General features: G+C 59.2%; 112 protein-coding genes (1 of these 112 cut by a window edge). 59 read left to right on the top strand and 53 right to left on the bottom strand.

Annotated features, from left to right (window positions below; genetic code table 11):
• A protein-coding gene (locus ACR0J2_RS16095) for an acyclic terpene utilization AtuA family protein (protein WP_480813202.1) crosses the window boundary here: on the bottom strand, positions 1–603 show its start. 1,179 nt of this gene lie to the left of the window's left edge; the window shows 603 of its 1,782 coding nt (coding positions 1–603); the start codon lies at positions 601–603; its stop codon lies off the left edge, out of view.
• Positions 604–744: 141 nt separating this feature from the next.
• Here ACR0J2_RS16095 and ACR0J2_RS16090 point away from each other — a divergent pair, with 141 nt between their 5' ends.
• The 4 genes from ACR0J2_RS16090 to ACR0J2_RS16075 all read left to right on the top strand — a co-directional run bounded on the left by ACR0J2_RS16090 (position 745) and on the right by ACR0J2_RS16075 (position 4,373).
• On the top strand, positions 745–1,377 hold the full coding sequence (locus ACR0J2_RS16090) for a TetR/AcrR family transcriptional regulator (protein ID WP_480813201.1): 633 nt from the start codon (positions 745–747) through the stop codon (positions 1,375–1,377).
• 285 nt (positions 1,378–1,662) lie between these two features.
• Complete coding sequence (locus tag ACR0J2_RS16085; RefSeq protein ID WP_480813200.1) at positions 1,663–2,817, top strand: acyl-CoA dehydrogenase family protein; 1,155 nt, start codon at positions 1,663–1,665, stop codon at positions 2,815–2,817.
• Positions 2,818–3,004: 187 nt separating this feature from the next.
• Positions 3,005–3,808 (top strand): SDR family NAD(P)-dependent oxidoreductase, encoded by an 804-nt coding sequence (locus ACR0J2_RS16080; protein ID WP_480813199.1) that lies wholly within the window; start codon positions 3,005–3,007, stop codon positions 3,806–3,808.
• Between the two features lie 178 nt (positions 3,809–3,986).
• A complete protein-coding gene (locus tag ACR0J2_RS16075) occupies positions 3,987–4,373 on the top strand; it encodes an acyl-CoA thioesterase (RefSeq protein ID WP_480813198.1) in 387 nt (128 codons plus the stop codon).
• Positions 4,374–4,670: 297 nt separating this feature from the next.
• Here the strand turns inward: ACR0J2_RS16075 and ACR0J2_RS16070 are convergent, their stop codons facing one another.
• Complete coding sequence (locus tag ACR0J2_RS16070) at positions 4,671–5,588, bottom strand: LysR family transcriptional regulator (protein ID WP_480813197.1); 918 nt, start codon at positions 5,586–5,588, stop codon at positions 4,671–4,673.
• 103 nt (positions 5,589–5,691) lie between these two features.
• Between ACR0J2_RS16070 and ACR0J2_RS16065 the strand changes: the two genes are divergently transcribed.
• From ACR0J2_RS16065 to ACR0J2_RS16010, 12 genes are all read left to right on the top strand, one after another.
• On the top strand, positions 5,692–6,651 hold the full coding sequence (locus tag ACR0J2_RS16065) for a tripartite tricarboxylate transporter substrate binding protein (RefSeq protein ID WP_480813196.1): 960 nt from the start codon (positions 5,692–5,694) through the stop codon (positions 6,649–6,651).
• A gap of 1 nt (position 6,652) precedes the next feature.
• A complete protein-coding gene (locus ACR0J2_RS16060) occupies positions 6,653–7,195 on the top strand; it encodes a tripartite tricarboxylate transporter TctB family protein (protein WP_480813195.1) in 543 nt (180 codons plus the stop codon).
• Between the two features lie 5 nt (positions 7,196–7,200).
• Positions 7,201–8,715 (top strand): tripartite tricarboxylate transporter permease, encoded by a 1,515-nt coding sequence (locus ACR0J2_RS16055; RefSeq protein ID WP_480813194.1) that lies wholly within the window; start codon positions 7,201–7,203, stop codon positions 8,713–8,715.
• A complete protein-coding gene (locus ACR0J2_RS16050) occupies positions 8,675–9,808 on the top strand; it encodes a lyase family protein (RefSeq protein ID WP_480813193.1) in 1,134 nt (377 codons plus the stop codon). Before ACR0J2_RS16055 ends, ACR0J2_RS16050 begins: the two co-directional genes overlap by 41 nt.
• A gap of 92 nt (positions 9,809–9,900) precedes the next feature.
• Positions 9,901–10,347 (top strand): DUF2141 domain-containing protein, encoded by a 447-nt coding sequence (locus tag ACR0J2_RS16045; protein WP_480813192.1) that lies wholly within the window; start codon positions 9,901–9,903, stop codon positions 10,345–10,347.
• 46 nt (positions 10,348–10,393) lie between these two features.
• Positions 10,394–10,942: a TetR/AcrR family transcriptional regulator gene (locus tag ACR0J2_RS16040; RefSeq protein ID WP_480813191.1), complete on the top strand. Its 549-nt coding sequence runs from the start codon at positions 10,394–10,396 to the stop codon at positions 10,940–10,942.
• Positions 10,939–11,184: a hypothetical protein gene (locus ACR0J2_RS16035; protein WP_480813190.1), complete on the top strand. Its 246-nt coding sequence runs from the start codon at positions 10,939–10,941 to the stop codon at positions 11,182–11,184. The genes ACR0J2_RS16040 and ACR0J2_RS16035 overlap by 4 nt, the downstream gene beginning before the upstream one ends.
• 28 nt (positions 11,185–11,212) lie before the next feature.
• The gene (locus tag ACR0J2_RS16030; RefSeq protein WP_480813189.1) at positions 11,213–12,367 is read left to right on the top strand and encodes an aromatic ring-hydroxylating oxygenase subunit alpha; all 1,155 of its coding nucleotides are present in this window, start codon (positions 11,213–11,215) and stop codon (positions 12,365–12,367) included.
• Positions 12,364–13,428 carry a 2Fe-2S iron-sulfur cluster-binding protein gene (locus ACR0J2_RS16025; protein ID WP_480813188.1) on the top strand — a complete coding sequence of 355 codons (1,065 nt, stop codon included), beginning with the start codon at positions 12,364–12,366 and terminating at the stop codon, positions 13,426–13,428. The genes ACR0J2_RS16030 and ACR0J2_RS16025 overlap by 4 nt, the downstream gene beginning before the upstream one ends.
• A gap of 381 nt (positions 13,429–13,809) precedes the next feature.
• Positions 13,810–14,223, top strand: a complete 414-nt coding sequence (locus ACR0J2_RS16020; RefSeq protein WP_480813187.1) for a RidA family protein — start codon at positions 13,810–13,812, stop codon at positions 14,221–14,223.
• Entirely contained in the window at positions 14,220–15,020 is an 801-nt protein-coding gene (locus ACR0J2_RS16015) for a class I SAM-dependent methyltransferase (RefSeq protein WP_480813186.1), read from the top strand. The genes ACR0J2_RS16020 and ACR0J2_RS16015 overlap by 4 nt, the downstream gene beginning before the upstream one ends.
• 21 nt (positions 15,021–15,041) lie before the next feature.
• Positions 15,042–15,854 carry a class I SAM-dependent methyltransferase gene (locus ACR0J2_RS16010; protein ID WP_480813185.1) on the top strand — a complete coding sequence of 271 codons (813 nt, stop codon included), beginning with the start codon at positions 15,042–15,044 and terminating at the stop codon, positions 15,852–15,854.
• A 50-nt stretch (positions 15,855–15,904) separates the two neighbouring features.
• On the opposite strand, the gene ACR0J2_RS16005 is transcribed toward ACR0J2_RS16010, so the two are convergent.
• Positions 15,905–16,093 (bottom strand): hypothetical protein, encoded by a 189-nt coding sequence (locus ACR0J2_RS16005; protein ID WP_170614043.1) that lies wholly within the window; start codon positions 16,091–16,093, stop codon positions 15,905–15,907.
• 254 nt (positions 16,094–16,347) lie between these two features.
• On the opposite strand from ACR0J2_RS16005, the gene ACR0J2_RS16000 reads away from it, so the two are divergent.
• From ACR0J2_RS16000 to ACR0J2_RS15950, 11 genes are all read left to right on the top strand, one after another.
• The gene (locus ACR0J2_RS16000; RefSeq protein WP_170678760.1) at positions 16,348–17,217 is read left to right on the top strand and encodes a LysR family transcriptional regulator; all 870 of its coding nucleotides are present in this window, start codon (positions 16,348–16,350) and stop codon (positions 17,215–17,217) included.
• Between the two features lie 247 nt (positions 17,218–17,464).
• The gene (locus ACR0J2_RS15995; RefSeq protein ID WP_480813184.1) at positions 17,465–18,601 is read left to right on the top strand and encodes a LacI family DNA-binding transcriptional regulator; all 1,137 of its coding nucleotides are present in this window, start codon (positions 17,465–17,467) and stop codon (positions 18,599–18,601) included.
• A gap of 16 nt (positions 18,602–18,617) precedes the next feature.
• Entirely contained in the window at positions 18,618–19,979 is a 1,362-nt protein-coding gene (locus ACR0J2_RS15990) for an extracellular solute-binding protein (protein ID WP_170808046.1), read from the top strand.
• A 68-nt stretch (positions 19,980–20,047) separates the two neighbouring features.
• Positions 20,048–21,283, top strand: coding sequence for a carbohydrate ABC transporter permease (locus ACR0J2_RS15985; RefSeq protein WP_480813183.1), 1,236 nt, complete (start codon positions 20,048–20,050; stop codon positions 21,281–21,283).
• Positions 21,283–22,491: a carbohydrate ABC transporter permease gene (locus ACR0J2_RS15980; protein ID WP_480813182.1), complete on the top strand. Its 1,209-nt coding sequence runs from the start codon at positions 21,283–21,285 to the stop codon at positions 22,489–22,491. Before ACR0J2_RS15985 ends, ACR0J2_RS15980 begins: the two co-directional genes overlap by 1 nt.
• 5 nt (positions 22,492–22,496) lie before the next feature.
• Positions 22,497–23,744: an MGH1-like glycoside hydrolase domain-containing protein gene (locus ACR0J2_RS15975; protein ID WP_480813181.1), complete on the top strand. Its 1,248-nt coding sequence runs from the start codon at positions 22,497–22,499 to the stop codon at positions 23,742–23,744.
• The gene (locus tag ACR0J2_RS15970) at positions 23,744–24,796 is read left to right on the top strand and encodes a sn-glycerol-3-phosphate ABC transporter ATP-binding protein UgpC (RefSeq protein ID WP_170679222.1); all 1,053 of its coding nucleotides are present in this window, start codon (positions 23,744–23,746) and stop codon (positions 24,794–24,796) included. Before ACR0J2_RS15975 ends, ACR0J2_RS15970 begins: the two co-directional genes overlap by 1 nt.
• Before the next feature lie 207 nt (positions 24,797–25,003).
• On the top strand, positions 25,004–26,644 hold the full coding sequence (locus tag ACR0J2_RS15965) for a thiamine pyrophosphate-dependent enzyme (RefSeq protein WP_480813180.1): 1,641 nt from the start codon (positions 25,004–25,006) through the stop codon (positions 26,642–26,644).
• Positions 26,641–27,834 (top strand): pyridoxal phosphate-dependent aminotransferase, encoded by a 1,194-nt coding sequence (locus ACR0J2_RS15960; RefSeq protein WP_480813179.1) that lies wholly within the window; start codon positions 26,641–26,643, stop codon positions 27,832–27,834. The genes ACR0J2_RS15965 and ACR0J2_RS15960 overlap by 4 nt, the downstream gene beginning before the upstream one ends.
• Positions 27,834–29,177, top strand: coding sequence for an MmgE/PrpD family protein (locus ACR0J2_RS15955; protein WP_480813178.1), 1,344 nt, complete (start codon positions 27,834–27,836; stop codon positions 29,175–29,177). The genes ACR0J2_RS15960 and ACR0J2_RS15955 overlap by 1 nt, the downstream gene beginning before the upstream one ends.
• Before the next feature lie 70 nt (positions 29,178–29,247).
• On the top strand, positions 29,248–30,153 hold the full coding sequence (locus ACR0J2_RS15950) for a LysR substrate-binding domain-containing protein (RefSeq protein ID WP_480813177.1): 906 nt from the start codon (positions 29,248–29,250) through the stop codon (positions 30,151–30,153).
• Between the two features lie 170 nt (positions 30,154–30,323).
• Here the strand turns inward: ACR0J2_RS15950 and ACR0J2_RS15945 are convergent, their stop codons facing one another.
• On the bottom strand, positions 30,324–31,025 hold the full coding sequence (locus tag ACR0J2_RS15945; protein ID WP_480813176.1) for a GntR family transcriptional regulator: 702 nt from the start codon (positions 31,023–31,025) through the stop codon (positions 30,324–30,326).
• A 77-nt stretch (positions 31,026–31,102) separates the two neighbouring features.
• Between ACR0J2_RS15945 and ACR0J2_RS15940 the strand changes: the two genes are divergently transcribed.
• Positions 31,103–31,642 carry a HutD/Ves family protein gene (locus tag ACR0J2_RS15940; RefSeq protein ID WP_480813175.1) on the top strand — a complete coding sequence of 180 codons (540 nt, stop codon included), beginning with the start codon at positions 31,103–31,105 and terminating at the stop codon, positions 31,640–31,642.
• Here the strand turns inward: ACR0J2_RS15940 and ACR0J2_RS15935 are convergent.
• Positions 31,639–33,003 carry a formimidoylglutamate deiminase gene (locus ACR0J2_RS15935; RefSeq protein ID WP_480813174.1) on the bottom strand — a complete coding sequence of 455 codons (1,365 nt, stop codon included), beginning with the start codon at positions 33,001–33,003 and terminating at the stop codon, positions 31,639–31,641. The two genes, ACR0J2_RS15940 and ACR0J2_RS15935, sit on opposite strands and share 4 nt — an antisense overlap.
• 81 nt (positions 33,004–33,084) lie before the next feature.
• Between ACR0J2_RS15935 and hutI the strand changes: the two genes are divergently transcribed.
• The 4 genes from hutI to hutU are packed head-to-tail and all read left to right on the top strand — an operon-like array spanning position 33,085 to position 38,301.
• A complete protein-coding gene (hutI, locus tag ACR0J2_RS15930) occupies positions 33,085–34,296 on the top strand; it encodes an imidazolonepropionase (protein ID WP_480813173.1) in 1,212 nt (403 codons plus the stop codon).
• Positions 34,293–35,831, top strand: coding sequence for a histidine ammonia-lyase (hutH, locus tag ACR0J2_RS15925; protein ID WP_480813172.1), 1,539 nt, complete (start codon positions 34,293–34,295; stop codon positions 35,829–35,831). The genes hutI and hutH overlap by 4 nt, the downstream gene beginning before the upstream one ends.
• Complete coding sequence (gene hutG, locus ACR0J2_RS15920; protein ID WP_480813171.1) at positions 35,828–36,622, top strand: N-formylglutamate deformylase; 795 nt, start codon at positions 35,828–35,830, stop codon at positions 36,620–36,622. The genes hutH and hutG overlap by 4 nt, the downstream gene beginning before the upstream one ends.
• Positions 36,619–38,301, top strand: coding sequence for a urocanate hydratase (hutU, locus tag ACR0J2_RS15915; protein WP_480813170.1), 1,683 nt, complete (start codon positions 36,619–36,621; stop codon positions 38,299–38,301). Before hutG ends, hutU begins: the two co-directional genes overlap by 4 nt.
• Positions 38,302–38,471: 170 nt before the next feature.
• Here hutU and ACR0J2_RS15910 read toward each other — a convergent pair whose 3' ends face one another.
• Both ACR0J2_RS15910 and ACR0J2_RS15905 read right to left on the bottom strand, forming a co-directional pair.
• Entirely contained in the window at positions 38,472–39,512 is a 1,041-nt protein-coding gene (locus tag ACR0J2_RS15910) for an aromatic ring-hydroxylating dioxygenase subunit alpha (RefSeq protein ID WP_480813169.1), read from the bottom strand.
• A 110-nt stretch (positions 39,513–39,622) separates the two neighbouring features.
• Positions 39,623–40,564 carry a LysR substrate-binding domain-containing protein gene (locus ACR0J2_RS15905; RefSeq protein WP_480813168.1) on the bottom strand — a complete coding sequence of 314 codons (942 nt, stop codon included), beginning with the start codon at positions 40,562–40,564 and terminating at the stop codon, positions 39,623–39,625.
• Between the two features lie 400 nt (positions 40,565–40,964).
• Between ACR0J2_RS15905 and ACR0J2_RS15900 the strand changes: the two genes are divergently transcribed.
• The 3 genes from ACR0J2_RS15900 (at position 40,965) to ACR0J2_RS15890 (ending at position 44,791) form a co-directional block, all read left to right on the top strand.
• The gene (locus ACR0J2_RS15900; RefSeq protein ID WP_480813167.1) at positions 40,965–41,981 is read left to right on the top strand and encodes a succinylglutamate desuccinylase/aspartoacylase family protein; all 1,017 of its coding nucleotides are present in this window, start codon (positions 40,965–40,967) and stop codon (positions 41,979–41,981) included.
• Between the two features lie 173 nt (positions 41,982–42,154).
• The gene (locus ACR0J2_RS15895; protein WP_480813166.1) at positions 42,155–43,465 is read left to right on the top strand and encodes a molybdopterin molybdotransferase MoeA; all 1,311 of its coding nucleotides are present in this window, start codon (positions 42,155–42,157) and stop codon (positions 43,463–43,465) included.
• A gap of 150 nt (positions 43,466–43,615) precedes the next feature.
• Complete coding sequence (locus ACR0J2_RS15890; protein ID WP_480813165.1) at positions 43,616–44,791, top strand: S41 family peptidase; 1,176 nt, start codon at positions 43,616–43,618, stop codon at positions 44,789–44,791.
• A gap of 142 nt (positions 44,792–44,933) precedes the next feature.
• On the opposite strand, the gene ACR0J2_RS15885 is transcribed toward ACR0J2_RS15890, so the two are convergent.
• From ACR0J2_RS15885 to ACR0J2_RS15750, 28 genes are all read right to left on the bottom strand, one after another.
• On the bottom strand, positions 44,934–45,191 hold the full coding sequence (locus tag ACR0J2_RS15885) for a hypothetical protein (protein ID WP_170614021.1): 258 nt from the start codon (positions 45,189–45,191) through the stop codon (positions 44,934–44,936).
• A gap of 14 nt (positions 45,192–45,205) precedes the next feature.
• The gene (locus ACR0J2_RS15880; protein ID WP_170808026.1) at positions 45,206–45,904 is read right to left on the bottom strand and encodes a NapC/NirT family cytochrome c; all 699 of its coding nucleotides are present in this window, start codon (positions 45,902–45,904) and stop codon (positions 45,206–45,208) included.
• Between the two features lie 29 nt (positions 45,905–45,933).
• Positions 45,934–46,371, bottom strand: coding sequence for a nitrate reductase cytochrome c-type subunit (locus ACR0J2_RS15875; RefSeq protein WP_170614019.1), 438 nt, complete (start codon positions 46,369–46,371; stop codon positions 45,934–45,936).
• Between the two features lie 12 nt (positions 46,372–46,383).
• Positions 46,384–47,301, bottom strand: a complete 918-nt coding sequence (gene napH, locus ACR0J2_RS15870) for a quinol dehydrogenase ferredoxin subunit NapH (RefSeq protein ID WP_480813164.1) — start codon at positions 47,299–47,301, stop codon at positions 46,384–46,386.
• Positions 47,298–48,116 (bottom strand): ferredoxin-type protein NapG, encoded by an 819-nt coding sequence (gene napG / locus ACR0J2_RS15865; RefSeq protein ID WP_480524501.1) that lies wholly within the window; start codon positions 48,114–48,116, stop codon positions 47,298–47,300. The genes napH and napG overlap by 4 nt, the downstream gene beginning before the upstream one ends.
• Before the next feature lie 27 nt (positions 48,117–48,143).
• Positions 48,144–50,636, bottom strand: coding sequence for a nitrate reductase catalytic subunit NapA (napA, locus tag ACR0J2_RS15860; RefSeq protein WP_170614016.1), 2,493 nt, complete (start codon positions 50,634–50,636; stop codon positions 48,144–48,146).
• Positions 50,633–50,926, bottom strand: coding sequence for a chaperone NapD (locus ACR0J2_RS15855; protein ID WP_170614015.1), 294 nt, complete (start codon positions 50,924–50,926; stop codon positions 50,633–50,635). Before ACR0J2_RS15855 ends, napA begins: the two co-directional genes overlap by 4 nt.
• On the bottom strand, positions 50,923–51,396 hold the full coding sequence (gene napF / locus ACR0J2_RS15850) for a ferredoxin-type protein NapF (RefSeq protein ID WP_480713645.1): 474 nt from the start codon (positions 51,394–51,396) through the stop codon (positions 50,923–50,925). Before napF ends, ACR0J2_RS15855 begins: the two co-directional genes overlap by 4 nt.
• 295 nt (positions 51,397–51,691) lie before the next feature.
• Positions 51,692–52,594 (bottom strand): FAD:protein FMN transferase, encoded by a 903-nt coding sequence (locus tag ACR0J2_RS15845; protein WP_480813163.1) that lies wholly within the window; start codon positions 52,592–52,594, stop codon positions 51,692–51,694.
• Complete coding sequence (locus ACR0J2_RS15840) at positions 52,591–53,106, bottom strand: nitrous oxide reductase accessory protein NosL (RefSeq protein ID WP_480813162.1); 516 nt, start codon at positions 53,104–53,106, stop codon at positions 52,591–52,593. The genes ACR0J2_RS15845 and ACR0J2_RS15840 overlap by 4 nt, the downstream gene beginning before the upstream one ends.
• On the bottom strand, positions 53,103–53,924 hold the full coding sequence (locus ACR0J2_RS15835) for an ABC transporter permease (protein ID WP_480813161.1): 822 nt from the start codon (positions 53,922–53,924) through the stop codon (positions 53,103–53,105). Before ACR0J2_RS15835 ends, ACR0J2_RS15840 begins: the two co-directional genes overlap by 4 nt.
• Positions 53,921–54,814, bottom strand: a complete 894-nt coding sequence (locus ACR0J2_RS15830) for an ABC transporter ATP-binding protein (protein WP_480813160.1) — start codon at positions 54,812–54,814, stop codon at positions 53,921–53,923. The genes ACR0J2_RS15835 and ACR0J2_RS15830 overlap by 4 nt, the downstream gene beginning before the upstream one ends.
• Positions 54,804–56,060 (bottom strand): nitrous oxide reductase family maturation protein NosD, encoded by a 1,257-nt coding sequence (locus ACR0J2_RS15825; protein ID WP_480813159.1) that lies wholly within the window; start codon positions 56,058–56,060, stop codon positions 54,804–54,806. Before ACR0J2_RS15825 ends, ACR0J2_RS15830 begins: the two co-directional genes overlap by 11 nt.
• A gap of 2 nt (positions 56,061–56,062) precedes the next feature.
• Positions 56,063–57,970 (bottom strand): TAT-dependent nitrous-oxide reductase, encoded by a 1,908-nt coding sequence (gene nosZ, locus ACR0J2_RS15820; protein WP_170614008.1) that lies wholly within the window; start codon positions 57,968–57,970, stop codon positions 56,063–56,065.
• A 16-nt stretch (positions 57,971–57,986) separates the two neighbouring features.
• A complete protein-coding gene (locus ACR0J2_RS15815) occupies positions 57,987–60,164 on the bottom strand; it encodes a 4Fe-4S binding protein (protein ID WP_480813158.1) in 2,178 nt (725 codons plus the stop codon).
• Positions 60,155–60,619, bottom strand: coding sequence for a DUF2946 family protein (locus tag ACR0J2_RS15810; RefSeq protein WP_480713644.1), 465 nt, complete (start codon positions 60,617–60,619; stop codon positions 60,155–60,157). Before ACR0J2_RS15810 ends, ACR0J2_RS15815 begins: the two co-directional genes overlap by 10 nt.
• An 89-nt stretch (positions 60,620–60,708) precedes the next feature.
• Entirely contained in the window at positions 60,709–60,972 is a 264-nt protein-coding gene (locus ACR0J2_RS15805; RefSeq protein ID WP_170678703.1) for a hypothetical protein, read from the bottom strand.
• Complete coding sequence (locus ACR0J2_RS15800; RefSeq protein ID WP_480813157.1) at positions 60,929–62,452, bottom strand: cytochrome D1 domain-containing protein; 1,524 nt, start codon at positions 62,450–62,452, stop codon at positions 60,929–60,931. The genes ACR0J2_RS15805 and ACR0J2_RS15800 overlap by 44 nt, the downstream gene beginning before the upstream one ends.
• 76 nt (positions 62,453–62,528) lie before the next feature.
• A complete protein-coding gene (nirJ, locus tag ACR0J2_RS15795; RefSeq protein ID WP_170614004.1) occupies positions 62,529–63,743 on the bottom strand; it encodes a heme d1 biosynthesis radical SAM protein NirJ in 1,215 nt (404 codons plus the stop codon).
• Positions 63,744–63,746: 3 nt separating this feature from the next.
• Positions 63,747–64,241 (bottom strand): siroheme decarboxylase subunit beta, encoded by a 495-nt coding sequence (gene ahbB, locus ACR0J2_RS15790; protein WP_170614003.1) that lies wholly within the window; start codon positions 64,239–64,241, stop codon positions 63,747–63,749.
• Complete coding sequence (locus tag ACR0J2_RS15785) at positions 64,238–64,687, bottom strand: Lrp/AsnC family transcriptional regulator (protein WP_170614002.1); 450 nt, start codon at positions 64,685–64,687, stop codon at positions 64,238–64,240. Before ACR0J2_RS15785 ends, ahbB (ACR0J2_RS15790) begins: the two co-directional genes overlap by 4 nt.
• Complete coding sequence (gene ahbB / locus ACR0J2_RS15780) at positions 64,684–65,673, bottom strand: siroheme decarboxylase subunit beta (protein ID WP_170614001.1); 990 nt, start codon at positions 65,671–65,673, stop codon at positions 64,684–64,686. Before ahbB (ACR0J2_RS15780) ends, ACR0J2_RS15785 begins: the two co-directional genes overlap by 4 nt.
• 3 nt (positions 65,674–65,676) lie before the next feature.
• The gene (locus ACR0J2_RS15775; protein ID WP_480813156.1) at positions 65,677–66,822 is read right to left on the bottom strand and encodes a cytochrome D1 domain-containing protein; all 1,146 of its coding nucleotides are present in this window, start codon (positions 66,820–66,822) and stop codon (positions 65,677–65,679) included.
• A complete protein-coding gene (locus tag ACR0J2_RS15770; protein WP_170825200.1) occupies positions 66,819–67,106 on the bottom strand; it encodes a c-type cytochrome in 288 nt (95 codons plus the stop codon). Before ACR0J2_RS15770 ends, ACR0J2_RS15775 begins: the two co-directional genes overlap by 4 nt.
• A gap of 73 nt (positions 67,107–67,179) precedes the next feature.
• The gene (cobA, locus tag ACR0J2_RS15765) at positions 67,180–67,941 is read right to left on the bottom strand and encodes a uroporphyrinogen-III C-methyltransferase (protein ID WP_480813155.1); all 762 of its coding nucleotides are present in this window, start codon (positions 67,939–67,941) and stop codon (positions 67,180–67,182) included.
• Between the two features lie 201 nt (positions 67,942–68,142).
• The gene (locus tag ACR0J2_RS15760) at positions 68,143–68,550 is read right to left on the bottom strand and encodes a cupredoxin domain-containing protein (RefSeq protein WP_480813154.1); all 408 of its coding nucleotides are present in this window, start codon (positions 68,548–68,550) and stop codon (positions 68,143–68,145) included.
• A gap of 53 nt (positions 68,551–68,603) precedes the next feature.
• On the bottom strand, positions 68,604–70,391 hold the full coding sequence (locus tag ACR0J2_RS15755; RefSeq protein ID WP_480813153.1) for a NapC/NirT family cytochrome c: 1,788 nt from the start codon (positions 70,389–70,391) through the stop codon (positions 68,604–68,606).
• 124 nt (positions 70,392–70,515) lie between these two features.
• Positions 70,516–72,192 carry a cytochrome D1 domain-containing protein gene (locus ACR0J2_RS15750; RefSeq protein ID WP_170613995.1) on the bottom strand — a complete coding sequence of 559 codons (1,677 nt, stop codon included), beginning with the start codon at positions 72,190–72,192 and terminating at the stop codon, positions 70,516–70,518.
• A gap of 235 nt (positions 72,193–72,427) precedes the next feature.
• On the opposite strand from ACR0J2_RS15750, the gene ACR0J2_RS15745 reads away from it, so the two are divergent.
• The 7 genes from ACR0J2_RS15745 to ACR0J2_RS15715 all read left to right on the top strand — a co-directional run bounded on the left by ACR0J2_RS15745 (position 72,428) and on the right by ACR0J2_RS15715 (position 79,127).
• The gene (locus ACR0J2_RS15745) at positions 72,428–73,609 is read left to right on the top strand and encodes an NnrS family protein (RefSeq protein WP_170678683.1); all 1,182 of its coding nucleotides are present in this window, start codon (positions 72,428–72,430) and stop codon (positions 73,607–73,609) included.
• Positions 73,610–73,708: 99 nt separating this feature from the next.
• Positions 73,709–74,158, top strand: coding sequence for a c-type cytochrome (locus ACR0J2_RS15740; RefSeq protein WP_170613993.1), 450 nt, complete (start codon positions 73,709–73,711; stop codon positions 74,156–74,158).
• A gap of 16 nt (positions 74,159–74,174) precedes the next feature.
• Positions 74,175–75,542, top strand: coding sequence for a cbb3-type cytochrome c oxidase subunit I (locus ACR0J2_RS15735; RefSeq protein WP_170678681.1), 1,368 nt, complete (start codon positions 74,175–74,177; stop codon positions 75,540–75,542).
• 5 nt (positions 75,543–75,547) lie between these two features.
• Positions 75,548–76,357 carry an AAA family ATPase gene (locus ACR0J2_RS15730; RefSeq protein WP_480813152.1) on the top strand — a complete coding sequence of 270 codons (810 nt, stop codon included), beginning with the start codon at positions 75,548–75,550 and terminating at the stop codon, positions 76,355–76,357.
• A gap of 9 nt (positions 76,358–76,366) precedes the next feature.
• Positions 76,367–78,289 (top strand): nitric oxide reductase activation protein NorD, encoded by a 1,923-nt coding sequence (locus ACR0J2_RS15725; RefSeq protein WP_480813151.1) that lies wholly within the window; start codon positions 76,367–76,369, stop codon positions 78,287–78,289.
• Positions 78,286–78,834 (top strand): cytochrome c oxidase subunit 3, encoded by a 549-nt coding sequence (locus tag ACR0J2_RS15720; RefSeq protein WP_170815878.1) that lies wholly within the window; start codon positions 78,286–78,288, stop codon positions 78,832–78,834. The genes ACR0J2_RS15725 and ACR0J2_RS15720 overlap by 4 nt, the downstream gene beginning before the upstream one ends.
• Positions 78,835–78,839: 5 nt before the next feature.
• Positions 78,840–79,127 carry a cytochrome C oxidase subunit IV family protein gene (locus ACR0J2_RS15715; protein WP_480813150.1) on the top strand — a complete coding sequence of 96 codons (288 nt, stop codon included), beginning with the start codon at positions 78,840–78,842 and terminating at the stop codon, positions 79,125–79,127.
• A gap of 52 nt (positions 79,128–79,179) precedes the next feature.
• Here the strand turns inward: ACR0J2_RS15715 and hemA are convergent, their stop codons facing one another.
• Positions 79,180–80,403, bottom strand: coding sequence for a 5-aminolevulinate synthase (hemA, locus tag ACR0J2_RS15710; RefSeq protein ID WP_170815880.1), 1,224 nt, complete (start codon positions 80,401–80,403; stop codon positions 79,180–79,182).
• Positions 80,404–80,582: 179 nt separating this feature from the next.
• Between hemA and ACR0J2_RS15705 the strand changes: the two genes are divergently transcribed.
• Positions 80,583–81,275 carry a Crp/Fnr family transcriptional regulator gene (locus ACR0J2_RS15705; RefSeq protein ID WP_480813149.1) on the top strand — a complete coding sequence of 231 codons (693 nt, stop codon included), beginning with the start codon at positions 80,583–80,585 and terminating at the stop codon, positions 81,273–81,275.
• Positions 81,276–81,428: 153 nt separating this feature from the next.
• On the opposite strand, the gene ACR0J2_RS15700 is transcribed toward ACR0J2_RS15705, so the two are convergent.
• From ACR0J2_RS15700 to ACR0J2_RS15665, 8 genes are all read right to left on the bottom strand, one after another.
• Positions 81,429–83,219 (bottom strand): aminopeptidase P family protein, encoded by a 1,791-nt coding sequence (locus ACR0J2_RS15700; protein WP_480813148.1) that lies wholly within the window; start codon positions 83,217–83,219, stop codon positions 81,429–81,431.
• Positions 83,212–84,207 (bottom strand): ABC transporter ATP-binding protein, encoded by a 996-nt coding sequence (locus tag ACR0J2_RS15695; RefSeq protein WP_480813147.1) that lies wholly within the window; start codon positions 84,205–84,207, stop codon positions 83,212–83,214. Before ACR0J2_RS15695 ends, ACR0J2_RS15700 begins: the two co-directional genes overlap by 8 nt.
• Entirely contained in the window at positions 84,204–85,196 is a 993-nt protein-coding gene (locus ACR0J2_RS15690) for an ABC transporter ATP-binding protein (RefSeq protein WP_480813146.1), read from the bottom strand. The genes ACR0J2_RS15695 and ACR0J2_RS15690 overlap by 4 nt, the downstream gene beginning before the upstream one ends.
• 3 nt (positions 85,197–85,199) lie before the next feature.
• Positions 85,200–86,051 carry an ABC transporter permease gene (locus tag ACR0J2_RS15685; protein ID WP_170807991.1) on the bottom strand — a complete coding sequence of 284 codons (852 nt, stop codon included), beginning with the start codon at positions 86,049–86,051 and terminating at the stop codon, positions 85,200–85,202.
• Positions 86,048–86,989, bottom strand: coding sequence for an ABC transporter permease (locus tag ACR0J2_RS15680; protein ID WP_170807990.1), 942 nt, complete (start codon positions 86,987–86,989; stop codon positions 86,048–86,050). The genes ACR0J2_RS15685 and ACR0J2_RS15680 overlap by 4 nt, the downstream gene beginning before the upstream one ends.
• A gap of 56 nt (positions 86,990–87,045) precedes the next feature.
• Positions 87,046–88,629, bottom strand: coding sequence for an ABC transporter substrate-binding protein (locus tag ACR0J2_RS15675; RefSeq protein ID WP_480713642.1), 1,584 nt, complete (start codon positions 88,627–88,629; stop codon positions 87,046–87,048).
• Between the two features lie 134 nt (positions 88,630–88,763).
• Positions 88,764–89,366, bottom strand: coding sequence for an XRE family transcriptional regulator (locus ACR0J2_RS15670; RefSeq protein WP_170613969.1), 603 nt, complete (start codon positions 89,364–89,366; stop codon positions 88,764–88,766).
• Between the two features lie 102 nt (positions 89,367–89,468).
• On the bottom strand, positions 89,469–90,218 hold the full coding sequence (locus ACR0J2_RS15665) for a creatininase family protein (RefSeq protein ID WP_480441047.1): 750 nt from the start codon (positions 90,216–90,218) through the stop codon (positions 89,469–89,471).
• A 57-nt stretch (positions 90,219–90,275) separates the two neighbouring features.
• On the opposite strand from ACR0J2_RS15665, the gene ACR0J2_RS15660 reads away from it, so the two are divergent.
• On the top strand, positions 90,276–90,878 hold the full coding sequence (locus ACR0J2_RS15660) for an XRE family transcriptional regulator (RefSeq protein ID WP_170807986.1): 603 nt from the start codon (positions 90,276–90,278) through the stop codon (positions 90,876–90,878).
• Between the two features lie 42 nt (positions 90,879–90,920).
• On the opposite strand, the gene ACR0J2_RS15655 is transcribed toward ACR0J2_RS15660, so the two are convergent.
• Entirely contained in the window at positions 90,921–91,691 is a 771-nt protein-coding gene (locus tag ACR0J2_RS15655; RefSeq protein ID WP_480813145.1) for a transporter substrate-binding domain-containing protein, read from the bottom strand.
• A gap of 138 nt (positions 91,692–91,829) precedes the next feature.
• Here ACR0J2_RS15655 and ACR0J2_RS15650 point away from each other — a divergent pair, with 138 nt between their 5' ends.
• The 3 genes from ACR0J2_RS15650 to ACR0J2_RS15640 are packed head-to-tail and all read left to right on the top strand — an operon-like array spanning position 91,830 to position 93,699.
• Positions 91,830–92,570: an amino acid ABC transporter ATP-binding protein gene (locus ACR0J2_RS15650; RefSeq protein ID WP_170613966.1), complete on the top strand. Its 741-nt coding sequence runs from the start codon at positions 91,830–91,832 to the stop codon at positions 92,568–92,570.
• Between the two features lie 14 nt (positions 92,571–92,584).
• Positions 92,585–93,346: an amino acid ABC transporter permease gene (locus ACR0J2_RS15645; protein ID WP_480524446.1), complete on the top strand. Its 762-nt coding sequence runs from the start codon at positions 92,585–92,587 to the stop codon at positions 93,344–93,346.
• An 11-nt stretch (positions 93,347–93,357) separates the two neighbouring features.
• On the top strand, positions 93,358–93,699 hold the full coding sequence (locus ACR0J2_RS15640) for a carboxymuconolactone decarboxylase family protein (RefSeq protein ID WP_170678646.1): 342 nt from the start codon (positions 93,358–93,360) through the stop codon (positions 93,697–93,699).
• Here ACR0J2_RS15640 and ACR0J2_RS15635 read toward each other — a convergent pair.
• From ACR0J2_RS15635 to ACR0J2_RS15620, 4 genes are all read right to left on the bottom strand, one after another.
• A complete protein-coding gene (locus ACR0J2_RS15635; RefSeq protein ID WP_480813144.1) occupies positions 93,696–94,313 on the bottom strand; it encodes an RES family NAD+ phosphorylase in 618 nt (205 codons plus the stop codon). The genes ACR0J2_RS15640 and ACR0J2_RS15635 overlap by 4 nt on opposite strands.
• 6 nt (positions 94,314–94,319) lie before the next feature.
• Positions 94,320–94,967, bottom strand: coding sequence for a hypothetical protein (locus ACR0J2_RS15630; protein ID WP_170613962.1), 648 nt, complete (start codon positions 94,965–94,967; stop codon positions 94,320–94,322).
• Positions 94,968–95,173: 206 nt separating this feature from the next.
• A complete protein-coding gene (locus tag ACR0J2_RS15625) occupies positions 95,174–96,211 on the bottom strand; it encodes a sterol desaturase family protein (protein WP_480813143.1) in 1,038 nt (345 codons plus the stop codon).
• 108 nt (positions 96,212–96,319) lie between these two features.
• Entirely contained in the window at positions 96,320–97,285 is a 966-nt protein-coding gene (locus ACR0J2_RS15620; protein ID WP_170613960.1) for an NAD(P)-dependent oxidoreductase, read from the bottom strand.
• A 125-nt stretch (positions 97,286–97,410) separates the two neighbouring features.
• Here ACR0J2_RS15620 and ACR0J2_RS15615 point away from each other — a divergent pair, with 125 nt between their 5' ends.
• The gene (locus ACR0J2_RS15615; protein ID WP_480813142.1) at positions 97,411–98,304 is read left to right on the top strand and encodes a LysR substrate-binding domain-containing protein; all 894 of its coding nucleotides are present in this window, start codon (positions 97,411–97,413) and stop codon (positions 98,302–98,304) included.
• 306 nt (positions 98,305–98,610) lie between these two features.
• On the opposite strand, the gene ACR0J2_RS15610 is transcribed toward ACR0J2_RS15615, so the two are convergent.
• From ACR0J2_RS15610 to ACR0J2_RS15600, 3 genes are all read right to left on the bottom strand, one after another.
• Positions 98,611–100,047, bottom strand: coding sequence for an NAD-dependent succinate-semialdehyde dehydrogenase (locus tag ACR0J2_RS15610; protein WP_480813141.1), 1,437 nt, complete (start codon positions 100,045–100,047; stop codon positions 98,611–98,613).
• A 110-nt stretch (positions 100,048–100,157) separates the two neighbouring features.
• Complete coding sequence (locus ACR0J2_RS15605; RefSeq protein ID WP_480813140.1) at positions 100,158–101,102, bottom strand: LysR substrate-binding domain-containing protein; 945 nt, start codon at positions 101,100–101,102, stop codon at positions 100,158–100,160.
• Positions 101,103–101,111: 9 nt separating this feature from the next.
• On the bottom strand, positions 101,112–101,894 hold the full coding sequence (locus ACR0J2_RS15600; protein ID WP_480813139.1) for an aspartate dehydrogenase: 783 nt from the start codon (positions 101,892–101,894) through the stop codon (positions 101,112–101,114).
• A gap of 162 nt (positions 101,895–102,056) precedes the next feature.
• Here ACR0J2_RS15600 and ACR0J2_RS15595 point away from each other — a divergent pair, with 162 nt between their 5' ends.
• The 5 genes from ACR0J2_RS15595 to ACR0J2_RS15575 all read left to right on the top strand — a co-directional run bounded on the left by ACR0J2_RS15595 (position 102,057) and on the right by ACR0J2_RS15575 (position 106,584).
• The gene (locus ACR0J2_RS15595; protein WP_480813138.1) at positions 102,057–103,010 is read left to right on the top strand and encodes a dihydrodipicolinate synthase family protein; all 954 of its coding nucleotides are present in this window, start codon (positions 102,057–102,059) and stop codon (positions 103,008–103,010) included.
• 135 nt (positions 103,011–103,145) lie between these two features.
• Positions 103,146–103,709, top strand: a complete 564-nt coding sequence (locus ACR0J2_RS15590; RefSeq protein ID WP_480813137.1) for a 3-hydroxyanthranilate 3,4-dioxygenase — start codon at positions 103,146–103,148, stop codon at positions 103,707–103,709.
• A 30-nt stretch (positions 103,710–103,739) separates the two neighbouring features.
• Positions 103,740–104,726 (top strand): TRAP transporter substrate-binding protein, encoded by a 987-nt coding sequence (locus ACR0J2_RS15585; RefSeq protein ID WP_170613953.1) that lies wholly within the window; start codon positions 103,740–103,742, stop codon positions 104,724–104,726.
• Between the two features lie 62 nt (positions 104,727–104,788).
• The gene (locus tag ACR0J2_RS15580) at positions 104,789–105,328 is read left to right on the top strand and encodes a TRAP transporter small permease (protein WP_480813136.1); all 540 of its coding nucleotides are present in this window, start codon (positions 104,789–104,791) and stop codon (positions 105,326–105,328) included.
• Entirely contained in the window at positions 105,325–106,584 is a 1,260-nt protein-coding gene (locus ACR0J2_RS15575; RefSeq protein ID WP_480813135.1) for a TRAP transporter large permease, read from the top strand. Before ACR0J2_RS15580 ends, ACR0J2_RS15575 begins: the two co-directional genes overlap by 4 nt.
• A gap of 7 nt (positions 106,585–106,591) precedes the next feature.
• Here the strand turns inward: ACR0J2_RS15575 and ACR0J2_RS15570 are convergent, their stop codons facing one another.
• The gene (locus tag ACR0J2_RS15570) at positions 106,592–107,194 is read right to left on the bottom strand and encodes an XRE family transcriptional regulator (RefSeq protein ID WP_170807972.1); all 603 of its coding nucleotides are present in this window, start codon (positions 107,192–107,194) and stop codon (positions 106,592–106,594) included.
• A gap of 149 nt (positions 107,195–107,343) precedes the next feature.
• Between ACR0J2_RS15570 and glyA the strand changes: the two genes are divergently transcribed.
• The 6 genes from glyA (at position 107,344) to gcvT (ending at position 113,958) form a co-directional block, all read left to right on the top strand.
• Positions 107,344–108,597, top strand: coding sequence for a serine hydroxymethyltransferase (gene glyA / locus ACR0J2_RS15565; RefSeq protein ID WP_480813134.1), 1,254 nt, complete (start codon positions 107,344–107,346; stop codon positions 108,595–108,597).
• A gap of 10 nt (positions 108,598–108,607) precedes the next feature.
• Positions 108,608–109,990 (top strand): dihydrolipoyl dehydrogenase, encoded by a 1,383-nt coding sequence (gene lpdA, locus ACR0J2_RS15560; RefSeq protein WP_480813133.1) that lies wholly within the window; start codon positions 108,608–108,610, stop codon positions 109,988–109,990.
• A 14-nt stretch (positions 109,991–110,004) separates the two neighbouring features.
• Positions 110,005–110,949 (top strand): lipoyl synthase, encoded by a 945-nt coding sequence (gene lipA / locus ACR0J2_RS15555; protein ID WP_480813132.1) that lies wholly within the window; start codon positions 110,005–110,007, stop codon positions 110,947–110,949.
• 25 nt (positions 110,950–110,974) lie between these two features.
• The gene (locus tag ACR0J2_RS15550; RefSeq protein WP_480813131.1) at positions 110,975–112,348 is read left to right on the top strand and encodes an alanine/glycine:cation symporter family protein; all 1,374 of its coding nucleotides are present in this window, start codon (positions 110,975–110,977) and stop codon (positions 112,346–112,348) included.
• 76 nt (positions 112,349–112,424) lie between these two features.
• Positions 112,425–112,847 carry a universal stress protein gene (locus tag ACR0J2_RS15545; protein ID WP_170613945.1) on the top strand — a complete coding sequence of 141 codons (423 nt, stop codon included), beginning with the start codon at positions 112,425–112,427 and terminating at the stop codon, positions 112,845–112,847.
• A gap of 16 nt (positions 112,848–112,863) precedes the next feature.
• Positions 112,864–113,958 carry a glycine cleavage system aminomethyltransferase GcvT gene (gene gcvT, locus ACR0J2_RS15540; RefSeq protein ID WP_480813130.1) on the top strand — a complete coding sequence of 365 codons (1,095 nt, stop codon included), beginning with the start codon at positions 112,864–112,866 and terminating at the stop codon, positions 113,956–113,958.
• The last annotated feature ends 73 nt before the right edge of the window (positions 113,959–114,031 follow it).

Genomic DNA, 114,031 nt, shown 5'->3' with positions numbered 1-114,031 from the left:
GCTGCCACCCGCGAGTTGGTCCAGATCATCCGCTCCCCAGCCGAATTCATGGATACAGGCCCCCAGCGTGACGGCACTATCCACACAGCGACCAGTTACAACTATCTCTGCACCACTCGCCAGCGCCTGCGCGATGGGGAAGGCGCCCAGATAGGCGTTCGCGCTTTGCAGAGTTTCTGGTTTCGGCAGCGGAGTGTTCACAAACATCTCGCGCGCGTCAGCGAATTCCCCGGCCTTGAAGCGAGGTAGAATATCGTCCCCCAAAACCACGGCGACCTTCAGATCCAACCTCAGATCGGCAATGAGTGACCGTACGGCTTCGCCGCAGGCTTCGGGGTTCACGCCACCCGCATTTGCAATGACCTTGATCTTCTGCCGCGCGATCTCGGGCAGGTTCTGACGCAGGACCGAATTCACGAAGTCCACCGCGTATCCCTTGTCTGCATCCACTGCGCGCGCGCGCGCCAGAACGGACATCGTGATTTCAGCCAGATAGTCGAACACCATATAGTCCAGCCGCCCGCTTTCCAGAAACTGCGGCACGGCCATATCGGATTCACCCCAAAATCCGCTGGCACCGCCTATTCGGATTTGTCTCTGCATGAACTCCCCTTTGAATCCACTGGACCTGCGTCAGTTTTGATGTCATCAAACAAACAGAACGTTCTGTTTGTCAACTGCTTCGTGTCGCATAAAACCCTTTGAAATCGCAAAGGGGCAGACCGAAGCCGAAGAAGGTAGAATATGGCCAGCAGCAAACCGACCAAGCGCGAGACCAAGGCGCTACAGTCACGGCAGACGATCCTTGAGGCGACGATGCGGTGTCTCGTGAAATACGGCTACTCCGAAACCAGCACGTCGCGTGTTTGCGAAGAGGCGGGGCTTTCGCGCGGGGCTTTGACCCATCACTTTACCTCGAAGACAGCGTTGATGGTGGCCACCAGCGACTGGATCATGCAGGCCTCGATCCGCTGGCTGGCTGGCCGCGAAAACCGACCTGAGCAGACGATCGAAAGGCATCTGGAACGGCTTTGGCGGCAGGTCATGAACACCGACGCGATGCGCGCCCTGCACGAGATTCTGGTGGCGATCCGCACGGATAAAGAGCTTGCGGACCAGATCCACGACTCGCTGCTGGACTGGAACGACACCATCAATGAAAACGCATTGCTTCATCTCAAGACGACGGATGGCGACAATGCGAAATTTATTCGCCTGTGGACCATCGCCCGAATTTTCTATCGCGGTTTGCTGACACATGACTCATTTGTCCGGAGCGAAGCTGAGACCGCGGAAATCGTGCAGGAGTTCATTTACCTGCTGACCCCGCATCTGCAACGGCGAAGCGAGGTGCGGCTGGTGAGTTCCGAGGGCTAGGCAGTCATGCCCCAGATCGGGCACTGTAGCCATTTTGAGGGGATTTCGATGATGTTTACGCAAAGACACGAAGAATCCCGACGTACTTGCGAACCTTGAGCAGAGACCGAGATGAACCTTTGTAATGGCATTCCCCGCCCATGAGATTTTCAAATCACCGGACACCCGGGAGATCAAATGGGTCAAAAAGATCGGTATGAATGGCTCGGCACGATCAAACTGGGCGCGACCAGTGCATTATCCGAACAGCCGGTTGAGAAAGTACTGAATGGCTAGGAGGCCGAGATGGCGCTGATTTCACCCTTTATGACACCCGAGCGCGAACACTTCCGGGACAATTTCCAGCGCTTTGTCGAAAGCGAGATTCGCCCCAACATCGAAAAGTGGGAGGCCGACAAAGCCGTTCCCGCCGAACTGGATGAAAAAGTGGCCGAGTTCGGTGTGTTCGGCTTTGGGGTGCCCGAAGAATACGGTGGGATGAGAATTGACGATGCCTTTCTGCGTGCCGACTTCAACGAATTGATCTTTGGCTGCGGGGCGTCGGGCGTGGCGGCAGCCGTGGGCGGACGCGCGATTTCAATTGCGCCGATGGCACGGTTCGCATCAGATGACTTCCGCACCACCGTTCTGCCCGAAATCATAGCGGGGCGGATGTCGTCGTCGCTGGCAATCACTGAGCCCAGTGGCGGATCAGATGTGGCCAACATGCGCACAACCGCCACGCGATCAGATAACGGGTGGGTTTTGAATGGTGAAAAGTGCTTTATCACCGGCGGCCTGGCCTCGAAGTGGTTTGTCGTCGGCGCACGGACGGGCGATGCGGGTCTGGGCGGTATCTCTCTGTTTCTGATCGCAGCCGACACACCAGGCTTTACCCGCACTAGAGGCGAAGAAAAGATGGGTTGGCATTGTTCCGAACAGGCCTCTTTGTTCTTCAAGGATTGCCACGTTCCCGCCGACGCGCTGATCGGTCCTGAAAACCGGGGCTTCCTTGCGATCATGGAAAACTTCAATCATGAACGGCTTGCTTTGATCGCCGGTTCGCTGGGCATGATGAAGCTGTGTTTCAACGCCTCCCTGGACTGGGCGCGCGAACGAAGGACCTTTGGCAAACGCCTGATCGATCATCAGGTCATCGCCCATAAGTTTGCCGAGATCTCGGCCCGGATCGACATGAATCAGGCCTATCTGGATCAGATTTGCTACACCATCAACGCGGGCCAAATGCCTGCCGCCGAAATCGCAAAGGCGAAGGTACAGGCGACGAAATCGCTGGAATTTGTGGCGTCTGAATCGATGCAGATCTTTGGTGGCGCAGGTTACATGCTCGGCAATCCGGTCGAGCGCGTTTATCGCGAAGTCAAGATCATGGCTATCGGCGGCGGTTCGGAAGAGATCATGCGCGATCTGGCTGTACGCCAAATGGGCCTGGCCACATAACCATCAGCCGGCACGAAGGCGTTTTGCAAAGGCAGGATACGGTTGCGCGCGACCGGGCGGGTCGACCGCTACGGCGCTAACCGCCGCGATAAACTGCCCGCGACCACATCGACAAAAGAAGTGCCGACCCTCAGGATACACGCGATGGTTTTTGCGACGAAGCGAAGCAAGGGAGAGGCGGGGTAGCATGGGCAGGACGTATCAGGAGAGGTATGGCAATTGGGCGATGGTCACAGGTGCCAGTTCCGGAATTGGCGCCGAATTTGCGAACCAGCTTGCGGTTGCCGGGATGAACCTCGTCCTCGTGGCGCGCCGCGCCGATGTGCTGGACGCTATGGCCAGCGATCTCAGCGCTCGCCACGGGGTGGAAGTACGCTATGTCGCCGCTGATCTCGGAACGGAGGCCGGCATCGACGCGGTGTGTACCATCCCCGAAGAAATCGGTCTGTTGGTTCATTCTGCCGGTGTCGAGGTGAACGGCGCGTTTAAAACGACCGATGCGGATCAGGGAATGGCATTGCTGAGGCTGAATGTTCTGTCGACCTTTCGCCTGACCCACCACTTTAGCCAGGGAATGCTAAAGCGCGGACGGGGCGGGATCGTTCTGGTCTCAAGCCTGTCGGGCCACATGCCGAACCCCTATTTTTCAAACTATGCAGGCAGCAAGGCTTACGTGCTGAATTTCGGCGCATCCCTGCGGGCCGAGCTTCGGCCGAAGGGCATTGACGTCCATGTCCTGTCGCCCGGACCGACCGACACGCCGATGGCTGCTGGTACCGGGTTGGATTGGAGCAAGGTTCCATCAAGCGTTATGAGTGCAGACGCTGTTGTCACCGAAGCGCTCGGCAATCTGGGTGGCAAGTTCCTGACGGCTCCGGGGCTGATGAACAAAATGACCATATGGATGGCCAAACACAGCCCGACAGCCCTGTTCGGTCGCATAAATGAGAAAGTGCTGAAAAACGCCCTCCCTCCGGAAAAGCTCGGGTGAAGAACTGCGGCGATCACAGCTATGGCGACGTCAGGGAACGTCTTATAAGGGAACCCAGGGAACGTCATAACGGCCTGTAACGCGCGACTGAACAGTGCAATCCACCTCTGGCGCTCAGGGCAGGACAAGAACTTTCGGACATGATGACCGTGTCCTGAACCGAAGAAGGGCACAAGAGATGAGCAGTGAAACTCCGAAAGGTGAACTGACATTGCGCACGGCAGCAATGCCGGCGGATGTCAATGTTAATGGAGACATCTTTGGTGGCTGGGTTCTCAGTCAGATGGACATCGCCGGAGGAATTGTTGCAGCTACACGCGCGCAAGGCCGCGTTGCCACAATCGCAGTTGATGCGATGAAGTTCATTCGCCCGGTGAAAGTCGGAGACGTGCTATGCATCTACGGAGAGGTGTCGCGCGTTGGCCGAACCTCAATGGCCATTTCCATCGAAGCCTGGGTTTTGCGCGGTTTGATCGGCGTCCGTGAAAAGGTGACCGAAGCGATCTTCACCTTTGTTGCGATCGACGAGAACGGAGTTCCACGTCCGGTTCCAAGCACTGAATAGGGGCTGTCACTGGCGTTTGCGGTATCCAACATTGTCAGGAAAGTTAGAATTTGACCATTTTGGAGCGGTACTGGAGCGCGCTTCCAAAATTCGAACTGCTGGAAACTGTACTGAAGCTTTCCTGCCGGCACTATTCACATGCCAGCCGGTCAGGAGAGTTCCTGCCTGAGTTCGCTAGATCGATAACAACTACTAAAAAACGCGAGGATTTCTGCCGCGCACCTCGATTGGAGCGCGATTTCCAATCAGGCACGCCAATCAGGTCCACATTAGTCGCCTGAACGGTAAGTCGGTGGATCAGGACACCTCGCTGCGCATGGTGTCGCTGGAACGGCATACGCGTTTTACGTGCTCCACCAACTTGTCCTGGAACTGCTTGGCCGCCGATCCCGACTGTTGATACTTCGGAAGCAACATTCCAAATGTCATCCATTTTTCCGGCTCGATCGGGATTGATACCAAGCGATCCCCAAACGACGCCGCCACCATCTCATCGGCGATCGTGATACCTGCACCTTCGGCCACCAAGGCACAAGCAAGTTGGGACGAGGACACTTCATGGGTCACTTCGGGCGCAACACCAGCCGAGTTGAAAGCGTCGTCCAACTGCTCCCGAAGCAACAAGCCCTGCATCAGGCGGATGATCGTTTCACTGGCAAGCTGCTCTGCGGCTATCGATGCCTCATTGGCCAACGGATGATCCCGGGGCAGGATTGCCAAGGCTCGCACGCGGACAAGCGGCACCGTTCTGATGTCCGGATGGCTGACCGGCAGGGCCGCTATTCCGATATCGTACTCTCGTCCGGCCAGCCATTTGCTCGCGTCCCGGCGCGCGCGGACGTCCAAGGTCACACTCACTTCGGGGTTTTCACGGGTGAATTGCGCGACGGCGGGTGCAGACAGAAACTGGGCGATCCGAGGCATCGTCACAACCCGAAGGCTTTCTGTACGCCCGGCCCGGATTTCGGCTGCAATACGGGGAACCTCATCCAGGTTGTCCAGAATGCGCCCGGCTTCGCGGTAAAACGCGATCCCCTCGGTGGTGGGGGACAGGCTGCGCCCGCTGCGGTCAAACAGCCTGAGCTTCAGTTCTGCTTCCAAACCGCTGATCAGTCTGCTGATGGCAGGCTGACTTAGATGCATGATGTCCGAGGCCGCCGCAATGGAGCCTTCGGAAAAAGCATGGCGGAAGGCGCGGAGAGCTTTGACGTTCATCGACAGGACTCTTTCATTATTTGCATTATTTAATGCTACATTTGCAAAAATCGCAATCAAATGACCTGCTAGAAAGGCTGCGTCACTTTTTGGAGGAGCCCACATGAAACGCAGAGCATTCCTTGCTGCCGTCACAGCGGCGACCGCGCTGGTCGCAACGGCAACCGTCGGCTTTGCGGCCGACTGGCCGAAACGCCCGATCAATATCGTGGTACCCTATCAGGCCGGGGGCGGCACCGATGCCTATGCGCGTGCCATTTCCGCTGCTGCAGAAGGCGTATTAGACGTTCCGGTTGTCGTCGTGAACAAACCCGGTTCAGGTGGCCTCAATGGTGCCAATGCCGTGGTCGGGGCCAAGCCAGATGGCTATACGATGATGATGACCTCGGGCGGGTCATTCCTGCTGTCGACCATGACACGCGACACAGACATTGATGCACTGGATAGCTTTGCCTTCGTGGCTCAGGTCGGCCAGCTGCAGACCTCGCTGATGGTACCCACAGACAGCACCTATCAGAGCGTAGAGGACGTGATTGAAGCGGCAAAGGCAAACCCTGGGTCATTGCGTTGGGCCCATTCCGGGCGCGGCGGGTTCCATCACGTGGGCGGTCTCGGGTTCCTGGCCAATAACGGAATCGAGGCGCAGGATGTGCCGTTCAAGGGCGGCGGCCCGACCCGAGCTGCGCTGATTGGCGGACAGGCCGACTTCGGTTTCCTCGGGGTGCAGCAATTGCGCGGTTTTGAAGAGCAGCTTCGCGCACTGGCCGTCAACAGCGCCGAGCGGGACAATATCATGTCCGATGTTCCGTCCTTTGGCGAACTGGGCGTTCCCTTTGCCGCCGTATCGTCGCCGGTGATCGTTTTCGCGCCCAAGGGTACGCCGGCCGAAGTGATATCCGTCATGGAAACGGCACTGGCCGAGATCACGGCAAAGCCGGAATTTGCAGAGCTTCTGGCAGAGCGCGGCACCGGTCCGGTCTTTGCGACAGGCGCGGATGCCAAGGCCACGCTGACCGCGATGAAGGCGGATGCCGCGCCGCTGGTTGCGACTTTGAATAACTAAGGTGGTCAACGGCTGGGGCGGTCTCAGCTTCGGCCCCGCCGCTCCACCCGAGATGTTTCTGAAGGAGAACACCATGCGGGACGTGATCGAGGGAATTGTACTCGCGCTGTTGTCATTGGTCGCGATCTGGGGGGCCTGGCAGGTTCCGGCGGCAAGCCCCGGAGACACATGGGCCGGGATCGTGCCCTTTGCCGCATCAGTTGCCTTGCTCGCCCTTTCGGGCCTGGTACTGATGAACGGGCTGCGCCTGGTGCGGTCACGACAGGTTGTCGTTGAAGAAAGCGACACGGGCACGCTGGACATCCTGATCCTGTTTGCCATTGCTCTGATTTATCAGCAATCTTTCCGCTGGTTCGGTTACGTCCTGCCCACGGCCATCACCGCGCCGGTGGTTCTGTATATCTTCGGTGTCCGCAGTCGGATCGGGCTGGCCATATCCGTGATCGTCTGCCCGCTCATCTTCCACATCATCTTTTTCGAGTTGCTCGGCGTCTTCCCGCCTTATGGCGAGGTGTTCGATTTGCTCGACTGGTTCCGAGGGTAAACCCAATGGAGATCTTTCCCGCCCTTCTGTCGGTCATCACCGATCCGACACTTCTATTCGCCATTGTCCTAGCTGCTGCGGTCGGCATGATCGTCGGTGCCACCCCCGGCCTGACCGCCTCGGCGGCCATCGCAATGCTGCTGCCCATTACCTTCTACATGCCGCCTCTGTTTGCGTTGGCGTTTCTCTATGTGATTGGCAAATCGGGGCGTTATGGCGGTTCGGTTGCCGCGATTCTGTTCAATACGCCCGGAACGGCGGCAAGTGCAGCGACGCAGATCGACGGCTATCCGCTGGCCCGTGCAGGCAAGGCAGGTAAGGCGATGAAGGTTGCGACGATCTCGTCGGTTATCGGCGATTTCATGGGGGACATCCTGCTTGTGGCGGGTGTCGGTTTCATCGCCGCCATCGCGCTGAAACTCGGCCCGCCCGAAACCTTCGCCATCTACTTCGCGGCCTTCGTGGTGATCGGGTCCGTGATCGGAAAATCCATCACCAAGGGCCTAATCTCGGCCCTGCTCGGCATCCTTGTGGCCATGGTCGGCCTCGACCCGATTTCCAGCGAAGAAAGGTACACGTTTGGTTCGTTCGATCTGTCGAATGGCATCGGACTGGTTCCCCTTATGATCGGTGTCTTCGTTCTGGGCGAGGTTTTTGCCCAACTGGAAGAGCGCAAGAAGGCCAAAGGCGAGGTCAGCGAAAACGAAAGCGACCCTACCGGGCACAGCCTGACCTTTAAAGAATACAAGCCCTGCATCCCGCATGCCATCCGGGGCGGATTCATCGGCGCGGGGATCGGGGTTCTTCCCGGGCTCGGCTCGGCCATTGCGGCCTTCATTTCTTACGGCGAAAGCAAGCGCCGCGCCAGAAACCCCGAGCAATGGGGCAAGGGTGCGCTGGAAGGCGTCGCCGCGCCCGAGGCCGCCAACAACGCGGTGTCCGGGCCGTCGATGGCGCCGCTGCTGACGCTTGGCATCCCGGGGTCGACCATCGGGGCCATCCTGCTGGGCGTTTTCCTGATCCACGGCATTCAGGTCGGGCCCACCCTGTTTCTCACGGACAAGGAACTGGTCTATCAGCTTTTTGCCTGCGGGATGCTGGGAATCTTTGCCTACGGGATCATCGGCTACTTTGGGGCCACGCAGGTTGCGCGCCTGATCCTGAAGGTTCCGGTCAACGTGCTCTACCCACTGATCTTTCTGACTGCCTTTGTCGCCGCCTATTCCGCCCGAGGTTCGATGTTCGACGTGACTGTCATGACTGTGGCCGGGTTTGTGGGCTGGCTGATGCGCAAATTCGACTTTAACGTCGCGGCCTTCGTCATCTCTTTCGTCCTGGCGAAGGGGGCCGAGGAAACGTTCCGTCAGGCGCTGCTGATGTCCGATGGCGGCGCGCTCATCTTTGTCGAACGCCCCATCGCCGCCGGATTCCTGCTGCTCGGCCTTTTGGCCATGGGGTTCCGCATTCGGTCGATCATGAATGAACGGCGCATCGCCGACGGCGGGCTGGGCGATGCTTGATTACCGGATCTACCGCAACTGCTTTTCCTCCGCAGAAATGCGCAGGATCTGGTCCGAGCCCGCAACCGTCGCTGCGTGGTTGAAGGTCGAACAGATCCTTTCGCGCTGTCAGGCCGATCTGAACCTGATCCCGACCGAGGCGGCCGTGGCGATCGAAGCCGTGGGTATCTCTGATCTGGATACCGAAGCACTGGCTGCGGAAATGGATCTGGTCGGGCGCCCGATCGTGGGGCTGGTGAAACAGATTCGGTCATTGGTGCGCGCGCATGCAGATTACGTTCACCACAGGGCGACCACACAGGACATCATGGACACCGCCATGGTCATGCAGATGAAGCTTGGCCTTGCGGAAATCGAGATTGGCATCAACCGGCTGCTCAAACTGTTGGACGGACATATCCGGGACCACCCCTCGATCTGGTTGGTGGGGCGCACCAACGGTCAGCATGCGGTTCCCATGAAGCTGGCCACCAAGCTGGCGGTGTGGCGCTCAGAACTGGCGCGCCGCAACAATGCGTTGGAACAGGCTTCGGGTCGTGGCCTCAACGTGCAAATTGGCGGCCCGGTTGGTGATCTGCGGGGCTACGAGAACGGAGAGGGAGAGAGGGTCAAGACAGCGGTCGCGGAAAGCCTAGGGTTGGGCAGTGTCGCGCCCCACTGGCAAAACGCCCGCGACGGGATCGCGGATGTGGTGACTGCACTGGGATCGCTCTGCGCCACGCTCTGCAAGATCGCCCACAACATCAATCTTCTGTCCTCATCCGACATTGCCGAGATCTCTGAAGTGCATGCCAACGGCAAAGGCGCGTCCTCGTCCATGCACCACAAACGCAACCAGCGGGCATCTGAATTCATGGAGGCGGTATCGCGCCTCGGCCGGCAGAAAGCGGAACAGATCGGGGAATTCACCCTTCACCAACACGAAAGGTCCGGCGGCGCGTGGATTGGAGAGTGGGTGATCGTGCCCGAGGTGTTCCTTCTGACATCAGGGGCACTACACTGGGCGCAGGCCTTGTTTGAAAACCTGACCTATCATCCCGAACGAATGGCAGAGCACTGCACAGCGTCGGCTGAGGCCGCCCGGATGCGTTGAAGTTTGGCGTTCCAAAATAATAACCTGTCACTGTTGACAATAAATGGAGGCAGCCCTAAATACTGTCACAGTTGACAACTTATGGTGACTCGATGCAACCTTTCAAACTTGTCTCAGTGGCGGCCCTTGCTGCTGCCACCGCAGTCGCAGCCATTGCGCAATCGTCCGAAACCGCACCGCTTTCGGTGACAGTCGACGGGTTGCGGAATGGCAATGGCGCAGTGATCGTGGCGGCCTTCGATCAGGCCGCGGGCTTTGAGACGATTGATGTGGCCACGGCGATTGCGATGGCCCAAGTCCCCGCAGCCGGTGCGACGGTCTCGGTCACGTTTCACAACCTTCCGGCTGGCACCTATGCCTTCGCCGCGATGCACGACGAAGACCTGGACAGCGATCTGGACATGAAAGGCGAAGTACCGACCGAAGGATATGCGTTTTCCGGAATGGGGCGCCGGGGTTTGCCGCCGAAATTCGAGGATGCGGCTGTCGCCACTGGCGCGACGGCCAAATCGACATTGCAGCTGAAGTACTGGAACTGACGTGGCCGGGCGCCCATCAAACCGAGACGAACGCTATGCACAGCTGATGAACGCACTGGTGCGTTGCGTGGCACGTTTCGGGCTTGAAGGCGCATCGCTTGCGCAAATCGCCGACGATGCGGGGCTGACCCGGCCACTGATCCGACACCATCTGGGCAATCGGGACGAAGTGATCATGGCGTTGCAGGACTATGTCCTGCACAGCTTTGCCGAACAGACCGAAGCGCTGTTGGCCGCGCTTCCGGAAAATGGCGCGGGGCCGGCTCTGGTCGAATTTTTGTTTTCCGAAACGATGGAATCGACCCCGGACATGGTGTTGGCGTTTGCGGCACTGACAGCGCGTGCCGCAGAAGATGCAGACCTGCGCGCCGCCTGCCGAGACTCCCTTCTGGGGTTCGAGGCCGCGATTGCAGGTGTTTTGAGCAAGGACCATCCACAAGCCGACCATCACGCGATCGCTGTCGCGGCCCATGGCATCGTTGCGCTATATCTGAACGTGGCGTCTCTGGCGCCGTTGAACATGCCGCAGGAGTGGCCGCAAGCCGCACAATCCCTCGCGGGCAACCTGCTGGAAGGATTGGAAAACCGCTCATGATCCAGATGCGTCCACTCAACTACGTCGCTTTCGCCGTGCTGATGATTGCAACAGTGCTTGGCTATCAATCGCTCTGGGGGCTGCTGTTCCTGTTTTGGACAGTCCAGAGTTACCGCACGGGCTATGCGTTTTTGTTGTCTGAAGTAACGCGGGACGAAGACCCCGTTCTGTACTGGTTGATCCAGGTTGCCTGGGTCGTCTTCGGTATCTTGCTGATAACCGCCGATTTTCTGCCCGGCTAGGGCTCACACCAATCTTGGGAACACCCGAATGACCCGAATGCTTCACCTGCTGCCTGTCGAGGCCTACACCTCGCAAGAATGGTTCGATCGCGAAATGCGCGAGATATTCTCGAAAACCTGGCGTTATGCCGGGTTCATGGAGGATGTCAGCGAACCCGGCCAGTACATCACCGTTCAGGCCGGGCTGAACAACATATTTGTTGTAATGGGCCGCGACAGGCGCCTGCGCGCGTTTCATAACATTTGCCGTCACCGCGGCACGCAACTGATCCGGGCCGTCGGCAAGACGCAAAAGGCGCTGACATGCCCGTATCACGACTGGACCTATGACCTTGAAGGCAACCTGATCTCGGTGCCCGAAGAACAAGAGGAATTCGGAAAGGTAGATAAATCCTGCCTGGGTCTGAAACCCGCCAGGGTCGACATCTGGAAATCGATGATATTTGTGCATCCTGACCCGGACGCGCCCTCTATCGCTGAATGGTTCGGGCCGGTGGAACCGCATATCGGCCCGCACGTACCCGAGGAACTGGTCGAATATGAAGACCTGAACAACAGCTACGAGATCACGGCCAACTGGAAGGTGGTCGTCGAAAACTACATCGACGTCTACCACCTGAGCCACCTGCATTCGAACACGCTGCAAATGTACGACCACAAGGCCGCGAAGTACCACTGGGAAGGCCCCCATTACATGTTCTGGGAACCCCCGATCGAAGACTTTCTGAAGGATCAGGAAAGCAAGCTGATTGCCCCGCGTGTGATCCCCGAGGACATGACTGGCGCATGGGTGCCGATGCTGTTCCCGGGGATTGGGTTGGCTGGCTCCGAGGACGGTTGGAACATCTTCATCATTGAGCCGCTCGGCCCCGAACTGACGCGAGTGTCCAACCGGGGGCGGGTGTCCAACAGTTCCGGCTGGGAGTTTGCCAAGCAGTCGATGAAATCCTCGAATTTCTGGACCAAGTTTGGCCTGAGCGGCAAGTACGAAGCCCATGACGCCATGAGCGAGGATGACCCGATGGTCGCGGGCGACTTCACGGGGGAAGACATCTACGCATGTGAGCAACAGCAGAAATCGCTGAAATCGCCTTATTTCGAAACCGGTCCCGCAGCGGTTGGTGAAAGCCCGGTCGTGCAGCATCAGAAAGTCGTTCTCGAATGGTTGGGGGATGCCAAATGAACAAGCGAAACTTCCACCCGCTGACCGTTCTCGATACCCGCGAGGAAATCGGCGGCCAGGCCAAAACAGTAATGTTCGACGTGCCCGACGCCCTGCGCGAAACCTTCGTCTGGCGGCCCGGTCAGCACCTGTCGTTCCGCTTCGTGGTGAACGGAGAGGAGCAAAGGCGCAGCTATTCAATCTCCTCGTCTCCGTTCACGGGTGATCCCCTGCGGATCACCGTAAAGCGTGTCCGGAACGGCCTCGTCAGCAACCACGTCAATGACACTGTGAACAAGGGCGATGTGATTGATGTGATGCCACCTTTCGGCGGGTTTTTCCTGGACCCCGGAGCGACAGCGCGGCGTACCCATTACTTTTTTGGCGCAGGTTCAGGCATCACCCCGCTTTACGCAATGCTCAGTTCAGTCATGGCGGCCGAGCCCAATTCCTTCGCGCATCTGGCTTACGGCAACAACAACGAGCACTCTGTCCTGTTGCTGGACGAATTGAACGCCCTGTGGGAAGCCAATCCGAATCGGATGACCATTCACCATGTCTTTTCCAAACCCGGCTTCTGGTCCTCGGCCGAATATTGGCGAAGAGGTATCATCGACGAACCCGCGATAGAGGCGCTGATTGCCGAAAACCCGCCCTATGCACAGGACGCGCAGTATTACGTCTGCGGACCCGGCGGCATGAACAAGGCTGTGAAAGCATCGCTGATGTCGCTCGATGTTCCTGCCAATCGAATCCACATGGAAAGCTATGGCGGCGCGGCAGAGATTGACACCACTGTCGAAGGTCTGGCTGCCAAGGCAGAGATCACGTTGGGCGGCGTCAGGCATTCGGTCGACGTGGCCAGCGGCCAAACGGTTCTCGAAGCGGCAAAATCCGCAGGACTGAAACCGCCCTTTTCCTGCCAGTCCGGGGTTTGTGGTGCCTGCCGTGCCAAGCTGGCAAAAGGCGATGTCCACATGCGCGCGCGAATGGCGCTGGAAGACGCAGACATTGCAAAAGGGGCGATCCTGACGTGCCAGTCGCTGCCGAAGACGGACACCCTATCGCTCAGCTATGACTGATCGCATTATGAGCAAAAGGTGAGTCGTTCTGCGCAACCCGTTGCACCATCTACCAGACTTCACCTGCGGCACGAATGGCCTGTGCCGGGGCGGGCAGGGCCGTCGATAGAGCGGTCTGCCCGTCGTGAAGGTGTGTCTTCCTTGTGCCAAAGCCCTTCCTTGTCTGGGCAGGGGCCCGAGGCCAAACGATTAGAAAACACTGGCCGCGGGACTGTTCCGGCGGCTTGCTTTTTGAAGCCCGGATTTGTGTGAATCGCACTTAGAATGCCTTGCCTCAAGACCGTCAAACAGAACTGTCCCCGCAGGTTGCCGGGTCGATTATTTCTGAGACAAGAAAAAAAGAATTCTCTACACTAGCGCATCAATTTGGGGGAACCAGTAATGAAGGGACGGCAACTCGTTTCGAACGGCAACCCAATGGAAGAGATCGTTGGGTTCAGCCGTGCTGTTCGGGTCGGATCGTTCATCGCCGTCGGGGGAACTGCGCCGGTCGATGCAAACGGTAAAACGGTCGGCATCGGCGATGTCTATGCCCAGACCAGACAGTGTTTCGAAATCATCAAGGCGGCCCTCGAAGACGCCGGATCCGGCTTGCAGGACATTGTCCGCACCCGCGTGATCCTGACGGATATCGACAACTGGAAGGAGGCGATCGAGGCGCGGAAACACTATTGCAGGGACTCCCGGCCGGTGGACACGATCATGGCGATTGAACGCTTCGTGAACCCGGAATGGCTGGTCGAAATCGAAGTGGATGCCGTGATCCCCGAAGACACAGACGGTGCATCGTCATGACCACATCAGCGAAATTCGACAGCTGGGCCGCCGGTGATGCCTACGAACATTACATGGGCCGGTGGAGCCGTCAGATCGCCGGCGATTTCCTGGATTGGCTGGCACCTTCGCCTGACGCCGACTGGATAGATGTCGGATGCGGAACCGGCGCGCTTTCCGCAACCATTCTGGACCACTGTCGCCCGAAATCCGTGCTCGGCGTTGATCCGTCGGACGGCTTCGTCGCCTTCGCCCGCGAAAACTTGGCAGATGATCGTGCTCGGTTTGCCGTCGGCGGTGCGGAAGATCTGCCTGCCGAGGCCGGGATGTTCGACATCGCGACGTCTGGTCTGGCCGTCAATTTTTTCCCCGATGCAACTGCGGGGCTGCAGGAAATGATACGCGTTGTAAGGCCGGGAGGCACTGTTTGCTTCTATGTCTGGGACTATCCCGGCGGTGGCATGGGCTTCATCAGCACTTTCTGGAAAGCTGCGGCATCGATTGATGAAAACGCGGCCAGTTTAGACGAGGCGGCCCGGTTTCCTCAATGCACGCCCGACGGGCTGACCGAGCTTTGCAAGGCTGCGGGCCTGCAATGCGATGTGGCACCCATCCAGCGCGACACCCGCTTTTCCGACTTCGAAGCGTTCTGGGACCCGTTCACACGAGGGGCTGGACCGGCACCGGGCTACCTCGCAAAGCTCGCTCCGAAGCATCAGGCCGAATTGAAAGGCAGATTAAAGACCGACCTGGGCGAGAACGAGATCGTGCTGCCGGCCCGCGCCTGGGCCGTCAAGGCAACCAATACCCGCGCCTAGCAAACTTCGGACGGCAATCCAATGTCGCAAGACAACACCTTTCATCTTTCGACCTCTGCAGCGGAAACATACGAGAAACAACGCGTCCCGGCCATTTTCGGCCCGATGGCAGAAGCCACGCTGAATGCCATTTCGCTGCCCCCCGCAAAAACCGTGCTCGACGTGGCCTGCGGAACGGGGGTCATGGCCCGCGCCGTGGCCAAGCGACTGACCACACCCGCTCGTATTGTCGCATGCGATCTGAACCCGGCCATGATCCAGGTTGCCTGCGCAAACACGCCGGACGGCCCGCACCGATTTGAATGGATCGAGGCACCGGCACAGTCGATGCCTCTGAAAGACGGGGAAGTCGATCTGGCGTTTTGCCAACATGGTTTGCAGTTTTTTCCTGACAAACCCGCAGCCCTGGCCGAGATCAGAAGGATCGTAAAGACAGACGCGCTGGTTGTCGTGACATGCTGGAAAGCGATCCCGCCCTTTTTTGCGGTCGTTGCCGATGTGCTGAAAGTCCACATTGGTGACACGGCCGCCACAACGGCTGTTCAACCCTTCACATGGAACGACGCCGATGAGGTTCGCGAATTGATTGGAGCCGCTGGTTTCAACGTCGCCGCACCGCAGACCATTTCCGTCGACCGAAAACTGCGCTGCGACGCGCAAGCCATGCGAGACGAACTGTTATCAACTCCGAACGAAAAGGCGCTTCGCGCGGCGGGAGAGGAAGCCACCAACGTTGTTGCTTCAGAGATACTAAAGGCGGTCACTCACTTTCGCGACGGCGAGTTTCTGATCATGCCGCAAAAGGCGCTTTTGTTCGAAGCGGTCGCCAGATAGCAGACGGCCGAAGTTCGGATCGGTTCCCTCGCACTTGATGATTGTTCGACTCAACTGACAAAGCCATCTGCATCCGGGCCGAATTCCAGAAAGAATTCATCAGGGACTGCAGGATACTTCGTCTGAAGCTCCGCCAGAGAGGCCAGGCCGTCACCGTCCATATCCAGATCGGCGGGCATGGGGAACACAAGCCGGGCAAACAGCGACGAGAGCAGTGACACAACAGAATCTCGACCCATTTTAGTCTCCGTCAGATATGGGCAACTACCCATTGCAAGGTTGGTGTAGCGCTCTGGTGCCGGTGAAATTTCTTCGGGTATCAGACTTCAATGGTTCCTCAGCTTGGGTGCTGCAATACGAAATTAGAAGTGTTGATTGGTGATCCGATATGGCAGGGGCACTTTCGCGCTACACATTAAATATGGCACGGCCTCATTTTATTGAAAAACGAATTTTTATCACGGATAATATCGAGCAATCAAATAGGTGGCTCATGGATATTGAACTTGCCCGCACGTTCCTGGCGGTCGTTGAGACGGGCACCTTTTTCGATGCCGCAAACAAGGTGCATGTCACACAATCGACCGTGAGCATGAGGATTCGGACGCTTGAGCAGCAGCTAGGCCAATCCGTTTTTGAACGTGGCAAATCCGGCGCGACCCTGACGCCCGCGGGGCGGCATTTCCTCAAACACGCTCAGGTTCTGGTGCGTACCTGGACACAGGCAAAGCTGGACGCAAGCCTTCCGGCGGCGATGACAGCCGCTCTGGCGATCGGTGCGGCGCCGAGCTTGTGGGACGGCTATTTGACCGACGCCCTGCCCAAGTTGATGACATTAATGCCCGATGTCGCCATCAAAGCATCAGCCGCGTCTTCCGCAACCCTGACCCGTGAAATTGAAGAGGGCGGCCTGGACCTTGCAATAATGTACGAGCCGCGAAGCGTGTCAGGGCTATCTGCGGTGCAACTTTTCGAAGATGAGTTTGTACTGGTCACCAGCGGCCCGGATGCCCTGCCAGCCAATCTCGGCAACGCCTACATCCTGATAGATTGGGGCCCGGAATTCCGAGCCGACCATTTGCTGAACTTTCCCGAGCTTGATACGCCACGTCTTCAACTGGGGATCGGAACACTCGGCCTTCAATACCTACGCTCAATTCCCGCCGCTGGTTATTTTCCGAAACGCGTGATCGAACCGGAACTTGAAGGCGGGTGGCTTAAGCTGGTCAAGGCGGCCCCCCGGTTCGCATATGCCGCCTACGCGGTTTTCGACGAAAGCGAGGGGGATGGGCTGCCAGCCCAGGCCGCATCAGAGCTTCGTGCTGCCGCGAGCTCGTTGGGTCTTGCATCGCACAACGGATAAGATCGCCCTACGGGCTTGATCAGCCACTTGCGACCACCGCCACGGACATCGCCCCGACGGTTTCGTATGTGATCTGGCCGGATTTGCGCTGGGGAAGGCTTTGCGTTTCCTGAGCGTCGGTATTGCCAGCAATTCACCACCCATGTTGGCACTTGGATCAGTAGTCGGCGGATCCGGGTTTGGCTCGATCCAAAAAAACACACACAAAACTGTTGCCGAAACCGGTTTCGGCACTGAACCTGAGCATATGAACGCGAATCCGTCCACTTCCAAGGCAAGAAACAACGGGGCGACGCCCCCGGCGGCGGGTCGCGTCAAAATCGACGAACTGGCCGAACATCTGGGGCTGTCAAAAAGCACCGTTTCCCGCGCACTGAACGGCTATTCCGATATCGCCGAAACAACGCGAAAAAGGGTGGAAAACGCCGCGCGAAAGCTCGGTTATCGTCCGTTGAGCCATGCACAGGCAATCCGAACCGGACGTGTTCGCGCCATCGCCATGGTTCTCAACAGTGAAGAGCCGGACGGGCACAATCCGTTCCTTCAGGAATTTCTTGCCGGTGCGTGCGAGGCCGCCAGCGGTTTTGACTGGACCATGACAATCTCGACCGCCAAATCCGAGCAGGACACGTTGAAAGTCCTGAGCCGTTTGGTCGAGGAGCGCAAGGCCGACGGTTTCATCCTGCCTCGGACCGCCGTGAATGATTCTCGTGTTCGTCTTCTGCGCCATCTTGGCGTGCCGCATATTCTGTATGGACGAACCGGTTACGGACGCTCGAACCCGCCCGAAGGTACATCCTGGTTCGACATTTCCGGCGAAAGCGCAATGCGCAACGCAGTCCTGAGGCTGGCTGGGCACGGCCATACGCGGATCGGCTATGTCGGCAGCGATCTCAAATTCAACTACAGTCACCTGCGTCGGGACGGGTTTGTCGAGGGGCTGGGCATCGCAGGTCTGCCCTATGATCCTGAACTTGTGCGCGACGGAGCCCGAACCCGAGAGGAAGGGGCCGTGCAGGGCCGCGCACTGATGCGGCTGAACCGCCCGCCCACAGCGATCGTTTTTGCCACTGATCTTGCTGCATTGGGCTTTTATACCGTGGCCGCTGATCTGAACTTGCAGGTTGGTCGGGATGTCTCGGTCATTGCATATGACGGTATTCCCGAAAGCCAGCACGCCCACCCGGCATTGACCACCTTTAACGTGGATTCCGGCCAGGCCGGGCACAGGCTTGTGACACTGCTGATCCGTCAGATCAGGGGCGAAATCGCAGATACGCTGCGCGAGTTGGGTGAGGCCACGTTGGTTGAGCGCGCTTCAGACGGGCCGCCCACCTGTTCTCCAGAAGAACTGGCGCAAAAGATTTCCATACATGTCGAATAATCCGGGGAGGAACCAAATGACTATTCGCATCGCAACCCGTACGGCCAGGCTTTTGCTTGGCACATCCCTTGCACTGACCTTGTCAGCGCTGTCAGCGCAAGCCGATACCATTCGCTTCTGGACCACGGAAGAACAGCCCGAACGCCTGGCAAAACAGCAGGAAATGGCTGATCAGTTCAAAGCCGATACAGGCACCACCGTCGAGGTGATCCCGGTGACGGAAAGCGATCTGGGCACGCGCGCAACCGCGGCTTTTGCAGCAGGCGACCTGCCGGACGTAATTTATCACACCCTGCAATATGCCCTGCCATGGGCAGAAGCAGGCATTCTGGACACAGAAGCCGCTTCCGAAGTGATCGAAGAACTGGGCGCTGATACATTCGCACCCGGAGCGATCGCGATGGCCGCGTTCAACGATGAAACCGCATCGGTGCCTGTAGACGGCTGGACCCAGATGGTCGTCTATCGCAAGGACCTGTTCGAAGAAAACGGTCTCGAAGCCCCGGATTCCTTTGCCGATATTCAGGCGGCATTGGAAAAACTGCACAATCCGCCCGAGATGTACGGGTTCGTGTCCGCCACCAAAGTTGATGAGAACTTCATGAGCCAGGTTCTGGAGCATGTTTTCCTCGCCAATGGCGTCAGCCCGGTTGGTCCGGATGGCTTCCAACCACTGGACGAAGCCAAAACCACCGAAGTTCTGGATTTCTACAAGGCGATTTCCAAAGCCTCACCTCCGGGAGAGTTGTACTGGAAGCAATCGCGCGAGCTGTATTTTGACGGCAAAGCGGCAATGATCATCTGGTCGCCTTTCATTCTGGACGAGCTGGCCGGTCTGCGCGATAGCGCTCCGCCGACCATCAACGACGACCCGACCTCGCGTGATCTGGCGGGCAAGACAGGTATCGTGACCAAATTGTCCGGCCCTTCCAATCCTGACGGCGCGGCCTGGGGTGACGTACGGTATTTCGGCATCACCAGCGACGCGGACACCGATGCGGCCATGGAATTCGTGAAATACGCCATGGATGACGGCTATACTCAGACGCTGGCAATCGCGCCCGAGGGCAAGTTCCCGGTCCGCCGAGGCAATGCCGAAAATCCGACGGCCTTTGCAGAAGCCTGGGCCGAATTGCCGGTCGGGGTGGATCGCAAGGCACCCTTGGGTGAGCTTTATGATCAGGCGATGATCGACGAAATCGTCGGTGGTCTTGACGTCGCACAACGCTGGGGCGTGACCGAGGGGCAGTTGTCCCTGGCATCAAAAATGATCAACTCGCAGGCCATCAACCGTGTCGTTCGTCAGTATATCGACGATGAAATCGACGCTGCCCAGGCCGTAGCGGCCATGAACGACGAATTGGCCAAAGTTCAGTAGAACCGTCTCTCAATCGGAAACCGCAGCGGCGTGCGCGCCGCTGCACCCAACCCTCTCCGAGGTCTTCCATGTCTTCTTCGGTAACCCCACCGACCGGAACCGGGGCACTTGCCAAACGCGAGGCGCGTATGGCCTGGGCTCTGCTGGCTCCGACCGTGATCAGTGTGTCGCTTGTCGTGATCCTGCCGTTGCTGGCAATCATCTGGATCAGCTTCAAGCCATTTTCCCTGTCCGACCTGCGCCCACCCGCGCCGGTTGTCCGTGAAAGTCTGCGCGGATCGGGCGACGATCTGCGGATCGAATACCGCTTGCGCAACTCCAGCCAGGAGATCGCAATCGAAGGCGTGACCCTGGCCGATGTTCTTCCGGACGGGGTGACCGCCGGAGAAGTCGTTGCGCCATGTGCACTGGACGGGCAGGATTTGTATTGCGATTTCGGCACTTTGCAGGGTGGACAGCGTGAGCGTATCCGCATCCCGGTCACATTCGAGGGCGACCCGGATGCGGTCGAGGATGCGGTCGAGGGATCAGAGCCGAAAGTCACCGGCAGCGGGCCGAATGTACTGACCAGCCTTGAATTCAGCCTCGAAAACTTTGCCCGCGTCTTTGACGGGAAAGAATTCTGGGGCGTTCTTTGGGTCACTCTGTTCTATACTGTATTCGGCACAATCGGTGCGCTGGTCATGGGCCTCTTTGCGGCCCTGCTGCTGAACAAAAGCTTCAGGGGGCAGGGCATCATCCGAGGCCTCTACCTGTTCCCTTACGTTGCCCCGGTGATTGCGGTCGCCTTCACATGGGTCACGCTGTTCGACCCATTCTCAGGTTCCGCCAACGCGTTGCTGGTGCAGATGGGACTGACCAGCGACCCCATCAACTTCTTCGGTGAACGCCCATTGGCCCTGATCATGGTCACAGTGTTTGAGATCTGGCGCTATTTCCCTCTGTCCTTCCTGTTCATCCTCGCCAGGATGCAATCTATCGACTCCAGCATGTATGAAGCGGCGGATATGGACGGGGCTTCGCCATTCCAGAAATTCTGGTTGCTGAGCATCCCGCAATTGCTGGGTATCCTGTCAGTGCTGTTCCTGCTGCGCTTCATTTGGACGTTCAACAAGTTCGATGACATCTTCCTGCTGACCGGCGGCAATGCAGGCACTCGCACGCTGACCGTGAATGTCTATGAACAGGCTTTTGCAATATCAAACATCGGCGCCGGTGCGGCGGTGGCGGTGGTGATCCTGGTGTGCCTGATTGCCTTCAGCTTTGTCTTCTTCCGCTTCATTAGCCGTGAGGAGGGTCTGTGATGCGCAAAGGGTATATAACCGGCCCATTTTTGGGCGCGCTTTGGCTGGTTGTCATCGCGACAACCGTTGCCGTCACCATGTCGTTTTCCACCGGGGCGGCATTTCGTCCCCAGATACTGCTCTGCCTGATCTGGGGTGCGCTGGCAGGATGGATCTACATCCGGTTCCCGGCGCACCATGCACCGGTCCGCCTGGGCATATCGGCCATGCTGGGCCTGTCCGGCCTGACCGGGTTTGGCCCCGTTCTGATCGGCCCGGACACGTCGGTGCAGGCAGTCCTGGTTACTGTTCTGGCAATGGCCGCCGTAATTCACGTCTCGTTGGCTGCAATTCTCAGGGAAACCCCGTTCGGAGAGCTGACCCGGCACGAATTCGAGGATGCGGTAATCCGGTTCTGCACCGGCTTCGGGTATATTTTCTTCACGGCAATCGTGGTCATCCCGTTTTACGTCATGGTGATGACCAGCCTTAAATCCCAGCAGGCGTTGCTGCAAAATCCGCTGGATTTCTCGATCGACCTGAGCCAGGGCACCGCGCTTTTCCGCAGTTATACCGAGCTGTTCCGTGACTTCAATTTCGGCACCTATTTGTGGACGTCCTTCTACGTCTCGGTCCTCACGGTATTCATTACGCTGGCCTTCAGCGTCCCCGGGGCCTACGCTGTTGCGCGGTTCCGGTTCAAGGGGCAAAAGGCGTTCTCACGCTCGATCCTGTTGATCTACATGGTCCCGATGATCGTACTGGCGCTGCCGATCTATATCGCATTCTCTCTGACCGGCTTGCGCAATTCGATCCTTGGCATTGTCATGATCTATCCGGTGACGACGATCCCGGTCGCGCTCTACATGCTGCAAGGCTATTTTCGCGGCTTGCCGACCGAGGTCGAGGAAGCCGGTTTGATGGATGGGTTGTCACGCCTGTCGGTGATCTGGAAGATCACCCTTCCGCTCAGCCTGCCGGCTCTGGCGTCGGTCTCGCTTTACGTCTTCATGATCGCCTGGAACGAGTTCCTGCTGGCCTTCATGCTGCTGGACGATCCGTCAAAATTCACCCTGACCCGAGGGGTCACGATGCTGAATTCCTCAGAAATTCCCCGTCAGCACCTGATGGCCGGTGCCGTCATCGCCACTGTCCCGATCATGGCGCTGTTCCTGGGGCTTGAACGTTTCATGACCAAGGGCCTGACTGCGGGGTCCGTCAAAGGATGACACAGATGAACCAACATACGAACCCCGACCGCGAGGCGCGCAATATCCTGATCGCCAATGACCGGGGAGGCTACACCATCCCGACCGAAGGGCTGTATCCGTATCAATGGAACTGGGACAGCGCGATCGCCGCGCTTGGGTTTGCCGAATTTGACATAGATCGCGCCTGGATTGAGCTTGAGACGCTGTTCTCGGGACAATGGGCTGACGGGATGGTCCCGCATATCCTGTTTCACAAACCCGATCCTGGGTATTTCCCCGGTCCGGATGTCTGGGGGTGCAACGGCCCGATCCCGTCGTCGGGCATCATCCAGCCACCCATTGCGGCCACCATGGCACGCCTTATCTGGGACAAGGACCGGACACTGGGCGAAGCTCGTATTCGCGCGCTGTTCCCTGCCATGCTGGCCTGGCACCGTTGGATCATGAAATGGCGGCTGGACGATCTGGGGGCTGTCTGCACCACCCACCCCTGGGAGGCGGGCCGCGACAACGCCCCGGACTGGGACAAGGCGATGGCACGTATGGATGCCTCGGACGTGGGCGAATATGTCCGCCGGGACACAAGCCACGTCAACAGCGACGACCGGCCCACCAAGTTCGACTATGACCGGTACATCAAGCTGGTTCAGATCGGACGCGAGGCCGGATGGGATCAGAAGACCTTGCTCAGCAAGAACCCGTTCCGCGTGGCGGACCCGACAATGACCTTCACCACCTTACGCGCGGCCCGCGATCTGTTGGCCGTAGGCACCGAACTCGGTCTGGAAACCGACGGCTTGAGCAACGACATCGCCCGGCTGGAGGAGGGCGCGCGGTCGCTGTGGAATACCGATCTGGGGTCTTTTGACTCGCGCGATGCCCATAGCGGCGACTGGGCTAACAGTATCTCGAACGCTTCCTTCATGTGCTGGTTTGCCGGCATCGAGTCACCCGAAATGCTGGAAAGGCTCAGAAAAGTTCAGAAAACGGTCCCGCACCCCATTCCCAGCCACGACACGGAAAGCCCGAAATTCGATCCCCGCCGATACTGGCGCGGACCAACCTGGGCGATCATGAACATGATGATCGGCATTGGCCTTGCCGAAATGGGCCATGAGGCCGAGGCGGAAGACCTGCGCGCCAAAACCGCCGCGTTGATTTCCAATTTCGGGTTTGCTGAATACTTCGATCCCAATACCGGCAGTCCCGCGGGCGGGAATTCGTTTACATGGACAGCCGCCGTTTGGCTGATCTGGGCAGGGAGGAACTGATGGGCAGCATCAAGCTCAACGCGGTCGAAAAGTGGTTTGGTAACGTTCAGGTCATCAAGGGCATTGACCTTGACATAGACGAAGGTGAGTTCATCGTGTTCGTAGGCCCATCGGGCTGCGGTAAATCCACCCTGTTGCGTATGATCGGCGGCCTTGAAGATACTTCGCGCGGCGCAATTCTGATCAACGACAACGACGTCACCGATCACCCGCCTTCGAAACGCGGTCTAACCATGGTGTTTCAATCCTACGCCCTTTACCCCCATCTGACCGTGGCCGAGAATATGGGGTTTTCGCTGAAGGTTGCCGGTGCCCCAAAAACAGACATCGACGCCCAGGTCAGCAAGGCTGCGGAGGTGCTGAAACTGACGCCATTTCTGGAACGCAGGCCTAAGGACCTTTCAGGTGGTCAGCGCCAGCGTGTCGCTATCGGCCGCTCAATCGTGCGTGACCCCACCGCATTCCTGTTTGACGAACCTCTTTCGAACCTCGACGCCGCGTTGCGCGTCGAAATGCGCTACGAGATCGCCAAACTGCACCAGAACCTGAAACGTACCATGATCTACGTCACGCACGATCAGGTCGAGGCGATGACGCTGGCAGACCGGATCGTCGTGCTGGAATACGGTCATATCGCCCAGGTCGGCACTCCGCGCGAATTATATGAGCATCCAGCGAACCTGTTCGTAGCCCAATTCATCGGCAGCCCGAAAATGAACATCCTGCCGTGCACGACCGACAATGGTTCTTACCGCCTTTCGGGGGGTGGCAGTGGAACCTATGATCGGGCTGTAGCCGCGACACGGTTGGGCATCCGCCCCGAACATATTAAGGTCGTAGCACAAGGTGCAGGTCAGTGTGATGGCGTTATCGAGGTTATTGAGTATCTTGGCGCAGACACATTCCTGATCCTCGATTGTGGTGGCGAAGACAAAGTTACAGTCCGCATCACCGGTGATACCGAATTGCAGCCTGGCGCAACGGTTGGGTTGCACCTTGCACCAGAATTCCTGCATTTCTTCGATGTCGAGGATCAACGCGTTGATGTGTAAATGGGATTCTAAAGGCTAAGGTCGACACAATTGCACCCGTGACATGGCCCGAAGTAGGCATGCGCCGCCCGTTTGCACGTCGCACGGCCTGGATGTTTTTCCGGGCGCCCCTTCGGGATGAATTTACCTCAATCCCGGCGTGAAGAATTCAGTTTCGATCTTTGCTTCCGACTGAAAAACATGGACTCTGAAACAGGAGGCAATGTGATGCGGACAGGCGGACAGGTTTTGATCGACATGCTGCGGGTCAACGGTGTTGAGGCCATTTTCGGTGTCCCCGGTGAAAGTTACCTAGCGGCCCTGGATGCGCTGCATGATTGCTCGAACACACTAAAGTACTACACGACACGGCAAGAGGGCGGCGCGGCCTTCATGGCGGCGGCGTATTCGGACGCCACAGGCAAGCCCGGGGTCTGTTTCGTGACACGGGGCCCCGGGGTGACCAATGCCTCCATCGGGGTGCATACTGCGCAACAGGGCTCGACTCCGCTGATCCTGCTGATCGGTCAGATCCCGCGCACTCATCGCGACAAGGAGGCGTTTCAGGAGGTCGATTACCGTCGGTTTCTGGGCCATATGGTGAAATGGGTGGCCGAAATCGACGATCCCGCCCGCATCCCGGAATATGTGAACCGCGCCTTTCGCACCGCCCTTTCGGGACGGCCCGGCCCGGTGGCGCTGGCCCTGCCCGAGGATATGCTGGCCGAACTGACCGACGCCGCAGATCTGCCAAAGGTCAAACTGACCCCTCCCGCACCCACACCGGCCGATCTGGAACAGGTGTCCGCGCTTCTGGCCGAAGCCGAGCGCCCGCTGCTGCTGTTAGGCGGCACCTGCTGGACCGAAGAGGGGCATGCAGCCGCGATCCGCTTTGTCGAAGACCACGGGCTTCCGGTTGCCGTAGGGTTCCGCCGCCAGGGTCTGTTTCCGCATGACCACCCCAATTTTATCGGGAATCTGGGTTTTGGCGGCAATCCGATGCCAAATGAATACGCGACATCTGCTGATCTGGTGATCGCACTGAGCGCGCGCCTGAATGACGGGACCACACTGAAATTCAGCCTCATCCAATCGCCCCAACCGGATTGCAAGCTTGTGCACATCCTGCCGGGCCCCGAGGATCTGGGACGGCTCTATCAGGCCGACCTGCCCATTCTGGCCGACCCGAACGAAGCTGCAAAATCCCTGGCCTTGCTGCCGGTCGCAAAACGCCACTCGCCTGCCCGCGCGCGTGCCGATTACCAGGCGATGCGGGCCCTGCCTGTCCAACGCGGCCCGGTCGACATGGCCGAAGTGATGTGCGTGCTGAACTCCACTTTGCCTCGGGAAACTACGATGACCACCGGTGCGGGCAACGCGGCCGACTGGCCCAACATCCATTTCGACTACCGTCAGTTTCTGGGCGCTCTGGCCCCGATTTCCGGCGCGATGGGAATGGGCGTTCCGGCGGCGGTCGCCGCCAAGGTGGCGCGCCCCTATGCACCGGCCGTCTACGTCGCCGGGGATGGTGATTTTCTGATGAACGGGCAAGAGTTGGCGACGGCAATTCAATATGGGCTCGATCCTATATTCATCATCGTTGACAACGGCATGTACGGCACCATTCGCACCAATCAGGAGCGAAAGCATCCCGGGCGTATTTCGGGCACTTCACTGACAAACCCCGATTTCGCGGTCGTCGCGCAAGGCTATGGCGCACATGGCGAGCGGGTTGAGACGACCGCCGATTTCGCACCCGCGCTGGAACGCGCAATGGCATCCGGAAAAGCCGCCGTCATCCATATTCTTGTTGGCCCCGACAGTCTTGGCCCCAATCTGACCCTGACCGATCTGGCGGAGGCATCATGATGCTGTCCCGACTGGTCGACGCGCTGCCCGCATCACCGATCATCGGTGTCTTCAACAAAGCCTTCGAAATGCGGCAGGCCGGGGCCGATCTGATCGACTTTTCCGTGGGCGAACCGGATTTCGACACACCCGCCCATATTTGCGAGGCCGGGATTGCCGCCATTCGGGCGGGCGACACACGGTACACTCCGACCGACGGAAACGGAGCCGTCAAGGCGGCCGTGATCGAAAAGTTCCGCCGGGACAACAACCTGACCTTCTCGGCACAAGAAATCATCGTCTGTTCAGGCGCGAAGCCATTGCTGGCAACCGCCATTCAGGCAGTCCTGAACCCAGGGGACGAGATGGTCCTGCCTGTACCACTCTGGGCCTCGCACTTGGGTATGGTGCAGGCCGTGGGCGGAACGCCGGTTTTGGTCGACACTGCAGACAGCAACTTTAAACTGACGCCCGAAATCCTTGAAGCGGCAATCACGCCCCGGACGCGGCTGATGATGATCTGCTCACCCTCCAATCCGACCGGAGCAGTGTATTCAGCCACCGAGCTGGAGGCGCTGGCAGTGGTCTTCAGACGCCATCCGCAGGTCAATGTAATCTCGGACGATCTGTACGAACACATCATATTCGATGGCGCGGAGTTCGCGACACTGGCTGCTGTCGCGCCGGACCTGCAGCAGCGGATACTGACTGTGAACGGCGTGTCGAAATCCTACGCCATGACGGGCTGGCGCATCGGGTTTGCCGGTGGGCCCGAATGGTGGACCAACGGTATTCGCAGCCTGTTCAGCCAGACCAATGGCGGTCCGTGCTCGATCAGTCAGGCGGCGACGGTGGCGGCTCTGATCGGGCCGCAGGAATTCCTGAAGAACTGGTGCGCCATCTACCAGAAGCGCCGCGATCAGGCTTTGACCGGGCTGGCCGAAATCGAAGGGCTGCAAACACAGAGCCCCGGCGGCGCGTTCTATTTGATGCCCGATTGCGGCGGACTGCTTGGACGCCGGACGCCCGAGGGTAAGATACTGACCAGCTCGACCGAACTGGCGGCCTATTTTTTGGAACACGGGGTCGTCGTGGTCCCCGGGCCCGGATTTTCATGTGATCCGTTCTTTCGCATGTCAATCGCAACGTCTGAAAACAACATATCGGAAGGTTTGAAGCGCATGAAATCCGCCGTGGACTTGCTGAGCTGATGGGACACAGATTCGACCAGTTCGCCGCCAATCTGCGTTACGATGATCTACCCGAAGCCGTCCTGTGGACGCTGCGCCGGTCCTTTGTCGACACGATCGGCGTGGCAGCCGTCGGCGTGACCACCGAGATGTCGGGCATCGCACGCCGCGTTGCACCGATGATATTCGGGGCGGGCACATCCGGTTCGGCGAGGATTCTGATGGATGGCCGCTCGGTCAGCCCTGTCGGGGCCGCCATGGCCGGCGCATTCACAGTGGACAGCATCGACGCCCATGACGGTACTACCCCGTGCAAAGGTCATGCGGGTTCAGCCGTGTTCCCGGCGATGATCGCAATGGCACAGGCCAGCGGCAATCAGATCGACGGCAGGCGCTTTGCCGCAATCCTCGCCACCGCATACGAAGTCTCCTACCGTGCCGGGTTGGTGCAACACGCAACCTGCGCTGATTATCACACCTCGGGGGCGTGGACCGCCGTTGGGGTCGCCGCCGCCGGAGCCAAACTGCTGGGTGGTAACGCGGAACAGGTCCGGCAGGCCGCGGGGATCGGGGAATACCATGGCCCCCGCAGCCAGATGATGCGCTGCATCGACCATCCCACCATGGTTCGCGATGGCGTCGGTTGGGGCGCGCCCTCGGGGGTGACGGCGGCTTACCTGGCAATGGAAGGGTTCACCGGTTCCCCGGCGCTGACCTGCGAGGGCGAAGACGGCGCGGAATTCTGGGCCGATCTGGGCATCGGCTGGCGGCTGGTCGACCACACGCATTACAAGGCCTATCCCTGCTGCCGCTGGGCCCATCCCTCGCTCGATTCCGTACACGACATGATGCAGAAACACGGCTTCACCCACGAACAGGTGGACAGCGTCGAAATCCGCACCTTCCACTATGCAACACGGCTGGCCGGTCACGAACCGCAAACTCAGGATGAGTTCGCCTATGCAATCGCCTTTCCCGTCGCCGCGATGCTCGTACGCGGTCAGGTGGGCGTCGACGAACTGAGCGCCGAAGCCCTACGCGACCCCGACATCCTGCGCGTAAGCCGCACCATCAAGCTGATAGACGATCCGGAAATGACCCGCATCAGTACCGACAAACGCTGGGCGCAGGTGACAATCATCCTCAGGAACGGTCAGCGGATCGTGGATGAGCCCCGCACACCGCTCGGTGACGCGGACATGGCACTCAGCGACGACCAGATCATCCAAAAGTTCCGCATGCTCGCCGCTCCGGTTCTTGGGGAATCCCGAGCCGAAGAAATCCGCGACCTGTCCGCGCAGTTCGATCAACTGGCGGCACAAGACCTGCGGCATCTGTTCGATCTGTGCACGGCTCCCGTATAAGGGGACAGGACTGGGAGCAGCGTATCATTTGTTCTAGGGTCCGCACGTTGGCCCGTAACCGGATGTTCAGATGTCACGCAAGATACCGCCATTTGCCGCCATTCGCGCGTTCGAAGCCGTCGTACGGCTGGGGCGCAACGTCGAGGCCGCGCGCGAGCTCAATATCACTGCCTCGGGCGTGAGCCATCAGATCCGGTCACTCGAAACCTTTGTCGGCGCGACCCTATTGAAGCGCGGAGCACATCAGAGCGTCGAACTGACAGACGAAGGGAAAGCGCTGTTCGGCCCCGTGCGCCAAGCCCTGGACACGCTTGATACCGCCTTCGCCGAATATACCGGCGACAAGAGCGGGCAAACCGTGTCGGTCCATATGTACCAGTCACTGGCCAACATGTGGCTGATCCCGAACCTGCCCAATCTGCGCGAGGCAGCGCCGAACGTGACCGTCAAAATCATCACCATGCCAGAGGAAATCACCCTTTCAGGCAGTGACGTCGACATGGCGATCGTCTTTGCCGACAAACCCCCGCAGGAGGCACGCTGCGTCAAGCTGTTCGATGAGATCATCCAGCCGGTTTGCGCCCCCGATTATCTGGAGGCCAGAGGCAGCATTCCACTGCCCGAAGAGATGCAGTCCGAGCCGCTGATCAGCAGCCACCACCACGCGAATGAATGGAGCCGTTGGTTTTCAGCAGCTGGTCTGAGCGAGATTTCATGGAAACCGGTCGCCGAGATGGACAATCGCTCGAACGCACTGCAGGCCGCCAAAAGCGGGCTGGGCTGGGCCATGGACCGCCGCCCCTTTGGTGAGGAAAGCCGGCGCAAGGGCCAGTTGGTCGCGCCCTTTGATCTGAGCCTTCCGACCGGCAATGCCTACTACCTGCTGACTTCGTACCGCGCCGACGGGTCGCGTGCGGTCACTCAGTTCCGCAACTGGCTGCTGCGCATTTGCGCCAGAGAATTCCTGCTCAGGTAAGTAGTTCTGTTTCGCGCTTGAATGAATTCATTGATGGGAAATGCATCTGTGCGTGTTGTTCCGGAAACCTGAGGCATCGGCATTAGAAGGCTGGTCTCAAGCTGAACAGGTTTCAACTGGGATATACCCGTATTCTTCGACTGCCGGACAATGCCTGAGGGCGACCGCAGTCAATAGGTTGTGCGCATCTGATAGCCTTGATGGAATGTCATACGCACGAACGTGACGGGTTCGTTCTGAAACCATGTCGTGCGTTCCAGCTGGAACAGCGGTGTTCCGGACGGGACGGACAAAAAGTCCTGCAACGGGCCTGTGGCGGGAACGGCCGAAAAGGCGATTTCCGCATTTGAAAAGGGTACTTCAGCCAGCAGCCATTCGTTGGGGCCAACGGTCAGGAAATCTTCGTTCGTGACATGAGGCACGGCGTGGATATTGATCCAACGCTCTTCGAACTGGAAAGGGCGGTTGTCGGCGTGGTGCATACAGGACAGATGAAGGACCTGCGCCGCCTCGGGCAGGCCCAGCTTTGCCTGCAGCCAGGCCGGGCAGGCAATGACATTTCGGCTGACAAGCGCATAACGGTATTCGGCATTCATCTCTTCGATGGTCTGACGAACCACGGTGATGGGCAGTTTTGCCTGTTTGACCGGCATGGTGACCACGCGGGTGCCGCCCTTGCGTTTACGGGTGACGATCCCCTGATCTGCCAGTTCGCGCAGGGCCCGGTTGACCGTTGCACGGGCGCAGCCGAACTCAGCCGCCAGTTCCAGCTCGGTCGGCAGCAGGCTGCCCTGCGGCCAGACACGCGTCTGGATGCGGTTCAGCACTTCATCGCGGATCGCCTGAAAGCCTATGTTTTTCTGTTCGGTCAAGTTCTGCTCACTATATCATTTTGCCCATATTCATATTATGTCCAGATTAATGGCAACATGCAAAGAAATTGACCCGCATGCGTATCAGGCTTGATGAGACGGCAGCCGCCCCCTGGGCCAATGGCGGTGGCGTGACCCGTGAACTGGCCGTCCAGCGGATCGAAGATCAGCTCACCTGGCGCATAAGCGTTGCCGAGATCGGCCGTGACGGGCCATTCTCGCGCTTTCCGGGTCTGGCGCGGGTGCACACGATCATCGACGGGGCCGGGTTGAATTTGCAAGGCTCGACCGACATTTATAGGGCCCGGCCGTTCAAGCCGCTATTTTTCGATGGGGCGCTGCCGCTGAATGCGCGGCTGCTGGACGGGCCGTGCCGGGCATTCAATGTGATTTACGATCCGCAGGCTACCACGGTCAGCGTGGATGTTAATATAGGTGCACAACCTTTCGATGTGGCACCGTTTGGATTCGTCTTTGTTGCCAGGGGTATGGCTGCCACGTCAGTTGGCGCTCAGTTGATCGCGGGAGAGGCGGAATGGCCGGATGACGCCTTAACCGTCACTCCGGCCCCTGATGCCATAGTCCTGTCTGTCCGATTTGCACAGGTTCGGGCCTAGAGACCAGACAAAAGCCCGGCCATGGCCGCCCGGTAACCGGAGATGATCTGGTCCCGCGCCACGTGGCGGCCATTTTGCACGCGATGGCGGCCGGCAGACCACAGGTCTGTCACCACATGGTCCTTTGCGGCAAATACTAGCCCGTCCAGAAGTTGGTCCGGGCGCAAGGCACACAAGGCTGGGTTTTGGCCGTCCACAGCCACGAGGTCGGCGAGCTTGCCCTCGGCAATCTGCCCCGCATCGCGGCCAAGCGCCTGCGCGCCACCCTCTGCCGCGCCGCAATAAAGCGTCCGCCCGACCGAGCCCTCGCCCACGACTAGCACATTGCGCGACAAATCGCGCAGACGCTGGGAATACTCCAGTGTGCGCAACTCTTCAGTCAGGGATATCAACACGTTGGAATCCGAACCCACGCCAAAGGCGCCGTTTGCAATTAGGTAAGTCGGGCCGTTGAAAGGACCATCGCCCAGATTGGCCTCGGTCACCGGACAGAGGCCCGCAACGGCACCGCTGGCGGCCATGGCGCAGGTCTCGGCTTCGGTCATATGCGTGGCGTGGATCAGGCACCAGTTCGCATCGACCGGCGCATTGTCCAGCAGCCATTCAACCGGGCGCGCACCCAGACCCGCCTGCACTTCAGCCACCTCCTTCGGTTGTTCGGCGATGTGAATGTGGATCGGGCCAGCGCCCTGCGCGGCGATAACCTGCGCCAAATCTGCTGGCGAGGTGGCACGCAGGGAATGCGGGGCGATGCCGACCCGGCAGTCATCTGGCAGATCACCAAGCGCGCCACGGGCTTGCTCCACCAATTTGCAGAAACGGTCCACATCGTTGCCAAAGCGGCGCTGGCCACTCTCCAGCGGCTTTTCCCCGACGCCCGCATAGGAATAGAGCACCGGCAGATGCGTCAGTCCAATCCCGGTCTCGGCGGCAGCGGCCATGATCCGGTCCGACAGCTCGGCAAGGCGGTCATAAGGTGTCCCGTCCGGCTGGTGATGCAGATAGTGGAATTCGCCGACCGCGGCATATCCGGCCTCCTGCATCTCAAGATAAACCAACGCCGCGATGGCCTGAACCTGTTCGGGGCTGAGATGGCCGGTAAAGCGATACATCAAATCGCGCCAGGTCCAGAAACTGTCGCGACCGGCCAGACGATACTCTGTCATCCCGGCCATGGCGCGCTGGAAGGCGTGACTGTGCAGGTTCGACAAGGCAGGCAGCAGAATGTCGACGCGGGTATCTTCATCACACGCCGCGGAATCCGGGGTCAGGCGCGCAATCCGCCCGCTTTCGACCTCAAGCCGCAGGTTCTCTGCCCAGCCAGTGGGCAGCAGGGCGCGATTTGCGAATATGGCTGTCATGTGTGTCTCCGCTTTATGGATAGACATATGACATAAAGACCTGTACCAGAAAAGAGAGAATTGCAGGGGAGAGGGATTCGAATGCAGGCCCGCGATCATCTGTTCACCGATCTGCACGCAGCGACGATGGTGGAAGCTGCCAATGCCTATGGTCTGATTAAGGATGCCGCGATTGCGGCTGTGGATGGTCGCATCGCCTGGGTCGGTCCGCAGACCGAGCTGCCCGCTGAATTTGCAGCGCTGCCCCGGACCTCGTTCGAGGGCCGACTGGTGACACCTGCATTTATTGACTGTCATACACATGTGGTCTTTGGCGGCCACCGCGCGGTCGAGTTCGAGATGCGGCTGAACGGCGCCAGCTATGAAGAAGTGGCGCGTGCAGGCGGCGGCATCATCTCGACCGTGAAGGCGACGCGTTCAGCCAGTTTCGAGGATCTGGTCACGCAGGCGCTGCCACGGGTGGATGCGATGCTGGCCGAAGGTGTTTCGGTGATCGAGGTCAAATCCGGCTACGGGCTGGATAAAGAAACCGAATTGAACATGCTGCGCGCGGCAAGGGCGCTGCCACGACATCGCCCTGTCCGGGTCGTGACCAGCTTTCTGGGCGCCCATGCAGTTCCGGTTGAATATCAGGACCGCCCCGAAGCCTATATCACCGAAGTCTGCATTCCGACCCTGCGTGCCGCCCATGCGGAAGGGTTGGTGGACGCGGTGGATGCCTTCTGCGAAGGGATTGCGTTCCTGCCCGAGCAACTGGTGCCATTGTTCGATGTGGCCACAGAATTGGGACTGCCGATCAAATGCCATACCGAACAGTTGTCCAATCTGGGCGGCACGAAACTTGCCGCATCCTACGGGGCGATCTCAGCCGATCACATTGAATATCTGGACGAGGACGGCGTTCAGGCCATGGCGGCCGCCGGCACGGTCGGAGTCATCTTACCCGGTGCCTTCTACACCCTGCGCGAAACACAAGCCCCGCCAATCGACCTGCTGCGCAAGCACAAGGTACCGATGGCGCTGGCCACAGACTGCAATCCGGGTTCTGCGCCAATGACCTCGCTTTTGCTGGCGATGAACATGGGTTGCACCCTGTTCCGGATGACGCCCGAAGAGGCGCTGCAAGGTGTCACCACCCATGCGGCACGCGCGCTGCGCCTAGACGATTGCGGCCGTATCGCCCCCGGTTTGCGCGCCGATCTTGCCGTCTGGAATGCAACGCACCCGGCTGAACTGGCCTATCGCATCGGCTTCAACCCGCTTCATTCCCGCATACTCGGAGAACTCAATTGACCACCCTGACACTCACCCCCGGCTCTGTGTCTCTGGCGCAACTGGAACAGGTATACCGGGAAGAATGCGCGGTTCGGCTAGACCCGGCCTGCCGCCCCGGCATTGAAGCTGCCCATGCGCACATTGCCGATGCGGCAGCAGGTGATGCGGCGGTTTATGGGGTCAATACCGGGTTTGGAAAACTGGCAAGCGTCAAGATCGCGGCCGAAGATACGGCGACCCTGCAGCGCAACCTGATCCTGTCCCATTGCTGTGGGGTGGGGCCGGCCATTCCGCGCGCCCATGCGCGGCTGATGATGGCGCTGAAACTGCTCAGCCTCGGGCGCGGTGCATCCGGTGTGCGGCTGGAACTGATCGACCTGCTTGAGGCGATGCTGGACAAGGGCGTGACCCCGGTGATCCCAGCGCAGGGGTCCGTGGGCGCGTCGGGTGACCTGGCTCCGCTGTCGCATATGGCCGCAGTGATGATGGGCGCAGGCAAGGCCGAGTTTGGCGGCACCGTGATGCCGGGCAACGAAGCACTGGCCGCGGCCGGTCTGATCCCGGTCGAGCTTGGCCCCAAAGAAGGTCTGGCCCTGATCAACGGAACCCAGTTTTCAACCGCGTTTGGGTTGGTCGGTCTTTTTGGTGCGTGGCAGGCCGCTCAAAGCGCGCTGGTTACATCGGCGCTGACCACCGACGCGATCATGGGGTCAACCGCGCCATTGCAGCCCGAGATTCACACATTGCGTGGCCATCGCGGCCAGATTGAGGCCGGGGCCACGATGCGCGCATTGCTGGCCGGATCGGTGATCCGCGAAAGTCATCGCGAGGGCGACACGCGGGTGCAGGACCCTTATTGCATCCGCTGCCAGCCGCAGGTCGTGGGTGCCGCGATGGACGTCCTGCGACAAGCCGCCACGACGCTCGAGATCGAGGCCAATGCCGCGACCGACAACCCTTTGGTCCTGGTAGACGCAGGGCTCATCGTCTCGGGTGGCAATTTCCATGCTGAACCCGTGGGGTTTGCCGCCGACATGATCGCGCTGGCGATTGCGGAAATCGGGGCCATTGCGCAGCGCCGTATTGCCCTGATCGTCGATCCGGTGCTCAGCTTTGACCTGCCGCCCTTCCTGACCCCCAATCCGGGGCTGAACTCGGGGCTTATGATTGCCGAGGTCACCACCGCCGCCCTGATGAGCGAGAACAAGCATCTGGCCAACCCCTGCGTGACAGACTCGACCCCGACATCGGCCAATCAGGAGGATCACGTGTCCATGGCCGCCCATGGAGCGCGACGCCTGGGGCAGATGGTGACCAATCTGGAACGCATTCTGGGGGTCGAACTGCTTTGCGCCACGCAAGGGATCGAGTTCCGAGCGCCGCTGCCCACCAGTGAAACCCTGCAGGGCGTGATGGCGCGTCTGCGCGCGGTGGTTCCTCCCCTTGGCGATGACCGCTATACCGCCCCGGATATCGAAGCCGCCTCGGCTCTGATTGCCAGTGGTGAGATTGCCAATGGCACAGAGATAGAAATGCCCAGGCTTGGCGCATGACCCATCCGGTGGAAATCATCCGGGGCGACAGCCCCCTTGTGCTTGGGTTGCCCCATACGGGCACCTACGTGCCGCCTGACATCAAGGCCATGCTGAACGACCGCGGCCGGGAACTGGCCGATACGGACTGGCATATTGACCGGCTTTACGAAGGGCTTCTTCCGGGGGCCACCACGGTGCGGGCCACATTCCACCGTTATGTGATTGATGCCAACCGTGATCCGTCGGGCGTGTCTCTCTACCCCGGGCAGAACACCACGACGCTGGTGCCGCTGACGGATTTCGACGGGCATGACATCTGGGACCAGCCACCTTCCGAGGCAGAGATCACCGAGTGCCGCGAAACGTTCCATGCGCCGTATCACGCAGCGCTCGAGGCCGAACTGGCGCGGGTGAAGGCAATTCATGGAATTGCGGTTCTGTATGACTGTCATTCGATCCGCAGCCACATTCCATTCCTGTTTGACGGTGTCCTGCCGGACATGAATCTGGGTACCAATGGCGGGACAACCTGCGCGCCCCAGATCGAGGCCATTGCCCATGAATTTGCCGCCTCGTCCCCTTACAGCACCGTATTGAACGGGCGGTTCAAGGGCGGGTGGACAACCCGGCACTACGGCCGCCTCGACGAAGGCCTGCACGCCATTCAGATGGAACTGGCCCAATCCACCTACCTGACCACAGAATGCCCGCCCTGGTCCTATGACGACCGCAAGGCCACCCGCCTGCGCCGCTGGCTTTCCGACATTCTGGACGCCATCCAAGACACTGCACTGGAGCTTGCCCCATGACCGACCCCCGCAAGAACACCCGCGATATCTTTCCGCCAACCGGCCCTGAGCTGAACGCCAAAAGCTGGATGACCGAAGCCCCACTGCGGATGATGATGAACAACCTGCACCCGGACGTTGCTGAAAACCCGCATGAACTGGTGGTCTATGGCGGCATCGGGCGCGCAGCGCGGACGTGGAAAGATTTTGACACCATCGTCGCCAGCCTCATGGATCTGGAAGAGGATGAAACGCTGGTGGTGCAGTCCGGCAAGCCGGTGGCCATCGTGCGCACCCATGCCGATGCTCCACGTGTGCTGATCGCCAACTCGAACCTTGTGCCGCACTGGGCCAACTGGGATCACTTCAACGAGCTCGATAAGAAGGGCCTGATGATGTACGGCCAGATGACCGCCGGCTCGTGGATCTATATCGGCACGCAGGGCATTGTTCAGGGCACTTACGAAACCTTCGCCGAGGCAGGGCGTCAGCATTATGGCGGCGATCTGAAAGGCAAGTGGATCCTGACCGGCGGCCTGGGCGGCATGGGTGGCGCACAGCCTCTGGCCGCCGTCTTTGCCGGGGCCTGCTGTCTAGCGGTCGAGTGCAATCCCGACAGCATCGATTTCCGCCTACGCACCAAATACCTGGACGAAAAGGCCGAGACGCTGGACGAAGCGCTTGAGATGATCGACCGCTGGACCAAGGCAGGTGAGGCGAAATCGGTCGGCCTGCTGGGTAATGCCGCCGAAATTTTCCCCGAAATCTATGCCCGGATGCAGGCCGGTGGCATGCGTCCCGATATCGTCACCGATCAGACTTCGGCGCATGACCCGGTCAACGGTTATCTGCCCCTGGGCTGGACCATGGCACAGTGGAAAGACAAGCGCGAAAGCGATCCCAAGGCGGTGGAAAAAGCGGCACGGGCCTCGATGAAACAACACGTGGCCGCCATGGTCGATTTCTGGAACGCAGGCGTTCCGACACTGGATTATGGCAACAACATTCGGCAGGTGGCACAGGATGAGGGTTTGAAAAACGCCTTTGCCTTCCCCGGATTTGTCCCGGCCTATATCCGTCCGCTGTTCTGCCGTGGTATTGGCCCGTTCCGCTGGTGTGCGCTGTCGGGCGACCCCGAGGATATCTACAAGACCGACGCCAAGATGAAAGAATTGTTCCCCGAGAACACCCATCTGCACAACTGGCTCGACATGGCGCAGGAACGTATCGCCTTCCAGGGCCTGCCCGCGCGCATTTGTTGGATCGGTCTGGGCGACCGTCACCGCGCCGGGCTGGCGTTCAACGAAATGGTCAGGAACGGCGAGTTGAAAGCACCTGTCGTCATTGGTCGCGACCATCTGGACAGCGGTTCGGTCGCATCACCCAACCGCGAGACAGAGGCAATGCTGGATGGCTCGGACGCCGTCAGTGACTGGCCGCTGCTGAACGCGCTGGTCAATACTGCCTCGGGCGCCACATGGGTGTCGCTGCACCACGGTGGCGGGGTCGGAATGGGGTTCAGCCAGCACGCAGGCGTCGTGATTTGCGCCGACGGCACGGATGCGGCCGCCAAACGGCTTGAGCGCGTCCTGTGGAACGACCCGGCCTCGGGAGTCTGGCGGCACGCGGACGCCGGCTATGACATCGCAAAAGACTGCGCCCGCGAACATGGCCTGCGCTTGCCCGGCATCCTGGGGTGAATGTAAGTGGCGGAGGGGTTGCCCCTCCGCATCTGTACTGAAGATTGCGATTGCTACGGAAGCCCGCAAGGCCTAGGCCTTGCGGCACCTGAATTCAGGTTCGAACGCCGTGGTGATCGCGCGCTCCCTTATCTTGGGCGACCCGATACTAACGGATATTCCCGGCCGCCTCAGCCCTCCAACTTGGCATCGACCATCGCCTCTTCGGCGATCATTGCTTCCAGTTGGCGGCGGAACCGCAGCTGGCCCCCGTCGATGCTCAGGTCGATATGGGGGCTTTCCTTTTCGTCCATGCCGATCTGAACCTCTTCGAGAACGGCCAGGTCTTCTTCGAATGCGTGGCGGACATCCTCACTCATCATCTTGGAAAGCTCAGCGTCGTCCGGGCGGATGTTGCGCAGCTGGAACCAGTAATACCGGGTCTCGGTTTCCGAGGTCGGCGTCATGAAGTTGTAGCTGTCCATGATGAAAGTCCGCGCATGCAGCGGTCCGTCCGGCCCCCCAGTACCAGCAGGGGTGAAGACGGCCTTAATCAGCGCATGGCTGGGATAGTGCACTTCATAGTGCTGAAGCCGGTCGCAATTGCCTTCGAACTCGACCACCTTCTTGTAAAACGGGGCAGGTTCCACATCCATCATCCACCGATGCACGACGATGCCGTTGTCCTTTTTTGTAACCGACAGCGGCGTGTCCTTCGTGGCATCCTGCGCGAAAGAGCTTTGGTGCACCCACGCGACATGGGTTGGATCCAGCAGGTTGTCGGTCATGTACAGATAGTTGCACCTGATCTCCATCGCCGCACCACGGTTTATGCCCCAGTCGGGGTCGTCGTAATGCTCGATCTCGAAGATCTCGGAAGGCTCGGCCATGGCCGGATTGCCCATCCAGATCCAGACCAGTTCGTATTTTTCATGCACCGGATAGGAATGCACCTTAGCCGAGGAAGGGATGCGCCCTTTGCCGGGGGCCGAGACACACTGACCGGCGCAGTCGAACGTCAGCCCGTGATAGCCGCATTCCACATCGTCGCCTTTCATGCGGCCTTTTGACAGCGGCAGTTTGCGGTGCGGGCAGGCGTCCTCCAGCGCGACAACCTCACCGGCCCGGGTCCGATAGACACAGATTTTCTTACCCAGAACCCGGATTTGCCGCAGCTCATGAGTGATCTCGGAACTCCAGGCCGCAACGTACCAGGCATTTTTCAGAAACACGGTTCACCTCCCGCAGAATAGTTTGTTCGAGCTTTAGGAACTTATGTGCGGGGAATGCGGGCTTGTATAGTATTGCTGCCTGTCTTGTTGTTTAGGAAAACTAAATCAGTTTACCGATCTCTTGAGGAGTTTCCGAGCGATTTTGAGACGTCGCGTCCTGCCTGCAGAATCCAGTCCAGAAAGCTGCGCGCCGTTCGTTCGTCCAGCGCGCCTTCACCCCAGCAGACCAGATAGGGCCTGGGCAATGGTATTTCCTGTTCGGACAGGCGACACAGATAGCCCATCTGCAAGTCCCGTTGAACAAAGGACGTTTGTGCCAACGCCACGCCACGTCCCTGAATGGCGGCATCCAAAGCCAGGCTGGACAGCGAAAAGACGGCATCCTTCCGTCGTGGTGAGGCGTCGATATCGTTCGCTGCAAACCAGTCTTCCCAGTCTGGTACGTCTTCGAAGCCGGGCCCCCAGTCTGTGCACAGCAGGGGCGCGCGCGACAGTCCTTCCGGCGTCACAAGCTCGGGGTTGTTGCGCGCGAACTCCGGCGAGCATACGGGAAACAGGGTGTCCGTGAACAGTTCCTTTTGGAACGGGAAATCCCGCCCCTGATCACCATATGTAAGTCTGAACGAGACGCTCAGCAAATGGCGGTCCGGTTCCTGATGGGTGGAATCCAGCCGGATTGAAACGCCGGGATGCTGTTGCTGAAAATCGCCGAGAATCGGGTAGAGCCACTTGGACAGCAAAGATGGCAAGGCGCTTATGGACAGGCTCGTCTCACGTTCCATCCGCGCAAGGTAATGCTGCGCCCGATGCAGTGCTTCGAACCCTTCGGACAGGAACTTGTGGTAAACCTGTGCATCCTGGCGCAGAAAAACGCTGCGCCCCCGCCGGGCAATCAGCGCGCGACCGGTTTGTTCTTCCAGCACTTTGAGCTGCTGACTGACCGCACCGGGTGTGACGTTCAGCTCGCGCGCGGTATCGGCGACGGAATTGGTACGCCCAAACACCTCGAATGTTTGCAAAGCCCGGAGGGAGGGGAGGGGGTTTCGACGCATATATACCGCTTGGCGAAGTTTAGAAAAACTGATTTGTGATTCAGGCTACCCAACTTGGTGCCCGAAGAAAACAGATCCAATTCAGGTATGAACACAAGAAGCGGCGCCATGACCGACGGCTTTCACCTATAGGGCTTAAGCAACATAGGTGGACACCAACCCGGCCGTTCGAGCTGGCCACAGATCGGATTTGGCGAAGAGCGGTGCCCCGGGGAGCTTCTGTTCAGGGCGCGCGCCCCGAATTGTTGATTGGCCAAAAAAAGCGACCCGATGATCACTGATGGACCAATGCAAGATCGAAACAACGAAGGCTTTGATCTTAACCATAAAGATGAGAGCATGCGCGCAGTGGTCGAATTCCGAGCCGCTGACAAACGTGACATTTTAAGAAGGTGCCTCGATGGTTCAGAATTGCCCGGTCCGATGCTCGCTTGATCTTGTAAGTCCGGGCAAACGGACCGGTTTCATCGACGTGACCCTGTCCAACAATGCGCTTGCTTTCAGCACCATTCGCGTTCCCATTGGCGTGTTGTGCGGTGCGGCCGGGCCCACGGTGTTGCTGACGGCTGGCAACCATGGGGACGAGTACGAAGGGCAGCTTATCCTTCACCGAATGCTGAGAGAGCTCGAGCCGGAGCAGCTGAACGGGCGCATCATTGCGCTGCCGGCATTGAATGCGCCTGCCGTGCGTGCGCGTACCCGTGTGTCGCCACTGGATCAGGGAAATATGAACCGGGCGTTCCCCGGGACACATGCTCCCGGACCGACGGCTGCTATTGCCCGGTTCGTGTCACAGGAGTTGATCCCGCAATCCGACATCATTCTGGATTTTCACTCAGGGGGAACTGCGACGCGCTACATTGACTGCGCGTTCGTTTGCCTGGGGAATGATGCGGCGCTGAATGCAGACAATATTGATCTTGCGCGCCAATTTGGTGCCGATTTCACAATGGTAAGCCGAACGTCCGACGAGGGTGCAGATTTCGACTCGGAAGCCTATCGTCAAGGCAAAAAATTTCTGTCCTGCGAGCTTGGGGGGATGGGCACGATGACCACCCGCTCTTTCCAGATTGGCTGGTCGGGCTGCTGCCGTGTTCTGTCCAACCTAGGGCTTTTCGCAGTCGATGAGGTCATGACGGAACCCGCGGATGCTGCCATGACCCGTTTTGTTGATGTGGGTGCAGATTGCTCGCATGTCACCAGCAATTTTGAGGGGTTGATTGACCTTCACGTGCAGCTTGGTGACGAGGTCGGCAAAGGACAGGTCGTTGCGACCTTGTATGACATACACAACATCGGGCACCCACCTGCGTCATTGACGACTCAGCAGAACGGAGTCGTTTGCGTCACGCGTCGAAACCCCTTGGTCTCACCCGGTGATCACCTGCTGATGATTTGCGGGGACTACGCAATTTAGCCAATAGGCTGCGGGGGCCGGCCGAGATTCTGACGCAGACCGACAATCACAGCATGGGCATGGGGGACGTGTTCAGGCAAGTGGCGACGAACTGTGACCTATGTCAAGGACAGCGCTCGGGTCTCGGTGTCCATTGGGCGCGGTTTGTTGGCCGGGTTGCGACCCGTCCGATCATGAACAGTGTTGACGCTGATTTGCCGGGGTTGTCCTTGCATTCGGCTGAACCCGGAGAAACACAGATGGCTGATGGATGCGCCTGCGACCGGCACGCCCACATGTACGTGTCCGTGGCTGACGCCCTGACACGGGGGCTGGCCGCCGCCAATCCGATTGTCGAAACAAAGTCCATACCGCTGACTGAGGCGACTGGCCGGGTTCTGGCCGAGGATTGCATCAGCAAAACTGACATGCCCGCCTTCGACAACTCTGCCATGGATGGCTACGCGATCCGCACTCGCGATCTGGGCGCGGGGCCGGTCTTTGATCTGCCCGTCGCCGGGCGCGTGGCCGCCGGGGACAGCGGCGCGCATCAGGCACCCGCAGGAAGCGCCTTGCGTATCTTTACCGGTGCGCCGGTGCCGAATGACTTCGATGCCATTCTGATGCAGGAGGATTGCGAGCTAACAAAAGGCGGTATCCGCTTCTCAAGTCGCCCGACCGCCGAACAGCATATCCGCCGCGCGGGTGAGGACCTGAAAGCGGGGGCACTGATCCTGCGTCACGGCTGCGAGATCGGCGCGCGCGAGGTCGCGGCGCTGGCCTCAGCCGGGTTTGGCCAGGTCAAGGTATACCGCAAGCTCAAGATCACCATCTTCTCGACCGGCAGCGAATTACGCCAGCCCGGAGAAGACCTTGGCCCCGGCCAGATTTACAACTCGAACCGTTATATGCTGCGGGCGCTGCTGGACAAGCGCTGGATCGACCTGACGGACATCGGCCCGGTCGAGGATGACCCGGTTTTGCTGGAACAGGTCTTGCGGCAGGCATGCGACACATCCGATCTGATCGTCACAACCGGCGGCGTGTCTGTTGGCGACGAGGATCACATGCCGCGCCTGTTTTCCAAAATCGGCGGTCAGACGGATGTGATGAAAGTGGCCATGAAACCGGGCAAGCCGATCATGTTCGGACGTCACGGCGATGCGCTTTATATCGGGTTGCCGGGCAATCCGGTTTCCGCCTACGTTACCTGGCAAATCATCGGGTCGCCGATGATGGCACGGCGCGCCGGTTTGCATCCAAGCCCGCTAGTGGCCGAACAGGCGGTGCTGGCGGAACCGCTGCAGCGTCATCCCGGGCGGCAGGAATTTCGCCCGGTGCAGATCCGGGGCACAGCTCCGGACGGCAGGCCGCGCCTGCACCTGATGGCACCGTCCTACAGCGGGCGCGTGGCGTTGCTGGCGCAGGCGGACGGGTTGGCCATTATACCTGCGGATGTCGAAACCCTACCAGAGGGGTACGCGCTTGAACTGATAAGGTTCTGAACGCTCGGTGCACGGATCGCGCGCTGTTCGTGCTACGGTGTGGTGCGTGCCTCCAAAAGGTCGTTTCGCACCATGCACCTTCGCTGCCAGAGAATATCCACTTTGGACACAATCTGGACATTGACGAGCGGCCATGCACACATGTTGATCATGTCGCTGGCGGAAGACCTGAAGCAAATTCTGGAAATCGCCCTGCCAACCGATCCCGGTTTTCGGCGGATCGAAAGGACCGTGATAGACTGCTGCATTAGTGAAACCCGGCGATACGCTTTGGAGGGCTCCATCGAGGCCTTCCTGATGTCCGCGATGCGCCTATTGGCACTTCCCGACAATGGGCACACACGGCTGATTCCGAATGATGCGATCTCGGTGCTACCGCTGAGGTTGGTGAGCGTGGGACGTTCCGTGCAAGTGATTGGGACGGTGCCAGGGGTAACCGCACCGCGAGGAGAGTTGATAGCAGTCAACGGAGCAGCTCTGAGCCAAATCCAAGCCACTGCGCAGAAATTTCTGGCAGGAACCTGCCAAAGGAAACGGGTCATCGGACCGATTCTTCTGGCTTGGCCGTACGCTTTGGCACGATTGGGTTTTTCGTCAAACGGCAGTACGACCGAGTATCGTGTGCAGGATGAAAATGGGCAGATAACCAATCTGAAAGTAGCAAATGGCAATACTGTTCCTGCATCGACGCTCTACCCGAGAAACGAGCACGGCAAGGCTGATCCGACCTGGAAGCCCGAGACCTTTGCGGAGATTAAGGACTGGCAGGATCTTGGGCTATCAATAACGTTGCCAAGTTTCTTTGACCCGAGCGAAACTGCGCTGCCTAAAGCCATCTCAGATGCAGCGCACCGCGTGCGCGCCTGCTCGAACAAAACACTTTTGATTGACGTTCGCGGAAACACCGGCGGTGATTTTCTTTTAACCATGCCCTTGATCGACGCCATCTCGCAAAGCGCAAATAAGCAGGTTGCTGTGCTTGTCGATAAATTCACGTTTTCCGCAGCGATCGTATTTGTGGCCATCCTAAAACATCGTTTTGGAAACAGGCTCAAACTCATCGGGGAAGAAATGGGCGACGGGTTGGTGTTCTTTGCCGAGGGCGGGTTGCTCGATTTGCCGGCTAGCGGAGCGGTCGTTCGATACTCATCAGCCTTTCACGACTGGAAGACCGGCACATCAGACGAAACCACCCCGCCTGAGATCGCGCGGCAAATCGTACCCGCAGGAGCGCTGAGTTTGGATTGGGAATGGGTCGATAGACCTACTGGTGAAGATGCACAGGGCGCGTTCTATCAACAAATTCTCAAAAGCGTGAGCGATTAGACCAACGCCCGCCTCGATTCGCAAAGCACCCGTTCAAGTCTCGTGAAATCTCCATGTTTCGGCGACTGGTGGCTTTGTCAAAGACCAGAACCCTGCGGCCCGGCGCTCTGAGAAATTCAGACGCCGGGCCGTTTGACTCGGATCAGGCAGTTGCGCCCTTTATGCGGATGGCACTGCCCACCGCGCCCGCGCAAACGCCGACGGCGATGGCAATCATCAGTTCCAACACCTCGACGTGGGCAAACTGCCATTTGGCAAAGACCAGCGTCTCCAGCACGCCGACCACACCGCCCATGACCGCGCCCAGCCAAAGCTTGCGGGTCATCATGCCAAGCGCCAAACCCAGAATGCCGGGCAGGCTGAGGATGTTGCCACCGATGGTTCCAAGTAATTCAAGCATGTGTCGAGCTCCTCTCAGTCTGCCCGTTTGGCCAGAAACGACCGGATTTCGTCACTGCCTGCCGAGGCGTGCTGCTGCAGGCTCTGAGGCGCTTTGTCCAGTTCGGCAGTGATGTCCTGATAGGTTTCCAGATAGTTGGGCGGCAGACTGTGGGCGATGCCCTGGTGGCAGTCGATGCATGTCATGCCGGAATCGATGGCGCGCTGATGCTCGGACGCGGCGCGGGTTTCCTGAAGGGTGAAGTCCATATACTCGAAATTGTGACAGTTGCGGCACTCGCGGCTGTCGGATTCCTTCATTTTCTTCCACACCGCCGAAGCCATGCTCAGACGATGGTCTTCATATTTTTCCGGGGTGCTGATGGTGCCGGCCAGCTCGTGATAGACGTCCTTGACTGCCATGATCTTGGCTTTGATCTTGTGGTTCCATTCGTGCGGCACGTGGCAGTCGGAACAGATCGCGCGGACGCCCGAGTGGTTGTTGTAGTGGATCGTCTCGCGGTATTCACCAAGATTGGTTTCCATCGTGTGGCACGAGGTACAGAATTCCTCGGTATTGGTCAGTTCCAGCGTCCAGTGGAAACCGCCCCAGAACAAGATACCGGCCAGAAAACCGGCCAAAATCAGAAAGCCCGAGCTGAACATCACAGCAGGAGTCCAGATCGCGTTCCAGAGGCGGCCAATCCAGCCGCGATTTTCGGGGGAGTCTGCCATATCGGTGCTCCTTTCAAAGATGCGTTGGATCAGTTGCCGGAAGAAGGTTCGAATTCATTGTCGACCAGCGCCGGAGTGTCGGCCTGCGGCACGTGGCACTGATTGCAGAAATACCGTGTACCCGCGATCCGGTCCAGTTCACGGCCTTCGCGGTCCAGGTAGTGGGTCATCGAAAGGGTCGGCGCGTTGCGTTCGCCCGCTTTGGTCCAGTCGTGACAGGACAGGCACTGATTGGTGCGCAAGTCGATCTGGTATTGTTCAATCGAATGCGGGATCAGTGGTGGCTGCTGGCGATAATTCCGCTGCATGCGTCCTTCGACATTCCGATGGACTTGATCGAGGACCACTGGTTCATCCACTTCGGCTCCGCGTAGCGAATTCACCTGAGCGGACTGCGCCAGAGCAAACCCACTCAGGAGCAAAACGGGGATCAGGGCAATTCCGCCTGTCAGGATTGGTCTATTCATCATGGCACTCCCTTAGATAGGTCTGGCGGCGCGCGGCTTGGGCGCGGCGGCTGGATCGGCAGGCGCGACGAGGGCCTCGTCGAACCGGTGAGTAAATTTGAAGACATCAACCGCGCACACATCAATGCAGCGGCCACAATTGGTGCAGTCAGGCGACAAGATCAGTGGGCTAGATCCCGGCTTGCCCTTCAGCGCGGGCGAGATCACTTGGTTTTCCGGGCAGACCGCATAGCAGTCCATGCAATCATCACAGGCAGCGCGGTTGCTGGCGCTGACGCGCAGCAGGCTTTTTGTGCCGATCAGGCCGTAGAAAGCCCCGACCGGGCAGATATGACCGCACCAGCCATGGCGTGCGACCAGCAGGTCAAACACAAAGATCGCGGCGATCATGGCCCAGACAAAACCCATGCCGAAGATCAGGCCCCGGTGCAGCATGGTGATCGGATTCACGATCTCCCACGCAATCACGCCGGTCAGGCCCGAGACGATCAGGACTGTCGCCAGAACCCACAGACGGGTGCTGCGCTTTGGCTGCCAGCCCTTCGGCAAGTCCAAACGCCGATGCAGCCAACTGGCGGCATCAGTCACCGGGTTGATCGGACAAACCCAGGAACAATAGACCCGGCCACCGATCAGCGCGTAAGTGACAAGCACGATCAACCCGCCGATCAGTGCGGTCAGTTCGGGCCAGTGGCCTGCCACCATGCTTTGCAGCAGGATCAGCGGATCGGTCAGCGGTAGAACGCCCAACGTCAATGATCCGGCCAGGTTGCCCTGAACGATCCAGATGCCAAACCACGGCCCCAGCAGGAACAGCACCAGAAAGAACACCTGGCTTGCCCGGCGCAACAGCAAAAAGCGATGCGCGCCGATCCAGCCCTTGGCCTCTATCGCCTCTTGGCCCACAGGTATCTGGGTGCTGGCGCTCATTGTCCCACTCCCGGCAGGTTGTATTCGGGCGCAAACCCTCCGGGTGTGACCAGATTGTCGGTGCCGGGCCCCGGCAGGCGGTCGGGCAGGTCAATGATGCCCTCGACCAGCGGAGCGCCCTTGGCAGCCTTTTCTTCCCAGCCCTTGCGGTAGTGATCCGCCGCGCTGCCGCGCGCCAGACGGGCTGGAAGCACCTTTATCGCGGCTTCCGGCAAAACGCAGCTTTTCTCGCATACGCCGCAGCCGGTGCAGCGGTCCGCATGAACCGTCGGCGCAAAGATCGCGTGGCTGCCCGAGCGGGTATTGTGTGACGGCTCAAGCGTGATGGCCTCGTCAATGACGGGGCAGACGCGATAGCAGACATCACAGCGCAGGCCGAGGTAGTTCAGACAATTCTCCTGATCCACCAGCACCGCAACGCCCATCTTGGCATCGTCGATGTTGTCCAGCGACGGGTCCAGCGCGCCGGTGGGGCAGGCGGCGACGCATGGAATGTCGTCACACATCTCGCACGGCACGTCGCGGGCGGTGAAAAAAGGCGTCCCGGTAGCGCCGGAATCCGAGCCCAGTTCCGCCAGTTTCAGCGTATCGTAAGGGCAGTCCCGCACGCATAACCCGCAGCGGATGCAGGCCGACAGGAAATCCTCTTCGGGCAGCGCACCGGGCGGGCGCAGGGCCTCGGCCGGCAGGCTGCGCGCATCGCGCGCCAGCCAGGCCAGCAGCGATCCTGCAACCACGCAGCCGCCCGCCGCGCGCGCCGTTCCCTGCAGGAAACGACGCCGTTGCGGCGAAAGAGGTGTGCCGGCAAGGGACATGGGGACTACCTTCGCGATCCGTGCCGGTTACGCGCGCTCGACCTTGCAGGCGCATTTCTTGAAGTCGGTCTCCTTCGAAAGCGGGCAGGTCGCGTCCAGCGTCAGCTTGTTGGTCAGCTGGCCCTCGTCGAACCACGGCATGAAGACCAGACCACGTGGAACCTTGTTGCGCCCGCGGGTCTCGACCCGGCTTGTGACTTCGCCGCGACGGGTGGACAGAACGATCTCCTGACCACGGCGCAGACCCCGATCCTTGGCATCCTGCGGATGCATGTAGACCACGGCCGCCGGATAGGCGCGGTGCAGTTCGGGCACCCGGCGGGTCATCGAGCCGGAATGCCAGTGCTCCAGCACGCGACCGGTGCACAGCCACAGGTCGTATTCCGCATCCGGCTCCTCAGGGGCGGGTTCATACGGCGCAAAGATGATACTCGCCTTGCCGTCAGGCTTACCATAGAACTTCACGCCTGCGCCTTCGGGCACATACGGGTCATAGCCTTCGCGGAAACGATAGAGCGTTTCCTTGCCGTCCACGACCGGCCAGCGCATGCCGCGCGCCTGATGGTACATTTCGAATGGTGCCAGATCGTGGGCATGGCCACGTCCGAAATCGGCATATTCCTCGAACAGACCCTTCTGGACGTAGTATCCGAAATGCTCGGCATCATCGTTGTCGAAACCTTCGGCAGTTTCCGACAGCGGGTACTGGTCGATCTTCCCGTTGGCATACAGCACGTCATACATGGTCTTGCCGCGATGTTCCGGCATGGCAGCCAGCAGTTCCTCGCCCCAGACCTCCTCGACGGTGAAGCGTTTCGCGAATTCCATCAGCTGCCACAGGTCGGACTTGGCCTCACCCGGGGCCTTGACCTGCTGCCGCCAGAACTGGGTGCGGCGCTCGGCGTTGCCATAGGCGCCTTCCTTCTCGACCCACATGGCGGTGGGCAGGATCAGGTCGGCGGATAGGGCGGTAACGGTGGGGTAGGGGTCCGACACGGTAATGAAGTTTTCCGGGTTGCGATAGCCGGGGTACCCTTCTTCGTTGATATTCGGCGCGGCCTGCATGTTGTTATTGCACTGCACCCAATAGGCGTTCAGATCGCCATCCTTCAGCTTGCGGTTCTGCAGCACAGCGTGGAAGCCCGGTTTGGGCGGGATGGTGCCCGCAGGCACGTTCCATGCGGTCTCGCAGATTTCGCGGTGCTTGTCATTTGTCACCACCATGTCGGCGGGCAGACGGTGGGCAAAGGTGCCGACCTCGCGCGCCGTACCACAGGCCGAGGGCTGACCGGTCAGTGAGAAGGGCGAGTTGCCGGGTTCGGAAATCTTACCAACCAGCAGGTGCACGTTGTACATCAGCGAGTTCACCCACGACCCGCGGGTATGCTGGTTGAACCCCATGGTCCACAGGCTCATGACCTTGCGGTTCGGATCGGCATATTGCTGGGCCAGCTTCTCAAGCTTTTCGGCGGGCACACCGGACAGTTCTTCGGTGTATTCCAGCGTGTATTCCGACACCGCTTCGGCATATTCCTCGAAGCTGATCGGTTCCATCTTACCGACATTGGGGTTCGCTGCCTCTTGCTGCAGCGGGTGGTTGTCGCGCAGCCCATAGCCGATATCGGTGGCGGTCTTGGTGATGTTGACGTGGTTCTTGACGAATTCCTCGTTCACCGCGCCGTTCTGGATGATGTAGTTGGCGATATAGTTCAGGATCGCCAGGTCGGTCTGCGGGTTGAACACCATGCCGTTGTCGGCCAGCTCGAACGAGCGGTGTTCGAAGGTCGACAGAACATGTACCTCGCACCCCGGCTTGGTCAGGCGCGTATCGGTCAGGCGCGACCACAGGATCGGGTGCATCTCGGCCATGTTCGACCCCCACAGCACGAAGGTATCCGCGTGCTCCAGATCGTCATAGCAGCCCATCGGCTCGTCGATACCGAAGGTGCGCATGAAACCCACAACGGCCGATGCCATGCAGTGCCGCGCATTCGGGTCGATGTTGTTCGACCGGAACCCGGCCTTCATCAGCTTGGCGGCGGCATAACCTTCCCAGACCGTCCACTGACCGGAACCGAACATGCCGACACTGGTCGGGCCTTTCTTGGCCAACGCTTCTTTCCACTTGGCGGCCATCACGTCGAAGGCTTCGTCCCAGCTGACCGGCTCGAATTCGCCGTTCTTGTCATATTCGCCGTTTGACTTGCGCAGCAACGGAGTTGTCAGGCGGTCATTGCCGTACATGATCTTGGACAGGAAATAGCCCTTGATGCAGTTCAAGCCCCGGTTGACCGGCGCGTCCGGGTCACCTTGCGTGGCCACGACGCGGCCATCCTTGGTGCCGATCAGAACCGAACAGCCTGTACCGCAAAACCGGCAGGCCGCCTTGTCCCAGCGAATGTCCGGCGTTGCCACCTGGGCATTGGCCTGTCCGGCGGCCATTGGAATACCTGCGGCCGAAGCAGTGGCTGCCGCGGCTGAAGCTTTTAGAAAAGTCCGGCGAGATTCAGAGATGGTCATTGCATGGGCCTCCTGCTGGTCGGTTGGCTTGGGGCATCAGGACGCGGATAGCTTTCCGCGAGATCCTCGAAATGGTGATAGGTCAGCGTCAAAGAGATCACTCCGGGGATCTGGTGCAGATCCATGATGATCTCGGACGCCATACGTGCGGGCGTATCTTCTACGACAACGACAAAGCGGCCGTCGTCGGTTGCGGCGTGAACCTCGACCCCCGGCGTGTCTTCCATGACCTGGCGCGCTGTGCCGGTGCTGTCCGGGGCAACGTGAACAAGGCAACCGCAGATATTCATTGCAGTGTCTCCGGGTGTAAGGTTGCAGGGCGTTCAAATCTGACCGCATCGGCGGGGCAGGACGTGGCGCAGCCGCCGCATCCGGTGCAGGTCTCGGTATTCAGAACCGGTTCCGCCTTGCCGCCAGGCATCAGCTTGAACCGGATCGAGCCTTCATCGCAACTGTCCTGGCAAATGCGGCAACTGATCCCGTTCAGTGACAGGCAAGCGCTGGCGACGATAGATGCGCGCCAGGGCCAGTCGGCCATGCGATCAGCGATCAGGGCGCCCGTCTGGCAGGCTTCCACGCAATCGCCGCAGAACGTGCACGCCCCGTCCGTCATCCGTAGCGTCGGGTATCCACCCGCGCTGAGCGAAATGACATCTTCGGGGCAGGCGTCCAGACAATCACCGCAGGCGGTGCACAGGTCCAGAAACCTGCTTTCCACCGCGCCCGGAGGCCTGATGGCACCGGGGTCTTCGCGGAGCATGCGCCCACTTAGAAAAGCGCGTCTGCTGGTTGGCTGACTCATGCGTTGCTGACCTGCGTTTCTGGGGGCAGGTGATCCTGCCCGGATTCGCTTGCTAGCGCATTTTCACAAGACCGGAGTTGATCCAGATCATGTTTTTTCGGAACCGTTTCTCCGGCTTGCAAAAACAAGGCAGACACGCCCAAGAGCGGTTGCCGAAGTATCTGCTTGTTTGCCAGCGAAACATCCACTCTCACAGTGGTACAACACCTTCGGCCCTTTGCCAAAACTTTTGTGCCACAATCAAAAGTTGTGATCAGATCATCATCTCGATCCGACTTCCGGGAAAGCGGTCCAGCACGGTATCAACCCGCGTCTTTGGGATCAGGCAAAGGGCTGTGGAAAGACCATCTGCAATCGCCGCTCGGGGGGCAGAGACCGAGACGGCCCGGTGCAAGGGCTTGCTGCCGTCCGGGCTCAGGATGTGGCCCTGACCGTCCTTCAGAATCGTGCCTCCGGGTGCAGAAGTGGCAACCGCCCGGTCGCTGATCCCGATCCGTTTCAGAACCGCACCGTCTGGCCCGGCCAACCCGACACGCCAGTGGCGGCCATCCGCGTTGGCGCCTAGGGCTGCGATCTCGCCCATGTCCACCAAAACGTTCCCAAGGCCCATGGACCGCAACAGATCCGCAATACGATCTGTTACCGCCCCCTGCGCTATTCCGTTCAGGGTCAGAGCCGACACACCGGGTTGTGGCAGAAGAATATGGTCTGCCGTCACTGTGACTTGGTGCCAGCCGACCAACTGTCGGGCCGAGCGGATCACGCTTTCGTCGGCACCAGAGGCCAAGACAAGCCACAGAGGCTGAACACTCGGATCAAACGCCCCATCCGATGCGTCATGCAGTGCCGAACACAGGCTGAGCACGTTCAGCAACTCCGGCGCAGGGGCGGTCAGCATCCCATCACGGTTCAGCCTGCTCAACTCGGAATCCGGGCGATAGAGGCTGAAAATGTTCTCAAGCCTGTGCAGTTCCGCCTCGATGGCAGAGATCACAGGACGGGCCTCGTCATCGGTCAGACCGGACAATTGCAGGCTGGCACGCGCGCCCAGTGCGGTGCCACGCCAATGGGCGACTGGGGCTGCCTTTGCTCCGGCGGGCAAGGCCATGCAAGCCGCGGAAATCGACAGGAAACGGCGACGGGACAAAACGGTCATACGGGGGTCTCCAGATTCAAGTCCAGATCGACGGGCCCCAGAACCTCGTCAGCCGGGATGTCGGACAGGGGCAGGGCGGTGCCGCCATACCGATTGATAAAGTCATCGGCGTCGGAGGGATCACCAAAAGGAACAACCTCGCGTGCGCCCATGCCGCCGGCGACGTTGGCCCCGACCACAAATGTCGCGCCGTCGGCGGCGATCCAGTTGGAGATACCGGGTTCCCTCCAGTTTGTCGCGATGCCCATGTCACTGACATAGACGGCGGTGATCTTGGCATCGCGTTCAGGGCTTTTCAGATAGGCCACCATGTCGCGCACCTGCGCAAAAAACAGCGGCGCTGGGTAGCCATCCAGATGAATCTGGCCCTTGGGTCCACCATGTTCGGCGATGTTCATCTGGCAGAAGAAACTCAGCGCATCCGGGGTCAGGTCGACCGGATCGGGGGCGACAGCGATCTCTTCCTTGCAGGCGGCCAGAGCAATCAGCGCAATCAGGTACAGGCGTTTCACGGCTCGACCCTCCGGAATGCCGCACGGGCAAGGGCAAAACCGATCACCGGCCAGAGCAGCAGCGACGCGGGTGCGGCCCAGACGGGCAGGGCCTGCGCTGCACCGGTCATACCGGACGCCATGGCGACGCCTTCGGTCGCGGCGATGTTCCACAAACGGAATGCGTCGGCCGGGTTGGCCACCATCACCCATGGAAAGACGGATTGGGTGAAGGTGCCGCCCTTGTCCATGACGACGGCCCCCAACAGGCCCAGATCATAAAGGACGACAAATACCAGCCATAGCCCGGCCGACAGACCTGCCGCCGCCGTGGACCCCTTTGCCAGGGCGGACAGCAGGTATCCCAGCGCCAGAAAGACAGCGCCCAGAAGGATGGATGTAAGGATGAGGCGCGCCAGCGCCATCAGGCTTTCCGGGCCTGCGCCACCAAAGAAGGCGGCGACCGCGCCGGCGGTTCCGAAACCGATGGTCATGGCAAAGGCCAGCGCGGCGAGATGGGCGGTGAACTTGCCCAACAGGATTTCTCCACGTCCTGCCGGGTAAGACAGCAGCAGTGACAGGCTGCCGCGATCCACGTCGCCTGCGATGGCGTCAAAAGCAATCATCAGCGCCAGCAGCGGCGCCAGATAGACCGAAAGCGTTGTCATCGAGGCGACCGAGACGGTCAGCATGTCAACGCCCAGTGTGCCGGTCGGGGCGCTGCCTGCAAAGGTCAGGGCCAGCGCGAACAGCACCATGATCAATGTTGCCACCAGCAGCCAGCGGTTGCGGCGCAGGATCAGCATCTCGGTGCGGGTGATGGCGAGGAAGCGGGTCATAGCCTCTCCTCCTGTGCATAATGGCGATAGAGGTCTTCCAGCTTGGGCGGGGTCATTTCCACATCCGCCACCGCGTCGCCCAACCCGGCGATTCGGCGCAGGGCCTCCATCTTGTCGTCAGGTGTACAGAGCAACTCAACGGATGCGCCGTTGATCCGGTTGCCGCCCAGTTCGGCGGCAAGCGCTTCGGGGTTGGCGCTGGCGCGGACCCGCAGGCGTATCGGAAGTCCCGCCAGGGCGGACAGGTTGGTCAGCGTATCGTCGGCCACCATCCGGCCCTTGCGCATGATGGCAATGCGGTCGGTACGCGCCTCGACCTCGGTCAGCGCGTGGGACGCAATCAGGACCGCTGTGCCTTGCGCTGCCAGTTCATCAATGATGGCGTAGAGATCCTGCCGAGAAATCGGGTCCAGCCCCGAGGTCGGTTCGTCCAAGAGGGCCACTTTCGGCCTGCCCAGAAGAACCTGAGCCAGACCCAGGCGCTGCCGCATCCCTTTGGAATAGGTGCCGATCCGACGGTCGAGTGCATCACTCAGGCCGACGCGTTCCAGCAGACCGGGCACATCGGCTTTGGCTCCGGACAGCTTGGCAAACAGCGTCAGTTGTTCGCGTCCGGTCAGGGCCGGGTGGAAGGAGACCGCTTCGGGCAGATAGGCCGTCTCGCGCCGCGCTAGTGCGCTGCCGGGGGTGGAGTCTCCGATCCGAATGGCTCCTCCCTGAATGGGCGTCAGGCCGAGGATAGATTTGATCAGGGTCGACTTGCCCGCGCCGTTATGGCCCAGCAGCGCGACGCGCTGACCGGGGGCAAGAGACAGGTTGATATCGTCAAGAACGCGGGTTTTTCCCCGGTCCTTGAGTACATGGTCGATTGACAGGGCCTTATCCGTCATGAGGCACCTTTTTCATTGCTGGGGGTTCAGGGGCTTGCATCAAAGGATTGCTGTCCATCACGCCGCCCGGCAGCAGGGCCGGGAATGCAGATTGGGACCAGCGCACCAACTGCACGGCAGGCGAGCCGAGCAGCAATTTGGCTGAGGGTTGGGTCCACAGCACATGGTCCATCGAGTCATTGGGGCGATAGGGGGCATCGGCGATACCGTTGCCATCCACATCATACGCGGCGAAATCGGACCAGTAATTGCCGCGCCCTTCTTCTGACCACTCGACCCATTTGGTCGAAACGTATTTCACCTGTGTCCGGTTACCGACAAAGGCGTTGCCGACGATCCGATTGCGCTCGGACCCGGCGGTAAAGTGGATGCCGATGCCGCAATCCTGGAACCAGTTGTCGGTGAATTCGTTTTTGTTGGAGTTATAGAGGAAGGTGCATTTTTCCTTGGCACCTTTCACCACGTTTCCGGTGATAACGCTCTTGTTAGCGTAGTTCAGCATCACGCCATGTTCCCGGTCACCGATCGAGACATTGTTGGCGACGGTCACATTGGTCGTGAACATCACCGCATAGCCCAGATCGTTCCCGATTGAGACGTTGTCACTGACCACCGAATTGTCGGCATACATGTAGTGCACCGCAAACCGCAGATCGCGGAACAAATTGCCCGTGAAGGTGTTCTTCTTGGACGAGTTCACAAAGATCCCGTCGCGGCCGAAGCGAATGTCGTTGTCTTCCACCCGCGCGCCCGGCGCGTTCCAGACATAGACGCCATTGCCACGGTCATTCATCCGCTGGTCCAAACGCCCTTCGATCCGGTTACCACGCACGATGCTATCTTTGGCCCCGTGAATGTCGACGCCATAAAGGTTGCCCAGCAATACGTTATCCTCGACCACGGGCTCTGTGGCCGTCTTGGTCAATTGGATGCCGCTGTCGATCCCGTCATGGTCAGAGCCCGAGCCGACCACCGTCAGCCCGCGTACCGTCACGCCCGGCCCGGTCACGGTAATGACGCTGCCGTCGCTTTGCCCGTCGATGGTGGCCTGGCCCTGCCCGTCGAGGGTAACGGGCCGGTCCAGAACCAGTGTTTCAAAGTATACGCCAGGGCTCAGGCGGAGGGTGTCTCCATCCGCCGCCTGCGCCAATGTTTCATTGATGGCCCCCGCCCGGTTGGGCACATCCCAGTCCGCCGCCCAAAGGGGCGAGCCGAGCAGGAGCGGTATGAGCAGGGACCAACGCATCGTTATGCGCTCCGCGGCTCAACAAACATCCGGCCGCGCATTTCCATGTGCAGCGCGTGGCAGAACCACTGGCAGTAATACCAGTGCACGCCCGGACGGTCGGCAATGAATGTGACCGAAGCGGTGGCCTGAGGTGCGATCTCCATCGCGACGCCGAAGTTCGACAGGCACAGACCGTGGGTCACATCATCCACGTCATCCAGGTTGGTGACATAAATGGTGACTTCATCGCCCTGCTTGACCGTGAACTTCTCCATGCTGAAGACAGGCGCGGTCGAGGTCATGTAAACGCGGACCTTGTTGCCGTCACGGATGGGTTCTTCGGCTCCTTCCTCCAGATCGACACCGTCTGCCGCGGCCTGCTGGCGCGCTTCTTCCCACATCGGGTCGTTGCGGTCCCAGACATTGACCGGGTTCACCTTCGACCGGTGCACGATGATCGAGTCGTGCGGTTCCGCAAAGGTCGGGCCGTCGTGGACCACTTTCATCTTGTCGCCCGAGATGTCGATCAGCTGCTCGTTCTCGGGCTTCAGCGGACCCACGTTCAGGAAGCGGTCTTTCGAGAACTTATTCATCGAAATCAGCCACTTGCCGTCCGCCTCGGCCGTTTCGCCCATCGAGGTCGAGTTATGGCCGGGCTGATAATGCACATCCACCTTGTCGACAATGGGATCGACGTCCGCACCTGCATAGGCTTCGATGGCCTTGGCGATGTCCCATTTCACCACCTGGCTGTCCAGGAACAAGGTGGTATAAGCGTTGCCCTTGCCGTCGAACGCGGTGTGAAGCGGGCCAAGGCCCAACTGCGGTTCAGCAACGATGGCGGAACGCGGATCGGCATTGTCAGCAAACAGCGCGTCGACTTTCTCCACATCGATCACGGACACTGTCGGCGACAGCTTACCGTTGATCATGATGTGTTTCTTGTCGGGCGCGGCGTTCACACCGTGCGGCGAGTTCGGGATCGGGATATAGCGGGTCAGGTTGCCGCCAGCCTCTTTGCGGCCGTCCACGACCTTGACGCCGTTCAGTTCCTGATAGTTCCCGGCGGCCACGGCCTCTTCGATGCCCTTGAGGTTGAACACGACCACGTGGTCCAGCTCGTTCTCGGTCATCTCGGCAAGGTTCATACCCATTTCCGAGTTGTACGAGGTCGAGAAGGCGTATTTGCCCTGATAGTCGCAGTCGGTGTTGTCGAGGTTGCCCGACACCATCACCTGCCACGCGATCTCCATCGTGTCACCGTCGATGGCGGTGAAGATGTTCACGTATTGTGACGGATCGTCGAGGATCTGACCATCGTTCACCAGCGGCGCTTCATGCTCACCATTGGCAAAGACGTAGCCGGTGCGCGGGTATTTCTGCGGACGCAAGCCGTGGATGTCATGCGCGTTCGGGATCTCGATGATCTTGTCGCATTTCATCACGTCACAGCGCACACGGGCGACACGGGTGTTGGCCTTGTCATTCATGAACAGATAGCGGCCGTCATAGGTGCCATCGGTGAAGGACATGTGCGGGTGGTGCAGGTCGCCGTTGTCGTAAGTCACCTTGCCGTTTGCCGCCAGGAATTCCTTGGTTTCGGGCAGCAGGCCCTCGGTCAGGATTTTCAGCGACTCGTTGGTCTGACCCCAGCCCGTGGCCGAGCAGCGGTTGAACACCGGAACCCGCATCAGTTCGCGCATGGACGGCACGCCCATAATGCGCAGTTCACCGGTCTGGCCCGAAGACCAGAAGCCGTAATACTCGTCCAGTTCACCCGGTTCCAGCGCGGCATTGGCGGCAGCACTGGCTTGCTTGGCCGTCATCAGGGTCGAGCCCAGACCGGTCCCGGCAATCACCGCGCCGGTGGCGGTTGCCCCCAGCATCCCGCGGCGTGTGATGTTCAGTTTGTTTTCATTGTCCGACATGATCGTTCCTCCTTTTTTAGGAAACGGATTGCGGTTTGGCGTTCGGATGGTTCGCCGGTGGTTGTCCGAGAGGGGTCTTGAGGTTGACCGACCCTGTCTTGGCCCGCCGTTTTAGCTGGCGGATAACGACGGGACATTTCGTCTCGGACTGATAGAGCACCTGGCAATGCAGACAGGTGACGCACTCGTTCGGGTTGATCTCACCTGTGGGGTGGATCGCCTGAACGGGGCATTCGTTGGCGCAGGTCTGACAGGGGCTGCCGCAATCGGGGTAACGGCGCAGCCAATCGAACATGCGGATACGGGCAGGGATCGCCAGCGCTCCGCCCAGCGGGCAGAGGTAGCGGCAATAGAACCGTTCGATGAACAGCCCAATCCCCAGCAGGGCCAGCGCAAAGACCACAAAGGGCCAGTCACGCATGAATTTCAGAATGATCGCGGTCTTGAACGGCTCGACCTCGGCGTATTTCTCAGCCAGCGGGATCGAGACAAAGCTGATGCCGAAGAGAACGAGGAAGATCATGTACTTCGCAGGCCAAAGCCGTTCGTTCAGGCCCCACGGCAGGGTCCATTGCGGGACCTTCAACGCGCGCGCGATCTTGTTGGTCAGCTCTTGCAGCGCACCAAACGGGCACAGCCAGCCGCAATAGGCCCCGCGCCCCCAGAACAGCAGCGCAGCGGCGACAGCGAACCATTGAATGAAGACCAGCGGGTCCAGCAGGAACGCGTCCCAGGAAAACCCAATGCGCAGGCTTCCCGCCAGTGCCATCAGATTCACCACGCTCAACTGCGCATTGGCGTACCAGCCGATGAAAAACAGGGTCATGGTCAGGTATCCGATGCGGAACCAGTAAAAGACGCGCGCGTTCATGGTGGCGTGGAACTGGAAGAAGAAAGTCGCGGTTAGCACCAGCAGCATGACGATCAGAACGCCGATCTCGACGGTGCGGTCCTTCCAGATGCGTTGCCACAAGGCGGCCTTGGCAGCGGCTTCGCCGGTGGCATCATCGACAACAACGGGGGCAGCGACGGGCAGCAGGTACTGTTCCGGCAACTTGTAGCCCAAGTCGAAGGTCAGAAACGTTTTTTCGACCGCACCCACGGCGCGCTGCACCAGCAGTTGCAGTCGGAAGGGTGCGGCGGGGTCAAACTCGGCGTCGGCCGGGATCTTGAAGATGTCCAGCTCGGTAAAACTGGGCGCGTCAGGGGCTGCAACTTCCCCCAATCGCCGTTGTTGACGGTCGAAAAAGCGGACCGATCTGTCACCCTGGATCAATTGAATACGGTCAAAGATGCCGCCACGCACATAGCCCGAGCCTTTGAAACTATAGGCGCCGCGTCCCAGTACCAGAATGGCCTGCTCGCCTTCGTCCAGCCAGTTGATCAGGTTCTGGTATTCAGCCTCACCCAGCAGCGACTTGCCGATGGACGGCACCGAAACAAGTGCCACGTGCATGTCGATGAAGGTATCATCGGGCTCGCCGGGTTCGGGGCGTCTGATGGCGCGCTGATCTCCGGTGGCCTCGAAGGCGGCATTCACCTGGCCGATATCCAGCGTCATCCGCCGGACCGAACCGTCGCCCGAAAGTGTCGTCCAGTCGAAAACAGCATCCTGCGCCATGTCGACTTCGCGTTTCGGTCCATCGGCCTTTACCGGAGACAACCCCCCCAGTCCAAGCGCGCGCGCAACTTTGATACCACCACGCACAAGGCTGTCGTCGATCACCATGATCGTCACGGTCGCGCCCGAGATGATGTCCAGGTCATGCCCTTCACCGCCGGTTTCGGCCTCACGCTTGAGGTCCAGGCCGGCATAGCCTTCGGTCAGCTCGACCATGCGCGAATTGGGGATGCCGATCAGAACGATCGGTTCCGAGTGTTTGACCAGTTTCACACCGGTCAGAACCGCGTCACTGTCGATGGCCGCCACCACGTGAATGGGTTTGCCGGAATAACCGGTGGTGCCGACGAAGTCAGACGTCAGGAAAGCCCAGGCAACCGTTTCGCCCCCCTTCAAAACCGGGGCAACGGGTATGTCATCGCGGACCGGACCAAAGGCATCGGCTTCTGGAACCAGATCGGCAGGAGCAATTTCGGGCAGAAAGCTGGCGAGGCTGTCGGCATGCGCGCTGATCGCCATCAGGCAGGACAGGGTGAAGGCCAGCAGGAAATGGATTGCGCGACTTACGACCATGGCGCACCTCCGATTACTTGGGTGGATGCCATGGACGCGCGCAGGGCGCGTTCAGATTCTTCTTTGGTCAAATACGGGGGACCCCGGGTTTCGGGCCATAGCCATTTCGGGCTGTGCAAATCGCACAGGCTCTGGTTCGCAACGTGTACAAGCCGCACATCTCCGGCCTGCGCGACAAGCGGCAGGTCTGGCAGCGGCGCTGCCGTCGTCACCGCGCAAAGCGCACAATCGGCGCATTTCGGACAGGGCGCGGTCGGGTCGTCGGTATCTTCTTCCAGATCAACCTCAACCCAGACCGCCCCTGCCTCCGAGCAGATCTCGATCCACATGCTGTCGCCGGAACTCGCCAGTGCCGGGCCAAGCATTTGTAACAGCAACAGGAATATGCCCACCAAACCGCACACCGCGCGGGACACGCGATCAAACAGGCTATGCGGAGGGCGGAAGGTGGGCATTGAGAATCCAACTCGGCGTTCTTTCCCGAACCCTATGGGATTCTCTCAAGCAGAAACTTGACTTAGGTCAGGTCGGAGAAAATTTGCACCTATTCATCGGCCTCATCCATCAACCCGCGCAGCCAGCGCCCGGCCAGCCATGTCGCTGGAATCCCTAAAGGAATCGACCAAAGGATCGCCGGAACTGGTTCAATCGCGCCGAAACCGGCGCTGTGCAGGATCAGGCCAAGCAAAAACAGGTTGATGGCCACGGTCAGTGCCGTGGCCGGGTACAGCAGTATGGCCAGTTTCCAAACCGGCCATCTGCCCTCAGTGGCTGGTGCCTTCCGAGAAGGTGATCTTGTTCCAGACATTGTATTTCCCCGAAGGTTTGCGCATCGGCAGACGGCGAATTTCCTCCAGCGTCTGCGCATCATAGACGATTACCGCGCCGTCATCCTCCCAGATCGAAACCAACGCATGGCTGCCGTCCCTGGTAAATTCCACGTGGGCCACAGTTTTGCCCGGAGCAGGTCGCAGAGTCTTTATGATTTCAAGGCTTTGCTTGTCGATGACATGCATCGCGTCCTTGTTGGGTCCAAAGAACACGTCGGCCCAGACGTAGGGTGAGTTCTCATGGCTGCGCATGAAGAACCCGGGCCCTTCGGTCTTGATCCGCTTGACGGTTTCCCATGTCTGCATGTCGATCACCGACACGGTGCCATCGGTCAAATGTGGAGTGGCCATCACGGTTGTATCACCGTGCTGCCAAGTGATGCCCGACCCCAGATGCGGCATCCCCGGCAGGTCCAGATCGGCCACTTTCTGACCGATGACCAGGTCGATCACCTGCCCGCCTTTACCATCGCGGGACGCACCCATGACGTATTCGTAGCTCTGATCGAAAAAGAAGTCGTCCAGGTAGTCCGGCGTCGTGATCTTGCGCACCGGGAAGGGGTCAGGGTTCTTGAACTGCCCTTCGATGCGGAAGTCATGACCCAGCCCGGATTGCGGCGGGTTGGCGCCATAAAAGACCTCCCATATCTCGGGCACATCTTTCAGCGCCAGAACAAAACTCTCGCGCGGCGGAGCCTGATACACGGCCGAAACACGGCTGCCCTTGCCCTTCTTGCCTTTGATCTCGATGACCTTGGCAACCGACAGATCCTCTGTCGACAACAAGGTCAGGGTGTTAGGCAGGTAATTTGCCACGGCCACCCATTTGCCGTCGCCTGACATAGCGATGTTACGGCTGTTCAGGCCGGCGCGCACACGACCCACCTGTTTCAACGCCCAGATGTCATACTTCTGCACCCAGCCGTCGCGCGACATGATGAAGACATATCGCCCGTCGGGACTGAACTTTGGCCCGCCATGCACGGCAAAGGGGGTTTCGAACCGGTCGAGAACCTCGAACGTGTCACCATCCAGAACGCTGACATGGTGATCGCCAGTTTCAACGACCAGCGTGATGTTCATGGGGTCACTGTCCCAGACAGGGGCATCAACCGATGTGTTATCCTCGTCCAGAGCACGGCTGGCCATAATCTCGGCCTCACCCCATTCCGGGTCGGTCTCCAGCGGCGATTTCAGCCAACCTGCCAATTCCTCGATCTGCAAGGCGTCAAGCTCATGCGAAAACCCCGGCATCTGTGTCGCCGCCCGCCCTTCGGCAATTACTGCGGCAACACGGGGGCCGCGCATGCGTTTCAAGGTCTCGGGGATCAGCGCCGGACCCACACCGCCCAGACGGCTCTCACCGTGGCACGATGCGCAATGCTCGGCATAGTCTGAAGGCGCATCCGCCCATGCCGCCCCGACACTGAGGATCGAACACAAGACCCCGATCTTCATCTTTTTACAAATACTCCCGCCGGAGGCTTCAGAACTCACCACCCGCACAGGTGCTGGGTGAACAGAACGCCCATTATCAAAAGAACTGATGCGCCGGATCATGACGTTTCCCCCGGAACGGCGTGACCTGCAGACGTTCGCCCGCGTCGTCCACGCCGATTTCTTGATTTGACAGATAGCAGGCCGGATCTTCGGCCCAGGGATCGCCGGTCAGTTGCAAGGCGCGAATGCGGGTGTTGCCGCCACACACATCCTTCAGCTGACAGGCGCCACAGCGCCCCTTCAGCGGGCGGGGGCGCGTGCGCAGCATGGCCAGCATCGGGTCATCACTGGTCCAAAGTTCTGAAAACGATTTTGTCTTCACGTTGCCGACCGTGTAGTCGGACCAATAAGTGTCGGGATGCACGCGACCGAGATTGTCGATATTGGCAACACCCAGACCGCTGGAGTTGCCACCCCATGCGGCAAGATGTTCGCGCACATGCGCCTCTTTCTCTGCATCGAAACGCGAACGTACCCAGTTCAGAAAATACCCGGCATCCGCGTCGTTGTTGCCGGTGACGATATCCAGCGGTCGCCCTCCAGAGGCCGCCTCCCATGCGCGCTCCAACAACAGGTCCAATCCCTTGCGGGTGAGCAGATGCTCGGCATCCTCGCCCCGGTTCTTGTCGCCACGTCCGGCATAGACCAGGTGGGACAAGTAGAACTTGTCCACTCCCTCGTCGTCACACAGTTTCAGCAGGTCGGGCAGGTGATGCTGGGTCCCTTCGGTCAGGCAAAAACGCAGACCAACCTTGATGCCGCGTTTCTTGCATTCACGTACGCCGCGCAGGGCGTCGGCAAAAGCACCCTTGACCCCACGGAACCAATCGTTCGTGGCCCCGATCCCGTCCAGCGAGATGCCGACATAGCTGAACCCCACATCGGCGATCATGTCAGCGGTTTCGTCGTAAATCCGCGTTCCATTTGTCGACAGCGCCAGCATCGGCACCAGATCGCGGGCGCGTTTCGCGATGTCGAAGAAGTCGAACCGGTCCAGCGGCTCCCCACCCGAGAGGATCAGGGCCGGGACGCGAAACTGGCCCAGATCCTCAAGGGTAACCATGGCTTGCTCGTGGCTGAGCTCACCCGGGAAGGCCACATCCGCCGAGACGGTGTAGCAATGGCGGCACTTCAGGTTGCAGCGCCGTGTCAGGTTCCAGATCACCACCGGCTTCACCGGACCCGGACGCCGTTTGCGCACCGGCGTCGGATTGACCAGTTGATGCATGTATTCGGTCAGGCGGAACATGTTTCAGCCTTTCAATTGCTCTTTGGACTTCAGACGCAGCCCGGTTTTTTTCAGGATGCGTGTAGAATAAAGGATGTCTTTGGCACGGCAGGCGTCGCCCAGAATGGCCGTGATTTCTGCCCGCTTTTCTTCGACCTCGGTCCGGTCCGAACCATGGACCATGGCAAAAAGGTTATAGGGCCAGTCGGGCAGGGCGCGCGGGCGTTCATAGCAGTGCGTAACATAGGGCAGCGCGCCGATTTCTGCGCCCAGTTCGGCAACACGGTTGTCGTCCACATCCCACACGGTCATTCCGTTCGACGTCATGCCCAGCTTGTAGTGGTTGGGTGCCGCAGCGATACGGCGGATCACCCCGCGCGATTTCAGACCCGCAAGCCGAGAAAGCAAGGCGTCTTCGTCCATGCCCAGGGTTTCGGCCACACTGGCATAGGGGGCAGGGACCAGCGGCAGGCCGCCTTGCAAAGCCTCAATGATCTCTCTGTCTTTTGCGTCGATCATGCTGCCACCCGGAAGCCTATGAAAAATTCCTGTAGTTTGGGGAACTGCAGGACGGCGATCCCGGTTTCCCTTTCGATTGCCTCGGCCGCTGTTGCAATCCCTTCAGGTGTTTCGGTCGCCAGAACGAACCACATGTTCAGCCGGTGCGTGCGTTCATAATTATGGGCCACCTCGGGGTGCGCATTGACTTTGGTTAGGACGGCTTCGAAATTCTCGGGTTCAACAGCCATGGCACAGAGGCAAAAAGCCCCCCCCATGGCGGCTGCGTCGAAGAACGGGCCAAACCGGGTAATCACACGCTCTTTCTTCATCCGGGACAGGCGATTCAGCAAATCGCTTTCAGATATGCTCAACGCGTCTGCCACGGCGGCGTAGGGGTTCGGTACCAATGGCAGGTCGTCCTGCATCCTGTTCAGGATTCTGCGATCAATTGCGTCGAGTGTCATGCGGCGGACTCCTTCGGTTGGATCAGCGCGCCGGTCTGTTTGAAGCAGCGGGTCGAAAACAGAACCTTGTGCCGCGCACCGGTCAGCTCCTGAAGCTCGGTCGCGCCAGCCAGCACCTCATACGCTTCGCTCCGCGAGCGGGCGTGGATCATGGAATAGAGCCGATAGGGCCAGACCCCCTCGACCGGATTGCGTTCGTAACACAGGGTGATCCCGGGATGGGCCGCAAGGGCCGGTCCAGCAGTGTCAATCTGATCGGCGGGAAGGTCCCAGACGACCATCGCGTTGGCAGACCATCCGAGTGCACGGTGACGCACGATGACGCCCAAACGCGAGATGATGCCCGCCTCGTGCAGGCAGCGAATGCGCGTCATTACATCTTCGGGCTCTCGACCCAGCGACCGGGCCAGCGCCGCGTAAGGGTCACCGACAAGTGACAGGCCCGAGCTCAGTGACTGGAGCAAATCACGGTCACCGTCCTGCATGGCCGACCGGTCGATCCGACGCGCGCTGGGAACGCGTCGCGCGCCACCGGACATGCGGAACCCCAGATCTACGTTGAAGGGGCGCACCAGCCGCAGGTCGAGAACGCGAAGTCCGGTTTTTTTTCTGATCCGGGCCAGCGTGTTGTCGACATGTGCGCGATCCGGCCCGGTGGCGACGAACCAGAGGTTCCAATCATCTTCCCGCTGGTAGTTATGATTCACGCCCGGTTCCGCGTCGATCAGGGCAGCAATCTTTTCAATGCGGTGCTCAGGTGCCGCAACCGCAGCCAGCGTGCTTGCGGAAACCGCGCCGGGCGCGATGGTCGCCCCGACACGCGTGATCCGGCCTGCCGCCCGCATGCGGGCCAGCCGGTCGATCACATCGGCCTCGCTGAGCTTCAGTGTGTCGGCCACAACTTGGAAAGGGCGTTCGGTGACTGGAAAGTTGCGCTGGAAATCATCCAGAAGGTGGCGATCGATCGGGTCGGTGATATGGCACATGGGTTACAGGCCTGTTCTGTGCGCGCGGGCGGTGAAGAAGATGCCCGATGGGCTGTCCGCTTCGATTTCACGCAGTTTTTCAAATGTTTGCGTGTCGTAGATCATGACCTTGTTGGCATCCCGGACGCTGATCCAGACCTCATGCCCGCGCGGCGTGAACTCCATATGCAGTACGGCGGGGCCGGGTTTGAATTCGTGGATGATGTCCTTGCTGACACTGTCGATGACCTGGATCGTATCGTTCAGCGGGTGGGCGAAGTTGACCCAGACCTGCCGCCCGTCGGGCCGGGCCATTGCAAAGACCGGCTGGCCATGGGTTTGGGTGCGCCCGGTCTCGGTCAGGGTATCGGCGTCGATCCACAAGACCTCGTGATGGCCAACAGCAGGCAGAACGAATTCACGACCGGTCAGCGCCCAACCTTCAAGATGGGGCATCTTGTAGACGGGCATCTCTTCTTGCCCGCGCCCGTAATCGGACAGCACGCGGATGGGTTCCGGGGTGTCAGCCCAGAGGTCCAACGCCGTTAGGCCATCCTCGCCAAACAGGCCTGTGATATAGGTCCGGCCATTTGCGGTTATCAAAGCGTCGTAGGGGTTTTCACCCATATCGGGGATTTTGGTGATTTCCGGCGTACCTGAGGAAAAATCGGCTATCCAGGTCTCACCCGTGTCCCACATGGTGAACACGAACCGCCGACCGGGCGCGTCAACCAGGCCGATGGTTTTGCTGCCGGTCGGAATGTCTGCGACCATTTCAAGCGTATCGGCATCGAACACGCGCACGCCGCCGGGTTCATAGTTGGACACTGCCACCAGCGTACCATCGTCAGAGATTGCGCCGCCGATGGCGTTGCCCGCCTGTACAACACGATTGGCAATCTGGCGGGTGACGATGTCGACCTTGGTCAGACCTCCATCGCGGCCGAACACATAGGCGAAACGTTCGTCGGGCGAATAGACCAGCGACGCATGAGACAGATCGCCCAAGCCTTCGATCCGGGCCAGCGCCGTGCGCTCGGATTGATCGACCAGCAGGACTGAACCCTGCGCCCGTTCGATCACCAGCCCGAGGTCGCCGGTGGCGGTGGGTTCCGCCTGCGCAGTGGACATCATAAGGGTTGCAGCGAGGCCGAGGATGAGCTGTTTCATTGTGCCTCCGGTTCCAACAGGTAACGGGCGATCCACTCGGCCTCTTCTTCTGTGATCAAGGGGCGCCAGGGCGGCATCGCGGTGTCCGGGATTCCGTCAAGGATGACGCCGGTCAGAACTTCGGCGTCGTAATGTGCAAGAGTTCCCGCACGCAAATCGGGGCCTAGGCCCCCCTTCAAAGACAACCCGTGGCACGATCCGCAATCCTGATGGACAAGCCGCTTCAGAGCGTTGGGGTCCAGCGTATCGGCGGCAATTGCCGAGGTTGCCACCAGCACGGCCATGGTCAGAACGGTGCGCCCGGCCCATCCTGACTGCGGATTATTGCGGGCCGGCGCGGTATTTTGGCGACCTGGCCTAGCCATGAGCCTGTTCCAATAACTCAGCCACGGGTCGCTCGGAATACAGCGAAACGACCTGACCGATGATGAACAGGGTAGGGGCCGCCAGCTCCGCCTGACGCACATCCGCAGCCAACCGATCCAGCCGGGAAACAAGGCGGCGTTCTGCGCGGGTGGTGGCCTTGGCGACGGCCAGAACAGGGGTCGATCCGGGCAGGTTTTCGGTCATCAGACCCATTGCGATCTGACCGATGTTGGCAACGCCCATATAAACCACCAGCGTCGAATCCGGGTCGGCCAGACGTTTCCAGTCCAGATCTAGAACCTTGTCTGCCTGCCGGTGCCCGGTGACATATTGGACCGAGGTCGCAAGGCCCCGATGGGTCAGTGGCACGCCCGTTGAACAAGACGCGCCTTGTGCCGCTGTAATTCCGGGCGCGTATTCGACCTCGACGCCGTGGTCCATCAGATAGGCGGCCTCTTCCGAACCGCGGCCAAAAATCATCGGGTCGCCGCCTTTCAGGCGCGCCACAGTATGGCCAGCGCGGGCCTCTTCCAGCAGGATTTCGTTGATGCGGTCTTGTGGGACAGTGTGGCATTTCGGGGCTTTGCCGACAGGTATGAGTCGTGCCCCTTCGGTGTGCATGGCAAGGATTTCGTCCGAAACCAATCGATCATAGACCACCACATCCGCCTGTTGCAGCATCCGCAGGGCGCGCAGGGTCATCAGCTCCGGATCACCCGGTCCGGCACCAATCAGAAAAACCTTACCGCTCATGTGCAAACTCACTTGTCCTGAATGTCGTCGGAACCCGGTGTTTCCTGCGCGAATCCAGTGTGATTACGGGACGTTGCTGGGTGAACCGGGCGTGTCATGACGGCAGGTTGGCGCATTCACGGTTCAACCTCCTTGACATAAGTTAAGGAGCGCGGGATTTGCATCCGCGCTCCTTACTTCTGCCCGTATGTCTGCTTCTGCTCAGGGATCTACTGTGATCATTCCGATCATGTTCTGTGTCTCCCAATGTGGACCGCACAGATAGTCCTGCCGCCCCGGGGTAAGGAAGGTCAGATCAACCGTTTCCTCGGGAAACAGCCGGTCGCTTTCAGGGTCGCTGCCGTCTTTCAGCAAAACGCTGTGGCTGGTGCGTTTGTCCACGTTCACCCAGCGGACCGTGGTTCCTGCTTTGACCGTCAGTTCGGCAGGGCAGAAATTGTATTTGTACATCAACACAACTTCGGCGTCCTCAACGGCTGACGATGGTTGGTCGAACAATTCGACATAACGTTCTTCGGCCTCGGCGCAGATTGCGGCTGTCTCTTCGTCGGCCGCAAGAACCGGTGATGCCAGAAACAAAAGTGCAGGAAGAAGTCGTTGGGTTTTCATGATCCAATCTCCTTTCTGAAAGGATTGGGGCCGGATCTTCCGGCCCCAATCCGTTACTGTTTCACCACGTTGATATTCGCGCTGTCGTCATCCAGCGCAAGGCTGGTGTTCAGCGTCACATGGTGGAACCTCGCACTGGCATAGTCATCGTGGATTGCAAAGCCGACCGTATAGGTCTGCCCGGGTTCCAGCGGGACATCACCCGGCGCACCGGAGTTCAACGGCCGCGTGAACACGACAGTCCACGTTCCGCCGGAAAGCTCGGCCGAGGCGGCGATTTCACCGTCATTGACCACGCGCTGATCCAGCAGATAGCCGTTGGTGGCACTGCCATCGGCATAGACCCGCATCAGGTCAAGATAGGTGCCGTCGGCCAGGTATTGCTCAATCTGCTCGGCAGACTGCAGCTTGTCCCAACCACCCAGGGGCTTGCCACCGCGGCCTTTGACCTCAACCTCGGTGCGGCTTTCGCTGATGTATTTGGTCACTGTGTCCTGCGCGGTCAGCCGTCCCGTAACATCACCATTGGCGGCAATGGCATCCGCACCCGGGTCAAAGGGCATGTAGCTGTTGTCGGCGTGACATGAAGCCCAGCAACCCACTTGATCACCCAGTTCAATATCTGTTCCGGTGATCATCATGGCGACCTTGATCTGGTTGTCGGGGTCCATTTTGCCGCCATCAACAAACGGGGCAGGGCTATGGCCCGCATCCGGCCATTGCAGGCGGATATAGAGGTTTTCATCGTCATGCGCCGCCTGAACGGTTGCGTCGATCACCCCACGTTTGCCCGGGATCGGGGTCGGTTCCAGTTCGCCACCGGCAACGATCTTGTTTCCGATGGTGTCCAGTTCCTTGGCGTGACAGGTCGAACACTGATCGCCCCCCTTGGTCAGCGGACGGGCACCGCCGTGGGTCTTGCCGTTTTGCACCCATTCGAAGGACGCCTGACCGGGGTAGAACAGTTTCAGCTCCGCACTGGCCACGGCATTCCAGTCGATGTTCGAAGCGACGTCGCTGCCACCGCCGCCCGCAGGCGCGGCCGAGGCCTCTCCCGCAGCGTTGGCGCGTTCTTCCGCCACAGCAGCGTCAACAGCGGCCGCAATCTGGGCCTGAACAGCCTCTTGCTGGGCTTGTTTGGCGGCTTTTTCCGCGTCGGCCTCGGCGGCCTCCAAGGCTTCGATCTTCTCGAGGCTGGCCAGATATTCTGGCGGGATCGGCCGGACAAACGCAGGGTTCGGGGCTTCCAACTCTTCCAGATACTCGTCGGTTGCACGGTCCCGGATGTTCGAGTGCGCAATCCCCTTGTGGCAATCGATACAGGTCTGACCGGTTTCCATCGCGTTCAGGTGTTGCTGACGGGCGCGGGGTTTCTGGAATTCGGGCATCATCGATTCGAAATCGTGGCAGTTACGGCACTCGCGCGAGTCGGTAGCCTTCATCCGCTCCCATTCGTTCATCGCCAGATGGATGCGTTTGGCTTCGAATTTCTCTGGGGTGCTGATGGTCCCGACCATTTTGCCATAAAGCTCTTTGGAGGCCTGGATTTTGCGGATGATCTTGTGGGTCCAGTCCTTGGGCACGTGGCAGTCTGAACAGACCGCGCCCACGCCGGAACGGTTCACATCGTGGATCGTGCCGGTGTATTCGGTGTATATATAATCGCGCATCTCGTGACACGAGACACAGAACTTCTCGGTGTTGGTCGCTTCCATGGCAGTGTTGAAGCCGCCCCAGAAGATGATGCCTGCAGCAAAAGCGGCAGCGAGACCGGCCACGGGCATTCCCCACAGGAAATACCGGCGCCAGATCGGTGGTTTTTTATCCGGTTCGGAGGTCATATCCGTGCTCCGTTATGGCTGTCTTGTCAGGCCTTGTGTGGCAGGCCGGTGAGTTTGGCTGATAGGTCAAACGAGGAAAGGGCGGGCGAGGGGCCCGCCCTTTCCGGTTCTGGATGCGATCCCGTCAGGTGACGTGGTTCGAACGGTTGTAGACGTTGAACTTGCCGGTCGGGGCATAAAGCCCTTCGATGCGGCCAATTTCTTCCAGCGTCTTGGCGTCGAAGATCACGATCTGACCGTTGGGTTCTTTCGAATCCGACAGGTTCCATTTGGAAACCCAGACCTCGGTACCATCCGCGTTGAACTCGAAGTGAACAGCGGCGCTGCCTTCATCTTCGGTGATCTGGATGGTTTTTACGATCTCGCCGGTCTCTTTCGAGATGACCTGAACGGACTGCTGAATTTCCGGTTCCGGATGTTTGGTCTGGTCAGCCCAGATGTAATCCGAATTCGGGTGCGTGCGGATAAACAGGCCGGGGCCGTCGGTTTCCACTTCGTAGCAAACCTTCCAGGCATCGTCCGGACGGTTCTCTGGGTCGTTGCCCCAGACGGTCACGGCACCAACACCAAGGTGGGTTGTACCGGCAACCGGACCACAATTCGGGTCAACCCAGTTGGCGCCCGGGCCGGGGTGCGGCAACGCAGCCGTGTCGATCATTGCCTCAAGCTTGTGAGTTTCGGTGTCGACGACAACCATCTTGTTCGACGCGTTCGCGGCGATCTGGAAGTACCGGCCAGTCGGGTCAAAGAACCCGTCGTGCAGGAACTTGGCCGAGTCGATCTTGTCGATCCGCAGGTTCTCAAGGTCGGTATAGTCGACCTGCCACAGCTGACCCAATTCCTTGATCGCGACAATCCAGGTTGGCTCGTTCGGTGTGGTGTAGATTGCGGCCACGCGGGCCTCTTCCACATAGTCCCCGTCCACGTTCACGCCGCGTGTCGATACAACCTTGACCGGTTCCATGGTCTGGGCATCGACGATTGCGAAATGCGGCGGCCAGTAACCACCACCGATGACGTATTTGCCGTCGCCGGAAACGGCCACATCGCGGGCGTCATAGGCAATCTTGACCTCGGAAACCAACATATTCTCAGGCTTCTGCCAGAGGTCGATCTTGGTCATCTTGCCGTCGCGGCCCATGGTGTACCAGAAGCGGCCCGGATGTTCCGGTTCGGTAGTGCTGTGGTGTTCGGATGCTTTCAGAACGTGGACAGCGTAACCGGTCGGGATGTGTGTCAGCACTTCTTTGGTGTCGCCGTCGATCACGGCCACTTTACCTACGTCACGTTCGATGACGACAAAGAAGTTCTCCCAGTTGCGGCCATGCAGCGGTTCGGTCGGATAGTCGGCTTCTTCGACATAGACCTTGCGTGTCGCTTTCATCTGTTCCAGCGACATCTCAGGCGGCTTGGGGGCCTCCATCATAATGTATGTCGCCATGTCCTTGATTTCCTGCTCGGTCATGATGTCCGAGAAGTTGTTCATGCCGCCTTCGGTCCCCCAGGCGATGATCTTTTCAAGACGTTCCTGCCCAAGCGCGAGGGTGCCGCCTTCGGTCACGGTGCCGTCGGCTGCGGTTTTCTTCCAGTGGGGTTCAAGGTTTTTGCCTGTGGCGCCTTTACGCAGAACGCCGTGGCAACCTGCGCATTGCTCGAAATAGAGCTGTTTGGACGATTCAAACGCTTCGTCGCTCAATGTTGGCTCTTCGGCGAAGACTGGTGCAGCGACGCTGCCCAGCAGCATCGCCAAACCGACCCCAAAGGCGCGGCCAGTTTTGTTGTAGCTGATTCCAAGTGACATGATCACTCTCCATTTGCTGGTGAGGCAGGCTGGAGACTGAAACATCACGGAGATGTTATCCTTGACCAAAGTCAACGGAAGGGACGGAAACGGGTTTGTACACAGACTGAAATGCAAAAATAATTCCTAATAAAACAGGTGTTTCCGGGTCATGTTTTGCGACGGTTTTGATTTTGGTTAAGTCATCCGGGCCGCCGGGCTGCTACGTGTGGCAAAACGGTCTAGGAGAGCAGAAATGCCCACGATCATCACCCGTATTTTTGGTGAAGGATTCCGAGTTTTTTTCCTGTCTGCAGGTCTCTACGGCCTGTTTGTCGGCCTTGTCTGGGGGCTGTGGCTGGCGGTGCCGTATTTGGCACCGGATTACGGCATGACACCGCCTATGTGGCACGCGCATGAGATGATTTTCGGCTATGCCACAGCAGCTTTGGGAGGGTTCTTCCTGACCGCTGTGCCGAACTGGACCGGTGCGCCCGACGCGCGGGCTCGCTTCATCGCACTGGCGGCAGGGGTCTGGCTGGCCGGCCGGATGGCAATGTGGTTTTCCGGGATACTGCCGCCGCTTGTGGTCGCGGTTTTGGATCTGGCCTTTGTGCCAATTCTGGCAGCCAAGATCGCCACACTGCTCATCCGCCGTCCCAAGCCGCAGAACATGGTGTTTCTCCTGCTGCTAAGCCTCATCTGGGTCGCGAACCTGCTGACCCATCTGGAATGGGCTGGTATTACAAGCGACACACTGCAAACAGGTCTGCGAGCAGGCTTGCTGACACTCTGTGCGATGATCGCCATTCTGGGGGGCCGGATCACTCCCGCCTTTACACGCAATGCAATGAAACGCGCCGGAGAGCCCGAGGCGAACTGGCCGGTCTCGGTGGCGGGCCTGGACAAGGCGGGCATGATTCTGGCCTTGGTTCTGCCCTGTGGCGTTCTGGTATTGGGCGCGACGGGCACGGCCGGAGTGCTGGGGCTGGCCCTTGGCGGTGTGCAAATCCTGCGCATGTCGCGCTGGCGCATGATCTGGTCCGCGCGGCAGCCAATCCTGCTCGCGCTGCACCTGGGACTTGGAATGCTGGCGCTGGGGCTGATTCTTTGGGGGCTTGCGGCATTGGGTTTCGGCAACGAGGTTGCTGCGCTGCACGTTCTGGGCATCGGTTGCGTGGGCGGCATGACCCTTGCGGTCATGAGCCGAGCTGCGCTGGGGCACAGCGGACGGGATCTGATCGCACCCGGCCCGATGGTCGTGGCCTATGGACTGATGGCCGCGGCAGCGATCTCGCGCTGGATCGCGGCGGATATGGAATCTGGCTATCTAGTTGCGATGCTGCTGTCCGATGGACTCTGGGTCAGCGCCTTTGTGCTGTATCTGATCGCCATGTGGCCTGCGCTGACGGGTCCACGGCTGGGGCACTCAAACTGAATCTGATTTCCTGTCGCAAGTCTTGACTTTCGTTAAGGCGATACCATGACCCACCCGCCATTCTGAGCAAACTAGCTAATCTGCGCAAAGGAGAGCGCGATGCGAGAAGTCATGACAAAGAGCATGGCTCGCAATATATTCTATGGCGGGTCACTGTTCTTCATTCTAATCTTTCTGGCCCTGTCGGCCCATTCCCACCTGTATATCGTCAATTCCGAAAACGCGGCAAAGCTTGACGAAAGTGTGGTTCGCGGCAAGCACGTCTGGGAAAAACACGCCTGCATCAACTGTCACTCGATTCTCGGCGAAGGGGCCTACTTCGCCCCGGAAGTCGGTAACGTGATGACCCGTTGGGGGGTGCTGGACGACCCGGAATCAGCCTTTGAATCCCTCAAGGGCTGGATGGAGGCGCAGCCGACCGGCATTCCCGGTCGCCGACAGATGCCCAATTTCAACCTCAGCGACGAAGAACTCCGCGACCTGACCAACTTCCTGATCTGGACGGACAATATCGACGCTCAGGGCTGGCCGCCCAACGAGGCAGGCTGAGAAAGGGACAAGGACAATGAAATACGAATCCCAAAAAATCGCCTACGCCTACTTCGCAGTGGCAATGGGCCTGTTCGCGATCCAGGTGATCGGCGGCCTGCTGGCCGGACTGATCTATGTATCGCCAAACTTCCTGAGTGAGCTTCTGCCGTTCAATATCGTGCGGATGCTTCACACCAACTCGCTGATCGTCTGGCTGATCCTGGGCTTCTTCGGCGCTGCTTACTTCCTGATCCCGGAAGAGGCCGAGCGCGAGATCCACTCGCCCAAACTGGCCTATCTGCAGCTGATCATTCTGGTCGTCGGCACGCTGGGCGTGGTCGTGACCTATGTCTTCAACCTGTTCGAAGGCAATTGGCTGCTGGGCAAAGAAGGGCGCGAGTTCCTGGAACAGCCCAAATGGGTCAAGGCCGGCATCGTCGTGGCTGCGCTGATCTTCCTTTACAACGTGTCGATGACCGTTCTGAAGGGCAAGAAGACCGCTATCACCAACATCCTTTTGTTGGGTCTGTGGGGTCTGGCGCTTTTGTTCCTGTTCGCTTTCTACAACCCCGGCAACCTGTCACTCGACAAGCAGTACTGGTGGTACGTTGTCCACTTGTGGGTCGAAGGTGTGTGGGAACTGATCATGGCCTCGATCCTGGCCTATCTGATGCTGAAGCTGACCGGTGTTGACCGGGAGGTGGTCGAGAAATGGCTATATGTCATCGTCGCTGCCGCACTGTTCTCGGGCATCCTCGGCACCGGCCACCACTATTACTGGATCGGTACACCCGCCTACTGGCAGTGGATCGGATCGATCTTCTCGAGCCTCGAGGTGATCCCGTTCTTTGCAATGATGGCCTTTGCCTTCGTCATGGTCTGGAAAGGCCGCCGTGACCACCCCAACAAGGCCGCACTGTTGTGGTCGCTGGGCTGCGCCACATTGGCCTTCTTCGGGGCCGGCGTCTGGGGCTTCCTGCATACGCTGCACGGTGTGAACTATTACACCCACGGCACGCAGATCACGGCCGCACACGGTCACCTGGCCTTCTACGGCGCCTATGTCTGCCTCAACCTGGCGATCTTCAGCTACGCGATGCCGATCCTCAAGAACCGCGATCCTTATAATCAGGTTCTGAACATGGCGTCCTTCTGGCTGATGACAGGTGGTATGGTCTTCATGACCTTCGTGCTGACCTTCGCCGGGACTGTTCAGACACACATGCAACGTGTGGTCGGTGACTACTTCATGGATGTGCAGGATCAGATCGCGATCTTCTACTGGATGCGCCTTGGCTCTGGCCTGGTCGTGGTCCTTGGTGCGCTGCTGTTCATCTACTCGATCTGGGTCCCTCGGAAAGAGGTCATTGAACCCGGCGCAGCTGAAACTCCTGCGGAGTAATGGATATGGACGGCTCCATGCAACTGGGAACGGGGGCGGCTGACGCCCCCTTCTACCTGCCCCAAGGCGACGAATGCGACGTGTTCGCCGCCGCCTATACCAATAACCTGCCGGTCTTGCTGAAAGGGCCGACCGGATGCGGCAAGACCCGCTTTGTGGCCCATATGGCCGCCAGCCTTGGCCGCCCGCTTTACACCGTGGCCTGCCATGATGACCTCGCTGCCGCCGACCTGATCGGCCGCTACCTGCTGAAAGGCGGCGAGACCGTCTGGGTCGATGGCCCCCTGACCCGCGCAGTACGTGAAGGTGCAATCTGCTACCTTGATGAGGTAGTCGAGGCTCGCAAGGACGTCACCGTCGTTCTGCACCCGCTGACCGACGACCGGCGCATCCTGCCGATCGACCGCACCGGCGAAGAGCTTGAAGCCGCACCCGGCTTCATGTTGGTGGCCTCATACAACCCCGGCTACCAGAACATTCTGAAAACTCTGAAACCCTCGACCCGTCAGCGTTTCATCTCGCTGGAGTTCGACTTCCCGTCGCCCGAGATGGAGGCCGATGTCGTTGCACAGGAAAGCGGCCTGCCGCTGGAACGCTGCAAACCGCTGGTGCGTCTTGCCGGCAAACTGCGTGGGCTCAAGGGTCAGGATCTTGAGGAAGGCGTTTCCACCCGTCTGGTCGTTTATGCCGCAACGCTGATCGCGCAGGGCATGTCCACCGACCGCGCCATCCTTGCCGCAATGATCGAACCTCTGACTGATGACGAGGATATCAAACGCGGGCTCCTCGATCTTGTCACGGCTGTCTTTGGGTGAGGCCGGCCGATGGTCAAGATCGACTTTGAGCCATGGGAACCCGAAGAAACGATCGGGAAACTGTGGCACACCCTTGCCAGCCGCCTCGATGCACCTGAGGTGCATGTTGGAGCCGCGGTCGACCTCTCTGAGGTCGCGGGGCGGCTGGCAGTCCTCTTCCGGGGACTGGGGGGCAGTCCGGGCGTCGAATTGCGCCCGGTCTCTCCTGAAGTTTCGCGCCACCGTCTCGGCTGGCGCCGCCGTCTGGCGACCGAAACCGAACTGATGCCGCGCGCGTCGTTCGACGGGGAAGTACTGCGCCTGCCGGACCGGCTGGCCGTATTCCCCGCGCGCGAAGCAAACGGCGCGCTTTATGTCTGGCTGGCCGCAACTGCCGCCCATGCCGCAACAAGAATTGACGAAGACGATCCTCTGCGCGGCGACCTGCGCGCACTGGTCGCTGCCCGGCACATGGTCGAGGCGACATTGGAAAATGCCCCCGGTCTGCGCCCGCTGTACGCTGAACTCTGCAAGGGCGTTCTGTATCAACGGAACATACCCGGCCTGCCACCGCTCGAGGCGGCGGTCGAAGAGGTTGTCCGCAACATGCTGGGTGACCCCAAGCCCCTGTCACCGCAAGCCCAAGAGCTTTTGGCACTGGGTGACGATCTCGCCGCCCCGCGCGGCTATCAGCATTTCCGCCCGGTCCCGCTGTGGCCCGAGTTGCGCGCCGTCGGGTTTTCCGAACATAACGAGGTTGAAAACCCGGATACAGAAGGCCCACCCGAAGAATCCGGTGAAAAGACCCACCGCGCGCGGCGCCGAAAATCTGACCAGGCTTCGCGCAGCGACAGTTTCATCCTGCACAAGTTCGAAGCAATACTCAGTTGGGCCGAGTTTTTGAACATCAACCGTCGTATCGACGATGATGACCCCGACAACGCGAAGAAAGCGGCCGACGATCAGGAGGAGATCGGCCTCGGTCAGATCTCCAAGGCGCCGCCGACCAAGTTAAAACTCCACCTCGATCTCGCGCCAGAAGACGTGAACCGAGAACGCCTGTCAGGCCGCATCCTCTATCCTGAATGGGACGTGCGCACCGGTCAATACCTGCCCGACCACGTCAACGTTCTGCTGTCCGACGCCGATATCCGCGAGGATGCAGCCGAGTTCGGCAAGGACCCCGCCACGGCCCGCCGCATTCGTGCCGTCAAACGCCAGTTCGAAGCCCTGCGCCCCGGTCGGGTCATGACCAGAGGTCATCTGGACGGTGATCAACTCGACATCGAAGCCGCCGTGCGGGCTGCTACCGACCGACTCGCAAGCGGGGAAAGCAACGAACGCGTCTGGATGCAATCCCGCCCCGAGGCCCGCGATCTGGCGGTGTCGATCCTGCTGGATGTCAGCCGCTCAACCGAAAGCGCCGTCACCGGCCGCGCTGTGATCGACATAGAACGCGAGGCGCTGGCGGCGCTGGCCTGGGGCCTGAATGCCTGCGGCGACGATTTCGCCATCCACGCCTTCAGTTCGCTGAAACGCGAACGCGTATACGTTCAGCGCTGCAAACGATTTGACGAACCCATGGGGCCGAAGGTCGAGCAACGTATCGCTTCGCTGCGACCGGGGCACTACACCCGACTCGGAGCCGCAATTCGCCACTGTTCCGCCGACCTTGCCGCGCAATCTCGCAAGCGCCGCCTGCTGCTGGTCATCACCGATGGCAAACCCAACGACCTTGACCATTACGAGGGCCGACACGGTATCGAAGATACCTGCATGGCTGTGCGCGAAGCCCGCCGTGCCGGTCATTCGGTCTTTGGCGTCACCATCGACAAGACCGGCAAAAGCTGGTTCCCGCGCATGTTCGGGCAGGGTGGCTTTGCCGTCATCCCGGACCCGCACCGGCTGACAATGGCCCTGCCGCAAATCTATCGACAACTGGTCGGCGCATGAGCAACGCCACCCTGATCGACGAACTGCCCGGCGAATTGCTGATGTGGGTGCTGATCATCAGTGAACTACTGGTGTTCGGGGCAGGGCTGATCGCCTTCATGGGCGTGCGTCTGACTGACCCTGCAGGATTTGCCGAAGCCCAGTCGCATCTTCACCGTACCGGAGCTGCGCTGAACACCGTCGTTCTTGTATCGTCCGGCTATCTGGCGGCACAGGCACTGCACTGGCGGCGGGATGCCCGCCGGAATACCGCCCGATTGGCACTGTTGGGTGCGTCCCTGCTGGGACTGGTTTTCCTTGTCATCAAAGGGGTGGAATATGCCGACAAAGCAGCGCAGGGCATCAGCTACGAAACCCACCCGTTCTTTCTCTTCTACTATCTGCTAACCGGATTTCACGCCGCACATGTGCTGGCCGGAGCCTTCATACTCCTGCTGGTTGCCTGGCGGGATGACCCCCGAAATATCGAGGCAGGCGCTCAGTTCTGGCACATGGTCGACCTGGTTTGGATCATGCTGTTCCCGGTCATCTACCTGCTGGGATGAACATAATGGCCGCGTCTTCATCTTTTCCCAAATACTCCCGCCGGAGGCTCCCGAACCCGCTAACAAAGGCCTGGCTTGGACTACTGGCGCTCAGCCTGGCATCCGCGCTTCTGACCCTGCTGCCTGCAGCGCCTGCGACAATAGGGGGTGGAATCCTGCTTTTGGCGTTGCTCAAGGCGCGCCTCATCCTCGCGCGCTACCTCGACCTGACGGACAGCGCTGGCTGGCTACGAGGCTTTACACTGGTACTGACCGGGTTTTCAGTCACGGTTTTTGGCCTCTACCTGGTATGATAGAAAAAGCCGCCCGAAAGGGCGGCCATTTTATACAATTTTCAAGCCGGTATCACTGCGCGGCCATCGGCCGCCGGGCAATCTGACAGCGTTGCCACAGCGCGGACAGTGCGCCGACAAGATGATCGATATCTGCGTCAGTATGGACGGGCGACGGCGTGATCCGAAGACGTTCAGTACCTTTGGGAACGGTCGGGTAGTTGATCGGCTGGATATAAATGCCGAATTCTTCCAGCAGCGTGTCCGAAATGAATTTGCATTTCACCGGATCACCCACCATCACCGGAATGATGTGACTGGGGTTGGAAAGATGCGGGATGCCTTCGGCATCCAGTCTGGCCCGGACCTGTTCCACACGAGCCTTCTGCAAACCGCGCTCGGCGTTCGACTGTTTCAGATGCCGAATTGATGCCGCTGACCCGGCTGCAATCGCCGGCGGCAGGGCGGTCGTAAAGATGAACCCGCTGGCAAAGCTGCGGACAAAATCGCACAAGGCGACCGATGCCGCGATATAACCGCCCACCACTCCGAACGCTTTGCCAAGCGTGCCTTCGATGACGGTCAGGCGGTCCATCAGGCCTTCACGTTCAGCGATCCCGCCGCCACGTGGACCATAGAGGCCAACGGCGTGAACTTCATCCAGGTAAGTCATCGCCCCGTATTTGTCGGCCAAGTCGCAGATCTCTTTGATCGGGGCGATATCCCCGTCCATTGAGTAAACGGATTCAAAGGCGATCATCTTGGGGGCATCGGGATCAGCGGCGGCCAGTTTGGCCTCGAGATCGGCAAGGTCGTTGTGTTTCCAGATCACCTTTTGCGCCCGTGAGTGGCGAATGCCTTCGATCATCGAGGCATGATTCAGCGCGTCGGAGAACACGATCAGACCAGGAATTTTCGCCGCAAGTGTACCAAGCGCGGCCCAGTTCGAAACGTAACCGGACGTAAACAGCAGCGCGGCTTCTTTCCCGTGCAGGTCAGCCAGTTCCGCCTCGAGCAACACATGATCGTGGGTTGTGCCGGAAATGTTGCGCGTTCCACCCGCACCTGCGCCGCAGCGATTCAACGCATTTTGCATCGCGTTGATCACATCCGGATGCTGACCCATGCCCAGATAGTCGTTCGAGCACCAGATCCGCACATCGCGCTGGATATCGCCATCGGTTTGCCGCGCATTTGGAAAAGCGCCGCGGTGGCGTTGCAAATCGATGAAAACCCTGTAGTTTCCCTCATCCCGCAATGCGTCGAGGCTTTGACTGAAAAATCGCTCGTAGTCCATGGTGTGTGCTCCCCGGATTGCTGGCTTTGGAGCGAGGTTAATCGCTGCGGCCGGGGCGTGACATGACAATAGTCAAGTTGGTGGGCGGGAAAGGGCTGGTGCCTGGGCGATGGCTTTGGCATAGCCATAAAGCAAGGAAAATACCGGTCGGAGACCCGGCCTGAAAAAGGGGAATATTCGTGGCCCATGAAGCCGAAAAGGCAGTTGCCCGGCAGTCTTTGCTGCTCAGGAGCTTGCCAGAGCAACATGTAGATACGTTACTGAGCCAAGCCATCTGGCGCGAATACGACCGTGGGGAAACCATCTTTCTGCAGGAAGAGACGGCTCAGGCCGTTCACGTGGTTCTGGCTGGGTGGATCAAACTGTTCCGGATGTCTCCGTCCGGTGCCGAGGCAGTGGTCAGCGTGTTCACCAAGGGCGAAAGCTTTGGCGAGGCGGTGGCGTTGCGCAATATGCCCTATCCGGTCTCTGCCGAGGCCGTGTCGCGTTGTCAGGTGATGCATATCCCGATCCCTGTGCTGATTTCGCTGATGAAGGAAGACCCCGAAATCGGTATCTCGATACTGGCGGCAACGTTTACGCACCTGCATTCACTGGTGGCGCAGTTGGAACAACTGAAGGCGCAAACCGGGGCACAGAGGGTGGCAAAATTCCTGCTGGGTCTTTGCGATCGCGATAGCGGCGCCTGCGAGGTGGTGCTGCCCTATGACAAGATGCTGATCGCCGGACGCCTTGGAATGAAGCCCGAAAGCCTGAGCCGCGCGTTTTCTCGCCTCAAGGCAACCGGAGTCGTCATTGATCGCAACCACGCGCGGATTTCAGATGTCACTTCTCTTCTGGATTATGCTGAAAGCGACCCGATGGACAAATGACCGGACTGTCCTGTCACTTCGCTGATTAAGCCTGAACTTTGTCTTCCCATCATGCAAGTTTCTTACATGGCTTCGACCCGTTTTGAGCCGGGGCCCTGTGCACAAGTTCCATTCCGGAATATTTGGAACCGTTGCGAGGTACTGAACAACCCGTCAAGCAATGGCTGCGCAGGCTCTCTCCGCCCATGCACGCCCGGCGGGTGATAGCTGCGAACCGATCCGGCGCAGGACCTCGGCGTTGTATGCGTTCAGCCAGCTTCGTTCCGCTTGGGACAACTTGTCAGTAAGCAGCATATCAGTCTGGATCGGTATCCATGTGAGGTTGGAAAACGCCATGAAGCCATCGTCCTCTTCGACGATCTCGAACAGGTTTTCGATACGGATGCCAAACCGGCCCATCTCATAAAACCCCGGCTCGATGGACAGGATCATACCCCGCACAAGATCCACCGGGTTGTAGGGCTTGCCTATACGCTGCGGGTGTTCGTGTACGGAAAGGCGATGCCCGATGCCATGTCCGGTTCCGTGATCATAGTCCAACCCTAGATCCCACAAAGGGCGGCGGCAGATGGCGTCGATGTGGTGGCCCTGTGTGCCGGGTGGAAACCGCAGTGTTGCTAGGGCGTGGAACGCTTTAAACACGGCGGTATAGGCGCGGTCATACCCATCCGGCCTGACCTTTCCGAAGGCAAAGCTGCGGGTGGCGTCGGTTGTGCCGGTCTCATACTGGCCGCCGGAATCCAGCAGATATGTCCCTTCAGGGTCAATTGTTGCCGCATCCTCCGGAATGGTCGCGTAATGGCACATGGCAGCATTCGCACCCGCGGCCGAAATGGTATTGAAGCTTTCCTCAAGATACCCGGCACGGTCGCGGCGGCAGGACTGAATTTTGTCTTTTGCTTCAAGCTCGGTCACTTGTCTGTTGAGAGTGGCTCGCGCCGGGATTTCAGCATTTAGCCAACCACAGAACTCGGTCCAAGCGATGGCATCTTGAAGGTGACAGGCACGCAGGCCTTCTATTTCGACCGGATTTTTCCGGGCCTTGAAAAGCGTCAGCGGACTGCTGGCCGCTCGACCTTGCGCAGATGACCGGTCGAGGGCCAGACGCACCGCAGCCGGGGAAAATTCGCCATCGTATTGCACGCACGCGCCACGACCCGACAACTCCGAAAGGGTCGGTAGAAATGCTGCTGGCGGATGCAGCGTCACGGTGTCGGGCAGATGATCGCAGATTTCTGGGCTGAATTTTTTGGTTTCGACGAACCAGTCAACCTGACCCGATGAACGCGCCAACAAAAAAGACTGTGGAACCGGACAATAAGCCACATCCGAACCGCGCACATTGAGAAGCCATGCTATGTTGTCCGGCTGTGTTTCCACCAGCAGATCGACCTCGCCGCTTTGCAGGGTTGCGACAAGCTGAGAGATCTTTTCATCCGCGCCTACACCCGTGAATTGTGTCGGAAAGGCAGAGATGATGCCGTTGGGCGGCGCGGGCTGATTGGGCCAGATCGCGTCAACAGGGTTGTCCTCAACGGCGACAAAACGGGCGCGCGATCCATTCAGCGCATCTGCGAAGCGGTCATGCCAGACGGGCGGCAGGTGCATGGCGTCAAACCCGACGGACCAGCCCTGTTCGGCGACGCTTGCCAGCCAAGATTCGGGTGGCTCGTCGTGCAGATGGTGATGCGAGAACAAAGGTTCCGGGCATTGATTGGCAGCCTGAACCACATATCGTCCATCAACAAACATGGCGACAGTGTCACCTGTCACGATGGCCAGTCCGGCAGTACCGGTGAAGCCGGTCACATAGGCCAGCCGTTCGTCATGCGGCGCGACGTATTCGGCCTGATGCGCATCGTAGCGGGGCAGAACAAATGCATTCAGACCACGGGTGCGCATCTCGTCGCGCAGGGCTGAAACGATCCGAGCGCGGTCAGGCATGGGCGTTGATCTCTTTGACGTGGTGGCAGGCGACCCGGCCGCGATTTTCGAACGGCATCAGGGCAGGAGTATCGGTCCTGCAAATCTCGGATGCGTGGCGACAGCGGACATGGAACGGGCAGCCCGATGGCATGTTCAGGGGCGAGGGCAACTCTCCTTCAAGCGGGATGGCCTTGCCCCGATCATCCGGGTTCAGGGATGGCGCGGCAGACAAAAGCGCCTGACTGTAGGGATGGGCAGGGGCGGAGAACAATGTCTCGCTATCGCCGATTTCGACGATCCGGCCCAGATAGATCACCGCAACGCGATTTGACACATGCCGCACCAGTCGCAGGTCGTGAGCCACAAACAGGATGGTCAGGCCCAGTTTTTGCTGCAGGTCCAGCAGCAGGTTGACCACCTGCGCCTGCACCGACACATCCAGCGCCGAAACCAGTTCATCCGCAATCAGCACTTCGGGCTCGACCGCCAGTGCGCGGGCAATGGCGATGCGCTGTCGCTGGCCACCGGAAAACTCGTGCGGCAGTTTGTGCTGAGCGTCCTGATGCAGACGCACAAGGTCCAGCAGTTCCGCGACACGGGCGGGGATGTTCGCTTTGGTGCGCATGTCGTGGACCGCCAACGCCTCGGACAGAATCTGGCCCGTTGTCATGCGTGGGTTCAGCGAGGAATAGGGGTCCTGGAACATCATCTGAACGCGCCGGTTGTAACTGCGGTCGCCGCCTGCATCTTCGAAGATATCCTGCCCCTCGAAACGGATCGTCCCGTCACTGGGGCTATGCAATCGAACGATGCAGCGGGCCAGCGTGGATTTCCCGCAACCGGATTCGCCGACGACGCCAAGCGTTTCACCCCGGATAAGATTCAGGCTGACGCCATTCAGCGCCCGCACCACGCGACCCGGCCGGCCGGTGGCAAGATCAGAAAGGCTGCGACCCAGGGCAAACCGCTGATGCAGGTCGCGTATTTCGATCACGGCATTGTTCATGCTGCGTTTCCTTCGGTTTTGGCCACGGGGTTGAAACAGGCCATCTGCCTGCCATCGGAAATCACCGAAAGGATCGGGCGGTCCTGCTGGCAAGGCTGCAGGCAAGAAGCGCAGCGTGGCGCAAAGGCGCATCCCTGCGGAAGCGCGTCCAGAGATGGAGGAACACCCGGCACGGAATAAAGCGGCGTCCGAGGTGTAAGATTTTCCGGAACCGAGCGCATCAGGCCAACTGTGTAAGGATGGCGGGGTTCGCGCAGCACATCCCGAACCGGCCCCTGTTCGACGATCCGGCCTGCATACATAACCGCCACGTTGTCACAGGTTTGGGCGACCACGCCCAGATCATGAGTGACAAGGACGACGCCCATTTCCATCTCGTCCGCCAGACGCAGAATCAGATCGAGGATCTGCGCCTGAATGGTCACATCCAGCGCCGTAGTCGGCTCATCCGCCAGCAGCAACCTGGGGTTGGCGGCCAGTGCGATTGCGATCATGACCCGTTGGCGCATACCACCGGAGAACTGGTGCGGGTAATCCCTGAGCCTTTGCGCCGCCGAGGGGATACCGACCAGATCCAGCATCTCGACCGCCCGGTCGCGCCGGGCTTTTCCGGACAGATCCGTATGTGCGCGCAGTGTCTCCTCCAGCTGCAATCCCACTGTCAGCAAAGGGTTCAGCGAGGTCATGGGTTCCTGAAAGATCATCGCGATCTCGCGCCCCTGGACCTGCCGCAGAGCGCGGTCCGGCAGCGGCACCAGATCACGACCCTGCCAGCGGACTTGTCCGCTGACATCGCCATAGCGCCGCGCCAGTCCGATGATCGAGCGCAGGGTGACGCTTTTGCCTGAACCGCTTTCACCGACCAGCCCCAGAACCTCGCCACGAGCCACGCTGAAGCTGACGTCGCGCAGGGCCGGCAGTTCCCGGCCGTTGCGGTGGAAAGTGGTGTTAAGCCCCTGAACCTCGAGGATGGGAGTTCGTTCAGTCATCTCTTATCCCCGTGGTCTTAGCAGGTCGGCCAGCCCGTCGCCCAGCAGCGAAAAGCCAAGGCCCGTCAGAACGATTGCTAAACCGGGCATCAGGCTGAGCCACCATGCGGTCGAGATGAAATTGCGCCCCTCGGCGATCAGCACGCCCCATTCCGCCTGCGGCGGCTGTGCGCCCAACCCAAGATAACCCAGCGACGAACCCAGCAAGATCACCAGCGCCATGTCAGTCATCCAGTAGACAATGACCGGGGTGATGGCATTGGGCAGCAGGTGACGGAAGATGATGCGCCGGTCGGAATAGCCCATGACGACCCCGGCGGCCGCATAGTCATTGCCCATCTGTGCGATCACCTCGGCCCGCATCAGACGCGCATAGTAGACCCAGTAGACCACTGATATGGCGATATACATGTTGATAAGGCCCGGCCCCAAAACGGCGACTACCGCGATCACCAGCACCAGAAATGGAAATGTGATGACCGCATCGACGATCCGTCCGAAGATCAGATCGGCAATGCCCCGGTAATATCCGACCAGAGCTCCGATGATGACACCCGTCACCAGAGCAAAAACTGTGCCGAAGATCGCCATTTGCATATTGACCTGATAAGCCCAGATCACGCGGGACAAGCTGTCACGGCCTAGCAGGTCGGTGCCGAACGGGTGCTCCCATGATGGCGGCTGACGCACCGCCAGATAGTCAATTGCATTTGGATCGTAAGGAGCAAACGCTCCGGGAAAGATGGCCAGCAGGGTCGATAACCCGATGATCAGCAAACCGGCCACAAAACCCGGCTTGCGCAAGGCGGCGCGGGCAAGGGATGGGCGGTCGGCTGTGAAAGGCACGTCACTCATTGCAGGCGCATCCTTGGGTCCAGGCGGCTTTGGAACAGGTCCGTCATCAGAAAGACCAGCGAAACCAGAAGCGCGAAGGTCAGGGTCAGCCCCTGTATCAGCGGGTAGTCGCGCGCAAAGATCGCTTCCAGCATCAGCCGTCCCATTCCGGGCACCGCAAAGACAGTCTCGGTAACCAGCGTTCCGCTCATCAGATTGCCGATGGACAGGCCCAGCAGGGTGACCGTGGAGATCAGCGCGTTGCGCAACACGTGACGGCCAAGGATCAGGCGCGGCGGCAGACCCTTGGCGCGGGCGAACTGGACATACTCGGCATCCAGAACCTCGATAATCGCGCTGCGCAAGTTCCGCATGATGATGGCCGAAGTATAAAGCGCCACGGTCACCGAAGGCAGAAACAGGTGATAGAGACGCTCACCAAACGTGTCGCCATAGCCACCCACCGGGAACAGGCGCAACTGCGCCGCCAAAAAGGTCAGCAGAACCAGTCCGATGTAAAACACCGGCATCGACAGGCCGATCTGGAACACAGTGCGGATCACCGCATCGGGCCAGCGGCCGCGATTGAGCGCCGCGACAAAGGCCAGCGGACCAGCGATGATCAGGGATAGCACAACCGAGTAAATCGTCAGGAAAACCGTGATCGGCAATCGATCGGCAATGACGCCCACGACATCCGTCCGCATCAGGATCGAACGGCCCAGATCGCCCTGCAGAGTATTGGTCAGAAACAGCCAGAATTGCACTGGCATCGGTTCCGTCAGACCCAGTCTTTCCCGGATTGCAGCAATATCGGCGTCAGATGCGCGGTCCCCGGCCATGGCGATGGCCGGATCACCGGGCAACAGGCGCACCAGCATGAATATGATGATCATGACCAGAAAGAAGGTCGGGATCATCAGCAAAAGCCGTTTGAAGATGTAGGACAGGCTGGACAATTCGACGCTCCGCAAAGGGCCCCGCCGCAGGGTGCGGCGAGGCAAGGGATCAGCTCTTAGCGGCTGACTGTGGCTTCATCGAAGATGTTATTGCCAAGCGGGGTCTGAACATAGCCCTCGACCGCCGTCCCCAGCGCGACAGCGAAAGGTGTTTCATACATGAACAGCAAGGGGGCTGCCTCGGCATAAAGTGCCTGCATGCGGTCGAACTTGGCCTTTCGAGAGTCCGGGTCCATGTCTTTGGCGGCCTCTTCGAACAGGGTGTTGAACTCTGCGTTCTCCCAACCGGTGCCGACAGCCTTGGCAGTCGGTGTGTAGCCCAGCCAGCCGACAACCTGGCTGGGATCGTTCACATCGTTGACCCAGCCATAGGTGTGAATGTCAAACTCACCCGAGCGGTTCTTGGCCCCGCGCGTGGCGCCGTCGACCTGTTCGACCACCAGATCAATTCCCAACTCGCCCCACATTTGCTGAAGCGCGGCGAAAATTGTTGCGTCATCGGCGGATCCGGCCAGCGTGGTCAGAGTCACCTGCGTGCCGTCCGCGACCCCGGCATCTGCGATCAACCCTTTGGCTTTTTCAAGATCATAGCTATAGAGCGGGCTCAGATCGGCCGCATATTGCGTTGCTTTGGCCATCAGCGGTGAGCTCATGGGTTGGCCCGCACCGTGCAGAACCACACCGATCAGAGCATCCTTGTTGGTGCCATAGTTCAGCGCCTGCCGCACGCGGGGGTCTGCCAGCGGGTTGGGGGAACCGTCGGCGCGTGTCTCACGGGTGTTGATCGGCGAATAGATGATCCGTGTTGACGGATACAGCTGCATGTTGATGTTCGGATCGGCCTCAAGCTCGGCCACGCGGCTGAACGGGATGAACTCGGCTGCATCAACCTCTCCCGCCTGGAGGCGTAGAATGCGGGTTGCATCATCGGGAACGATCTCGAAATGGACGCCGTCCAGATAGGGCAGGGCTTTGCCATCCGCGCCCATGCGCCAGTAATGCTCGTTGGCGCAGAAATCCATGCTGGCCCCTTGTTCAAAGCCGCACAAATAGAACGGGCCGGAGCCGACGCCTGCGCTTGTGGCCGCGAAAATGGCAGCGGATTTGTCCTGATCCGTTTCACCTGCGGCTGCGTCAAATGCGGCTTTCGAAACGATGGCCGTGTTGAATGTGGCCAACATCGACAACAGGGTGGGATCGGGGTCCTTCAAAGCGATGGTGATCGCGTTTCCATCCGCGGACACCGCGTCAATCGATCCCAGCAGACCGGCCCATGGGCTCAGGTCAGGGTTGCGGGCGCGATCCAGCGAAAAGACTACATCCGCGCCCGACATGGGCGAGCCGTCAGCGAACTGGATACCTTCTCGCAGGGTCAGGGATACGGTCTTGCCATCCTCTGACACTGCATAGTCTTCTGCAAGCCCGGGTTCTACCGAGTTGCCATCGGGGCTGCTGCGCAAAAGCGTGTCGAACAGGCTGCCAACCATCCAGATATCGGGGTTGCGGTCCGCGTAAATCGGATCGATCAGGCGCGATCCGTCATAGCGGGCAAAGTTCAATGTGCCCCCGCGCTCCTGCGCCAGAACGGGCAGCGCAAGCGTCGCGGCGACCGTGGCGCCCAATAGTGTCTTCAGCTTCATCTTCTTCTCCTCCCGCAAATCTTCTTGCTCCTGCGGAGGGACATTAAGCGATTCTTAGTTTTACTAAAGTTTTTTTTAGCAAAAGATGAAACTTTTTTAGACCGCGGCATTCCGGGACTGAGTTTTTCGCAGTCCTAACCGCTGTCTGGTGGCGCGGAATCCTTGATCGGAGAGGTTGTAACCCACAGTTCGACGGCCTCGGTTTCGCCCAGGACAACGGAATAGTGAGGCGTCGATGTGTCGTGATGAACCACGTCACCGGGTGACATGATAAAAACACGATCACCCAGATGGTATTCCAGTTGACCGGCTTGCAGATAGCAAAAGGCTTCACCGCTGTGGCACATACGTTCCGATATGTGCCCCGGCGGACGATGAACGATCTGCGGGTGGAACAGAGCGCCCAGAAATCCCGGCCCGAGTTTCTCGTAAAACCGCCCGCGCAAACCAAGGGAATAGGTCTGTCTGCTATCCTTGGCGACAAACTCGGAAAAGACCTGTGGAACGCTCAGCAGCTGTTCAATGGTTGTTTGCAAAGCCGCGGCAATTGCCATGAGAGAGGTTAAAGAGGGAGAGCTGAGCCCACGCTCGACCTGCGACAGAAAGCCTGTAGTCAGATCGGCTTTCTTGGCAACCTGATCCAGCGTCAGCCCCATCGCCTTTCGGCGTCGCCGGATCGCCTGACCCAATTCGGTCGGCTGCCCCTTGGTTTTTGCCCGCGTTGTCGGAGCTTGCATCCGGTCTCTCCTGCATTCCATTTGTTCTGACCATTGAACAGAAGAATGTGGGTAAGATCAAAATTTATTTTAGTGCAACTAAAAATCTGGCACCAAGTGTTGTCAACTTTGCTTCCTTGCCTTTTGAAAATCAAGAAACTCCCGTGAGATGGCTTGAGCCGCCATCTCCAACAGTCGGGCTCCGTCTGTAGGCGTGGCCAGCGCGGAATGGGATCCGACCCGCCCGTCCGGGAATTCTGCGCGGTGTTCATCGGGCGGCCCGTGACGGTCTCCGCTGTGATCACGCAGGTATTGAGGGGTCAGCTTTTGCGGCGGCTCATCGGCGCGTTCGTCGGATATGGCGCCCAACAAGGATTGCGTGATGGCAACTTCGGACGGGGTGGCGTGCATCCCTTCCCATTCTCCGTATAGCGTTCGCCGCAATGCGTTGACGGGTTCAGGCTCCCACCAGCTGCGGATGATCAAGGCGTTCGGGGGCAGGTCGGCGCTTATGGCCTGCAGCGGTGCAATGTTCGCACCATGGCCGTTAACGATGAAGACGCCAGAAAAGCCCTGCGCCAAAAGGCCTTCAATGATTTCCCTTGCGTAAAGGGTGAACACATCCGGGGTAACGGAAACCGTGCCGGGAAAGGCAGCGTTGAAGGGTGCGGGCGTGTAGGCCAGGGCGGGTGCCACGATCGCGTCACACAGATCAGCGGCGCGCAGTGCGACGGCCCCGGCACAGATCGTGTCGGTCCCGATCCGCCCGATCGGCCCGTGTTGTTCGGTCGAACCGATAGGAAGCATCACCGCGCAGCCACTGCCAAGGCGGTCGTCAACTTCGTACCAGGTCATGTGTTCCAGTTGCATCATGTGTCCTTACGGTTACGCGCGCTTTCCCTTTTTGTACCGGGGCGTTACGCTGCGTGCATGGAAGGTTCCGCACCCATCGAAGGGGAAAAGCCCCGGCTGGATCAGGTAATCGGCGCAGCGGTCAAAGCCCATAGGGTTCTGGCCGGCCTGACGATCGCTGAACTGTCGGCGCGCGCCAATGTCTCGCCAGCGATGATTTCCAAGATCGAGCGGGGACAGGTTTCCGCTTCGCTGAGTTCGCTTGAGGCGTTGGCGAAGGCCACGGGCGTTCCGCTGATCAATTTCTTCGCCGGAACTGCCGAAGTGACGGATGTATCCTTTGTGGCCGCCGGCGAGGGCATGACGGTTCAGCGTATGGGTAGCGATTTTGGGCATGCGTTCAAACTGATCGGACGTGCCGAAGCCAGCCACGTGAGCTTCGAAAGCTTCCTTGTCACGCTTGAAGGCCCCTTGCCGCCGGGTCCGCTGTATCAGCATGAAGGGGCAGAGTTCGTGCATGTAACCGAGGGCGAAATGATCTTTCGGTGCGGCGAAGGCTTGTATCACATGCGCCCCGGCGACAGTCTGAGTTATGATTCCAGTACGACCCATGGGGCGGTTGAGCTTAAGACGGACAAGGTCAGTTTTGTTTCGCTTCTGGCCAAAGCAGTGCCTGGCTAAACCGTCCGCTCCGGCTGGAGCGGACGGTTCTAAATATGGGGATCAAAGCCCCCATTTTTCCTTGTTGGCCTCAAAGAACCCCTGTGCCGTTTTCACTTTGATCCAGTTGTTCACGTAATTGATCCACACCTGATCGTCCTGTGGCAGCAGCATGGCGATGGGCGAAGGAGAACGCGCCTCGGCGCCCGCAACCGGGACAACCGGAAATTTGGCTTCCAGCGTCGCGCCTTCGATGTTTGACGTGATAAAGACGTCGGCACGTCCGGCCAGAACCTCCTGAAATCCGCGGGCAGGGGCCTCGACCACCTTGATATCCGCGTTCGGGAACCATTCGCGCGCGCGTTTTTCGAATGTGGTGCCAAGGGTTGTTGCAACCTTGACGTCAGGCTGGTTGATCGAGTCGTAGCCGTTGAAACGGTCGGCCTTGTCCTTGGTCGTGAACGGATAGAGTTCGACCGAAATGTAGCTTTCCGAGAAACCCGCAACCTTCATGCGCGGCGGCGAGATCGAAGCCGAACCGGTCATGTGGTATTTGCCCGAGACCACGCCGTTGACCAGCGTTTTCCAGTCGGTCGGAACAAACTCGACCTCGACCCCCAGGTCGTTGGCCAGCTCGGTCATGATGTCGATGTCATACCCTTTGTAGCTGTTGGTCGCAGGGTCGCGCAGGGTCATCGGGTTCCAGTCACCGGTTGTGCCAACCTTCAGGACACCGCCGTCAAGGATTTCGTTCAGCGCTGACTGGGCCTGTGCGGCCCCGGCAAGGGCCAGTCCGATGGCTGCCGCAGCGGCCGTCCTGAGTAGGTTTTTCATCTGAGTGCTCCCGTTGGTTGTTCGTTGATTGCCGTTGTATACTAGCATTTTTGATGCTTGATTTAACGTCAAGTGCAACGTTAACCTCAAGAAAAATATTTCTTCCCAGGAAAACTTCATACCAAGGGAGCCCGGCCAGTGAGCGAAACGGCAATCGAACTTGTGAATGTCAATAAATGGTACGGCGATTTCCATGTTTTGAAGGACATCAATCTCAGCATCAAGTCGGGCGAAAAGGTTGTGATCTGCGGCCCTTCGGGGTCCGGCAAATCGACCGTGGTGCGCTGTATCAACCGATTGGAAGAACACCAAAAAGGCACCATCCGTGTTGATGGAATTGAACTGACCAATGACCCCAAATCAGTGACGGCCATCCGGTCCGAGGTCGGAATGGTGTTTCAGCAGTTCAATCTATTCCCGCACCTGAGCGTTCTGGAAAACCTGACCCTTGGCCCGATCAAGTCACGAGGAATGTCGCGTGCCGACGCCGAGGCTCGGGCGAGGCACTATCTGGAACGGGTTCACATCCCGGATCAGGCCGAAAAACGCCCCGGCCAACTGTCCGGCGGACAGCAGCAGCGCGTTGCCATCGCGCGGTCGTTATGCATGGAGCCCCGGGTCCTGTTGTTTGACGAACCCACGTCGGCACTGGACCCCGAGATGATTTCCGAAGTGCTCGATGTGATGGTGGAACTTGCGCAAGAAGGTATGACCATGGTCGTGGTGACACATGAGATGGGCTTTGCCCGCAAAGTGGCAGACAACATGGTGTTCATGGATGCGGGGCAGATTGTCGAGCAGGGCAACCCCGAGGAGTTCTTTGGCGCCCCCCGATCCGAGCGCTGCCAGAAATTTCTCAGCCAGATACTGCAACATTGAGGGGGCCAAACGCGATGATAAGAAACCTTCTTCTTCTCCTGTCGTTTCTGGCGCTTGCAGCTTGTTCCAGTTCTTCCACATGGGGATGGTATGTCATCAATCCGATGACCGAAGCGGGCTGGATCAATGTCAAATTCCTAATTTCCGGCATGGGCGACACCATCTTGATTTCAGTGATCGCCGCTGTCATTTCGATTGTTCTGGGGCTGATCGTGGCATTGCCGGGGCTGGCCAAAAGCAGGGGCTGGCGTTTGGTGAACCGGGTCTATGTCGAACTGATCCGCTCGATCCCGCTGCTGCCCATGCTGTTCTGGGTCTTCTACGGCCTGCCGATCGTTTTTCGTGAAATGGGCCTGAACATACCGATTGATCCGTTTTGGGGCGCGATCATCACGCTTGCCTTGTCCGACAGCGCATTTACGGCCGAGATATACCGGGCCGGTATCCAGTCGATTGCCAAGGGACAGACCGAGGCGGCCCAGACCATCGGCCTGAACTATCTTCAAACCATGCGCTATGTGATCCTGCCTCAGGCGATCCGGCGCATTTTGCCGCCGCTGGCGAACCAGTTCATCTACATTGTCAAGATGAGCGCCTTTGCCAGCGTCATCGGCATGCAGGAACTGACGCGGCGCGCGAACGAGCTGGTGGTGACGGAATACCGCCCGCTTGAGATCTATTCGCTGCTGATCCTTGAATATCTGATCCTGGTTCTGATCATCAGCGCCGGAGTGCGCTGGCTGGAACGCCGCATGGGATCGGACGAACGCGGCTGAAGGAGGACGACATGGACTGGAATGACTTCATGGCCGGGATTGAGGCCGACATCGCAACATATTCGAAAGAAGTGCCCGAAACGGTCAAAGGCTTTGGCATCATGGGGAAGGCCGCCAAGTCTAACGGCGCGCTCAGCGAAAAAACCAAAGAGTTCATGGCGCTCGGTATCGCAATTGCGACGCGCTGTGACAGTTGTATCGGCTTTCACGTCCGTTCTTTGGTGCGCCTCGGTGCCAGCCGGGAAGAACTGTGCGAGGCGCTGGCCATGGCGACCTATATGGGCGGCGGCCCGTCTTATGCCTACAGCGCCAAGGCGCTCAAGGCGTTCGACACCTTTTCAAAACAAGCTTAACGGCTGATCGTGATGCCCGCGCGGCGCGCCGTTGTTCTCAGCTGATCCAGCAAGTCCGCGTCGCGCTGAACGTATCGTGTTTCTGTTACAGTCAGCGCGCCGGGTGTTACCCGATCTTCGAACAGCATCATCGCCAATGCGGAACTGTCACGCACGGATGACCAGATCATGCCATCTGCGGCGGGATTGTCTTTCCAGATCAAGGCGGCAAGCTCCCGGCAAGTGGGATAGTTGCTTTCATCGTAGGTAAGCAGGTCAGCTTCCGCGATGTCCCAGGCGGCGAGTTCCGGCGTAAACAAACGAACCAACCGAAGTTCCCGCCTGGTCGTTAACCGGCTTGCTGCATAGTCATCAAGACGGTTACGAGGGAATGTCTGATACTTGGCCGGACGTTCTCGGAACAGTGTTTCATAAGCCGCGCCATCAAATGTGGTAGCGGAGTAAAGAGTGGGAACTATTTTGCCCTCGAGATCCTGAAAGGGGGCGAAGCGGGACGTGCCGTAGCCGGGATTGAACTGATCACCATCCAGAACGTCTCGGTGCAGGCGAAAGACCTCTCGCCCGCTTTCCAGCGAAAAATAGGAATGCTGTCCGGCCGAATTCGGAAGTATCACGCGCCGTCAGCCTGCCGGCGTTTTAAACGCGCGTGCAGCGGCATCGGCAACCCGCGCGTCACCGGCCTGAACAAGATCAATGGGCCGGGCACCATCCAGCGCGTTTTGGGGCGCGACAAGCCAAAAGGCCGTTTGCCAGGGAGTCAAATCCTGCGGAAGCGCCGCAAGCACGTCCACCAAGGTCGCATAGGGCCGCCCATCAGCATTAAATTGGAACGCCGGATACAGGTCCTTGCCCTGCAGTTTGACCGAAAAGATCTTTCCGGCCTTTTTCCAGTCGTTCGCCGTGGCTGACTTGTTTCTCGATGTGCTGCCAGACATGGCATGGATCTGAGCGCTTGTAAGGACCTCAAAATCGCTCAGGAACTCAGCGCGCAGCCGGGCGTTGTCTTCGTCAATCTTTGCCTCGACCTGATCGAACGCGTCCGTGTCGAGATAGGCATCGATCATCGCGTCAATACGCTCCTGAGCGCGCTCCAGCTTTCGTCTGGCAACCGAGGATGCGATGAGATGAAATGTCCTGGGCGACATGTCCCGAACACCGCTGATAAGGATCAGGGATTTGTCCTTTTGAGCAAGCCGAACCGCTTCCTGCGCGGAAAGATCGCGTTCGGTATCTTCTGCGACATCATAAAGATGAAGAATCCTGGACATCACAAGTTTCCTTATATCTCATATATGACAATATAGATAAGAAATATCAGAAAACAAGTAATGCGAAGCCGTTGTCATTGGCCAAAGCGAGTACCTAAACGATACATATTCCAAATATTAACATAATCATGATTATGCGATTTGCGCAGACGAACGCCATTCATAGTTGTAGTTTCAAAAAAAACATCGCGAAAACCAGACGTTTGTCACTTCCCTGACGTATGCATTTCGCGTTTCCGGTTTCGCGTGCGTATGGTCGCCTCTTCCGAGCCGTCGTGATATGTGCCGAACCACTTGTCCCAGGGCATTTCCGCGTTGCCGTAGTTGCATTCGTAGTATCGATGATGCAACTGATGAAAAAAGGCGCCGATCAGAAGTGCCTTGCGGTCGTGGGCCCAGATTGCTTCGTATCCCGAATGGGATGACGCGGCGCCCAGCATCAGCCAATATCCCAGAAAGATCATGTGAACCGGATGACTTGGCAATACCAGAACGATCAGGATCGCGCTGAGGTAGCCGAACGCCTCGACCGGGTGCATTGACATGCCCGACCAGGGTCCGGTGTTTACGTTGCGGTGATGAACGGCGTGAACATGTCTGTAAATGAACGGTTGATGCAGAAAAAGATGCACCATGTAGAAATGAAAACTCTGCCATATGGCGAGTATCGGGAACAGTAGAATAAACCAGACCGGATGAGCGTCAAAGCTAAGCGTGGCGACGTAACCATTGGCATACATCCAGCGCAAAAAGCACTCGAGCGCCGACAGGATCGTGGCACCGTAGACCAGCGAATAGTACATATTGTCCCAGGTCTGATAGCCGAACTTATAAAGCGCATTCTTGCGCTTCATGTAGGGTCTTGGGTCGTATTTCAGCAGCTTGCCCTGCCCGTCAATTCCGTAGAACCAGAAATGCAGCCCACCTGCGACAATGATCAGCAGAGCCCAGTTTCGGATGAAAACCCATGACATCCACCCGAACGCGAATTGCGTTTGTTCGGGGCCAACGGGTTGCATCCAGAACGCCACGACAAACGACAGTGCCAAATAGATCGAACGATCGGAAACCTGCAGGTAATTATGCCAAAGCCACTTAGCCAGAACACGAGGTTTCGGCGGCCAATGCCAATATGGCGCGTGGTTCACCGGCAATTCAGGGTGCCAGTGCCACTCGCGGCTCATCGGACCAGGCTCGGGGCGATGGGCGGCATTTGCCGTTGGGTTGGTGTCCGCTGTCGTCATGTCCAATCCCCTACTCGCGATTTAGCAGCACCAGTTTGCCGGACAGAATGGCACTGGCGGCCTCAGCTATGATATGCCTGAGCCGGTTCAATGCCCGACGCCTTAAGGTCATTCAGCGGCTTTCAGCGCCTTGCCCTGCGGGATCACCTCATAGCCGGGCTCTTCGGGTTCATCGTCTTCCATCTCGGGCGGGAAGCCGGGTGCAAGGATCTCCAGGCCTGTGACCTCTTCCAGGCGCCTGATTATGTTGGGCGACAACTCACGTTCGCCAAAACGTTCGATCCCGTCCTCGAAAATCTGAACCAGCATGGGCGAGATTTCCAACGGGACGTTGTGGCGGTCGGCAACCTGCTGGAACAGGCTCACGTCCTTTTTGACCAGATCCATGGTGAACGAGATGTCGCGTGATCCGTTCAGGATGACCTGACTCTCGGTCTCATGAACAAACGATGTGCCGGAACTGATCTTGATCGCTTCATAGGTGGTATTCAGGTCCATACCTGCGGCTTTGGCCGTGACCAGAGCCTCGCAGCAGGTCACCAGATTGGCTGTGGCCAGATAGTTCGTCAAAACTTTCAGGACCGAAGCCGACCCCAACTCACCGGTATGCAAAATACGGCGGCCCATGGTCTTGAGGAACGGCGCGATACGCTCGAACGTTGCGCGATCACATCCCGCAAAGATCGAGATATTTCCTGTCGCCGCGCGGTGGCATCCGCCTGAGACCGGGCAATCCACTGCCGCCCCGCCCCGCTCCATCACCATGGCCCCCAGGCGTTTGACTTCAGCCTCATCCGTGGTGGACATCTCCATCCAGATTTTGCCGTCGGTCACTTCAGGCAACATCTGCTGCATGACGGCGTCCGACGCAGCAGGCGACGGCAGGCAGGTGATGACCGCATCACAATCCCGCATCAGTTGCGCCGGTCCTTCCGCCTTTTTCGCACCACGGGCCACGAAGGCATCAACCAGTTCTTCATTCAGATCATGGACTGTCAGGTCCATACCATTGCGCAGCAGCGAACCCGAAAGCTTGCCGCCGACATTACCCAGACCAATAAATCCAACTTTCATGAGCGCGTTCCCCAGGGTGTCCGGTCTGATCAGGCCGGTGAAATTTCCGTTTGCGCGCCGATTTAGCGACGTTGAAGCGAAAAAGTAAAACGAATAAAAAGAGCAATAATCACAAACTTTCCTTGGTGCTGAACGTGTCCAATTCCCCAAATCTTGTCTGGCTCAGATCGTTTGAATGCGCAGCGCGGCATATGAGCTTTACGGCCGCAGCTAAGGAACTGGGCATAACGCAAACGGCGCTCAGTCTGCATGTCCGCTCGCTAGAGGCGCAGTTGGGGTGCAAGCTTTTCTTTCGCGCGGCCAGAAACCTGAGCCTGACAGAGGTCGGACAGGCCTACGCCTATTCCGTGCGGCGCGCGCTAAGCGATATTACGGTATCGACCGCCAGCCTTTTCGGGTCCGGAAGCGCGCAGGTTCTAACCGTGCGGGCTCCGATCTCGACAGCGACGCTCTGGCTGGCACATAGGCTGCCGAAATTCACCCGCAGCCAGCCCGATGTATCCATTCGGCTGGTCTCGAACATTTGGGCGGATTCGGCTGGTCGCGAAAACGTGGATGTCGAGTTGCGCGTGGGGGTTGGTGACTGGCCTGATGCGCGAACCCGAAAAATCTCGACCGAGCGTATCGTACCTGTCGCGGCGGATTCGGCGTCGGGGCAAAGCATTCCGGTTGCCGAACTCCGCAAGCAACCGCTTGTGCAGATTCTGGGATTTCAGGACATGGGGCAGAAGTATTTCGAAGCATTGGGCATAGCGTATTCTGAACCCTTGTCCCCCTACTCCGTCGATACAACCGTCGCCGCGATGGGCGTCGTTGCGGCGGGCGGAGGGTACGCAATGGTGCTGGAAAGGTTCGCGCAAACCGCGATCGAGTCCGGGCAGGCCATCGCGATTGTCGGCGATGCGGTCCCAATCAACCAATCCCACTTTCTTGTTGAGACAAGCGGAACAGGCGCAAACGAGCCTGTTAAGCAACTGTTCGAAACCTGGCTTGAACAGGAGTTTTCAGAGCCTCAATAGGCATGACCCTAACCAGATCAGATGTGAAAAAACTGGCTTTCAATCGCTACGGCAAGATCCGTTTTCAAGTGGGAGGTCGGATCTGAATTGCCACGAGGGGGAAAAGCAACTGCATGCCGCAGCGATTGAGTGTGAGCGGCGTCAATGCCAGTGGCTATGTGAAGTGACGTTTGATTGAGGCCAAAATATGGCCCTTTCTACTAATTCTTTAATTTGTAAAAAATTATAACAATGACAGTGCTTTAAGCGATTTCACCATTTACTGTCAGAACGATATTTCGGGGCCGGATTTTGCCCCGCTAATGATCAAACGATCTGGGTGCTGTGAGAGATATTCTTGACAATCATATAGTTTTCCAAACCCTCCGTCCCGCCTTCCCGGCCGTATCCACTGGATTTGACCCCGCCAAAAGGTGTTTCCGGCAATGATGCTTCCAGCGTGTTGAAGGATAGGTTTCCGGCTTCGACTTCATCGATCATCCGGTCAATATAGTCGGCTCTGTTTGAAAACCCGTAAGCGGCAAGACCAAACGGGGTCGCATTCGCCTTGGCTATGGCTTCGTCCAGTGAAGCGACCGGATTGATCACGGCCAGCGGGCCAAATGGCTCTTCCTGCATCACGCGGGCGTCGTCAGGCACATTCGTCAAAACGGTCGGCGCAAAGAAATAGCCTTTGGCTCCGATCCGACCGCCCCCGGTGCAGATCGTTGCACCGGCATCACGGGCATCTTCTACAAGTTCGCTCAGCGCGGGAACGCGGCGGTCGTTTGCCAGCGGCCCCATTTCGATACCCTCTTCCACTCCGTTCCCTACGACAGTGCCAGCGGCCCGTTCAATGAACGTGTCCAGGAATGGCTTGTAGATGCTTTCGTGCACAAAAAACCGGGTTGGCGAGGTGCAGACCTGCCCTGCATTCCTGTATTTTCGGACCGCTCCGCTAATTGCGGCTTTTTCAACGTCTGTATCTTCACATACGATGACTGGTGCATGCCCGCCCAGCTCCATCAGGACGCGCGTCATGTTCTCCGAGGCGAGCGTCGTCAGGTGGCGCCCGACCGCTGTTGACCCGGTAAAGGCGACAAGCCGTACAGGATCCTGCCGGATAAGATGGCTTGATATCTCCGCAGGTTCACCAAAGACAAGGTTCAGGACACCCGGTGGCAAGCCGGCGTCGTGGAAGGCGCGCGCGATATGCATGGCACCTGCCGGAGTTTCCTCAGCCGCTTTCAGGATGATCGAACACCCCGATGCCAGCGCGCCTGCAATCTTGCGTGCCGGCTGGCTCATCGGGAAATTCCAGGGCGACAGGCCAAGAACCACCCCGATGGGTTGGTGATGCACAACATATCGAACACCGGGCGCCGAGGGGATGACGCGGCCATAGGTACGCATGGCCTCGCCCGCGTCCCATTCGAAAAACTCGCAGCCGCGGATCACCTCAAGCCGGGCCTGTGCCAGCGGCTTTCCATGCTCGGCAGTGATTGAGCGGGCAATCTCCTCCTGGCGGTCGCGCATCAGCGCCGCAGCCTTGATCATGATGTCCGCACGGTCGCGTGGGGCCGTGCGACGCCAAACGCGAAACCCCGCTTCGGCCGCAACCAGCGCGTCATCCAGATCGGACCTGCCCGCTTTGGGAAGCCTGCCGATTTCCTCTTCCGTCGCAGGGTTCAACACGGGAATGTCGTCTGCTGCCTTGCGCCACTCACCGCCGATATAGAGTTTCAGGTCCGGATAAGTGCTCATGGCGCCCTCGCAGGTTGCAATTCAGCTTCAGGGTCTCATTTCCGCTGGCATCACCTCAACTGAATTGAAGAAATACTGATATCCGATTGCGTGATATCTGCAGGGATGGTTCAGATGTCACCTGCTGCCGCGCGCAGGGCATCCAGAAATGTGCTGCTTGCCGGGGACAGGCTGCTTTCCCCTCTGTGAGACACGCCAACAGGGCCCGCACCAAATGGGACAGCCCAATCCAGGCAGGCCAGCAGACCACGGTCGATATCCAACGAGGCGACATGGGCCGGCATCAGCCCGACGAAATCGTGAGATCGCAACAGGGACCTGTTGGCAAGATAGGAAACTGATTCAATTGAAACACCCGGCTGGTACTGATCCTGTCGCACGAAGTACTGGTCGGTCTGGCGGCGCAGAGTGGTTTCGACCGGCGGAAGTATCCAGCCAAAGCGTCTGAGTTCTTCGAAAGTGATATTCGGCCTGCCGATCAAAGGATGCTGCGTTCCCGTCACGGCCAATACTCGTTCATCAAAGAACTTTTCCTGCGTGATCCGTGCCCGGTGGCGATGACTTGGCAGACGACCGACAACCATGTCGATCTCGCCCGACAAAAGCGCAGGCATCAGCACTTCGTTTGTCCCCTCGACAATTTTGACCGCGACTTTCGGGCGGTCTTTCAGCAGCCGTTCGACAGCGCGTGGCAGCAAGGTTGGTGACGCCGCCAGCAGGGTTCCCACCACAACCCGGCCGCTGTTGCCTTCGTTCAGATCATCCAATTCCTGAGCAGCATTTGAGACCTGCGCGAAGATCAGCTTGCCATGGCGGATCAGTGCTTCACCAAACACCGTGGGCACAACGCCGCGATTGGTCCGCTCGAAAAGCTTGACCTCGAAATCCAGCTCCAGGTCCTGAATCATCTTGGTGGCGGCAGGCTGCGAAATGCCCAGATCGCGCGCGGCATTCTGGATGCTGCCGTGCTGGCCGACCGCAACCAGCAGACGCAACTGGCGCAGCTTCAACCGCGTCAGCGCGCGCTCAACGATACGGGTATGATGTGCGACCATGAAGGCCCCTCAGATACTGATCGCTGCGGGCTGTCTTTCGATGGCGGCAATCGCGCTCATGGCAGCCAGAGCCGAACTGCGCGGGTTGTCCGGCAGCGCCTTTCCTTCGATCCTGAATGTGAAGGTGCCAAAACTGCCGCGCGCCTCGATTTCGTGGATATTGGCATTAACAGCCGGATCGGCGATCAGTTCAACCCTTGTCTCGTCAAATCCTAGTCCCGCCAACGCTATGGCCGCTGCCACGTTGGCGTTCTTTGGATAGGCCACGGCTGCTTGCCGGGCAGTTCCGGAAAAATGTATCGCCGCTGAATTCAGCTGATCCAGCTTCAATTGTTCTTCTGCAGCTGAACCACGCCATCCTGCCGGGGGCTTGCTGCCGCGATAGATGACCTCGGTCAGCCCCCCTACCCTTGCGGCGGATAGGCAATCCAGTGCGCCGATTGCCCCGCTGGCAAGGCGCAAATGCGAATGACCGTTACGCGCCGCCAATGCCAGCGCCTGTTCAAGATCAGGGTCAGCCAATGCGCCGACTGACAGTGTTACCAGGTCGATGCCCCGTTCCAGAATGGCGGCTCCGTGTGCTTTCAGGCCCGCATGGCCCGCGCAATCGACCATCAGATCGATCCCGCCGGGCAGGTCTGAGACGCAGGTAACACGGGATGGACCGGCCTCCTTTCCGTCAAGTCGCCGTCCGGGTGAAACCAATATGGCATCAGGCCCTTCGCCTTTTTCAAGCAAGTGCTGTGCCACGTAACGCCCGATAGCGCCTTCGCCGATAATGCCGATTTTCATAGAGCCTCCAGATGCAGCCTTAACCTATCCGAAACTGCAGGCTCTCTGTTATCGAAATATTTAATATCCAGATCCGCCCTATGCGCTTGGCTTTGTGCGTTTGACGGAACCAGAGTGTTTGCACGCTAGCGATCTAACATCTGACCTTCGGACTTCCTGCCCATGAAATATGCCAAACACGACGCCAAAGCCTATTCGCGCGAAACCATGCGGGGGATTTGGGCAGCCGCGTTGAACCCGTTCAACGAAGACCTCAGCCTGAACGAGGCCGGATTGCGCCGGAACATTCGGCACTGGATCGACGATCTGCAAATTCAGGGCCTGTTCATCGCAGGCAAACAGGGTGAGTTCTGGTCGATGTCGCTGGACGAACGCAAACGCAACATGACCATCGCCGCCGAGGAATGCGGGGACAAGGCCGGGACGATCATGTCGATCTCGGATCAGAACGTGGACACCGTGCTGGAGCTTGGACGGCATGCTCAGGACTGCGGTGCGGATTATGTGGTGGTCCACGCCCCGATGCTCAGCTTTTGTCACGACCGCGACGAGGTTTTGTACAATTACTACGAGTATATCTGCGACCGCCTGGATATCGGCATCGCCATGTGGAGCCATCCCGACAGCGGGTATCTGATGCAGCCCGAAACTTGTGCGCGTATTGCGGAGCTGCCCAACATCATGGCCATCAAATACTCGGTCCCCCGGGACATGTATGCAAAACTGACGCGGATGGTGGGTGACAAGATCCTGGTGTCCACGTCTCTGGAAGACGACTGGCTGGACAATATCGAGGAGCTGGGCTGGCAGCTTTACCTGTGTTCCTCGCCGCCCTACCAAATCCAGACGGCGAACGACTTGCGTATGCACGAATACACCGAACTGGCTTTTGCCGGAAAGCTCGACCAGGCCCGGCGCGTGCGCGACAGTCTCGATCCGGTCCGTGCTGCGATCAAACGCACCAAGCCCGGTGGCAAGCCGACAGCCCACGGAAAATACTGGCAGGAACTGCTTGGACAGGTCGGAGGGCGCGTACGCCATCCCATGCTGGAACTGACCGAGGCCGAAAAAGCCGCCGCAAGCGCCGCGTTCGAGGATTGCGGCCTTCAGCTTTGATCAATCTGATATCAGGTTAATGGATACCGACATTCCCAGAAACAAATATTTCTTTCATACGGCTTGTCCTAGGCTTTTTGACGGCACGATATAGTGTTGCTGTGCCCCAAGCACCGGTCAGGCAGGAGAAAGCACATGGGACAACACCCGACGCTGAAACCCTTCAATTTCCAGAAATGGGTGGAAGACAACGCTGACAAACTGCGCCCTCCGGTTGGCAATCAGTTGCTGCACAAGGAAGGCGACATGATTGTCATGGTTGTTGGCGGCCCCAATACACGTGTCGATTTTCACGATGATCCGGTCGAAGAATGGTTCTTTCAGCAAAAGGGCGACATGATGCTGAAGATCGCCGACGGCGGCAAAATCTACGATGTGCCGGTGCGTGAAGGCGAGGTTTTCCTGTTGCCGCCTCATGTGCGTCACGCGCCGCAGCGCCCACAGGAAGGATCGATCGGCATCGTGGTCGAAGCCCAACGTCAGCCGGGGATGAAAGAAGGGTTCGAATGGTTTTGCTTTAACTGCGAAGGCCTTGTGCATCGCGAAGAAGTTGCGCTTGATGGCCCCGAAGGGATCGTCACCGCACTGCCAAAGATTTACGATGCTTTCCATAACAGTACCGAAGCTCGAACTTGTCCGAACTGCGGAACGCTGCATCCCGGAAAGGGTAAGCCGCCTGCGGACTGGGTCCAGCTCTGAGCCGAACCGGAACAAAACAGGGAGAATACAATGAACTACCTTCACAAAGCCCTTTGCGGCGCGACTGCTGCGGTTGTGGCTTCCTTTTCCGCAACGATTGCGCTGGCGGATGAGTTCCGCCTGGGTCTGATCACGCCACCGCCGCATATCTGGACGAAGGCGGCCGAGGCATTTGGCGCAGACTTGTCGGAAGCCAGCGGTGGCGCGCATAGCGTGACAGTTTTTCCGGCGCGTCAGTTGGGCAACGAAGCCGAGATGCTGCAGCAGCTGCAAACAGGTGCTTTGGACATGGCGTTCATGACAGTGGCCGAAGTGTCCAACCGCGCCAAGGATTTCGGCGCGTTCTATGCCCCGTATCTGGCCAGCGATATCGGTCATGCCGGTCGTATCCTGCGCAGCGACGGCGCGCGTAGCATGCTGGATCAACTTCCTGCCGAGGTCGGTGTCGTCGGCACCGGGTACGGCATGGCCGGCCTGCGCCAGATCGTTGCCCGGGGCGACGTGAACTCGGCAGAGGACCTGGCCGGTCTCAAACTGCGGATCACTCCGTTCGAGCCTATTCTCGACTTCTACAACGCCGTTGGTGCGGCCCCGACCCCGATGCCCCTGCCCGCCGTTTACGATGCGCTGGCCAACGGTCAGGTCGATGCCATCGACATGGACGCAGAACTGATCTGGGTTCTGAAATATTACGAACATGCCGACACCGTCGTGCAGTCGGACCACATGATGTTCCCGATGGTTGGTCTTGTGTCGGCCAAGGTCTGGGCCGGTCTGTCCGAAGAAGACCGCACCATGATCGGTGAACTGATGGCCCGTCACGTGGACAGTACCATCGACACCTATGTTGCCAAGGAACAGGAATGGCTGGATCAGGTGAAAGGCACCGGCAAAACCTATGTTCAGGTAGACAGCTCATTCTTTGGTGATGCCATTGATCAATGGAACCAGACCTGGGCCGGGAAATCAGGTGCGCTGGATCAATTGCGACAGGTTGCTGCGGAAACCGCCAACTAATACGGTACTCATGCAATTGGGGCGCAGGTGATTTGCGCCCCTTGTTTTGAGGAGTGAGCGCAATGATCCGGCGGATTTCTGCAGCATGGGCGCGTGCTGAACTGTGGCTCGCGTCTTTTCTGGCCGCCGCGATATCGGTTCTGATCCTGCTGAACGTCGTGACACGCAGCCTGGGGTCCGCTCTGTTCTGGGTGGATGAACTGGCGATCTATGCCATGGCCTGGATGACCTTTCTCGGCGCATCCGCGGCGCTGCACTATGGTCACGCGGTGGCCGTCACGATCCTGACAGACTCCCTGCCCCCTTTGCTGCGTGATCTGACGGCACGGCTTGTTGACCTGATCGTTCTGATCTTTGCCCTGTTCATGATCTGGTTCTGTTGGCGCTGGTATTCACCGCTGGAACTGGCGCGGCATGGGTTTGACACCAAGCAGTTTCAGGGTGCGACCTTCAACTTCATCTACGCGGAACCGACAACAACGCTGGGCGTTCCGAAATACCTGGTCTGGATGGTCATGTGGCTGTTTGCGCTGGGGGCAACGCTGCACAGCATTTCAAATCTGACCGGCCCCCGTGTCCCTCAACCCGAGGGCAATGCATGACGCCTCTGATTTTTGCCTTCAAGCTGCTGATCGCGGTTCCAGTTGCGCTGGTCCTGTCGCTGACCGCGATCTGGTACATCTGGGAAAGCGGCAACACCGTTTTGTATGACAGCTTTGCCCAGAAGATGTTCTCGGGCCTCGAGAACTATGGGCTTCTGGCCATCCCCCTTTTCATGCTGACCGGCGAGATGATGAACGAAGGTGGCATGACCCGACGGCTTATCGATGCCGCCCGGGTCTTTGTCGGCGGCTTTCGCGGCGGGCTGGCCTATATCAACCTGCTGGCCAACATGTTCATGGCCGCCATCATCGGATCGGCCACGGCGCAGATTGCCGTCATGGCGCGGGCCATGACGCCTGAGATGGAGCAGGAAGGCTATGACAAGGGCTTTGCCGCTGCCACCACAGCCGCTGGGGGATTGCTGGCACCGGTCATTCCACCATCCATGATGTTCGTGATCTTTGGCGTTCTGGCGCAGATCCCCATCGGTGACATGTTTCTTGCCGGCATCCTGCCCGGACTGTTGCTGTCGATCTCGTTTGCCGTGGTGATCGCCCTGATCGGTTTCGCGCAGGGATTTCCCAAAGGCGCCTGGTTTACGCGGCAGGAATCGATTTCGGCCCTGCTTGCCTGTTTACCGGCGGTATTGATCCCCATGGCCATTATCGGGGGTGTTCTTTTCGGTATCGCCACGCCCACGGAATCCGCCGCCATTGCGTCGCTGATCGCGTTCCTGATTGGCTGGCTGATCTACGGAGAGCTTAAGCCCAAGGCGCTGCCCCAGATGTTCCGGCGCACGGCAATCAACGCGTCTATGATCATCTTCATGATTTCGGCCGCAAGTGTTTTCGGCTGGGTGATCATCTATGAGGCACTGCCGCAGAAGCTGGCGGTCCTGATCACCTCCATTACAGATGATCCATTCCTGTTCCTGCTGATCGTCAACCTGATCCTGCTGGGGGTCGGAATGTTGATCGATGGCATCGCGGCCGTCATTCTGATCACCCCCATCCTGCTGCCCATCGCAATGAACGACTACGACATCAGCCCCTATCAGTTCGGCGTCGTCATGTGCCTGAACCTAGTTCTGGGCCTGCTGACGCCACCGGTGGGTGTCGGGCTTTACATCGCATCTTCCATGAGCGGGGTCTCACCGGGTCGCATTTTGCGATCGCTCTGGCCCTTCTTGCTGGCTGTTGCAGCAATCCTGGTTCTGCTTAGCCGTTTCCCATGGTTTTCAACCGCCCTGGTCTAAAGCGGGACTATTCCAGTGACACCCACAGAACCTGCGCGTCTTCCTCGCTGGTGGATACGCATCCATGGCCCATGCTGCTGTCATAATAAAGCGAGTCCCCCGCCTTCATCGGCAGCGGGCGATAATGCTCCGAAACAAAGATCAACTCGCCCTTCAGGACATACATGAACTCTTCCCCGGAATGCCGGATCCAGTTGTCGAATTCGGATATGTCACGCGCCTTGATTGTCGCTACATAGGGTAGCATGCGCTTGCTGGTCAGTTCCGGGCACAGCAACTCGTGCATGTAGGTGGCGGTATGCCTGATCTCGCCCGTCCCTTTTGGGGTGAAGTCACGCCGCCCGGCGACCCCCGTCTGACCGGATTGCAGGAACAGCTGCGGCGGGTTCATATCCAGCGCCTGAGTCAACCGGCGAACAATATCGAAACTGGGTCGGGTCTGGTTGTTTTCAATCTTTGAAAGCGTCGAGCGACCAATGCCGGCGGCCCTGCCGGCCTCTTCCAACGTCCAGCCCTTTTCACGGCGTGCATCCCGGATCGAGCGACCCAGAGCAGCTCCATCGTCCTGGTCCTGAAGTCCCGCGCCATCAGGCTGTAAATCGTCTGACATATTGAATCCCCCCACTTTAAGCAAGGATACATAGTTCCCGATTAGCCCTCAACATAACAAATCGGAAAAAAATGTTGCCTCAAGCATCCGTTCTCCACTATAGGAAACAAAATCCCCTGTTAAGGATTCGGATTTCGGAGGAGGAAATCATGTTCAGAACGTCTCTTGCAGCATCCGACCCGGTTATTGCGGCGTCGATTTCGCGTGAAGCTTCCCGTCAGGCTGAACAAATTGAGCTTATCGCGTCCGAGAACATTGTCTCGCAGGCCGTAATCGAAGCGCAGGGTTCAGTACTGACCAACAAATATGCCGAAGGCTATCCCGGTCGTCGCTACTATGGCGGATGCGAATATGTGGATGAGGTCGAGATTGAAGCCATCGAACGGCTGAAGTCGATTTTCGGCTGCGGATTTGCCAATGTGCAGCCGCATTCCGGCGCGCAGGCCAATGGTGCCGTCAAGCTGGCGTTGCTGAGCCCGGGCGACACGATCCTGGGCATGTCGCTGGATGCTGGTGGCCACCTTACTCACGGCGCGAAACCTGCGCAGTCGGGCAAATGGTTTCGCCCGGTTCAGTACGGTCTGACCGACGCGGGTCTGATTGACTACGATCAGGTCGCCGAATTGGCGCGCGCAGAGAAACCCAAGCTGATCATCGCGGGCGCGTCGGCCTATTCGCGCAAGATCGACTTTGCCCGGTTCCGTGAAATCGCCGACGAAGTCGGGGCGTGGCTGTTGGCCGACATGGCCCATATCGCGGGTCTGGTCGCGACAGGTCTGCACCCTTCGCCTGTCGGACACGCGCATGTCGTGACGTCGACAACCCATAAAACGCTGCGCGGTCCGCGCGGCGGCATCATCCTGACCAATGATGAAGCGCTGGCGAAGAAGATCAATTCCGCTGTGTTCCCCGGCCTTCAGGGTGGCCCGCTGATGCACGTCATCGCAGGCAAAGCAGTCGCGTTTGGCGAAGCTCAGAAGCCGGAATTCAAGGAATACATGCAACGCGTCGTCGACAGCGCCGAGGCATTGTCCAATGTGATGATGTCGCGCGGCTGTGACATCGTTTCGGGTGGCACGGACAACCATCTGATGTTGGTCGATCTTCGACCCATCGGGGTGAAGGGCAACGCGGCCGAGGCGGCGCTGGAGCGCGCCGGGTTCACCTGCAACAAGAACAGCGTACCCGGAGACTCGGAAAAGCCGACGGTCACAAGCGGAGTCCGCCTGGGCACCGCCGCCGGATGCAGCCGTGGCTTCGGTCCCGAAGAGTTTAAGAAGATCGGCCATCTGATCGGCGACGTTCTGGATGCGCTTGCACAGTCGCCGGATGGGGATGAGACCGTCGAGAAGGCTACCCGCGAACAAGTCCGCGCCCTGTGCGCGAGCTACCCGATCTACTGAGAGCAAGCCCATGAATACCTACGATCTAATCGTTGTCGGTGGCGGACCCGGCGGCTATGTCGCCGCGATCCGCGCAGCTCAGCTGGGTCTGAAAGTGGCCTGCGTGGAAGGACGCGGGGCACTGGGCGGAACCTGTCTGAATGTGGGGTGCATTCCCTCCAAAGCCTTGCTGACCTCCTCGGCCAAATATGCCGAACTCTCCCATCTCTCCTCCCATGGCATTGCAGTCGAGGGGGCCAGCATCGACGTTGGCGCGATGATGGAGCGCAAGGACAAGATCGTAGGTGATCTGACCAAGGGCATCGCGTTTCTGTTCAAGAAGAACGGTGTCGATCTGATCGAAGGCTGGGCCAGCATCCCTGCCGCAGGTCAGGTCAAGGTCGGCGACGCGGTTCATAAAGCCAAAAACATCCTGATCGCCACCGGGTCCGAGCCGACCTCGCTGCCGGGTATCAAAATTGATGAGCAGGATATCCTGAGTTCGACCGGTGCGATCGCGCTGGAGAGCGTACCCGAGCATCTGGTCGTAATCGGTGCGGGTGTAATCGGTCTGGAACTGGGGCAGGTCTGGGCGCGCCTGGGCGCCAAGGTCACTGTTGTCGAATATCTGGACCGCGTGCTGCCGGGCATTGACGGCGAGATCGCCAAGCTGGCGCAGCGGGCCTTGTCCAAGCGCGGGCTGAAGTTCCAACTGGGTCGCGCCCTGAAGTCGGTTGATAAAACCGGTTCAGGCCTGACCCTGACCATGGACCGCGTCGGCAAGGACAAGGAAGAAGTGATGGAAGCCGACAAGGTTCTGATCGCCGTCGGTCGCCGTCCCGTTACCCGGGGTCTCGGGCTGGAAGAACTGGGTGTTGCTTTGAACCAGCGTGGTTTTGTCGAAGTCGACAGCACATTCCAGACATCGGTACCCGGCATCTACGCCATCGGTGACTGCGTGCCCGGCCCGATGCTGGCGCACAAGGCAGAGGAAGACGGTGTTGCCTGCGTCGAGATGCTGGCCGGGTTGGCCGGGCATGTGGATTACAACACGGTACCCGGCGTGGTTTACACCGACCCCGAGGTTGCGTCCGTTGGTCTGACCGAAGAAGCGCTGAAAGAGACCGGATCGGAGTATTCGGTCGGAAAATTTGCCTTCATGGCCAATTCCCGTGCCCGATCGACCGGAGAAACAGACGGCGCGGTCAAGGTTCTGGCCGACGCTGATGGCAAGATACTGGGGGGCCATATCTGCGGGGCGCATGGCGGTGACCTGATCGCCGAACTGGTGCTGGCCATGACCAAAGGCGCAACCGTCGCCGAGGTCGCCGCAACCTGCCACGCGCACCCGGCGATGGGCGAGGCTGTCAAGGAAGCCTGCCTTGACGCCATGGGCCGCGCAATCCACGCCTGAACCGGAGCAGCCAGATGACCATCCAGCTTCGCCCACGCCACCCGGAAAAGGCCAAAAAGGCCGACAGTGTCATACCGCGCAAACCGAAGTGGATACGTAAGAAAAAGATCGAAGGATCCGAGTATTACGAAACCCGCCGCCTGATGCGCGAGCACGATCTGGCGACCGTGTGCGAAGAAGCCGCCTGCCCCAACATCGGGGAGTGCTGGTCCAAACGCCACGCAACCATGATGATCATGGGCGAGGTCTGCACCCGCGGCTGTTCCTTCTGTAACGTGGCGACGGGCCGTCCTGACGCTCTGGATGCGTTCGAACCTGGCCGGGTCGCGGCGGCGGTCAAAAAGCTGGGTCTGCGCCATGTGGTGATCACTTCCGTGGATCGCGACGATCTGGAAGACGGTGGGGCCAAGCATATCGCGCAAACGATCCGCGCCGTGCGTCACCAGAACCCCGGAACAACAATCGAGGTTCTGACGCCTGATTTCCTGGGCAAGGGCAAAGCCGCAGATGTCGTCTTCGAAGCGGCGCCGGATGTGTTTAACCATAATCTGGAAACCGTGCCGCATTTGTACCCGACTGTGCGGCCGGGTGCCCGTTATTATGCCTCTTTGCGGCTTCTGGACGATGCCAAACGGGCCAACCCGAAAATCTTCACAAAATCGGGACTTATGGTAGGGTTGGGCGAAACGCTTAACGATGTGCGTCAGGTGATGGACGATCTGCGCGCTGCCAATGTCGATTTTCTAACCGTCGGACAATATCTGCAACCGACCCCGAAACACCATCCGATTGACCGGTTTTGGTCACCGGAAGAGTTTGAAAAGCTAGAACAAATTGCCCGCTCCAAGGGCTTTCTGCACGTGTCGGCAACACCGCTGACCCGGTCGTCGTTCCACGCGGACGAAGATTTCGCTGCTCTTAAGCAGGCCCGCCAGCGGGCTGTCGCCAACGGAGCATAAACCTGACGCAAATGGGAGGGAAACCATGGAAGCGTTAAATTCAATCGTAGGAGCCATAAACGGCGTCGTGTGGGGGCCGCTGATGCTGGTTCTCATCCTTGGCGTCGGCTTCTTCCTGCAGGTCGGGCTGAAATTCATGCCGATTCTGCGCATTGGCACGGGCTTCAGCCTGCTGTTCAAAGGCCGTGAGGGTCAGGGCGAAGGGCAGATCAGCCCGTTCAACGCGCTGATGACTTCGCTGTCGGCGACCATCGGTACCGGCAACATCGCCGGTGTGGCCACTGCTGTCTTCCTGGGCGGTCCGGGCGCCTTGTTCTGGATGTGGATGACCGCCCTGGTGGGCATGGCCACCAAATATGCCGAAGCCGTCTGCGCCGTGAAATATCGCGAGCAGGACGAACTGGGCAACTTCGTCGGCGGCCCGATGTACTACATCAAAAACGGTCTCAGCGCGAACTGGCACTGGCTGGGCTGGGCGTTTGCCCTGTTCGGCGCAATTGCCGCTTTCGGCATCGGTAACGGTGTGCAGGCCAACGGTGTGGCGCAGGTTCTGGAAGCGAACTTCGGCTTCAACACTTCGGTTACCGGCGTGGTCCTGATGGTTCTGACCGCAGCCGTGATCCTGGGTGGTATTACCCGCATTGGTGCGGTTGCCGGTAAACTGGTTCCGTTCATGGCGATTGCCTACATCGTCGCGGGCCTGCTGGTTCTGCTGATCAACATCGGCAACATCGGTCACGCCCTGTCGCTGGTCTTTACCTACGCCTTCACCCCGTCGGCCGCCGAAGGTGGTTTCGCCGGTGCAGCCGTCTGGGCCGCCATCCGGTTTGGTGTGGCGCGCGGTGTCTTCTCGAACGAAGCCGGTTTGGGTTCGGCTCCGATCGCACACGCCGCAGCCGAGACCAAAGGTCCGGTCAACCAGGGCCTGATCGCGATGTTGGGTACGTTCATCGACACTATCATCGTCTGCTCGATCACCGGTCTGGCGATCATCTCGTCGGGTGCATGGACATCGGGTGAATCCGGTGCGGCACTGACCTCGGCAGCGTTCGAACTGTCCCTGCCGGGTATTGGTGGGTATCTGATCGCCATCGCTCTGTCGATCTTTGCATTCACCACCATCCTGGGCTGGTCCTTCTACGGTGAGAAATGCGTCGAGTTCCTGCTGGGCGTCAAATCGCTGATCCCCTACCGCGTCTTGTGGATTGTCATGATCTACTTCGGCGCAACAGCAGATCTGGGCTTCATCTGGCTGCTGGCGGACACGCTGAACGCCATGATGGCCATTCCGAACCTGATCGCCCTGGCCCTGCTGAGCCCGATCGTCTTCAAACTGACGAAAGAGTTCTTCGCCTCGGGCGGCCAATCGGAAGAACCCGGCAACACTCCTGCCGAGTAATTCGAACAGAAAAAACGGGGGGCCGTCCCGGCCCTCCACCTTCGAAACAGAATTCCCTATCTCGAGGAGAGACGTGATGGCCACGAAAATCCTGCTGCCAATTGATCACACCGACGACCACTCATGGAAGCTGGCTTTGCCGGTCGCGTTGGAACAGGCAAAATTCTACGGTGCCGAGCTGCACGCGATCGCTGTCATCCCCGAGATCATCCAGCTGCCGAACCTGCCAGCCAACTATGGCGCGGGCGCAAAAGACCACGTGCGGGGCAAGGTTCAGGCCATTCTGGATCACGGCAATGCCTCTGACGTGCCCGTGCATGTCGAGGAAGGCAGCGTCTACCGCGAAATACTGAAGCTCGCCCACAAGGAGGGCTTCGATCTGATCGTCATGGCGTCGACCAAAGGCGATTTCCCGAATTATGAAATCGGTCCGAACCTGGCTCGTGTCGTGCGCAATGCGCATTGCACCGTTATGGTCGTTCGCGACCAGTCCCGCTGATTGAAAGGTTGAGAAGATGACCGAACCGAAGCGTACGCCGCTATACGACCTGCATGTCGAACTGGGCGGAAAGATGGTGGATTTTGCCGGATGGGAAATGCCCGTTCAGTATCCGCTGGGTATCATGGGTGAACATGTTCAGTGCCGAGAAAAAGCCGCGCTGTTCGACGTCAGCCACATGGGTCAGGTGATCCTGCGTGGCGAGAACGTGGGCGAGAAGCTGGAAGCCATCTGCCCTCAGGCCTATGCCACTCTGAAGCCCGGCAAGGCACGTTACGGGTTTTTCACCAACGCGGAAGGCGGGATCATGGACGACCTGATCGTGTCCAACGCGGGTGACTATTTCTTTGTCGTGGTCAACGCAGCCCTGCGCCATCAGGACATCCCGCACATGAAAGAGCATCTGGAAGGGGTCGAAGTCACCGAGATTTTCGACCGTGCTCTGGTCGCTGTTCAGGGCCCGAAGGCCGAGGACGTGGTGGGCGCGCTTTGCCCTGCGGCGCGCGATTTGAAGTTCATGGAAACCACAATGGCCCCGATCAACGGCGTCGAATGCCGTATCTCGCGTCTGGGCTATACCGGCGAGGACGGTTACGAAATCTCGATCCCCGAGGACAAGGCCATCGAGATCAGCAAGGCGTTTCTGGCGCACGAAGACTGCGAAGCGGCCGGTCTGGGCGCGCGCGACAGTCTGCGGCTCGAAGCCGGTCTGTGCCTCTATGGGAACGACATCGATCAGACCACCTCGCCGATCGAGGCTTCGCTGGTCTGGGCCATTCAAAAGCGCCGCAAGGAAGAAGGCGGATTCCCTGGCGCTGAGCGTGTTCAACGGGAACTGGCAGAGGGCGCCGCGCGCAAACTGGTCGGCATTCTGCCCTCCGGTCGTGCCCCCGCGCGTCAGGGCGTCGAGATCCAATGTGCCGAAGGAAATACCATCGGGCAGATCACTTCGGGCGGCTTTGGTCCGACCATCGGCGGCCCGGTCGCGATGGGCTATGTGTCCGCAGGCCACGGCGAGCCGGGCGAGAAGGTGAACCTGATCATTCGGGGCAAGGCGCAACCGGCCGAGATCGTGGCCACGCCTTTCGTCAAACAAAACTACAAGCGTTGAAGTCAGGAGAGAACAGGAATGTCGACGTATTATTCTGAAGAGCACGAGTGGCTGCGAGTTGAAGGAGAAGTTG

It is taken from the genome of Ruegeria sp. CG4 (assembly GCF_056537185.1).
This window is presented reverse-complemented; position numbering and strand designations above follow the sequence as displayed.

Coding starts and splice junctions, on each gene's coding strand:
- hutI (WP_480813173.1), top strand. CDS start 33,085: ATGCAGGCCCGCGATCATCTGTTCACCGATCTGCACGCAGCGACGATG.
- lipA (WP_480813132.1), top strand. CDS start 110,005: ATGACCATCCAGCTTCGCCCACGCCACCCGGAAAAGGCCAAAAAGGCC.
- ACR0J2_RS15655 (WP_480813145.1), bottom strand. CDS start 91,691: ATGAAAAACCTACTCAGGACGGCCGCTGCGGCAGCCATCGGACTGGCC.
- ACR0J2_RS15575 (WP_480813135.1), top strand. CDS start 105,325: ATGACGCCTCTGATTTTTGCCTTCAAGCTGCTGATCGCGGTTCCAGTT.
- ACR0J2_RS15965 (WP_480813180.1), top strand. CDS start 25,004: ATGCGGACAGGCGGACAGGTTTTGATCGACATGCTGCGGGTCAACGGT.
- nosZ (WP_170614008.1), bottom strand. CDS start 57,970: ATGTCGGACAATGAAAACAAACTGAACATCACACGCCGCGGGATGCTG.
- ACR0J2_RS15595 (WP_480813138.1), top strand. CDS start 102,057: ATGAAATATGCCAAACACGACGCCAAAGCCTATTCGCGCGAAACCATG.
- ACR0J2_RS15905 (WP_480813168.1), bottom strand. CDS start 40,564: ATGCGTCGAAACCCCCTCCCCTCCCTCCGGGCTTTGCAAACATTCGAG.
- ACR0J2_RS15745 (WP_170678683.1), top strand. CDS start 72,428: ATGCCCACGATCATCACCCGTATTTTTGGTGAAGGATTCCGAGTTTTT.
- ACR0J2_RS15720 (WP_170815878.1), top strand. CDS start 78,286: ATGAGCAACGCCACCCTGATCGACGAACTGCCCGGCGAATTGCTGATG.
- gcvT (WP_480813130.1), top strand. CDS start 112,864: ATGACCGAACCGAAGCGTACGCCGCTATACGACCTGCATGTCGAACTG.
- ACR0J2_RS15770 (WP_170825200.1), bottom strand. CDS start 67,106: ATGGCCGTGCTGGTGGCAACCTCGGCAATTGCCGCCGATACGCTGGAC.
- ACR0J2_RS15760 (WP_480813154.1), bottom strand. CDS start 68,550: ATGAAAACCCAACGACTTCTTCCTGCACTTTTGTTTCTGGCATCACCG.
- ACR0J2_RS16000 (WP_170678760.1), top strand. CDS start 16,348: ATGGATATTGAACTTGCCCGCACGTTCCTGGCGGTCGTTGAGACGGGC.
- ACR0J2_RS16035 (WP_480813190.1), top strand. CDS start 10,939: ATGATCCAGATGCGTCCACTCAACTACGTCGCTTTCGCCGTGCTGATG.
- ACR0J2_RS15855 (WP_170614015.1), bottom strand. CDS start 50,926: ATGAATATCTGCGGTTGCCTTGTTCACGTTGCCCCGGACAGCACCGGC.
- napA (WP_170614016.1), bottom strand. CDS start 50,636: ATGACCATCTCTGAATCTCGCCGGACTTTTCTAAAAGCTTCAGCCGCG.
- ACR0J2_RS15725 (WP_480813151.1), top strand. CDS start 76,367: ATGGTCAAGATCGACTTTGAGCCATGGGAACCCGAAGAAACGATCGGG.
- hutG (WP_480813171.1), top strand. CDS start 35,828: ATGACCCATCCGGTGGAAATCATCCGGGGCGACAGCCCCCTTGTGCTT.
- ACR0J2_RS15845 (WP_480813163.1), bottom strand. CDS start 52,594: ATGACCGTTTTGTCCCGTCGCCGTTTCCTGTCGATTTCCGCGGCTTGC.
- ACR0J2_RS15570 (WP_170807972.1), bottom strand. CDS start 107,194: ATGTCAGACGATTTACAGCCTGATGGCGCGGGACTTCAGGACCAGGAC.
- ACR0J2_RS16005 (WP_170614043.1), bottom strand. CDS start 16,093: ATGGGTCGAGATTCTGTTGTGTCACTGCTCTCGTCGCTGTTTGCCCGG.
- ACR0J2_RS15730 (WP_480813152.1), top strand. CDS start 75,548: ATGGACGGCTCCATGCAACTGGGAACGGGGGCGGCTGACGCCCCCTTC.
- ACR0J2_RS15895 (WP_480813166.1), top strand. CDS start 42,155: ATGAACAGTGTTGACGCTGATTTGCCGGGGTTGTCCTTGCATTCGGCT.
- ACR0J2_RS15825 (WP_480813159.1), bottom strand. CDS start 56,060: ATGCGTTGGTCCCTGCTCATACCGCTCCTGCTCGGCTCGCCCCTTTGG.
- ACR0J2_RS16080 (WP_480813199.1), top strand. CDS start 3,005: ATGGGCAGGACGTATCAGGAGAGGTATGGCAATTGGGCGATGGTCACA.
- ACR0J2_RS15545 (WP_170613945.1), top strand. CDS start 112,425: ATGGCCACGAAAATCCTGCTGCCAATTGATCACACCGACGACCACTCA.
- ACR0J2_RS16025 (WP_480813188.1), top strand. CDS start 12,364: ATGAACAAGCGAAACTTCCACCCGCTGACCGTTCTCGATACCCGCGAG.
- ACR0J2_RS15875 (WP_170614019.1), bottom strand. CDS start 46,371: ATGAATAGACCAATCCTGACAGGCGGAATTGCCCTGATCCCCGTTTTG.
- ACR0J2_RS15620 (WP_170613960.1), bottom strand. CDS start 97,285: ATGAAAGTTGGATTTATTGGTCTGGGTAATGTCGGCGGCAAGCTTTCG.
- nirJ (WP_170614004.1), bottom strand. CDS start 63,743: ATGTTCCGCCTGACCGAATACATGCATCAACTGGTCAATCCGACGCCG.
- ACR0J2_RS15625 (WP_480813143.1), bottom strand. CDS start 96,211: ATGACGACAGCGGACACCAACCCAACGGCAAATGCCGCCCATCGCCCC.
- glyA (WP_480813134.1), top strand. CDS start 107,344: ATGTTCAGAACGTCTCTTGCAGCATCCGACCCGGTTATTGCGGCGTCG.
- ACR0J2_RS15970 (WP_170679222.1), top strand. CDS start 23,744: ATGGGCAGCATCAAGCTCAACGCGGTCGAAAAGTGGTTTGGTAACGTT.
- ACR0J2_RS15670 (WP_170613969.1), bottom strand. CDS start 89,366: ATGCAAGCTCCGACAACGCGGGCAAAAACCAAGGGGCAGCCGACCGAA.
- ACR0J2_RS15785 (WP_170614002.1), bottom strand. CDS start 64,687: ATGACACTCGACGCAATTGATCGCAGAATCCTGAACAGGATGCAGGAC.
- napG (WP_480524501.1), bottom strand. CDS start 48,116: ATGTCCCTTGCCGGCACACCTCTTTCGCCGCAACGGCGTCGTTTCCTG.
- ACR0J2_RS16050 (WP_480813193.1), top strand. CDS start 8,675: ATGAACGGCGCATCGCCGACGGCGGGCTGGGCGATGCTTGATTACCGG.
- ACR0J2_RS15665 (WP_480441047.1), bottom strand. CDS start 90,218: ATGATGCAACTGGAACACATGACCTGGTACGAAGTTGACGACCGCCTT.
- ACR0J2_RS15980 (WP_480813182.1), top strand. CDS start 21,283: ATGCGCAAAGGGTATATAACCGGCCCATTTTTGGGCGCGCTTTGGCTG.
- ACR0J2_RS15995 (WP_480813184.1), top strand. CDS start 17,465: ATGAACGCGAATCCGTCCACTTCCAAGGCAAGAAACAACGGGGCGACG.
- ACR0J2_RS16055 (WP_480813194.1), top strand. CDS start 7,201: ATGGAGATCTTTCCCGCCCTTCTGTCGGTCATCACCGATCCGACACTT.
- ACR0J2_RS15740 (WP_170613993.1), top strand. CDS start 73,709: ATGCGAGAAGTCATGACAAAGAGCATGGCTCGCAATATATTCTATGGC.
- ACR0J2_RS15935 (WP_480813174.1), bottom strand. CDS start 33,003: ATGACAGCCATATTCGCAAATCGCGCCCTGCTGCCCACTGGCTGGGCA.
- ACR0J2_RS15605 (WP_480813140.1), bottom strand. CDS start 101,102: ATGGTCGCACATCATACCCGTATCGTTGAGCGCGCGCTGACGCGGTTG.
- hemA (WP_170815880.1), bottom strand. CDS start 80,403: ATGGACTACGAGCGATTTTTCAGTCAAAGCCTCGACGCATTGCGGGAT.
- ACR0J2_RS15685 (WP_170807991.1), bottom strand. CDS start 86,051: ATGAGTGACGTGCCTTTCACAGCCGACCGCCCATCCCTTGCCCGCGCC.
- ACR0J2_RS15585 (WP_170613953.1), top strand. CDS start 103,740: ATGAACTACCTTCACAAAGCCCTTTGCGGCGCGACTGCTGCGGTTGTG.
- hutU (WP_480813170.1), top strand. CDS start 36,619: ATGACCGACCCCCGCAAGAACACCCGCGATATCTTTCCGCCAACCGGC.
- ACR0J2_RS16020 (WP_480813187.1), top strand. CDS start 13,810: ATGAAGGGACGGCAACTCGTTTCGAACGGCAACCCAATGGAAGAGATC.
- ACR0J2_RS15810 (WP_480713644.1), bottom strand. CDS start 60,619: ATGCCCACCTTCCGCCCTCCGCATAGCCTGTTTGATCGCGTGTCCCGC.
- ACR0J2_RS16030 (WP_480813189.1), top strand. CDS start 11,213: ATGACCCGAATGCTTCACCTGCTGCCTGTCGAGGCCTACACCTCGCAA.
- ACR0J2_RS15950 (WP_480813177.1), top strand. CDS start 29,248: ATGTCACGCAAGATACCGCCATTTGCCGCCATTCGCGCGTTCGAAGCC.
- ACR0J2_RS15835 (WP_480813161.1), bottom strand. CDS start 53,924: ATGACCCGCTTCCTCGCCATCACCCGCACCGAGATGCTGATCCTGCGC.
- cobA (WP_480813155.1), bottom strand. CDS start 67,941: ATGAGCGGTAAGGTTTTTCTGATTGGTGCCGGACCGGGTGATCCGGAG.
- ACR0J2_RS16070 (WP_480813197.1), bottom strand. CDS start 5,588: ATGAACGTCAAAGCTCTCCGCGCCTTCCGCCATGCTTTTTCCGAAGGC.
- ACR0J2_RS16065 (WP_480813196.1), top strand. CDS start 5,692: ATGAAACGCAGAGCATTCCTTGCTGCCGTCACAGCGGCGACCGCGCTG.
- ACR0J2_RS15580 (WP_480813136.1), top strand. CDS start 104,789: ATGATCCGGCGGATTTCTGCAGCATGGGCGCGTGCTGAACTGTGGCTC.
- ACR0J2_RS15890 (WP_480813165.1), top strand. CDS start 43,616: ATGTCGCTGGCGGAAGACCTGAAGCAAATTCTGGAAATCGCCCTGCCA.
- napH (WP_480813164.1), bottom strand. CDS start 47,301: ATGAGCGCCAGCACCCAGATACCTGTGGGCCAAGAGGCGATAGAGGCC.
- ACR0J2_RS15975 (WP_480813181.1), top strand. CDS start 22,497: ATGAACCAACATACGAACCCCGACCGCGAGGCGCGCAATATCCTGATC.
- lpdA (WP_480813133.1), top strand. CDS start 108,608: ATGAATACCTACGATCTAATCGTTGTCGGTGGCGGACCCGGCGGCTAT.
- ahbB (WP_170614003.1), bottom strand. CDS start 64,241: ATGATCGACGCAAAAGACAGAGAGATCATTGAGGCTTTGCAAGGCGGC.
- ACR0J2_RS15590 (WP_480813137.1), top strand. CDS start 103,146: ATGGGACAACACCCGACGCTGAAACCCTTCAATTTCCAGAAATGGGTG.
- ACR0J2_RS15640 (WP_170678646.1), top strand. CDS start 93,358: ATGGACTGGAATGACTTCATGGCCGGGATTGAGGCCGACATCGCAACA.
- ACR0J2_RS15900 (WP_480813167.1), top strand. CDS start 40,965: ATGGTTCAGAATTGCCCGGTCCGATGCTCGCTTGATCTTGTAAGTCCG.
- ACR0J2_RS15675 (WP_480713642.1), bottom strand. CDS start 88,629: ATGAAGCTGAAGACACTATTGGGCGCCACGGTCGCCGCGACGCTTGCG.
- ACR0J2_RS15750 (WP_170613995.1), bottom strand. CDS start 72,192: ATGTCACTTGGAATCAGCTACAACAAAACTGGCCGCGCCTTTGGGGTC.
- ACR0J2_RS15700 (WP_480813148.1), bottom strand. CDS start 83,219: ATGCCTGACCGCGCTCGGATCGTTTCAGCCCTGCGCGACGAGATGCGC.
- ACR0J2_RS16010 (WP_480813185.1), top strand. CDS start 15,042: ATGTCGCAAGACAACACCTTTCATCTTTCGACCTCTGCAGCGGAAACA.
- ACR0J2_RS15550 (WP_480813131.1), top strand. CDS start 110,975: ATGGAAGCGTTAAATTCAATCGTAGGAGCCATAAACGGCGTCGTGTGG.
- napF (WP_480713645.1), bottom strand. CDS start 51,396: ATGCTCCGCGAAGACCCCGGTGCCATCAGGCCTCCGGGCGCGGTGGAA.
- ACR0J2_RS15800 (WP_480813157.1), bottom strand. CDS start 62,452: ATGAAGATCGGGGTCTTGTGTTCGATCCTCAGTGTCGGGGCGGCATGG.
- ACR0J2_RS15600 (WP_480813139.1), bottom strand. CDS start 101,894: ATGAAAATCGGCATTATCGGCGAAGGCGCTATCGGGCGTTACGTGGCA.
- ACR0J2_RS15630 (WP_170613962.1), bottom strand. CDS start 94,967: ATGTCCAGGATTCTTCATCTTTATGATGTCGCAGAAGATACCGAACGC.
- ACR0J2_RS15940 (WP_480813175.1), top strand. CDS start 31,103: ATGCGTATCAGGCTTGATGAGACGGCAGCCGCCCCCTGGGCCAATGGC.
- ACR0J2_RS15955 (WP_480813178.1), top strand. CDS start 27,834: ATGGGACACAGATTCGACCAGTTCGCCGCCAATCTGCGTTACGATGAT.
- ACR0J2_RS15805 (WP_170678703.1), bottom strand. CDS start 60,972: ATGTCTGGAACAAGATCACCTTCTCGGAAGGCACCAGCCACTGAGGGC.
- ACR0J2_RS15695 (WP_480813147.1), bottom strand. CDS start 84,207: ATGAACAATGCCGTGATCGAAATACGCGACCTGCATCAGCGGTTTGCC.
- ACR0J2_RS15755 (WP_480813153.1), bottom strand. CDS start 70,391: ATGACCTCCGAACCGGATAAAAAACCACCGATCTGGCGCCGGTATTTC.
- ahbB (WP_170614001.1), bottom strand. CDS start 65,673: ATGTGCCATATCACCGACCCGATCGATCGCCACCTTCTGGATGATTTC.
- ACR0J2_RS15830 (WP_480813160.1), bottom strand. CDS start 54,814: ATGACGGATAAGGCCCTGTCAATCGACCATGTACTCAAGGACCGGGGA.
- ACR0J2_RS15645 (WP_480524446.1), top strand. CDS start 92,585: ATGATAAGAAACCTTCTTCTTCTCCTGTCGTTTCTGGCGCTTGCAGCT.
- ACR0J2_RS15880 (WP_170808026.1), bottom strand. CDS start 45,904: ATGGCAGACTCCCCCGAAAATCGCGGCTGGATTGGCCGCCTCTGGAAC.
- ACR0J2_RS16085 (WP_480813200.1), top strand. CDS start 1,663: ATGGCGCTGATTTCACCCTTTATGACACCCGAGCGCGAACACTTCCGG.
- ACR0J2_RS15660 (WP_170807986.1), top strand. CDS start 90,276: ATGGAAGGTTCCGCACCCATCGAAGGGGAAAAGCCCCGGCTGGATCAG.
- ACR0J2_RS15690 (WP_480813146.1), bottom strand. CDS start 85,196: ATGACTGAACGAACTCCCATCCTCGAGGTTCAGGGGCTTAACACCACT.
- ACR0J2_RS15815 (WP_480813158.1), bottom strand. CDS start 60,164: ATGGTCGTAAGTCGCGCAATCCATTTCCTGCTGGCCTTCACCCTGTCC.
- ACR0J2_RS16075 (WP_480813198.1), top strand. CDS start 3,987: ATGAGCAGTGAAACTCCGAAAGGTGAACTGACATTGCGCACGGCAGCA.
- ACR0J2_RS16015 (WP_480813186.1), top strand. CDS start 14,220: ATGACCACATCAGCGAAATTCGACAGCTGGGCCGCCGGTGATGCCTAC.
- ACR0J2_RS15885 (WP_170614021.1), bottom strand. CDS start 45,191: ATGCTTGAATTACTTGGAACCATCGGTGGCAACATCCTCAGCCTGCCC.
- ACR0J2_RS15960 (WP_480813179.1), top strand. CDS start 26,641: ATGATGCTGTCCCGACTGGTCGACGCGCTGCCCGCATCACCGATCATC.
- ACR0J2_RS15735 (WP_170678681.1), top strand. CDS start 74,175: ATGAAATACGAATCCCAAAAAATCGCCTACGCCTACTTCGCAGTGGCA.
- ACR0J2_RS15775 (WP_480813156.1), bottom strand. CDS start 66,822: ATGAAACAGCTCATCCTCGGCCTCGCTGCAACCCTTATGATGTCCACT.
- ACR0J2_RS16045 (WP_480813192.1), top strand. CDS start 9,901: ATGCAACCTTTCAAACTTGTCTCAGTGGCGGCCCTTGCTGCTGCCACC.
- ACR0J2_RS16040 (WP_480813191.1), top strand. CDS start 10,394: ATGAACGCACTGGTGCGTTGCGTGGCACGTTTCGGGCTTGAAGGCGCA.
- ACR0J2_RS15985 (WP_480813183.1), top strand. CDS start 20,048: ATGTCTTCTTCGGTAACCCCACCGACCGGAACCGGGGCACTTGCCAAA.
- ACR0J2_RS15715 (WP_480813150.1), top strand. CDS start 78,840: ATGGCCGCGTCTTCATCTTTTCCCAAATACTCCCGCCGGAGGCTCCCG.
- ACR0J2_RS15990 (WP_170808046.1), top strand. CDS start 18,618: ATGACTATTCGCATCGCAACCCGTACGGCCAGGCTTTTGCTTGGCACA.
- ACR0J2_RS15610 (WP_480813141.1), bottom strand. CDS start 100,047: ATGAGCACTTATCCGGACCTGAAACTCTATATCGGCGGTGAGTGGCGC.
- ACR0J2_RS16090 (WP_480813201.1), top strand. CDS start 745: ATGGCCAGCAGCAAACCGACCAAGCGCGAGACCAAGGCGCTACAGTCA.